This is a genomic window from Phaeocystidibacter luteus (assembly GCF_008933115.1).
Taxonomy (GTDB): Bacteria; Bacteroidota; Bacteroidia; order Flavobacteriales; family Schleiferiaceae; genus Phaeocystidibacter; species Phaeocystidibacter luteus.
In genome coordinates this window covers 115344-230686 of sequence record NZ_WBVO01000001.1, presented here as the reverse complement: position 1 = coordinate 230686, position 115343 = coordinate 115344, and the positions used below count along the sequence as shown (strand labels likewise).

Genomic DNA, 115343 nt, shown 5'->3' with positions numbered 1-115343 from the left:
ACCGAAGATATGGCTGACTCGAATTGTGCATAATTTGGTTCTCGAATGACGAACGGTAAATCACTTGGTATTCTGAATTTGGCGGAATAATCGTAGAACTGACAGAATACTACTGGTTTATGTACGGCCAACGCTTCGAAAGCAATTGTGGAATAATGGCTCACAACAGCAGTAGAATTCATTATTGTTTGATACGACGTGAATTCTCCTGGAACATTAGAAACGTATTCAATAGAGTATGAACCGTTTAAGTGAGCTTTGAAATACTCTTTTTCAAGCTCTGTAGCCTCAGGGGTTGGCTGTGGACGAAGTGCTACGGCCAGCTTAAGGCCCTCATGAGAAGATAGATAGGTATTGAGGTAATCCACCATCTGGGTGAATATTCTTTCCGCCACTCTTCGGATATCTGTGCAGGTGTTTTCTTCCCAAAAGTGCTGATACTGACTTATCAAGACCAAGTCATATTTCTGCTTTGCAGACTTTTGGAAATAGCTACTTCTGGTGAAAGCATTGAAGTGAATGGAGCCGATGACACTTACCTTGGCCTCAGCGATTCCTACTTTGAGCAATTGACTTTTGTCGAATTCCCCCATCACATAAAAATGTGCTTCACTGCTTTTGATATCTTCTAGGAAGCGATCGTGAAGTTGATAGGTCACGAAAGCATCAAACTTCACCCGCGGATGGAGTTTAGACAAGGCTGCAAAAAACCTGTTCGTGGCCCCGTAAAGTGAAACAACTCGTGACGCACCACTAGCCGACAAAATACTGGAGTAATACGCTAAGAGTACCCTGTGCTTCAATGAAAAGCCGGGAACAGAGCTTGTCTTAAAGAGTAACGTCCATATAAAAGACACCCAACTCTTAGGCGACACATATAAACTTGATTCACTTTCGGAAAAGCGAGTGTTTAGCTCGAAGTACTCCGCATCTTGAAGAAGTAGGTCCTTTAGAACCTCACTTCTAAACGGGTCAAAGAGCACTAAGTTGGAGCGCTTAATTCCCTTGAGCTTCATTTAAGGTGAGGTTCAAGTAAGTCACATATCTCTCTAAGTGCTCCGTTGCCGCCATTGGCTTCAGTGATGTGATCTGCCGCTGCAATAGCTTTGGGATGACTGTCCGCCACCGCAATGCCTAATCCCACGGCTTCGAGACACGGGATATCGTTAATATCATTTCCTACATATGCAACTTCATCGAGTGAAATCGACATCTCTTCGCAGCGATTCTTCAGAAAGGTCAGCTTATCGTCCAACTTATAAACACACTCAATCCCAAGCTTTTTGCATCTGGACTCGAGCACATTGTTTCGTTCCTTGGATAGAACCAAGAGAGGTAGACCTAGCTTCTTGACAGTACTTAACCCCATTCCATCTCCTCTATCGCAGATAACAGCTTCCGTTCCATCCTGAAAGACGATCACCTTGTTGTCCGTAAAAACTCCGTCAAAGTCCATTACGAGCAACTTGATGTTACTCAGATGCTCTGTTGGAGAATTGAGTTTCTCACTGCGGATAATTGACTCTATGATTCTCCAATCATCCATATCATCGATTTCCCAATACGTTTCTACCCTCATTGGATAAAGCGCGTAAGGGTGAGAAATTCGACACTTTGACTGAAGCAGCGATTCCTTTGTGGTGATGTAGAAACTACCATTCTCGACGAAACCCGGCCTGAAATCTTGTCTTCGCGGACGGTTTTGTGGATCGTAATTCACGGGGTTGCCATGGCCGTTGTCATCTTCCGTCCAATAAAATCGCGATTGCTCAACTACGGATAGCAAGCCTCCGAAATCTCCACCATTAAACTTGGTGCATGCCGACTGAAGATCATTACTGGTAACCAAAGGAGAAGTCGCTTGGATCAGAATGAGTTGATTAAACTCATATTTTCCGGCAAACTCGAGCATAACGGATTCAGTACTTGCGGTATCCGTAGCGGATTCCTCAGATCTGTTATAGATCATCAACTTTGCAGAATTGGGAAAGAGTGCTTTGCAGACAGAAGCTATTTCTTCGCTGTCTGTAGCCACAGCAACTACATCTATGGAATCCGTTTCAAGCGCAGCTCGTAGCGAATAATAGATGAGTGGCCTTCCAGCCATCAATTTAATGTTCTTTCCTGGAATGCCTTTACTGCCCCCCCGAACTGGGATAATGGCAACACAATTACCCAAATCTTCCATCGGTATACTCTAATTCTAAATCATCATTTACTTACCATATCCAAATGGATGGCCGTACTTCTCGATGATTTCATTCATTTTTTCAACTGTTTCAGGAAGAAGTTCTTCTTTGAAAGATCCAGTCTTTGCCTTTCTCACTTTAAGGCTATCTCTGTCGCTTCCGAATGAATTCATCCCACTGACAGCTTTAGACTTCTCCAACTTTCTCATGTTATCGGCCTGCCCCTCTGAAACCACTCTTTCTAAGTGCGCTTCGTTGAAGTGGCGAATACCTATAAACTCAAGCACGCGAGTCAGCTCTCTTTGAGTCTCCACAAGCAAATCTTCGTACTGCACCAAACAGAAATTTGGATAGAGATGATGCGTTTGTTCGTAAAGCTTATAATAGCTGAGAACGCGTTCGATTCCGTACACCGGGTCGAGAACAAAATCATCAATTGAGCCAGAAAAGAATGTCGTTTTAGATCGCTTATTAACCTGATGGTAATAAGAGACAACAACATCACGTGGATCTCGAACCAAGAAGATACACTTGTCGTAGGGAGCAATCGGCGCCTTGCGATTGAGCATAGCCTCAGGGGTTGGGTTCACCGTTCCTGATTCCTTGATTAGATAGGCATCCTCATGCGTCCACACTACTTCTGGAACGAGCGATGATAGCATTCGGATCTTCTCTAAATCGACTGAGTAGTTCTCCTCTCCGAGGTCGAAATGAAGGACGAAGAATCTATTCAGGAGGAACTTAAGCCAAGTCCCTCCTGTCTTAGGATAGGAAACAAAGAATACCTGCTCTGAAGTAGACTTCAGGAGGACACTCTTTGCTTTTTTGACAATCTTCTTAATCATCCTATTGTTCTCTCCACTTCAACTTGTCTCTCTGAACTTGCTCGATAGGAAGAATTTCCTTGCTCTTGTAAGTTAGAGCCTTGAACACATTCTTCACGTCACGAGTAAGCTTTCTCATGCCATCTGGTTCGAGTGAAGCAGAGTGATCTGTTCCCTTCCAGGTTCTGTCTAGCGTGTAGTGACGCTCAACATACTCAGCACCCAAGGTGATAGCAGCAATGTCAGCAGCGATTCCGAGGTGGTGTCCAGAGAAACCAATAGCCTTCACATCCTTTTCGAAAGCTTCTTTCAAACGAGAAATTTCGAGAAGACAGATATCTTCAAATGGCACTGGGTACCCAGAAGTACAGCTGTAGATCACCAAATCCTTCGCTCTACCCTTCTCCTTGAAGAAATCGACAACTTGTTGTTCTTCTTCGTGAGTAGTCATACCGAATGAAAGGTGAACTTCCCCTTCGTACTCGTCTGCCAACACACCGAGAAGCTCGAAGTTGTTGTTACATGCAGAAGGAACCTTTAGCATTCTTGGGTTGAGCTCAATCATTTCACGTGCTGAAGTAACATCCCATACAGAAGTACTGTATTCGATATTCATATCATCACAAAATTGCATAAGCTCTCTGTGCTGCTCTTTGTCGAATTCAAGGAATTCTCTGTGTGCACCGTACGTGTCACCGAATGAGTTAATCGGGTTCGGGTGTGGTGCGTTGTATTGTTCTTCTGTGAGAAGCTCCTTAGAATTTCTCTTCTGAAACTTCACGATATCGGCCTTACAGAAGGTAGCCGCTACAGTTACGAGCTCTTTTGCAAGCTCCATTGAGCCCATGTGATTGCATCCAATTTCTGCAATAACTACAGGTGCTTTTTTAGAATCCATCTTAGATTTTTTTAAGGTTAATGAGTTCGTTCTTAGTTACAATTCTTGATTTAATTAATGCCATCAATATCACCACGACAATCCCGCATTTGATCAGAAACATCACAAATGCATTGTCGATTCCCGCTTGCTGGATAGACAATACTGACACATAGCCCAACACAATGAGCGCCAAGGCACCGAGCACCTTTGGAGCGTGATAGTTGAGCGAGGTATATCGTCTTGAAATGACGAGAACCAATACAAACATGAGTAAGTATGAAATACCGGTTGCCAAGGCTGCTCCGAACCCTCCCATAGATGGTACCATGAGAAAATTCAGACCTAGATTCACAATCGCGGCAATGCCCGTAATTAATGGGATTACCTTGGTTGAGTTATTGAACAGAATTGACTTAATCGGTACAAAGTACGCGGCCTTGAACAGGAGACCCACTGCAATAAGCGGAATGATGGCAAGTGATTCCTGATAGGCGTCTGAGCCGATGAACATGAAGACCTCATCCATGAAGATGACAATCAAGAATGAAATGAACATAATCGCCACCAAGAACAACTTGGCGATTTGATTAATCTGTGTTTCACCCTTTTCAGTACCAGCCTTCGAGAAGTAAAACGGTCCCCATGCCTTATCAAATGCCAAAGCCACAAACAGCATGATTGATCCGAGCTGATACGCAAGGCTGTAAAGACCAACTTCGGTCATATCGTGATATCTCTCAATAACATACCTGTCGGCAAGGTTGAGTATGATAGCAGCCAGTAAATGCGGTACCGCTGGTAGTCCATAATTAACAAGCTCCTTCAATCTGGATCTCGAAAACTGTTTCCAGAGGTTTACACCGCGGGTCACGAAGAAAAGTCCAATACTGCCAAAGACGGCAGTTGCGAGCAAGGCACTGGACAGCTTTCCGATAACCCCCAGATCAAACACTACAATTGCCAAAATGGCCCCTCCAATGTTCAGCAGAAAGAAAGAGAAGGAATGAATGCCATAACGTACAGACTCCCCTTTTGCCCGTAGGACATTCAAGTACAACTGATTACAAATGGAGAATATAAAGGTTACAGTAACAATTGCACCGTACGGATAGAAGCTAATGTTGTTAAAACCTACGTCGAACAACCACGGCCCTAATCCGAAAAGGGCAATCACCAGAAATGCGCTTACACCGAGTATGAAAAGTACTGCAGAGGCTATGTACGACTTAAAATCTCCCGATTTCTCAGCTATAAAATGAAAGCGGACTAGTGCCCCACTTTGTCCTAAATCGCCTAGAATTACGAGAAGTGCTAAAACAAAGGCCATAACAGAAAGTAACCCATACTCCTCAGGTAAGAAATATGCGGTATACAGTGGGATAAGCATGAAACCAGTCGCCTTCTGTAGAATATCATTCACGAAGTAGACGGCTGAACTCTTTGCGAATCCACCTGAGCCTTTACTCTGCAATATGCTTTTCAGTGATTTCACTCTTGGTCTGTGCCTGTGCCCATTACATTATGACGAAGCTTCCACTCTCCGTTGTCCTTCTTCCAAAGGTGTGGTGAACGGAATTTGTCCGCCAAATCAGTCTTGAAGTACTCCGGATCGATATCCAAGTACGCCATGATCTCGTCGAAATATCTGTCTGGGAACTCACCGTCAAATCGATTCACCAAGGCTACCGCCTCTTCTCTCGTAATGTGACGGTTTCTGATTTCCTGAGAAGCATCATATGTCGTTCTACCAATACCGAACTTGATGTACGTTGTATAGTAGTGCAAGTCATCAATCTTATCGTCGATACTATTGTACTTGCTGTACGTACCTTGAGTACGGAATGGTCTAGCCTTGAAGCCCGTATTTTCTACCGCGTAGTAATACACTTCTTGAGGAGTCCACTTGAGGTAATATCCCAAGTAGTGCACTTCAACCTTAGACTTCTCGAGTTCCTCAACAGAGGCTGGAAGAAAGGCCTGGATATCCGACATCTTCACGTCATAGTCCTGCATAATCTCCCCTACCGAAAGTCCACCGAGGTAGATTTCATCAAGGTGAGAATAGCTGTAGTACGACTTATCTCTAAGTGAAGTTTCGTTATCCGCAATTGGGTTGCCATATTCAGCTTCATTTTCTCCGTAGAAAATGAGATTGATACCATATTTAGCAGCAATTTTCGGTGCGAGGTTCTTCTGACCTAGGATGAAGGTTTGGAATGGGTGAAAGAGGTTCTCGATGGAAAGCTTGGTTAGAAGCTTCATCACCTTACCGTTTCTATTCCAAGAAATATTGTCGAATCCGCTATCAATCCAATTCTTCCAGTTCTTGTACCCATAGTCAGTATAAAGAATTGGAGGCCAGGTTACAGTCAACGGGTTCATTCCGTACTTGTACTTGAGAATGTGAGCCTGATAGGCACTGTCTTTACCACCAGAACCAGGAACCAAACAATCGTAGCTGCCGTCTTTGCTTCTGTGTTTATCGAGCAATTCTACCAGCTTAGCTTCTCTTTCTTCCCAGTTAATGCTTTCCTTTTGCTCTGCAGTTCTACATGCATCGCAAATTCCTTCCTCATCAAAATTCATAGTGTCCTTAGCACTGTTGATGGTGTGCTTGAACTCTACGGTCGAGGTTGGACGTTGATTACTCATGACGCAGCGCTTACAGAACTTCACTTCTGACGGCAGGCCGTAGTACGTTTCGAGTTTGTTTGAATCGCTCATGGCGTAATTGTAAATATTAGATTAGTTTGTTCTGAATTGCCCAATTTCTGTAGATGCTCAAACCAGCTTCACCGCTTTTTTCCGGGTGGAATTGCGTTGCAAATACATTGGGTTGTGAAAAGACTGCAGAGGTATAGCGAATACCTCCGTAAGTAGTTTCCGTAAGTGTATACTTTGAGTCTTCCGGAGACGCATAGTATGAATGTACGAAGTACATGAACTGCTTGCTTTCCAAGTCGCACAACGGAGAATCTGCCCAATTAAGTCCAGCAGTTTCTTCAATTTCGTTCCAACAGATTTGAGGAACTTTGTATTTCACTCCCTCAACTTCGGTTTTGAACTTTTTGATCGTCCCCGGGATAAGTCCCAAACCTTCCATGGTGCCGAATTCTTCGCTCTCTGTGAACAGCAACTGAAGTCCGAGGCAAATGCCAAAAATCGGACGTCCTTCTGCAGCCAAGCTTCGAAGTGGCTCTACCAACCCGAGGTCGTGCATGTTTTGCATGGCTTCCCCAAAAGCACCTACTCCTGGTAGAATGATAGCATCGTACTTGTGAAGATCCTCACCGCTTGAGCAAAGCTCTGCGTTGATTCCCACTTTCTCACAAGACTGAATTACGCTGAAGAGATTACCCAAATGATAATCTACAATAGCTACTTTCTTCTCGCTCATATCCTTACTCGTATATTTTTTTCCTTCATGCGCTCCTTCAACTCGCTCAAACCTGTTGGAACGAATTTATGAAAGCCACGTTTCTCTTCGAGGAACCTGGTGTTACCTTCACTTGATGATACGTTGTGATCAATCTTTTGAATGGCTTCGTAATGTAGCACTGACGCCACCGCCACCGCATCTGCATTAGTTGCTTCGATCATTTCTACCACATGGTCTGCATGCGCTGGGCCACCATGTGCAACAACCGGAATAGTCACAACTTCATTAATACGCTTGATGAGCTCATGGTCGAAGCCTTCGCCCGTTCCTTCACGATCTACAGAAGTCACTACAATTTCACCTGCTCCGGCCTCACAGACTTTCTTTGCCCATTCAATTGCATCAACTCCAGTATACTCCCTACCGTTGTCCGTATATGCTAGGTATCTTCCATCTGATTCTTTAATAGCCTCGATGGAAACCACAATGGTTGAAGAGCCGAATATCTTCGAAGCTTCTTCGATAAGCCCCGGGTTATTAATTGCAGCGGTGTTCAAGCAAACTTTATCTGCTCCGGCTCTCAAAACGGATTTAATATCCTCGATGGAGCGAAGTCCTCCTCCTACTGTAATTGGGATAAAGATGCTCTTTGCAGTTTCTGAAATGATGTCGTGCAAACTGTTTCTACCGTAAAGGGAAGCAACCACGTCCATGAAAATCAACTCATCCGCTCCGTTTTCGTAGTAATACTTAGCGAAATCAGATGGTCGACCAAGCACGCGAAGGCCTTCAAGGTGAATACCCTTAACCAAGTTGGGGCCCTTAATATCGAGCCTAGGAATTACTCTAATTGTTTTCATTCGATTGTTTCAGATAAAACTCAGCGATATTCCAATCTATCAATGTGTCGATGTCAACACTCCTAGAGTCAGGCATGACATACTTGACAATTTTCTCAAATCCCAATCCATTCAAAGCTTCAAAAGCATTGCAATTGAAGAGGTAAATAGATCCGTTATAGGCATAGACAGATGGAGCATCTTGTCTTCTTGTTACCCTATTCTCGGCGTCAACAAATCCCTTCAAGTATCCTTCAGAATCCTGTTTAAAGAGATTGAAATAAGGGTTCTCCTTTACTTCCTTCACACTTACAACCATGTCACAGTTGCTCTTCTTATAAAGCTCAACCATTGTTCTAAAATCCGACTCCAATCGGAATGGAGAGGTTGGTTGAAGTAGAACTATTTCACTGAAATGAACATCTCTTTCTTTGTAGAAATTGATGGCATGTGAAATGACGTCCATCGAAGAGCTCGTATCAGTAGCGAGTTCTTCAGGTCTCACAAATGGAGGCGTAACGCCTAGGTTCTCGCACACCTTCAGTACTTCTTCATCGTTTGATGATACACAGAGCACATCGCCCTCCTCCGAACATGTCTGAGCGAATTCAATGCTGTATTGAATGAGCGGCTTTGTGCCAAGAACTTTTGTGTTCTTGCCAGGCAATCCTTTGGATCCAGCACGTGCTGGTATCAGAAATAACTTCCGAGTGCTCATAAAAACAGGTGTTTTACATCCTCTTGAGCCTTGATGAAGTCTTGGTGCTTGCCAATGTCCAACCAATAACTAATCAATGGATAATGAACTAATTCATTCTCACCAATCATGGATTCCATTAAATCTGTGGCGTTGTAATGCTCGTTTACAGGAACCAAATCTTTCAACTTCGCATCGAGCAAATAGATTCCCCCATTTGAGTAATAGGTATATCTAGGCTTTTCTTCAAAGCCAGATACACGCGTACTGTCGGTGCGAAGCACTGCATATGGAACATTCACGTTGTAAGGAATACTTGCAACGGACATTCTCGCCTTACTCTCAATGAAATGGTTGTAAAAATCCTCAAAATCTATATCGGTGAGAATATCCGAATTCATCAAGAGGATTGTCTTCTTGGAACAGTTCTCTATCAAAGAAAGTGCACCAACAGTACCCAGCGGCTTGTCCTCCTCTATGTAATGGATTCTGATTCCCTTTGATGACCCATCTCCAAAGTACTCAGTGATTTTCTCCTTGAGATACTTCACACTGATATAGATATCCTTGACACCATACTTGATCAAGCGATCGATGTTGTGCTCTATGATTGGCTTGTCACCAACTAGCAACATGGGTTTAGGAATGTTCTCCGTCAGCGGACGCAATCTTTCTCCTTTTCCACCTGCCATCAAAAGCGCAGCCATAGGAAGCGCAGCCTTCGTTCGCGTCAAATCTACGAAGTCAACGAGTTCTTCGGATTTGCTAAGCACGGGAATTAATTCAAGCCCAAGCTTCGCATACTCCTTATGTAAACTGCTATTGTTGCTGTCTTCAACAAAGAACTTGAAGTTCTTATTCATGTACTGTTCGACCGAATCCGAAATCTCCAGATTGTTCAACAATCCACGTCTGATATCCCCATCAGTGATAGTTCCTACGAGCTTACCGTTGTCATCTGTGACGAATAGATTCAGTACCGCGCCATCTGGCAATGTGCTAAGTGAACGCAAAGCATCTCTTGCCGTGCTAGAACTACTGATGATGTGAGGCTGAAATTCAGTTCTCATAGGATTCGTTTGAGAATGTCGCGAATAGACTGCGCTACATTGCGACGTTCATAGATATTCTCTCCTTTATAGCTGTACCCTTGACTTTCGATATACTCTACTTTTTGCAGAATACGATTCGAATCAAAAGGTGTGTGTAATACATTCTCACCGCATGCTCTTCCTTCTTGTCGGTTACCGACATTCACGGCATACTTACCAAAGGAGGCCACTTCAATAATACCACTTGAACTGTTTCCAATTACAAACGAACAGTGCTTCAATGCTGTGAAATAGCTCTTTTTACCCAATGATTCAATGATGAAAAGATTTGGTTCATTGGCGAGCTGAGTGCTGTACTCGGCTCTAATCCGTGAGCCGTGAGTATCAAGGTTCGGAGGACCAAGGATTACCTGATACTTCTTTAGCAGTTCTTTGATGGATTTGATCCACTCAGCCACGTGTTCATCAATAGAGTTGAAGTTAACCGTCTCAGGATGATACGTTGCTACAACCGTTGGTTGATCTAGATCTATACCCCACTTTGCCTTGAATTCCTCCACTGTGTCGAGCTCTAAATCCGAGAGACCATCTAAACTGAGAGAGCCAACTGGATAAATATGCTTTTCAGAACCTACAAGTGCCGAAACACGCGCAGCGTAAGGCTTGGTTGATGTGAAGTGTACTGTCGAAGCAAGTGTTATACAATCTCGATATACATTATCAATTGCTCCGAGGGTCGTTTCTCCGCCATGTAAGTGACCGATAGGTATACCAAATGGCACCGAGGCCATTACCGCCGCATACATCTCGAAGCGGTCACCCAAGGCCAGTACTAGATCCACCGAACCAGACAAACGAGCCCATACATCCGCGAACTTCATTGCCGTAAGCGCTGTGGAGGTGGAATTAGCAAGTGGATCGTCGTTTAGTAAGATAGAGTCTACTTTCTCAATCACTGTAAACCCATCACGTTCAATGTGTTGCAATGTATATCCAGTCACCTCCGAAAGATGCGAACCGAAGACAATCATCTGCAGGTTGAACGCATTGTCAGCAGCCAAGACATCCAATAATGGTTTGTAGATGCCATAATCCGCCCTTGAGCTGGTAAGAACTGCTATGTTTTTTACTGCAGAGCTCATTCAGCCAGGTTTGATTCGTGCAAAGGCTCGAAGGCCTCAATTGTGTCAACTACCTTCTTCCCTACTACATTTTCCCATTCCATAGGAGACATTCCAACAGCTGGACGAAGTGGAATCAAATCTTCCTCCTTGATAACTTCGCCAGCCTGAAGTTGACGGCGCACGTGAATACTCTTACGAGCAGGAATTATATTCTGAGACTCGCTTTTTGAGACGGCCTTTTTTCCTGTTCCAGAAATGGCTAGTTCAATATTGCGAATACCCTGTACCATTTGCTTCAATTCATGCGGTTCTAAGGAAGCACTATGATCTGGTCCAGGTAAACCTCTATCTAGTGTAAAATGCTTTTCAATAACTGTCGCACCGAGAGCTACGGCCGCAATAGGAACTTCAATTCCCATGGTGTGATCAGAATATCCAACGTTTACATCAAAGGTATCTTTGATATGGTTCATTGCCAATAGATTAACATCCTCCATCGGCGTCGGATACTGCGTATTGCAGTGGAGAACCGTGATATCACTTTTCGACATCCCCGCTTGGGTAAGTACATTCAGGGCTGCCTCAATATCGTCCATTGACGACATTCCTGTAGAAATAATAACTGGCTTACCAAAAGAAGCAAGCTCTCGCAGATATGGGTAATTGGTGATTTCACCGCTTGGCACTTTGAATTGCTCAAAGCCCAAGGAATTCAAATACTTCAATCCTTCGGTGTCGAACGCAGTAGAAAAAAACTGAAGCCCTTTCTTCGAACAATGCTCGATAAGCTCATTGTGGTCATCGTCGGACAACTCAAGCTTCTTGAGCATCTTGTACTGAGACTGATCGTCATCAGGAAGACTATCCTGCTGATAGTTAGCCTTCTTCGCTTTTGGACTTACAAGTGTATCGGCTTTGAAAGTCTGAAACTTCACTATGTCCACTCCAGCTTCAGCCGCAGCATCAATGAGCTGAAGTGCCTTAGACATATCACCGTTATGGTTCACCCCAGCTTCAGCAATAATGAGCGTATGTTGTTTGTTCTTCTTCATAGTGCTTATAATGGTCTGGCTGGATTACCCACCCATTTTGAATTGTCTCCTAAATCCTTGGTGACTACGCAGCCAGCACCGACTATGACATTATCACCTATGGTAACACCTTCTTTTATCACCGAATTAGCACCTATAAAAGATTCTTTTCCAACGCTTACATTCCCGGCTAGAACTGCTCCAGGAGCAATGTGCGCCCCGTCACCAATAATACATTCGTGATCGATTGAACTGGAAGTATTTATAATGCAATTCTTTCCAACCTCAACAAGTGGGTTGATAGATGCGCCTCTAGCGACAAAACTACCCGAACCGATAGTCGACATTTTTGAAACAGAAGCTGCGGGGTGAATTACTGTGCTCAAGTCACCTCCCTTATCGCTCAGGAACTTGGCTATTTTAGTGCGTATGGAATTACTTCCTATACCAAGAATGAATGAATGTCCACTGCCGTTATAGGCAAAGTCTTCTGCCCCTTCAAATCCTAAATAACTCAAATCAAATGGATTATGAGTGGACTCCTGCCTTTCCGTATATCCAGAAAGCTTCAAGCCCATCTCAATAGCAGCTTCTGCCACTACATAAGCGTGACCTGAGTAGCCTACAAGTATGTACTTAGACTCTTGCATTGCTAGGGATATTTACGATTCGAGCTTCCAAGTACTCTGAATTCTTCTGGTCGTCTTTATAGCAATGCTCAAACATTGGCATTCTATGCATCAACTCCCAAATAGGTCTTGTCATAACCCCATTGGAGTTAGTATACTCGAGGAATGCATTTCTCTCTTCAAATGAGTTGAGTTCCACACTCATTAACCAATAGTTCCACTCGCTTTCTGCAGGTGGTTGATTCAATTTGAGTCCCATCGCCTCAAATGAGGAAACATATGCGGAAAACAATTGCTTCTTGTGCTTCAATATATCGTCAAGCGATTCCAACTGCGCGCTTAGCAATGCCGCATTCACATTCGGCATTCGATAGTTAAAACCTATCTCGTCATGTCTGTACTCCCAGCGATGTGGGACTTTCGCCGTAGTTGTTATGTGCTTTGCCTTCGAGCCTAATTCGTCATTCGTGGTCAGAATAGCGCCACCACCACCGGCGGTTACAACTTTGTTTCCATTGAAGCTCAACGCACTAATTTCACCAAAGCTCCCGGCAGGCTTGCCACGATAAGAGCTTCCCAAAGCTTCGGCCGCATCTTCAACGACAGGAATATTGTACTCCCGACAAACACGGATTAATTCCTCAATACGAGTCATAAACCCGAAGGTGTGCATTGGCACACACGCGGAAATCCGTCGTCCGGTTGATTTGTTGTAACATCCGTCCTCGCGAATCTCTCCGAACTCTTCCAAGAACGCGCGTACAGAAGATGGGGACAACCCCATTGTATCGAGGTCAACGTCCAAGAAAACAGGTAGGGCACCTAGGTATGAAATGGCGTTGGCTGTGGCAATAAACGTAAGGGATTGAGTGATGACCTCAGTTTCCCTCATTACACCAGCAAGTTTTAGAGCGGTATGAAGTGCTGCCGTACCGTTAACGACCGCCACGGCTTTCTTGCAACCTGTTAGGCTTGCGAGCTGCGTTTCCACCTTGTCAACGAATGGGCCAACGGAAGAAACGAAAGTAGAATCTACCGTTTCTATCAGGTACTCCTTTTCCTTACCGTTAAACACAGGCGGGTGCAACGGAATGAAAGACTCTGCTGGAATGAGGTCCTTCACCGCTGTTACAAACTCTTTTGCCTTGCTGTATACCGTATCGCTCATTGCCTAACCCTGAGATAGATTTACATTTTTTGATCAAGATATTTCCCTTTCTCTTCGTGTTGAAAATCTGGGATCATCTCGTGAAAGAGTGCTACTATTTCGTCTTTAGACCATTCTCCTTTGGCTCTTAAATCCGTAATCACCGCCTCAAAGTGGTCCAATTTATCTTTATCAAATCCTAGTTCGTTTTTGATGACACCAAGGTTCACAAAGGTGTCCAGATCGAGCTTCTCATCGCCCGTATAAAACTCCTCATAGGGCTTTTCGCCAGTAGTGTCGCTCTTGGTAAACAAACATGGCCAAGCTTTGTCACCCTTCACTTTAGCTGACGCGAGGCTTCTCGCTTCATCTTCTGATGAGCATAGTTGAGGTTCAAGGTTACGATCGTGGAGATAGCGTTCAGCGATTTCGGAAAAACTCACTAAGCCAAAATCTTCGGAAAGCTGTGGGAAGAAAATATCTCGATTTTCTCCAAGTAAGCATGAGACCATACAAAGTTCACCTGCTTCCTTTGGAATCACGAAATATCGCTTGACATCATTCGGTGCTACAATAGGTTGATTCTTCAGGATTCGTTGATTGAATCCGTGTAGCAATGAACCGTCTGAGAAGGCAACGTTCGCAAATCGGGCTGTAGAAATAGGAAGAAACTGACTGTAATAGTTCAGGAATAGCTCCATGATGCGCTTAGACGCACCCATCATATTCACTGGGTTTGCAGCCTTATCCGTAGAAACGCAGAAGTATTTCTTCACTCCGCACTCCATACTTTGTTTGATTGTCTTAACCGTATTGAGGACATTAACCTCAATCATTCTCATAAGTGTATATGGATCCTTCTCACTTCTCACATGTTTGAGAGCTGAAAGATTTAGCACATAATCGTACTTCCCATCTGCCTGAATGAAGGCATCATACTGCCAAGATCCTATATCGAGTGCGAAAGTTTGAAAATCACCATCAATATAGCCGAAGGAACTACGGATGTCCCTAACCAACTCAACCAAATTGTTCTCGGAGATGTCGACAACGTGGAGCTTTTTAGGATTTCTTTTGAAGATTTCCTTAGTCACGGCCTGACCTATAGACCCAGCACCACCGAGAATTAAGAATGAGCTTCGCTCGACCTGACTTGACAATTCGCCTTCGCAGTTATCGATATCAGATTGAAACAATTCAGATTCTCGTCCGATGATGGAAAGAATTCTATGCTCTTCCATGGATAGCTTTGTTTGGTTTATGCTCTACAGTTAGAGTCTTGCAGTGACTGAACTTTTCGGAAGGAATGCTTTAACGTCGTAGATAACTCCGTCAGCTATTACGTGCTTCTCTAGTGAGATTTCACCAAATTCCTTGTGTGCAACCGCAAGAACGATAAGTGAGTAATCCGTTGCATCGATTGAATTAATCAAGTCAATACCATATTCTCCCTTAACTTCCTCGTTGTCAGCCCATGGATCGTAAACATCAACATCCATATCGTAAGTCTTCAACTCATGATAAACGTCGATTGCTCTTGAGTTACGAATATCAGGGCAGTTCTCCTTGAACGTAATTCCAAGCATAAGAGCCTTAGCTCCAGCAACCTTGTGTCCCTTCTTCAACATCCACTTTACAGCTTCAGTGGCCACGTAAGGCCCCATACCGTCGTTCAGTCTGCGACCAGCAAGAATGATCTCTGGGTGATAACCTACTTCTTGCGCTTTCTGAGCGAGATAATATGGGTCAACTCCAATGCAGTGTCCACCAACTAGACCCGGCTTAAATTGAAGGAAGTTCCATTTTGTAGACGCCGCTTCCAACACTTCATGTGTGTCAATCTGAAGTAGGTTGAAGATTTTCGAGAGCTCGTTCACGAAGGCAATATTGATATCCCTTTGGCTATTCTCAATAACCTTAGCGGCTTCAGCCACTTTAATAGAGCTCGCTTTGAACGTACCTGCTACAATAACCTCTTGATATACCTTGTCGATATACTCGGCCATCTCTTCAGTTGAACCTGAAGTAACCTTCTTAATTTTTGTAACAGTGTGTTCTTTATCACCCGGATTAATGCGCTCTGGAGAGTATCCAGCATAAAAATCACGGTTGAAGATCAACCCTGTATTCTTCTCAATGATTGGGATACACTCGTCCTCCGTAACTCCTGGATAAACGGTTGATTCATAAACGACAACATCTCCTTTGTCAATGACCTTAGCGATGGTCTCACTTGCCTTGATCAAAGGTGTAAGGACAGGTCTATTGTGCTTATCTGTAGGAGTTGGAACCGTGATAATGTAGAAGTTGCAACTCTTCAAATCCTCAAGGCTACTAGAATTGAGTAGACCATTACCTGTTTCAGGTAGGCTATCCACAAGTACAGACTTGAGGTTCTCCGAATCAACTTCTAGTGTTGAATCAATTCCCGTATTTAATTCCGCTACACGCGCTTCGTTAATATCAAAACCAACAGTAGGAAACTTCTTTGCAAACTCAACTGCTAAAGGCAATCCTACATATCCGAGTCCAATAACTCCGATTCTTGTTTCATTAATGGATTTTCCCATCGTATAATCTATTAAACGCGATTAAAATCGTCTTCAATTCGTACTATGTCGTCCTCCCCAAAGTAGCTACCTGTCTGAACTTCAATAAATACCAACAGTTCAGAACCTTCATTGGCGATTCGGTGCTTCGCTTCGGTTGGAATGAAAATGCTTTCACCAACGTTCAGTGTATGTACTGTTCCGTCCAACGTCACTTTCGCTTGCCCTCCTACTACGGTCCAATTCTCCTCTCTCTTAAAGTGATATTGATACGATAGTCGAGCGCCTGGCTTTACTTCAATCCTTTTCACCTTGAAAGTTTCAGACTCTTCAAGAATGAAATAGCTACCCCAAGGCCTCGTTTCAGATGACGACTTGTTCATTAGTTATTCTGGGTTAGTTTGACGTTGTTTTTTTCTATTCTCATCGCTCCAAATCAGCAATTTAGAATTTGAGGATTGAGATTTAAAGTATTCTGAGATTTCAGAAGAGCTCAGACATACATATCTGATTCTCTTGTTCAGCATTTTCTCCGCTTTAGAAATCAGAGAGGCGATGTATATCCGGTCTAGTTCCTCACCAACGAGAACTAGGTCAATGATGGACGAAACCTTGCCCTGAGCAAGATCGCCTTCGATATACACTTCCTGAAGATTGCCTGTCCGCGCTACGATGTTCTCGACGATAGCATCAATCCCAACATACTTCTTGAGTATATTTTGGATATCGATGAACATGGAGTGATTTCGATTGGCCTTGTAGAATCTCTTTCTGCCTTGAAATTCGCTGGATAATAAGCCAGCATCTTCAAACCTATTGAGCTCAACGCGAATGGCATTACTACTCTCACCGAACTCGCTAGCCAATCCTTGTAAATACCCACTGGTACTGGGGTTCAGGAATAGCTTAAGCAGGAGCTTGAGGCGCGTTTTTGATGTGATAAGTGTATCTAGCATGCAAGATTGAACTCTTATTCAAGTAACAAAATTACTCAAACATCCTCAAACATGCTAAACTTACAGTTAAGAAAGTATTAATCTATTTACGTCGGTTCCGTTTGAACAGTCTGGAAACCAAACCAGAAGACTCAGTAGGATCATCACCGAAGTATCCATAGCCATAGCCGTAGCCATAGCCGTAACCGTAGCCATAGCCGTAGCCATATCCATATCCTGAACGAACTTGGACGTCATTGAAGACAACGTAGATGTTGCTCAACCCTCTGCTGTGAATAACCTCATTCATGGCCTTCACTAATCCCTTGTCGGTATAGTTCTGGCGAACCACAAACAAGTTGAGATCGGAATGTTTGAACACTTCGAAAGTATCAGCAACGATTCCGATTGGTGGAGTATCGAACACGATATATTCGTAATCCTTCTTGAGGTCTTCTATCAGCTGATTGAATTTAGGAGAGATAATCAACTCGCTCGGGTTCGGTGGAACTGGTCCGGCCGAGATGATATCCAAATTCTCGCTGTGTGTTGTCTTTTGGATAATATCTGCGTAAGCACAATCGCTGGAAAGGAAGTTAGACAAACCAACTTCGTTGCTCAATTCAAAGTCATTAAAAATTCTCGGCTTTCTTAAATCGAGTCCGATTAGAATTGTCTTGTGGCCACCCAAGGAAAGAATAGAAGCCAGGTTAATACTCACGAATGTTTTTCCTTCACCAGAAATACTCGAAGTAACTAGGATGATGTAAGGCTTCTTGTTTTCTGTGTTCACGTACTGCACACCCGCTCGAAGTGAGCGATAGGACTCTGCCATGGCAGATTTAGGTGACTCGAGAACCACGAGGTTGCTCATCTTGCTGTTGTAACCTAAGCGGCCAATGACACTTGCCGATGTAGCGGTCACCAAATCGTGTTCGTTGCTAATCTTTGTACGGAAAAGATCTCTCAAATAGATAATGATAATCGGAATGACCAATCCAAGAACAAGTCCAATCGCATAGTTCAATGTCGACTTTGGCGCAATAGGAGATTTCGAGGTACGCGGCGCGTCGATAACCCTTTGACCTGGCTGAACAGATGCCTTGGCAATACCAGCTTCGGCGTACTTCTGCATCAAGTAGGTGAAGAGCTCATTGTTTACCGTATATCTTCTTTCGATTTGAAGATAGTCACGCTCTAACGAAGGAAGGTCGGATATCTCTTCATCAATCATTGCAACGCGCTTAGTCAAATCTTGAATTGACATTTTGGAGCCTTCGATAATGTTGAGAAGGTTCTCACGCAATGATTCTCTAGCTACATTAATTTGAGCGTTAATTCTGCGTACAATCGGGTTTGCCTCCGTCGCACCAAGAAGTGCAGCATTTCTTTCAGAATACAGTGTTTGGAGTCGCTCTACCAAGCTAATCAACAAGGGATCTTCAATCCCCATTGTACTAGGAGCAACGATTTCTGTGAAGTCTTTTCTTGAATCAACTCCAGCTAAAATGTACTCGTAGTACTGCTGGCGGGCAAGCTGTTCGCTGCGTTCTTTATCTAGCTCATACAATCGATCTGCCACTGCTTGTCCGCGCAAGGATAAATCAACCACGCGCTTGTTTAATCTGAACTCTTCGCGTTCTCCTTCTACTCTACTCAAGCTATCCTCAACCCTTTCAAGCTGGGCAGAGATAAAGTTTATTGTTGCTTCAGCTTGGTGGGTCTTCTCTTCAAGCCCCATCTTGATGTACTCGCTAACTAACGCTTCAAGTAGCACTTCGCTTTTATAGGATTCGGCTCCGTCAAGCTGAATATCAATGGCACTTGCATCAATGGCTGTTGGCTCAACTCTCAACTTGTTCTTGTACTCAAGGAGCACTTTCTCAAACGCTAGGAATCTGAAAGATTGAACAGTAGGTTCCGAAGCTTCATAGTCAAGAAATCGCAAAGTAGGCTTAAGACGAAATCTTCCGCCTTCCCACTCTATCCATTCATTCAGTTTAGTTTCGAAAGTGTACTCTTTGCTATCTATTACCGGTCCATTAATCACTTTGTATTCCGAGAAATCGTAGTACGTAGGAGCATCGGCTATATCAATAGACAGACGAATATCTCCACCTTTGTTTAGAATTTCAACGGTATACTCCGAGCTAATAACTTGACGGTGCGAAGAGTCAATCTCTACCGTGTAAAGTCGATCTCTATAAATCTCACCACTTACGAAACGACCACTGGACTTGTAAGAAACACCGAAATCAAGGGTATTGAGCGTTCTTTTGAGTAGCTCATAGCTCTCGAGGATCACCACCTCATTCTCAAATTTCAGTCTTGGGTTGTAATAACCAATGGCGCTCATCACTCCTTCTACCCCCGTGCTTCCACCACCACCGCCATCTTTAACCAATACGGTAGTCGATGTTGTGAAGATTCTGGTAGTATATCGATTCACTGTGAAGGCTATCATTAAACAGAACAGCGCGGACACAATGAATAGCGGCCAGTAATTCAGATACTTAAAGATAATTGACTTGATATCAAATGACTCGTCTGCGTTACCAGAGGCGGAGCGTGATTGTTTCGATTGCTCAATCATTTCAATCAATTACTTAAGTTTCTAATAGATACTGCGATGAGCAGAATAGAGCTGATTATCGATAGCGTTTGTATGAACGTACTGATACCCGTTTCTCCAAAACCCCATGATCTTTGAGGAAGTGGTTTGACGTTGATAATGTCATTCGGTTGTACAAGATAATCAGGGTGCTCTAGCACTTCTACATCGGTCAAGTCAAGGTCAAACACTCGAACTCCTTCCGGATACTGACGAATAATCTGAACTGATTTTCTCTTACCGTATATCGTTGAACCACCGGCAATTGCCAGAGCTTCGAAAATATTTGCCTGATTCTGGTAGATCGTATACTTACCAGGACGAATCACTTCTCCGATTACGCTGAAACGGATTCCGCTGAGCTGCACATTGACAGAAATCGCCTCATCTTGGAAGTACAACAAAAGCTTGGCCTTAATGGCAAATTTTGCTTCTTCTACCGTCATACCTTCAACGAGTACATTCCCCACAACGGGAAGGTCTATGACGCCATCCGAGCTCACAGTATAGCCTGTCAAATAGAAATATCCGTCACCCGCATTCTGAACGTTAGAAACTCTTGATGAATTAAAGGCATTAGCAGTACGCTCTTCAAAGCTCCGCACCGTAACATTCAAGATGTCATTCTCTTGAATGAAATACTTCTGTCTCTGAATCTCATAGAACAGTGAATCTCCCTCTTGCCCTTCCGGAACCTGCAAATAAGTCAAGTCCTTCTGCGGAATACAAGAAGTTGTAAACAAGCCCAGTAAAATGATTGCAGGGAGAAAGCGTAAGAAGCCCCATTTTTTCGGCGCCTCGGATGCACGTAGCTCTGGCATCTGGTTAGGTTTCAGATTCAACAAGCCACAAATATAGGAAGGTGAGTGTTAATGGGGTGTTATTGTGGGGAAATCTTTTAGGCTGGTCGTGCGGACGGGCGCTCGCAGAGAATTAGAGCAGTGCGTGATGGAGAGAGTTCGCAGAGGAGTTTGGCTGTGAATAACAACTGTCCCCTTGCTCCCAAGTGAATTTGGGGAACACTTCTTCGCTGTAGCCTCGGATATCATTCTACTAGTGCGGGGCTTTAGCCCGTGCGCTCTAAGAACACCAGGATTTGTGCCCAGAAGCTCTGGCACAGAAAATAAGGAACTAACGTGATGGAGAGAGTTCGCAGAGGAGTTTGGCTGTGAATAACAACTGTCCCCTTGCTCCCAAGTGAATTTGAGGAACACTTCTTCGCTGTAGCCTCGGATATCATTCAACTAGCACAGGGCTTTAGCCCGTGCGCACTTGGGAGAAACTGGATGTGGAGCGTTCGTAAATATGATTCAGCTAGTCCAGGCCTTCAGCCCATGCCCACTTGGCTTACACTCGCTAACTGGCGCATGTCTTGCGACCGCAGGGAGCCTTGCCGACGAAGGAGGCCTTTCAACCGCCAAACGGCGGATGACTTGATTCAGCCGACAGGCTGAAGCTTTCTCCACTCAACTTATCGCCAAAATAAACCCCTCTCCATGCACATTCTGAATTTCTATCGTTCCGTCTTCCGACAAGTACTTGCGGAGTTTGGCAACGTAGACATCCATAGAGCGGCCGGTGAAGTAGTTCTCATCCTTCCAAATTTTCACCAATGCTACCGACCTTGGTAAAAGGTCGTTTTTATGTCGAGCCAAGAGCTCTAATAACTGAGACTCTTTCGGGGATAGTTTCCGCTCCTCATCTCCTAAGCTCAATATTCTCAAGCGCGGATCGAAGGTGTATTTACCAATCGAGTACTTGTCTCCTTCTGCCTTGGAGTTGCCAGGCTGACGATTCAACACGGCTTTGATCTTATATAGCAGAACTTCTGTATCAAATGGCTTGGTCAAATAATCATCTGCACCCAACCGGAATCCTTCCAACATATCCTCCTTCATACTCTTGGCTGTCAGAAAGATAAGCGGCTGATTTGGCGTAGCCTTGCGAATTTCCTTAGCCGTAGAAAAGCCGTCACGCTTCGGCATCATAACGTCCAAAATGCACAGGTCCCAGTTACCGTCGGCAAACTTCGCCAGGCCATCGTCGCCATTCACGGCCAACTCAACTTCATATTCATTTAGCTCTAGGAAGTCCTTCAACATTGGACCAAAAGTTTCATCGTCTTCGATGAGCAGGATGCGCTTCATACGTCTGTAGGTTTGAGATTTTCGAACTTACGACCAAATACGGCAATGGCGAAAATGTTAAAAGGAGTTTCACACTTTTTTATCAGGTTTTTCGTGGTGGAGACCTCACACAGAGAAACAGAGGACTCAGAGAAGGATGATACTTAATGGAAACCTCTCACAGAGAAACAGAGGTCGCAGAGAAGGATGATACTAAATGGGAACCTCACACGGAGGCGCAGAGGACACAGAGAATAATGTTGACTTGTGGGTATTCTCTAAGTCTTAGTGAAGGAGTCACTTCAAATTCCAATTGCTCCTTAGGTTTAGCATACCTAAGATTCTTGTAATCAAGAAAAACTCTGTGTGAGATCTTCACTTACCAGCCACCTCTCGTAACGCCTCTTCCCACGTCACATTCTCCCAGCCCGTTCCGCACAACACCGACAAATCCATCACCGAATATGTCGGGCGCTTTGCCTTTTGAGGGTATTCCTCACTCGTGCATGGAGCTACCGTGCCAGGCAGGCCGTTCATTTCGCGGATGGCCAATGCAAATCCATACCAAGTTGTACTTCCCTCATTCGAGAAGTTCATGGTAGTCTTAGTGCCAAGCCCAAACCCGTCCTTGGATCGAATAAATTCAATGATAAATCGTGCCAACGAGAATGCTGAAGTCGGCGTTCCATGCTGATCGTTCACAACTCTCAATGCCTTACCCTCCCCCAATAACCGATTCATGGTCAAGTAAAAGTTTCGTCCAATTGAACTGTACAACCAACTGGTTCGAATAATCAAATGCGAAACGCCCGACTCAAGAACAGCCTTTTCCGAATCCAGTTTGGTTAGACCATACACGCTTTCTGGAGAAGCATCTTCGATTTTTCTGGGTGTTTCACCTGGACCTCCATAAACGAAGTCGGTGGAGATATGAATCATGAAAACACTGGATCTCGCACAAGCTTCTGCAACAGATCTAGTTTGATTCACATTTACCTTCCGTGCTAAATCAGGCTCATCCTCGGCAAGATCTACAGCCGTGTAAGCCGAGGTGTGCACGAGGTGGGTAATTTGATTGGAAGATAAATAATCGGATAAGCTGTCAACATCATAAAAATCAAGATCAGATGACGATGCCAAAATGAGTTCTTCTTGGCGGGCTGACTCCCATTCTCTTTCAATGCAAGAAGCTAACTGCCCCTTACCACCTGAAACCAGTACTTTCATTTTAGATGTGGTTCGAGTTCAGAAATCGACATCAATCGGCCATCCTTTTCTGAAAGCTTTATATCCATTCCTTCAATTGGCCACTGGATGCCAATGGCTGCATCATTATACATCAAGCCTATTTCATCGGCGACCGAATAATGATTATCACATTTATAGGTGAAAATGGTATCGTCTTCAAGTGTAACAAAGCCATGGCCAAAACCTCGGGGCACGTAGAGCATTCGGTGATTCTCAGCCGTTAATTCAACACCAAACCATTGTTTGTAGGTCGGTGAAGAAGGTCTTAAATCAACCGCAACGTCCCACACTGCGCCAGCAACAACTCGAACCAACTTGGCTTGTGCTGCACCACCTTTCTGCATGTGGATTCCGCGAAGAACTCCTCTGCTCGACTTACTCTGATTGTCCTGTACAAAGTGAGAATTCTGCCCCGTTAGCTGTTCAAACAACACGTCGTTGAACGATTCGAAAAAATACCCTCTGTGGTCTCCGAATACAGTCGGCTCCAATAAAAAACAATCCTTAAGCGGCTCGGATAGTACCTTCATGAAATTCTAGCTTCTTTACGACAAAGCTAAGGTAATAATGAATGTACTTCCCTGCCCCGGAGTACTCTTTACACGAATGTCACCACCGTGTTTACTCACTATTTCTTTGGCATAAGCCAAGCCTAGGCCGTGTCCTTTTACCGTGTGTACGTTCCCCGATTCGGCACGATAGAATCTATCAAAAATATGCTCTCGCACTTCCTTGTTCATTCCAATGCCGCGATCCGATACACTCAGCTCAAGGTGCCCATTTCTGCCTATGGCCTGAATTGAAATTACTGGCCGCTCCATGGAATACTTGATGGCATTGTCGAGAATATTGATTAGCACATTGGACATATGATGACGGTCTACATCTACAAAGAGACCCGGCTCAACATTCATCTTCATCTCTCCTTCCCGACCTTCAATTGTAAGCGCCATGTGTGCATAGGCATCGTCCACCCAATCACTAACTTCTACCTTCTCTCGTTTGAGTTCAATCTCATCTTTGTCAAGCAACGACATGCGAAGAACTTGCTCAACCTGTTTGTGCATTCGGGCGTTTTCCTTGCGGATAATATTGGCGTAATGATTCAGCTTGGCACTGTCATCCTTCACTTTCGGAGAGTTCAAAGCGTCTATGGCCAAATTGATTGTAGCCAGCGGCGTTTTAAACTCGTGAGTCATATTGTTGATGAAGTCGTTCTTGATTCTATTGATCTTCTTTTGCTTCAACATCTGCTTGATGGTTGCCCAAAATGTAGCTACAACACCAATAGTAAATAGGGTACTAAGTAGTAGCATCATCCAAAGACTTTGAAGGATATACCCTGTAGTATCGGGAACTTGAAGGAGTAAATACCTTGGCGACCCCCACAAATCATTTCTAAAAATGGGCACTTTGAATGCGGCGGAATCGCTATCAAATCCGTCGCTCTTCAAACTGGTAAGAAAGTCGCCTTCGCTAATGGCGTATTGATAATCAATCTCTACTCCCTTGTGTTTTAGCTCCGCGGCAATGATTGAATCGATGTCCTCATTCTCAAACCTCGTATCAATTGGAACCCAATCTCTCACCGAACTCCGCACAAAGGTTTGAAGGACCGTATCCATCGTGAGTACCTTCTCTTCTATCCGTTGCATCTGCCCGAGAAAGAGACGAATTCGTCCGTCTCGTGTACGTTGTCCTGATCCTTCTTGACTCACCTCCACTCGGAACGGTCCGCCTGGTGCATAATATGTAGTATCTGCCTGAAAGCTAAACGTATAAAACCCCGTGCTGTCAATTCTTTCTCGTTCGAGTTCCGCCTCTCCTACATAGCTCACACGGTCAGAAGCTACGGCAGAAATAGGCGGTGATGGTGGCGCCGGAGGCTCTGTGCTATCAATCTCGAAAATACTTGGGATCTGCTCTTGCAGCCAAGGCTTAAACTCCGTTTCGTCGTCTAACAGACGCATGGCATCCACCCCTTCAATTTGCTCACCTGCGTTGCGCATAGCCTCCATCACATCGCTTCTAAATCTGGCTTTTCTCACCTCTACTGCATTCGTAAAGAGGTAGACCTGCACCGCAATAGAACCCAATAGGGCAACCGAAATCAGTGAAATTAAAAGTCGTGAGTTTCCGCTTGTCATGGTTTCAAAAATACGCGGGAAATGGGAGACTCGTGGGTTTTAACTTGTCATTAACGTGGGGAGGCCTCACACAGAGACACGGAGGGCACAGAGTTTCTCGCAGAGAAATTCAGAGATGAGCTGGGTGGGGAGAGTTCGCGGAGGGGGTGGGCTTTAGGATATCAGGTGCCCATTAAATTGCGTGTTACTCGATGGAACACTTCCCCGCAGTAGCCTCGGATAGTATTCAACTAGCACGGGGCTTTAGCCCGTGCGCATTTAAGACACCAAAGTTTGTGAACGGAGGCTCTCGCAGAGAATTTCAGAGATGAGCTGGGTGAGGAGAGTTCGCGGAGGAGGTGGGCTTTAAGACATCAGGTGCCCTTTAGATTGCTACTTTCTCAAAGGAACACTTCCCCGCAGTAGCCTCGGATAGGATTCAACTAGCACAGGGCTTTAGCCCGTGCGCATTTAAGACACCAAAGTTTGCGCTCGGAGGCTCTCGCAGAGAAATTTAGAGATAAGCTGGGTGGAGAGAGTTCGCGGAGGAGCTGGGCTTTTGGACATCAGGTGCCCTTTAGATTGCTACTTTCTCGAAGGAACACTTCCCCGCAGTAGCCTCGGATAGTATTCAACTAGCACGGGGCTTTAGCCCGTGCGCACCCCCGCTTGCTTCCGTCAATCGACGGAAGCCTTGCCGACGAAGGAGGCCTTTCATCCGCCAAACGGTGGATGACTTGCGACCGCAGGGAGCCTTTCCGCCAGAGGCGGACCTCAGTGAACTTCCCCCTCACTTCCACGTTATCTCCCAAAAACCCAACAAATGAATTACTTGATTGTCGGAGGAAACTCCGGTATTGCCAATACAGTTGCACAGAATCTCTTAAGCGATGGTCACAACGTGATCACATGCGGACGTGAAGAATGGAAAGGCGATAGCCATGATAATCACACGCATCACGTGCTTAATGGGGTTACGGAAGTAGACCAGATTGAGCTTCCTGAAGAGTTGAACGGACTACTCTATGCGCCGGGGACTATCAATCTCAAACCCTTTAGAGGATTGAAAGACGACGATTACCTACACGATTTCGAGGTGAACGCACTTGGGGCCGTTCGCGCAGTCAGACACGCACAGAATGCACTCAAGAAAGGTGAGAATGCATCCGTCGTGCTCTTCAGTACCGTCGCTGTAACACAAGGAATGCCGTTCCACGCCAGCGTTGCTATGTCAAAAGGCGCCGTAGAAGGACTTACGCGAACGCTTGCCGCCGAATTTGCCCCAAAAATCCGAGTGAATGCCGTTGCACCATCCCTATCAGACACACCTCTTGCCTCTTCTCTTCTGAGCAACGACAAACGCAGAGAGTCTGGAGCTGAGAGACATCCACTGAAACGAGTTGGAACGGCAGATGACATCGCCAATGCAGCACTTTACCTGCTCAAAAACGACAGCTCATGGGTGAGTGGACAGATTCTACATGTAGACGGTGGAATGAGTAAACTCAGAGTCTGATCAAATGAATTATCGTCAAGCCGATATAGCAGAATTAGACAGCCGATTCAGAGCCCATCTCATCAATTCCTTAACCGGCTTTAAGTCAGTTGCGTTGTGCGGAACGCGCAGTGCGAATGGGGTGACTAATCTGTCCATCCTCAGCTCTGTAGTCCACCTAGGTTCAAACCCTCCACTCTATGGGATGATCTTCAGGCCTGAAACGGTTAGACGAGATACCCTCAACAATATCCGCAGCCAAGGTGTATTTACGCTGAATCACATTCACGAGGACTTTCTCTATGAAGCACATCAAACCTCAGCGAGTTACGCCGAGGAGGAGAGCGAGTTTGAGGCGACCAACCTGACTCCAGCCTATCTGGCAGACGTGGATGCCCCGTTTGTGAAGGAATCTAGAGTCAAGCTTGGCATGAGATATGTCCGAGAAATTCCGATTGAAGAAAACGGCACCCTCATGCTCATCGGAGAAGTGATTTACATTGAACTTCCGGAGGAGATTATGGCCGAAGATGGTTATGCCGTTATCGCTGACGCTGGAACGCTTACCGTTAGTGGATTGGATGCCTACCACGCCCCTATGAAGCTCGCCAGACTTACATATGCGAAGCCCGATAAACCCGTTGAATCAGCCGATTCCTTCTATTCTACCCCTCCAGCCCGTTGAAATCTATCAACATATACTGGTTTAAACGCGACCTTCGATTTTCGGACAATGCCCCTTTGGCCGAGGCGCTTCAAAGCGACAAACCTCTGCTTCTACTGTACATCATTGAACCAGAGTGGACGCAGCACCCGACATTTGATATTCGGCATCTGAGGTTTGTACTCCAAAGCTTGATGGATCTTGAATCGAGATCAGGCGAGGCTTCCATTCTTATCAGTAACCAATCTGCGTTGACCACCTTCGAAACTATAGCCGAAGCCGCGAATATTGATCACGTTTTCAGTTACGAGGAAACGGGATTGCGCTGGTCGTTCAAGCGTGATATTGAAATGAAGGCGTGGTTTAACAAGAGGTCGATTACCTGGAAAGAGTTTCCCTCCAACGGTGTAGAGCGCGCTCGAAAGAACCGAGAAGGATGGCAAAAACGATGGTACAGACTCATGAGTAGTGAGCAGTCCAAAATCAATTTGCAACAACTGAGAGAAAGGGTTCTCTCACCACCTGAATTAGGGTTAGAATCACACGTGAACATACGTGAAAAAGCCCATGAAATAAGGGATTTAAGTTTTCAACCCGGAGGTGAGTCTTACGCCCAAAAATACTTGAAGAGCTTCACCAATGAGCGTATCAATGGATACAACCGAAGTATTTCAAAACCCAGTGCAAGTCGAAAACATTGTTCACGGCTATCTCCATACTTGGCATTTGGGAACATGAGTGTTCGTCAGGCTTACCAGGCCGTAAATTCATTAAACCACAGTAAGCGAGACGCTGTAGCGGTGAAATCGCGCTTCAGATGGCATTGCCATTTCATTCAGAAATTCGAAATGGAAGATCGGATGGAATTCGAACACCTCAACCGCGGGTATGCCGACATCAAATTTGATCATAACGAAACATTGCTTAAAGCTTGGGAAACCGGAAACACGGGATATCCCTTAATTGATGCTTGCATGCGTTGTCTCCACGCCACGGGTTACGTCAATTTCCGAATGAGATCGATGCTCGTTTCTTTTCTCACCCATCATTTAAATCACGACTGGCGAGATGGAGTGCATCATTTGGCAAGACTGTTTCTCGATTTTGAGCCCGGGATTCATTACGCTCAATTTCAAATGCAAGCTGCAGTAACGGGAATACATACCATAAGGATCTACAATCCCGTAAAGCAATCTCAAGATCACGACCCCAACGGAGAATTCATCCGCAAATGGGTCCCAGAGCTCGCACAGGTACCAAATCATTTCATCCATGAACCGTGGAAAATGACTCCGTTTGATAAGATTGATTTACCAGACTTCGATTACCCTGACCCTATTATCCATCTTGAATCGGCCTCAAAAGCTGCACGTGAAAGATTATGGGCTCGAAAGAAAGACGAAAAGGTTAGAGCTAACCGCAAGGACATACTCGATCGACATACCTAAGACTTCCTGACAGTCGGCAAACTGAACAATGGCGGCGTATTCGCGTTACACCAGTGTGAACAAGCCAACGAAAATCTGTCCCGTATGCAATCGTCCCTTTACTTGGAGAAAGAAATGGGAACGAGACTGGGAATCAGTCAAATACTGTAGCGAAAGATGCCGTCGATCTAAGAACAAACAACCTCTGTCAGCGTGACAAAAGCCAAAGAAGTTCGGTTCCTGCTGGGCGATCAACTCAACATTCGTCACTCTTGGTTTGGCAAATCCGATGAACAGGTGCTTTACCTGCTTATGGAAGTTCGACAAGAAACCGATTACACCACGCATCACATTCAAAAAGTGTGTGGCTTCTTCGCGGCCATGCGAGAATTCGCTGAAACACTGAAATCTAGAGGGCATCGCGTTCATTATCTGAAACTTGTGGACAAAAACAATCAAGGTGACATCTCCGCCAATATCAAGAGAATCGTAGATGAATCCGGAGCGAAATCATTCAAGTATCAAGAGCCCGATGAATTCCGATTGGACGCGCAATTGTCTGAACTTTGTAATGAACTTAGTTCATCTGGAATAGACTGCGAATGTTCGACTACCGAGCACTTTTACACGGAAAGGTCTTTCCTGAAGGATTTCTTCAAGGGGAAAAAGACCTACTTGATGGAGAACTTTTACCGGCACCTTCGCAAAGAGCACGACATCTTGCTAGAAGCGGGTAAGCCACGAGGTGGAAAGTGGAATTATGATAAAAGCAACCGCAAATCTCTACCAAAGAATCACACCCCTCCTGCTCCATTAAACTTCGAAAACGACGTAGCGTCTATCCTCGAAGAATTAGAGGCAAGTGATGTAAAAACCATTGGAAGCATTCGTGATTCTCAACTGAACTGGCCTATTTCTCGCACACAGTCGCTCCAGCTGCTCGATTATTTTGTTGAAAATGCACTCCCATGGTTTGGGGATTATCAAGATGCACTCACCACTGAGAGTTGGGCCGTTTACCACAGCAGACTTAGCTTTTCAATGAATGTCAAGCTTATTTCTCCCAAAGAAGTGGTCAATAGAGTGCTAGAGCAATTCGAACAGCATTCCGACTTAATTGACATCTCCCAAGTAGAAGGGTTTGTGAGACAAATTCTTGGTTGGAGAGAATACATGCGTGGCATTTACTGGGCCGAAATGCCGGAATACGCTTCTCTCAATGCCTTAGATCAGGACAGAAAATTGCCTTCGTGGTTTTGGACAGGTGAAACCAAGATGAAATGCCTCTCCCATTCCATCACGCAAAGTTTAGAATACGCCTACGCGCATCACATTCAAAGATTGATGGTCACTGGCAACTTCGCCCTGTTAGCTGGGGTACACCCTGATGAAGTTGATGATTGGTATCTCGGAATTTACATGGATGCCATTGAGTGGGTGGAGATTACCAATACCCGTGGTATGAGTCAGTTTGCCGATGGCGGTATAGTTGGCACCAAGCCTTACGTTTCAAGCGCCAATTACATCGATAAGATGAGCGATTATTGCGATCAATGTGTATACGACAAGAAGGATAAGACCGGTGAAAACGCTTGTCCTTTTAACAGTTTGTATTGGCATTTCTACGCTCGAAACGAGTCCACACTCTCCAACAATCCGCGCATCGGGATGATGTACCGAACTTGGAACAAGATGTCACCCGAGAAAAGAGACGAACTACTAAAGAAGGGAGATTCTCTTCTAGAAAATATCGAAGAGCTCTAACATGAATCGAACAGTACACTGGTTTAGAAATGATTTGAGATTGGATGACAATGCCGTTTTCAATAGAGCTGCTGAGGCTTCTGATGAGCTCGTGGGCATATACATTTTCGATGAAATCAACTTCGAGCGTGGAATTCACGGAGGTCAAAGGATGCACAGTAGAAGGGCATTTTTCCTGTGGCAATCGGTAATGGAGTTGCGCGAGAGCATGCGAAATCGAGGATCTGAATTGTACGTATTCAAAGGCAATCCGGTCCAAATCCTAAAAGAACTACACGAGCTCTGGAGCTTCACATCGCTCAGCTATTCGAAAAGCGTAGGATATGAAGAACGTGAGAGGGAAGCTGATGTAGAGCGAGAACTCAGTGCCAATGTTCAAATTCATGCGGATTGGACGCACACGCTGATCAACATGGAAGATCTCCCCTTCTCCATCGAAAAATCTCCGGACGTCTTCACGCCTTTCAGAAAGAAGATTGAGAAGTATCACGAGTTTACACCTCCTGTGGATGCACCAGATGTAGTACCCAGTTTTACAGGTGAAATTCCAGCGAAAGCTCTCAATTATTTCGAGGAACTTGATCTTGATGATTTTGAAACCGACGACAGAGCAGCTCTTGATTTCAATGGGGGCGAGCTTGCCGCCCGAAGCAGAATTGAACACTATTTTTGGGAAACCAAATCCCTTCTTGAATACAAGGAAACACGCAATGGACTCATTGGCGCCGACTACAGCTCGAAGCTCAGTCCGTGGTTAGCAAATGGATCGCTTTCACCTCGAAGGGTATACAGTGAAGTGAAGCGATTTGAATCGGAGAATAAATCAAACCAAAGCACCTATTGGTTAATCTTTGAGCTCTTGTGGCGGGATTACTTCCAAATTGTCGCTCTTAAACATGGAAAGAAGTTGTTCGCGGAAAACGGCTGGAAAGGCACGCCAAGAAAATGGCGTCAGGATGAGAAGCTATTTAACAAGTGGACCGAAGGAGAAACGGAGGATGATTTCGTGAATGCCAACATGAAGGAGCTGAAACACACAGGTTTCATGAGCAATCGCGGTCGACAAAACGTGGCTTCCTTCTTAACGCATCAGTATAAAATTGATTGGCGATGGGGTGCCGCTTACTTTGAAGAGATGTTAATTGACTACGACGTGGCCTCCAATTGGGGCAATTGGTCGTACGTTTCAGGAACGGGAAACGACCCTAGAAAAGACAGGGTATTCAACACACAATTGCAGGCAGACAAGTATGATGCACAAGGCGAATACCGAAGTCTTTGGCTGGATTGAAATCGCTGCGCACAACAATATTGCTAAATTTGAAGCCTGAACAACACACATCATGAAACGAATAGTGCCCATTCTCCTAGTCGCTCTTGGTTTAACCGCTTGTGAAAAAGCGCGAGAATTGACGCAATTCACCATTGAAACGAATACCGAGTTTACCATTCCAGCGGCAACGGGTATCAACCTTCCGATTGATATCATCACGCCTGATGTGGAGACCAATTCGTCGAACACCTTCGAAAACAACAATACGCGAGCTGACCTAATCGAGGAGGTTCGCCTAGATGAGTGCGATCTTACTATCACCGCGCCGGGCTCAGCAGATTTTGACTTTTTGAAGTCCATTGAAATCTTCATTAAAGCTGAGAACGAGCCTGAAGTGCTACTGGCTGAACGACAGGATATACCAGACTCCGGCCTAACGGAGCTCTCCTTGGATGTGACCGGTGCGGACCTGACCCCTTACCTGAAGAAGAGCGAATACGACCTGCGCGTGAAAGTGGTAACCGACCAAGTTCCGGGTAGTGACATTGATATCAATATTGAGTCGATTTTCTTTGTAGACGCCAAGATATTCGGACTCTAAATGAAGAGTCACGAAGTATTAGAATCACTTTCAGAGAAGTGGGCGAATCAAATCCCCGGAGGCGTGCTAGAAGGCCAGGAAGCTATTGATTCTCAGTCAATATCCATTCTTAGCCAGATGGCCGAGAAAATGGAGAATAACTACCCTTATGCTTCTCCGCTGTATGCAGGACAAATGCTTAAGCCACCTCATGTGATTGCAAGAACGGCTTATGCTTTTGCTCAGCAAATCAATCCAAACAATCACGCACTGGACGGCGGGCGCGAGAGCTCTTCGATGGAGATTGAAGCCGTTGCCGAAATTGCCCGAATGTTCGGCTGGAACGAGCATTTAGGTCACCTTGCCGGTGGCGGAACCATGGCAAATTTGGAAGCTTTGTGGGTAGCGGGGTCTATTCATCCTAATAAGAAAGTGGTAGCATCACAAGCTGCGCACTACACACATGAGCGGATTACTTCAGTCTTGAAAATTCCATACGCCTCCATACCAAATAGAATAGATAAGCCTGTTCTGGATACACTGGAATTGGAGTCCATGCTAAAGGAAGGCAACATTGGAACGGTGGTAGTAACCGCCGGAACTACCGGCACGGGCCACGTTGAGCCGGTAGACGAGGTAATTCGATTGGCGAAGAAATATGGTGCTCGTGTACACGTAGATGCGGCCTACGGAGGTTACTTCAGACTCGTTGTGTTCGATAAGCCATCCATCCAAAGTGCATTTGATGCGATTACCGAAGCCGACAGCATTGTAATTGATCCACATAAACACGGACTACAACCTTACGGCTGTGGCTGTGTACTGTTCAAAGACCCGAGTGTCGGGAAGTTCTACTTGCACGATTCACCCTATACCTACTTCACCTCGGAAGAGCTGCACTTAGGAGAGATTACACTGGAATGCTCAAGACCTGGTGCTGCTGCGGTTGCGCTTTGGGCCACTCAGAAACGCTTTCCGCTGAATGTGGGAGGCGAAATGTCCGATGGACTTAAAAGGTGCATCGATGCGGCCAATGCCTTGCACAGCGGTTTAGAATCGACCGGAAATTGGCTGCTTCCGTTTGAACCCGATTTAGATATCCTTGTGTATGCACCGCGTGCGAATTCAATTTCAGAAATATCGAAATTGAGCGAAGAGATCTTCGATGCTGCAGCGAAGCTAGACCTCCACCTCGCTTTGTACAAGATGGATGCTCGTTATATAGTGGACGACCAAATGGAACGAGATTCAGAAATAGTGACATGCTTGAGATCCACGCTTATGAAGTGGTCTCACAAAGACTATATACCTGAAATTCAAAGGCTTCTTGAACAATCACGTGTTCAAAACTCGTAGCCTTCGTGGAATTTTCCTACAAATTGTATTCTGGGTTTGAGGTAATTTAATGACTACCTAATCAACAAGCCCATGACTACCCTCTTGCTCATTCGACCCAAACACTTCGGATTTAATCCCGAAACAGCGCAGAGTAACTCGTTTCAAAAGCGCACCTCTGACCAAGATGTACACGAAAAAGCGGTTGATGAATTCAACCGGATGATTCACGTCTTAAACCTCCACGCGATTCCGCATATCGTTATTAATGATACCGAGCGTCCCATCAAACCTGACGCTATTTTTCCAAACAACTGGTTCTCTACGCACCGAAGCGGACGCATTGTCCTCTACCCCATGGAGGCCGCGAACCGAAGAACCGAACGCCGAGAAGATATCATATCGCGACTCAAGGAGGAATTCGAATTCACCCAAGTAATCAATTACAGCGATAGAGAACAGGACAATGTCTTCTTAGAAGGTACAGGAAGTCTCGTGTTCGATAGAGTACACCGATATGCCTTATTATCTCGATCATCGCGATCCAACTTGAGTCTGGCCGAAGAGGTCTGTCATGAACTCGATTACAAATTGATTTCATTCACCGCGATCGATCATGAAGGTATTCCCGTTTACCATACAAACGTCCTCGTGTGCATTGGTGAGCGATTTGTGGTGTGGTGTCCGGACATGATTTCGGACAAGTCTGACCGCCTTACACTCGAAGCTTATATCACCAAGACAAAAAAGGATTCCATCGAGATTACAAGGGAACAAGTGAAGTCTTTTGCCGGCAATATGCTCGAGGTGAAGAACGAAAGTGGAAACAATTGCCTGTTGATGTCCTCAACGGCAAGACGCTCATTGACCACCGATCAAATCTTTGCGCTTAGGAAGCACTGCGCCCTCCTTCCGATTCCAATTCCCACCATTGAACGAATAGGCGGAGGAAGTGTGAGATGCATGGTAGCAGAAGTAGTTAACTAGTTGAAATTTACTGCCGTATCTGCGGATTTTTGCGCCGATGTGTCGGACAACTGACCATTCGGCAGTCTGTCAGTTTTTGTCAAAATTTATTCAGCACACGACCATACCTAATCGTAAAACACTGATTTTCAATTAAATATTTTTAAACAATTCCACCACATTCCCGTTAGGTGTATAGAAATGTCGCATGGAGTTTGCACCCATGACAGGCAATTGGGAAGAAAGTGTCAGAGCACCTGACACAAAAATTTTAACTAACCATAATGAAAGTGCTAGTTATCGGAGCCGGCAACATGGGCTCCACGTATGCAGAAGGTATGATAGGCTCACCCCTTCTAGGAAGAAAAAACTTAATGATTTATGACGCGGACCCGGGCCGCCGCGAAGAACTTAGAAAGCAGGACGTGTACGATGTGCATGACCGCTTAGACGCAAGCCTCCCACAGGCAGATGTGGTATTTATTGCTGTAAAGCCTTACCACACCGAAGAATTGTTCGAGGAAATGAAACCTCACATCAATTCTGATCAAATTTTTGTGTCTATTATGGCAGGCGTGACGCTCGACTACATGAGCGAAACACTAGGCGTAGACAAAATTATCCGCGCAATGCCAAACCTTCCTGCTCAGGTAGGAAAAGGAATGACCTCCTTCACAGGTACAGAAGGCGTGAGTCGAGTTGAACTCCTCACCATTGAGAATCTCTTGAAAACAACGGGTAAAGCTATCCATGTAAGCAGCGAACGCTTCATTGATGCATCTACCGGAATTTCAGGTAGTGGTCCAGCTTATATCTTCTATTTCATGGAATCGATGATGGATGCCGCCCGCGATATGGGATTCTCTGAGAAGACAGCCCGCATACTTGTGAGCAGCACTTTTGAAGGTGCTACCGAACTCTTCAATCAGAATAACATTTCTCCAGCCACTTGGATGAACCGAGTAGCGTCTAAAGGAGGAACAACACGTGCAGCATTGGATAGCCTAGCGGATAACAATGTACACGAACTGATTCATGAAGCTGCATTCGCCGCATTCAAGCGCGCCATGGAAATTGGCGAAGAATCTACCGCTTCAGCAGAGTAATCCTCCCCCACATTTCATATCACCAAACCAACAATCTGCGAAAATCGCAGTCCGACAACCGTCGGAAGTTTCTTCGTAATCCAAAATAGATGGAGACGAAAAGAGTGGTTATTAAAGTCGGCACGAACGTAATGACCAACAAAGACGATCGAATCGTGCGCCCAATTCTCGATAATCTAGTAAAGCAAATCGCTGAACTGTACGAGAGAGACATTCACACTATCCTAATTTCCAGTGGCTCTGCCATTGCAGGCAAAGAAATCTTAGGAGATTGCTCCATTGAGGAGCCAAGCATTCGTCGACAGGTTTTTAGCTCTATCGGGCAACCTAGAATGATGCGAATGTACTATCAACTGTTTCACGACTACGGACTTACCTGTGCACAGGTTCTCGCAACGAAGCGCGACTTCAATCCAGGAATCCACCGTGAGAATATGATCAATTGCTATGAAGGCCTCATTAGCCAAGGCGTTATTCCTATTGCAAATGAGGATGATGCCACTTCGGTTACACAATCGATGTTCTCTGATAATGACGAACTCGCCAGCCTTGTAGCAGAGCTCACTAGAGCGGACATGATGATCATTCTAACAGATATCGATGGTTTCTACACCGGGCATCCGGATCACGAAGATTCTGAAATCCTGCCAGAAGTGACTCCAGAACAGGATATCGAAAAGTATATCCAAGATTCTGAGAAAGACGAACATCAGGGTCGCGGAGGCATGGAGTCCAAAGTGAAAATCGCCAAGAATACAGCCGCCAAGAATATTCCAACGTATATCGCCAACGGTAAGTTGGACAACGTAATTCTCGACATCATTGACGGGAAGGAAGTCGGCACAGTATTCAGAAATGAAGTTGAACCAGCAAACGCATAATATGGAACTTATTAGTACTGATAAAAAGAATGCCGTGCTGAAGAGTATGGCGCGAATACTCGACGAAATGCGCGGTGAAATCATCGCCGAAAACAAAAAAGACCTCGACGCTTTTGATCCAAATGATCGAGCTATGTACGATCGCTTAATCGTCAACGATGCTAAGGTTGACGGGATGATTAGCGCCGTGAATCAAGTGCACGATATGCCAGATCCTGTAGGAAAGGTGTTGGCCGATCGTACCCTGGATAATGGTCTGCATATCCAAAATAAAACTGCCCCATTCGGCACCATTCTCATTATTTATGAATCTCGTCCGGATGTAACCATTGAAGCTGCCGTACTCGCTTTCAAGGCGAACAGCAAGATTCTTCTAAAAGGTGGTAAAGAGGCGAAGAATTCCAATATCATTTTGGAAAAAGCGTGGCATAAAGCACTCGAAGAAAACGGATTGAAAACCGATTGGATTCGACTCATGACACTCCCGAGAGAGGAAACCCAGGCCTTCCTTCGCAATCCTAGTGAGCAGTTGGACCTCATCGTACCTAGAGGCGGAGAACGTCTCATCTCATTTGTTAAGGAACACGCTCAATGCCCAGTGTTGGTGAGCGGTAGAGGAAATAACTTCCTATATGTAGACAAAGAGGCCGATTGGAATAAAACCCTCGAAGTAATCTTGAACGCAAAGACTGACAAGATTTCGGCATGCAATGCCCTTGACAAAATTCTCATTGATGAGAACCTTCCCGAGTACAAACAAAAGGTTGTTGAGCTCAATACCATACTTCGCGAGGCAGGTGTAGAAGTTTTGGCCGATGAACATGTAGCTGAACTCGATTCTGACTCAATCAAGGTTGAGAATGAAGACACCTGGTACGAGGAGTTCCTAGCCATGAAGAGTGTAGTTGCAACGGTGGACTCACTGGAGAATGCCATTGAAACGATTAACAAATACTCAGGTGGACACAGCTCGACCATTATGACTTCGAATAATGATCGTGCGGCCAAGTTCATGGAACAAATTGACAGTGCAGCGGTGTACCAAAACGCTTCTACGCGTTTCACAGATGGTGGAGCGATGGGCGTAGGTGCCGAGCTCGCTATTTCAACAGATAAATTGCACCACAGAGGTCCACTGGGCCTCGATCAGCTCGTAACGAACAAATATTACGTTTACGGCGACGGACAGGTGCGCTAATATTTCTTCCCCAAGAGCGGAGTCCCGCGTTGTATGCGGGATTCCACTCTTAATATCGCTATATTATTACAAGTCAATACTATTAACCAAAACTCATTTATTATGCTTCTGAAGAGAATCGCTCTTCTTTCATTCTTCCTTCCCCTATTCACTTATGCCCAGAACGGGCGCGTATCTGCCGACCTCTACGGCGGTGTATACATGCCATTTCCAGGAAACATTGCGGCTGACCTCGACGGTGAAACGCACCGTGCAAAGTTCGGTTGGCCAGAATTAGACGGAAACCTTTATGTTCGGGTATTAGACGCCCAGAGCGGCGATAAGAGCTTCATCGATATTTATGGAGGTGGTACGTACCGAAACATGTTTGGACTAGAAGAGCTAGCTGATGGTCGTGATTTTGAAGGCGACATGAGCATGCGACAATTTCGCGTGGGTGCGAAGTTTTTCGACCTCGTTCGTGTGTCCTATGTGTATGCTGGAATCAATGCCGCCGGAGTTTCTGAAGGAGTCTTTCAGACCTTTACCTACGGCGGACCGATGGTGTGGCAGAACGGTTATGACATCGGTTTGGAGGCCAAGCAGGGTATCAACTCTGTAGGGCTGTATTTCCAGAGTTCATTCAATCCGCCTGCGAGTACAGATGAGCGCGCAGTTCAGTGGTCAATAGTAGATGCGAGAATTCGTTCAGAACTCTTGAAAGGTGAAACTGCTTCGGGATTCGTGCAGTTGAACTTTGGATATGACCAAATGAGCTATGACAACCGTGAAGCTTCGGATAACCGAAACCTGGATTACACCGGCTTCCGAGTAGGTGCAGGTATCGGTGTAGCTTTCTAAAGTAAACAGGCTAGGCGCACGACTTACACGTGCCCATCAACAATAAATTCCCGCTATCAACTGAATACCCTTGTGGTAGGTTGATATGCGGGATTTTTATATCCTCTAGGCAAACCGTGTCGTTGCAACGTTCACATTTGAAGTGAACGTGATTATCGTGATGGTGGTCACCGCTGCACTCGGTTCCGCAAAGCGCGTACTTCTTTACCGTGTCGTCATCAATCACTTGATGGATGATTCCACTTTCTTCTAGTGCAGCAAGAGTGCGATAAAGCGTAACTCTATCGGCTTTAGGCATGGCACCTTCCACATCTTGATGGCTCACGGCTTTTCCTTCGTTGAGGAAATACTGCATCACTTCACGACGAATAGCCGTGGTGCGCAATCCATGAGTCTTCAAGATGTGGTTTAGGTCTGCCATATATTATTCTTCTATGTCGAGTTCTACTTCAACAATAGTGTGGTTGCCTTCGATGTCAACAGCTTTAATCATGAGCAAGTAATGACCTGCCTCTTCTGTTGCTGGAATGGTAACACTCATATTGCTGAGGTCAAAGGTAGTAGGATCATCAGTAAATTCCATCTCATCTTCCGCTACTTCATGAAGATGTTCATCATCGTGATCATGTCCGTGCTCGTCATGCTCGATTTGAAACAAAATCAAATGGATTTCTTCGAGTCCTTCCACATCTGTAACGGTACCCATTGGGGTAATGGTTTGGCCTAACTGATAAACGTCTTCATCCACCGGAGACGTCACGTTTACAATAGGCTGACTTCCATTCTCGATTACGATTTCACGCTCTTCGAACTCTCCTTCATTACCGTTATCATCAAGAACCCTAAGCACAACATGGTACGGTCCAGAAGCAACCTCCGTCGGAATCATAGGGTTGTCTGAAACGGTCACTGTGGCACCGGAAGTGTTTAAGATTTTCACATAGGTCCACGGATCAACTTGCACTTTACCGTGCTCGTGTCCATCAAAAACTTCGTGAATATCAATCTTAACCTGAGAAACGCTTTCGTTATCTACAGCGGATACATCAATCGACAACTGCGTTCCAGCTTGCACGGTTATTTCGTCATCAGATCCATTGATTAGAACCTGCGTCATCTCTGGCGCCTCCGTATCAACTTGCTCTTCTGAACACGCTACAAAAGCGAGTGAAGCAATCGCAATAGGAAGGGTTGATTTCAAAACTCTCATTTGGAATGGGGTATAATTTGTTTTCGCAACTATGTTGCAAATATAGTATACCTAAACATTTCTGCAACTATGTTGCATAAATGTTCTTTCACCCTTAAAATGAATACTTTACTTGGAGAATGAAGTTGATTCCCTGTTCAGGCAAGTTCAGAATTCGATATCGAGACAGGTGTCTGAGGTAAGATTGGTTGGTGAGGTTTTGGATTCTGACGCTCACCCCCCATTCGTTGCCATTTGACAGTACATCTGAGTAACCTGCGTAAATGTGAATGAGGCCGTATCCTGGCGTGGTTAACTCATTCCTGGCCACCCTATCCTGGGCCGCAACGAACTGAAGTTCTGAACCTACACTCCATGAACTACGTTCTCCCGTACGTTCAAACTCAGGAATGAATGTCACACCCAAAGGTGGTTGGAACGGCAACGGCAAGTTGGTCTCCGTGCTTGTGGCACTCACATATTCACCTATCAATGTGAGATGTAGTAGATAATCATTCCACGCTTTTGAACCTAAGTAGATGTCATAAGTAGCCGAAACTTCACCGCCAAATTGAACCATCGCACTTTGTTCATATTGGTACAATTGACCTGCATCCGGCAGTGGACTAAACCTTCCCGAAGGGTTGAGGTAAATGAAATTGCTGTAATATCCTCCGAAACCCGTCATCTTAATGGAGAGTGGTTCGAAATTCAAGAAAGCATTCAACTCACCTACATACCCGGATTCAGGATCCAAGTCCGGATTACCCACTTCATGTCGGAAGGTGCCATGATGGACGCCATTTGAAGCGAGTTCATTCACCGCTGGAAGTCGGTTTAAGTAGCTAACATGTCCATTAATTCCATGATTACCAAGTTGTTTCGACAAGCCTAATGTCACAGAAGGTCGAACTTGAAGAAGCGTAAAGGGTGCCACCCTTTCCACCAATGAGTCGGGCTCAGCATAGTACGGTTGTGAATGACCTTGTACATTGGTATTGGCTCCATCTAAACGTACTCCGGCACTATAGTTCCAGTCAGATGTACGCCACTTCATCAAGAAGAACGCACCAAACTCATTGCGATCGTACGCTGGAATAAGAAACTCCCATCCCGAGATTCGATTGGCCTTGTTTTGATAATTCAGTCCCCCACTTAACGAATAGTTATCTTTTGCATATTCAGTTGAATACTTCGCTTCTATGGATGTAAGGTTCAGACCTAACGCAAGTGTATTCGAACTGTCGATATACGTTAGACCATGTCCGTGAGGTTGAGATCTCTCCCTTCTGATGTTTTCTTGTATTCCGATGTTCAAGGTATGCGTATAATACCCTCTACTTACCTGATAATCAAAAATATGCTTGTAATGCCTAGTCTCTTGATTTGGAGTTGCAACGTTCCTTTGATCACCTATTTCGCCAATATCAAATGCTCTTGGAATGCCCGTCGCTCCTGGAAATAGCCCCACAACCTGATCAAATACGGAAAAGGTATAGGTGAGATATTCATCCGAATTGAACATATATCTGACATCCGCCTTAAAATTGAGTTCTGTACCAGCCGTATTCTTCAGAATCCCATTTGGCAAAGGGAGAATGAAACCATTATAAATGAACTGGTCATCCGGCACGCGATAATCTGCAAAATCTTGAACCGAAGCCCGAGCACTAACTATCAATCGCTGATTAGTACTTCGATAGTTTAGAAGTCCAGACCCTCCGTAGAGCCGGTTGTTCGTTTTCCCTAAACCTTGTATCGTTCCAGAAAAGCCGGTCTTGATAGATTCCCACTTTGGGTTGATTCGCACAACTCCCGTAAGCATTCCCGGGCCTTCAGCTATAGCACTTGGACCAGAGATTACCTCTACTTCATCTACGCTGAATTGATCGATTTCCAGTCCGTGATCCATTCCCCATTGCTGTCCTTCCTGACGTATGCCATTATCAACAACCTGAACTCTGTTGCCAATGAAACCACGAATCATAGGCTTGGCTATTCCCACGCCTGTGTTCACTGCATGTACTCCAGGCAAAACATCAATGGCCTCAGAGAGCGAGTTTCCTGCTCTTTCACGAATATGATCATCGTCTAAGGCCGCTCCGCTTGATCTGAATTTAATGTTCCCAGATGTGAGGGTAGATCCAACATCAACGGGCGGCAATACACTGTAAATCCGCTTTACTTCAAGTACGTTGATTGAATCTGGATAAACTGTGAAGTAATCGACTTTTGGTCCCTCGGGAATTCCTATACCCGACGTCTGAACGACTTTAATGAACTCGGATGAATTTGAACTTTTGAAGGAGTAAACAAACCTACCATCGTATTGAGGAAAGGCAACCTTTCTACCATCAGATAGCTCCAAGTAAGCACTAGTCACCTCTTCCTCATCCTGATCTACAATAACCACTTTGTAGAGCTGCTCTTCCTGAGCAAAAGTGGTTACCGCTATACAGAATGCAGCGAAAAGGTATAGAATTCTCATTCTCGGAAAAGCGCTATCAACTGATCGAGTGTATACATCTCCTGCTCCCCACTCTCAATGTTCTTCACCTGCGCTACACCATCAGCAATCTCACGGTCACCCATAATCACCGTGTACTTAATACCTTTCTTCTCGGCATAATCAAATTGCTTCTTGAACTTCGCAGAGTCCGGATAGCATTCAACCGAAAATCCTGCGTTTCGAAGTTCTGCAGCCCACTTCTGTGCAACAGCCATCTCGGCATCACCCATATTAAAGAAGAGCGCATCAGGTGACTTTGAAGTGTCTTCTGGGAACAAGTTCAATTCCTCCAAGCAGAGGTAAATTCGATCGAGACCAAAGCTCACACCCATACCCGAAAGACCCGGCATTCCGAAGATTCCGGTAAGGTCGTCATAGCGGCCACCGCCACCGATGGAGCCAAGCTCAACATCTTTCGCCTTTACTTCCAAAATAGCGCCCGTGTAGTAGTCTAGCCCACGTGCAAGCGTAAGATTCACAACGAGTTCCGCGGATGATAGCGAAAGTGCATTTACTTGATTGAGGACGAAGCCCAGCTCTTCGAGACCCTTCTTCCCTACTTCCGAATCACTCAAGAAGTCTTCCAAGAAGTTCATCACCTCCTCGTTGTTTCCACTCATAGAAAGCAATGGCAAGAGCTTCGAAGTTCCGTCAGACGGAATACCGCGCTCTACCATTTCTTCTACTACTTTATCAGCTCCAATCTTATCGAGCTTGTCAAGCGCAACCGTAAAGTCCGTAAGCTTTTCAGAAGCTCCAATCACCTCGGCGATACCGGCCAAGACCTTGCGGTTGTTCAAATGTATTTCCGTTTTCAAGCCTAGTTTGCCAAATGCACGGTCGTACAGTTGTACAAACTCTACCTCCTGCCAGAGCGAATCGCTTCCCACCACATCGGCATCACATTGCCAAAACTCGCGGAAACGTCCTTTTTGCGGACGATCTGCACGCCATACAGGCTGCATCTGATAACGCTTGAAAGGCATAGCTAACTCGTTTCTGTGCTGCACAACATAGCGGGCAAATGGAACGGTTAGGTCGTACCGCAAAGCTTTATCAGCTATAAATGACGTCCATGCATTTGGATTGTCATTTGAACGAACGTCGGCAGGAACTTTACTCAAGAAGTCACCAGAGCGTAAAATCTTGAAGATGAGTCGGTCTCCCTCTTCACCATATTTACCTGTTAAGGTTTCAATATTCTCAAAGCTAGGTGTCTCAATAGGCTGAAAACCATAGCCTTCGAAGGCAGAGCGAAGTACCGACATGATGTAATGTCGACGGTTCACCTCTTGCGGATTGAAGTCTCTTGTACCTTTTGGAATACTCGGTTTTACGGCCATTTCTCGAATAAATTTCTGCAAATATAAAGCGCTCAGTGGCCGATACAACCTATTTGCCAGCTATCGCTTTCGGGATTTTGACGTTGCAATACTCAAAACATTTCGAAAAACGCTCTTCTTGTATGAGTTCGCCGTATTCAATCGAGTTGTTCATGCTGTTCTCCAAGATGCTTTCATTCGAATATGCCAACGATGCCATACCATCGAATCCGTAGGCTTCCATTATCTGGCGCGCCACACACCTAGACTTGTCCGCCTTTTCAATACTAGGGAGTGCCTCAAAGCTATCGTCGAAGAGGACCATTAGTCGCAACTGAGTTTGATCCAGATAGCGCTCAATGGTTCTGTCGCTTGGACGGAAAAAATCGATTTCGTGATAGTCACAATCTTCCGCATTGTACCGAAGGATGAAGCTATCGCCATCCAATACAGGCATTCCGTTATCGCTTCGGTTGTGATTTCGAACGTGCTCTACCCTTTCGGAACCGTAGAAAACTTCCTCGCCCACATAAAATTCAAAATGAACTTCGTAGTGCTCTTGGTGGGTAATAGTGGCAATGGTTTCTACAGGGTTCGAATTGATCTTGTAGTCGCGGTAGGCGTCATACGCCTCCACAATGCCCAGATAGATAAAAATCAAGGTCATAATGATGGCCGCGGCCAGTTTGTATTGCCGTGCCTGCTCCCTATCCTGCTTTTCCTTCTTTTGTTTGATTTTGCGAATGAGCTCTTGACGTCGAAGTTCGGCTTTTCGCTTCTTCTCCTCTTCCTCCTGCGCTTTCTTTCGGAGATTGATGAAATTGGCCTTTGCGGGTTCGGGTCTACCCTGACGATCCCACGCGACAAGGCGTTCATGCGCCATGGCAATTTGAGAAAACCTCTGTTCCGAATTGGGTTTGGAAGACGAATCGGGATGCCACTCCTTGGCTAGTTCACGGTAGCGCGATTTGATTTCCTTGAGCGTTGCACCGTAAGGCAAGCCCAGGATGTTGAATGCTTCAGAAATGCTCAACTTTAACCGCGCCACATTTTGGAACTTTGAATGTGAAGATACAACAAGGACAAGTTCAGAACGAAAATCTCGCCCAAACCTGTCCTTCTATTTGTGTAACGCGATGGATTCTGAAATCTCAGCATCCAAGCGAGTATATGTCTAAGCCTTAATCAGGCTTAACGTCTTATCAGTATGCAAAGAGCGGTCGCCCTTGCATCATCTCATTCACATCGTTGGCAACGGCCTCAAGGTTGGCCTCATCCTCAGGATTCTGAATCACTCGGTCGATAAGCTCAACTACTTTCTCCATATCAGATTCCACTAACCCACGTGTGGTAATCGCAGGCGTTCCAACGCGGATACCACTCGTTACGAAAGGCGATTTATCGTCAAACGGCACCATGTTCTTGTTCACAGTGATCTCGGCTTTAACAAGCGCATTTTCAGCCAATTTACCGGTCACATTCTTATTTCGAAGATCAATGAGCATGCAGTGGTTGTCGGTTCCACCTGAGATAAGGTCGTATCCTCTACTCACAAATGCTTCTGCCATAGCTGCAGCATTCTTCTTCACTTGAATAATGTAATCTAGGAAGCTATCAGAAAGTGCTTCGCCGAATGCTACAGCCTTGCCCGCAATCACGTGCTCCAAAGGACCACCTTGCGTTCCTGGGAATACCGCACCGTCGATCATAGCACTCATCATCTTGGTTTCGCCCTTTGGAGTTTTGATGCCCCAAGGGTTCTCGAAATCTCTCCCCATCATGATCATGCCTCCACGCGGACCTCTCAAAGTCTTGTGTGTGGTGGTCGTCACAAAATGGCAGTGTGGCATTGGGTCGTTCAGAACGCCCTTCGCTATCAAGCCCGCTGGGTGAGACACATCGGCGAGGAGCAAAGCGCCCACTTCATCTGCAATCTCACGGAATTTTGCATAATCTAAATCGCGTGAATAAGCAGATGCACCGCATATAATCAATTGTGGTTTCTCAGCCAGTGCAGTCTCGCGAACTACGTCGTAATTGATGCGACCCGTTTCCTTTTCCACTCCATAAAAACATGTCTGATAAAGCTTACCAGAGAAGTTGACTGGCGAACCGTGGGTAAGATGACCACCGTGCGAAAGATCAAATCCCATAATCTTATCACCAGGTTTCAAAATGGCCAGGTAAAGGGCCGCATTGGCTTGAGAACCTGAATGCGGTTGCACGTTCACATACTCGGCGCCAAACAGTTCCTTGGCTCTATCGCGAGCGAGGTTCTCCACTTGGTCAACCACTTCGCAACCGCCATAGTAGCGTTTGCCTGGGTAACCTTCGGCATATTTGTTCGTGAGAACAGATCCCATCGCTTCCATGACTTGGTCGGAAACGAAGTTTTCAGAGGCGATAAGCTCTATGCCATCGGTCTGACGTTCACGTTCTTCTTGAATGAGGTCGAAAATGGTGTTATCTCTTTCCATATTATGTTGTAATCTTGCATCAAATCGCACAGCAAACGCTCAAAAGTAAAGGAAAATGATCAAAGCGAACGACCCAAATCGCCGCAGTTGGATCAACGTAGAAAGTGGTTCAGATTTCCCAATCCAAAATATCCCTTTTGGTGTCTTCATTCCAGAGGATGATATCATCACTATTGGTACGAGAATCGGCGACACTGCCGTTGACCTTTCTGCCATGCAGCAACTCGGATATTTTGACGAAATCAACCTCGACGAAGACGTATTTCTTCAAGATACCTTAAACGATTTCATCGCCCTTGGTCGTGAAATTAATCGCGATGTGCGCGACAGAATCGCCGAAGTATTCGACGCCGATAACGCCGAATTGCGCGATAACGATGAGCACAAGGCAAAAATCCTCTTCCCCGTAAACGAGGTGCAAATGTTGATGCCGGTATTTTGTCAAGATTACACCGACTTCTACAGCTCGCGCGAGCACGCCACGAACGTTGGAACCATGTTCCGCGATCCAAATAACGCCCTACTGCCTAACTGGCTTCACTTGCCTGTTGGTTACCACGGGCGCAGCAGCACGATTGTAATTTCTGGTGAACCCGTTCATCGTCCAAAAGGACAGCGCATGCCACCAAATGCAGATAAGCCAGTATTTGGGCCATCCGTTCGCGTTGATTTCGAATTGGAAATGGCATTCATCACAGGCGAAGGCAAGCCAATGGGACAATCCATTTCAACGGCCGAGGCAGAAGAATACATCTTCGGGATGGTTCTCTTCAACGATTGGAGTGCACGTGACCTTCAAAAGTGGGAATATGTGCCGCTCGGACCATTCCTGGCGAAGAACTTTGGGTCTAGCATCAGCCCGTGGGTTGTAACTATGGACGCACTCGAACCCTATCGTGTAGCAGGTCCTGTGCAAGAGCCGGAAGTACTAGATTACCTCAAGTTCGAGGGCGACAAGAATTACGATATCAATCTTGAAGTTGGCATCGCGCCAGAAGGAAGTACTGAAACTACCGTTTGTAAGTCAAACTTCAAGCACATGTACTGGAACATGGTACAGCAGCTAACGCACCACACGGTTAACGGATGTAAGGTGAATGCAGGCGACATGATGGCTTCGGGAACGATTTCAGGTCCTACGCCAGATAGCTACGGCTCTATGCTCGAGTTGTCTTGGAATGCAACCAAGAGCATGAAAATGGCAGATGGCTCTGAAAGAACCTTTATCGAAGATAATGACACAGTGATCATGCGCGGATACTGCGACAATGGTAAAGTGAGAATCGGTTTTGGTGAAGTGAGCTCTAAGCTACTTCCAGCGATTGATTAAAGATCGAACCGATTAGATAAGAAAAGCCCCGAGGCATTTGCTTCGGGGCTTTTTCTTTTGTGTTGATATTCGAAATTACTTCGCAGATCCGGCAAACTTCCTTTCTACCGAAACCACACCTTCGACTTTCTTGAGTTTGTCCATCACGTTATTGAGGTGAACGCGGTCTTCCACAACAACAGTAATGTTCCCTTCGAACACTCCATCCTCTCCGGATATTCCAATGGATCGAATGTTAACATTCAAGTCGTTAGAGATGATCTGAGTGACCTTATTGACGAGGCCAACGGTATCGATCCCCTTGATGAGAATATTGGCAATGAATGAGCTTTGTTCATTCTGTACCCATTTGGCACGAATGGTTCTGTTAGCAAACTTGCTCTGCATGCTAATCGCATTCGGGCAGTCGGAGCGGTGAACCTTGATACCTTCGTTCGAAGTGAGGAATCCAAACACCTCATCCCCTGGAATAGGGTTACAGCATTTGGCGAGCTTGAAGTCTAGCTTTTCTTCATTTGGACCAAAAACGAGTGTTGAGCTCTCTGTCTTTACGGTTTGCTGCGATTTAGGCTGACTAGGCTGACGACGGATTTTGCTTCGGAGGTATTGGTAAATGCCACCTTGCGTATCCTTTGCAAAATCCTTCAGCATCTTATTGTCCACAATGCCCATTCCAGCCTTGTAGAACAGCTCTTGCGGGTTCTTGTATCCGAAGTGATTGACCATTCGCTGAATATTGCTTTCGGTCATTCTCACCTTGATGAAGTTCAGCTTACGCTCTAGTACCGCACGGCCTTTGTCCACCATCTTGTTGTAGTCGTCTTTGAGCGACTGCTTGATTTTAGAACGTGCCTTTGAGGTTTTCACATAGTTCAGCCAATCTTCCTTTGGCTTCTGCTTTTGCGAGGTAATCACCTCCACTTGGTCGCCACTCTTCAAATTGAAACTAAGCGGAACGAGTTTACCATTCACCTTGGCGCCGAGTGTGTGCAAACCAATATCTGTATGGATGTCGAAGGCAAAATCCAGCGGAGAGGCATTTTTCGGAAGGTTTCGCATATCTCCTTGCGGAGTAAACACGAAAATCTCGTCGCTGAAGAGCTGCATTTTGAAGTTATCCACGAACTCAACAGCATTCGACTCTGGGTTCTCGAGCAGGTCGCGAACGCGTGACAACCATTGGTCGAGATTATCGCTTGTCGCCCTATCCTCTTTGTACTTCCAGTGAGCGGCATATCCTTTCTCAGCGATTTCGTCCATTCGCTTAGATCGAATCTGAACCTCCACCCAGTGTCCATCTGGCCCCATCACAGTGGTATGCAACGATTCGTACCCGTTTGACTTTGGAGCAGAAATCCAGTCGCGCAAACGATCCGGATTGGGGCGATAGAAATCGGTCACTATAGAATAGACTCGCCAACAGTCGGCCTTCTCTCTTTCAGGCGGACTATCAATGATGATTCTCATGGCGAACTTATCATATACTTCGTCGAAGCTCACACCCTGGTTCACCATTTTTCGGCGAATAGAATAGATGGACTTAGTTCGTTCCTTGATGGTGAATTCGAGGTCTTCGCGCTTCAGTGAATCTCTGATTTTGGAAGAGAACCGCTTCAGGTATTTCATCTCCCCTGCTCGACTTGCCTTGATCTTCAAAGCAATATCTCTATACACCTCTGGTTCAGTATACTTAAGTGACAGGTCTTCAAGTTCTGACTTAATCGTATACAGACCAATTCTATGTGCTAATGGAGAGAAAATGAACAGCGTTTCGCTTGCTATTTTGAGCTGCTTGTGGTGCGGCATGCTCTCCATTGTCCGCATGTTGTGAAGGCGGTCAGCAATCTTGATGAGGATTACCCTCAGGTCATCAGAAATTGTGAGCAGGAGCTTTCTAAAATTCTCGGCTTGAGCAGAAATATTCTGATCGAAAACGCCAGACATTTTGGTGAGGCCATCGATGATTCTGGCTACTTTCTCCCCGAACATACGCTCGATATCTTCCAGCGTATAATCGGAATCTTCCACAACATCGTGTAGGAGTGCTGCGGCAATGCTAGTTGGTCCGAGCCCAATTTCGCGTGCCACGATAATCGCCACCTCGATAGGATGCAGAATGTACGGCTCGCCGCTTTTGCGTTTCACGCCGTTATGCGCATCCAATGCGAGATTGAATGCCTTGCGAATCATCTTCTTATCCTTCGCATCTGCCTTGCCCTCCGTAGAGCGCAATAGCGCGCGATATCTATTGATGATTTCGGCCTTATCCTTATCGTTCTGTATCTGTTTGGTGTCGTCCATGTAATGGGAAATGGGAGCTTAAAACAAAGCTATGAAATTTGGTGCTGCGCACAAGGTCCACTTCCTATCGTCAGTGTACAATACTCCCAACTCTCGTTGGTAGTAAGGCTCGTCGCTTCCAGCTCCTCACAAAGCTAAAGCTTCAATTCCTTTAGCGATGGTAAAATAGATGGGGGTGATCCTTGGTCCTATCTGAAACAACCAGGATTCGATTACTCGCAACTTCTTAAAGGTGCCTATTAATTCATTTTGGATATCAAATGCACGGGCTAAAGCCCTGTGCCATTTGTCTCTGGCCGAATCCTCAATCCAAAAACCGGCTTAGGCGTCAGCCTCCTTGCCGAGGTACGAGGCCTTGCATCCAACTGATAAGTTGATGCCTTGCTCTGAAAGAGCCTTCTTCGTGCTGCGCACAAGGTCCACTTCCTGTCGTCAGTGTACAATACTCCCAACTCTCGTTGGTAGTAAGGCTCGTCGCTTCCAGCTCCTCACAAGGCTAAAGCTTCAATTCCTTTAGCGATAGTAAAATATATGGGGGTGATCCTTTGTCCTATCTGAAACAACCAGGATGCGATTACTCGCAACTTCTTAAAGGTGCCTTTTAATTCATTTTGGATATCAAATGCACTGGCTAAAGTCCTGTGCCATTTGTCTCTGGCCGAATCCTCAATCCAAAAACCGGCTTAGGCGTCAGCCTCCTTGCCGAGGTACGAGGCCTTGCATCCAACTGATAAGTTGATGCCTTGCTGAGGTACGAAGCCTTACTCTGAAAGAGCCTTGCCTCGAAGAGGCTAAGGAATCCCCAAATACTTATGCGTCTGCAAACTCACCTGCCACCTCGGGTTCTTCATAATGTACTCCGTGATGTCGAGCATTACGGTGTCTCTCCTACTCCATTCGGGTTGAAGGAAGAGTCGGCAGTTTGGGCTCACCTTGGCGGCGTGCTCTTCGGCCCACTTGAAGTCGTTTTGATTGTAAATGATAACCTTGAGTTCGTGGGCAGCTTCGTAGAATTCGGGCTTGGGAGGCATGGTCTTCTTTGGACTTAAGCAAATCCAATCCCAATCGCCTGAAAGTGGATATGCTCCGGATGTTTCCACATGAATCTTCATGCCTTTAGATCTGAGCTCGCTGGTAAGAGGGGTCATGTTCCACATAAATGGTTCACCACCAGTTACCACGATAGTATCGCTGTATTCGGCAGCACCATTGGCAATCTCTCCAATGGCTGTTGGCGGATGAAGTTCCGCGTTCCAACTCTCTTTCACGTCACACCAATGGCAACCTACGTCGCATCCGCCAACACGAATGAAGTACGCGGCTCGACCAGTATGTGCCCCTTCCCCTTGGATGGTATAAAACGCCTCCATGAGAGGAAGCATTTGTCCTGCTTCAACAAGTGCTTGTTGCTCGTCAATCATGACGCAAAGGTACAATGAATACAGTGGGTAAACTAGGGTTAACAGGCTTGTAATAATGCGGTTAAGAATCGCCCCCTATGGAGCGCTAAATTCTCACACTCTTCACATAAGTTAAATGCAGCCCTAACCTCTCAGGATGTTAATCTTCGGTCATTTGCAGTGTCAACAAAACCAATAAAACACCAGACGGTATGACACTCAAGAATGCTCTCTATTCGACTTTCGCCGCTGTAATCTTCAGCATGAACGCTCAGGCAGGGCCTGTGACTCCGGTTACGAACGACGTTGTTCCTTTCCCGGATGAGATCAAATCAGCTATTTGTTCAAAAGACGGTTCAGATGTACGTGGACGCGCCACAGTACAATTCCACATCGACGCCACAGGTCACGTTGTTCTCGAGGAGGTTGAAGCCTCAACCGTGGGACTTAACAATCACATATGGAACACAGTGCACGGCATGGAAACGGCTGACACTTCGTTGGTTTCAGGGAAAATGTATACGGTTACGTTGGACGTGCAGTAGGATCTGCAAGCCTGATGTACTTAAAGAAAAAGCGTCAATCGTATTCGGTTGGCGTTTTTTTATTTCGAGGGTTAGAGGGTTAGAGGGTTGGACTTATGGACCGTCAGACTAATAGACTGAATGGCTGAAGTTCCGACTGGAAGTTCCGACTATAAGGAGGAATCCCGAGAGGCGAAGCCGATTCGGGAGAGGGTTAGAGGGTCAGAGGGTTGGGCTTTTAGACCGTCAGACTAATGAACTAACAGACTTATGGACTTTTAGACTCATAGACTTTTGGACTTACGCACTCCTATTTTCTTTGATTATAGCGTTTTTGCTTTTTGCGATTTTGCGAGAAACAAGAATCAGGAGGGTTGGATGGTCAGAGGGTTAGACCACAGTTGAACTAATGCCAGCCTCAAGCCTGAAGCCTGAAGCCTGTTACCCTCTCGCTGCCTGCAACGTATTCTGCAACAACGCTACACGCGTCATCAATCCGACGCCACCAGGTACTGGAGTCAGCCAACTCGCCTTTTCGGATACACCTTCAAAGTCAACATCGCCAGTTAGACGATAACCACGCTTTCGCGATGCGTCTTCTACACGGTTAATACCCACATCAATCACAACAGCTCCAGGCTTTACCATGTCTGCTGTAAGGAAGTTGGCTTTGCCGATCGCGGCTATGATAATATCCGCTCGCAAGCATTCCGCCTTTAAGTCGGCAGTACGGCTATGCGTTAGGGTTACCGTTGCATTTCCTGGGTTGGCGTTTCGCGCCATCAAAATGCTCATTGGAGAGCCAACAATGTTCGAACGACCTATAACCACACAGTGTTTTCCACTCGTTTCAATGTTATAGTGCTCCAACATCATAAGGATGCCATGGGGAGTGGCAGGCAAGTATGTTGGGAGATTGAGCGCCATTCGTCCCACATTCTCAGGGTGAAATCCATCCACATCCTTTTTGGGATCTATCGCAAGTGTAACTGTTTTCTCGTCGATATGCTTTGGCAAAGGAAGTTGAACGATAAATCCGTCAAGCCCCTCATCATTGTTGAGCTCTTCTACCTTCGACAGTAGATCTTCTTGAGAAATATCTTCTGGCAGTCGGATGAGTGTTGACTTGAACCCAACTTCATCACAATCCTTAACCTTACCGTTGACGTAGGCAACACTCGCGGGGTTTTCTCCTACCAAGACAGCTGCGAGGTGCGGGGCTCGATTGCCAGATGCTTTGAGCTCCGATACTTCCTTCGCGATCTTTTCTTTGTAGGCTGCCGCAGTTACCTTCCCGTCAAGTAAATTCATATCCTAGTCGTTTAGCGCATTCCGCGCATCATGTTCATCATGTTACGCTTACCACCTTGGCTCTGCATCATCTTCATCATTTTGCTCATATCGGCAAATTGCTTGAGAAGCTTGTTTACTTCCGTGATGTCGCGTCCCGCTCCACGAGCAATGCGCTTTCTTCGAGAACCATTGATTACGCTTGGATTCGTGCGCTCTTCCGGTGTCATAGAATGAATCATCGCTTCGATGTGCTTGAAGGCATCATCGTCGATATCGATGTTGCGCATCATCTTGCCCATACCCGGAATCATGCCCATCAAATCCTTCATGTTACCCATCTTCTTGATCTGCTGAATCTGATCCAAGAAATCGTCGAAGCCAAACTGGTTCTTCGCGATTTTCTTCTGCATGTCGCGTGCCTTCTCTTCATCGAACTGCTCTTGAGCGCGTTCAACCAAGGAAACGACATCACCCATGCCCAAGATTCTGTCGGCCATACGGCTCGGATGGAAAACGTCGAGCGCATCCATCTTCTCACCTGTACCAACAAATTTGATAGGCTTATCTACAACGGCTTTGATGGTAAGTGCAGCACCACCACGTGTATCACCGTCTAGTTTCGTTAGAATCACACCGTCGTAGTCCAACACATCGTTGAACGCCTTGGCGGTGTTCACGGCATCCTGACCAGTCATCGAATCGACTACGAAAAGGGTCTCATTCGGCTCAACTGCGGTATGGACTGCCTTGATCTCGCGCATCATCTCTTCGTCAATCGCCAAGCGACCCGCGGTATCGATGATTACGAGGTTATGTCCGTTTGCCTTTGCGTGTGCAATGGCTGCTTTAGATATCTCTACCGGATCTTTGCTCTCTTTGTTGGAGAAAACATCTACGCCAATCTGCTCACCAAGTACGTGAAGCTGGTCAATCGCAGCCGGACGATAAACGTCACACGCAACGAGCAAAGGCTTACGTGTTTTCTTTGTTTTGAGATAGTTCGCGAGTTTCGCTGAGAAGGTCGTTTTACCAGAACCTTGCAATCCCGACATCAAGACTACCGCTGGCTTTCCTTCGATTTTGAAATCGGCAGCCTCGCCGCCCATGAGACTAGCCATCTCATCGCGAACGATTTTGGTCATAAGCTGACCAGGCTTGAGGCTCACGAGTACGTCAGAACCGAGTGCCTTTTCCTTTACCGTATCGGTAAACTGCTTGGCAATTTTGTAGCTCACATCGGCGTCCACCAAGGCACGGCGGATCTCTTTTACCGACTCGGCAATGTTGATTTCTGTAATCTTGTTTCTGCCCTTCAGAATGTGAAAGGCACTATCTAAGCGATCGCTAAGACTCTCAAACATAAAATTGGCTTTGCAGAATGAACGGCAAAGGTAAGGAATGACGAGCACAGAGAGAAGTCGATTTTAAACCTCCTACTCTCCGCAAAATCCTACCAAAAACCGATATAATTACATGCGCTCTGGAACCTCGATACCAAGCACACCAAGACCTCTTTCAATGATACCTCCTACCGTGTCCGCCATCTTCAAACGGAAGGAAGCTTGCTCCGGAGTTTCCGCATTCAAGATGCTGGTATTTTGATAGAAGCCATTGAACTGTTTGGTCAAGTCGTAAACGTAAGCCGCAACAATTGAAGGACTTAGCTCATCAGCTGCCTGCTGTATAGTCTTCGGAAACTGACTCATCGATTTGATCAACTCGCGCTCCCTATCGTCCAATTCGTAGGCATCGTAATCAACTGCGGGCAAGTCTTTCGCCTTTCGCTTAAGCGACTGAATTCTTGCGTAGGTGTATTGAATGAATGGTCCGGTGTTTCCGGCAAAGTCGATAGACTCTTCCGGATTGAACATCATGCGACGCTTTGCATCAACACGTAAAATGAAGTACTTGAGGGCACCTAGTCCAATCTTGCGGTACAATTCCGCTTGCTCCGCCTCATCAAGCCCATCAACCTTGCCGAGCTCCTGAGCAATGTCTTGCGAGGTTGAAATCATTTCATTCATGAGGTCGTCAGCATCTACAACGGTCCCCTCACGCGACTTCATTTTTCCAGAAGGAAGGTCCACCATCCCGTACGACAAGTGATAGAGCTTTTCGGCCCATTCGTAACCGAGTTTCCCGAGAATTAAGAAGAGTACCTTGAAGTGGTAATCTTGCTCGTTTCCAACTACATAGGTTAGACTATCAATATTGAAATCGGCAAAACGCTGAATAGCTGTACCGATGTCTTGCGTTATGTAAACACTCGTACCGTCTTTTCTCAGCACGAGCTTTTCATCTAGACCTTCGTCGGTCAAATCAATCCACACAGAACCGTCTTCGCGGCGATAGAACACACTGCTTTCCAGCCCGCGCTCAACGTCGGCCTTACCTAAAATGTAGGTCTCGCTTTCGTAGTAGTTTTTATCGAAGTGGGCACCAAGGCGTTCGTAGGTTTCATCAAAGCCATCGTACACCCATTGGTTCATTGTCTTCCAGAGCTTCACAACTTCATCGTCGCCAGCTTCCCATTTTTGAAGCATTTCTTGGGCTTCAATCATGAGTGGGGCTTTGGCTTCTGCCTCTTTGGCGTCCATGCCAGATTCCACCAATTCTTTTTGTTGAGCGCGGTAGCGTTTGTCGAACTCAACATAATACTTACCAACAAGCTTATCGCCTTTCATTCCAGTTGACTCAGGCGTTTCACCTTCGCCAAACTTCTGCCAAGCGAGCATGCTTTTGCAAATATGGATTCCGCGGTCGTTCACAATCTGAACGTTCACCACATTGCGACCGCTTGCCTTCAAGATTCTCGATACGGACGTGCCAAGAAGTATGTTTCTAACATGTCCGAGGTGCAACGGCTTGTTCGTATTTGGCGAGGAATACTCTACCATTGCGGCCGGTGCGTTAGGATCTGGCTGGGTGAATCCCCAAGCCTCATGTTCAGCAATTTGCCTAAAGGTGGCTGACCACTGTGCTTCGCCAATAACGATATTCAAGAAGCCTTTTACCACGTTGAATCCTGCTACCTCACTCATGCGAGCCTGTAGTGCAGAACCGATTTCAGCTGCGGTATCCTCCGGTTTTTTTCTACTAGCGCGAAGGTATGGGAACACCACGAGGGTAACGTCTCCTTCGAATTCCTTGCGGGTTTCTTGGAGATCAATTTGTGGTACATCAAGGTCGTACAGCTCTTTGAGAACGGCTTGTACTTCTGAGGCTACTTTTTGACGAATATCGCTCATTGAATATCGATTGATCGATGTTTACTTTCTCTTTTCTAATGCTTCCACGGTGGCTTTAAGGCAACGGAAAGCAGCTTCACCCATGGCATTCCCTTTATCATCTAAAAGCGGATTCACCTCTGTGAACTCCATACATGCGACCTTTTCATTGGCAGCATAAAGTTGCAAGAACTCTGTCGCTTCAGCTTCGGTAAGCCCTCCGGGAACTGGAGTACCTGTGCCGATGGAAACTTCTGGATCCATACTATCTACATCGAAAGTCACATAGATGATATCGCAATCCTTCAATCGCTCGAGGGATGCTTCATAAATAGCCTTCACTCCTTTCTCACGAACATCTTCAGTTCGGTGAACGGCCATGTTGTATTTATTGATGAGGTGAACCTCAGGCTCTTCTGAACTGCGAAGTGCGATGAACACGATATCTTCTGGCTTCACTCGCTGTCGAGATCCTTTCATTTGATCCCAGCTGCGCAGCGCTGTACCACGCACATCGTTGATGGCAGACTCCTTATTGTCTTCCGCAATGGCTGTGGCTAGTGGCATACCGTGAACGTTGCCAGAAGGAGAGGTATATGGAGAGTGAAGATCGCTATGTGCATCAATCCAAACCACTCCAAGTCTCTTACCCGGATTAGCTTGAGCAACACCGGCAATCGTTCCACCTGCGTTGGAATGGTCGCCTGAAATAACCAGTGGGAAATCTTGATCGTCCATGGTTTCTGCAACCTGAGCTGCAATTCTGCGGTACATCTTTACAACCCCTTTGATTCGCTTGCCATAGGGATTATCTACATGTTCGAAGAGCAGGTTGTTGGCCGTTTCGACATCAATCGGTTCATATCGCTTAAAGAACGTTGGGTCCACATGAAGTGACGCCGTTTTGATCGCCTTATATCCCAAGCTTGCGCCGCGTGTTCCTGCGCCGAGCTCAGATGGAGCGTTAATCAATTGAATCATAGAGCCTTCTTTGTCGGCAAAATTGGATGCCGTAGTTAGTGGCGCAAAAGTAGGTATTATGCGAGACTGGGGAAAGGCAATTGAATTGATTCAACCAGTGTGAAAACTAAATATGTAACTATCCGTATTTCAATTTATCAGTCTTCCTCTCAAACTAACAGCTCCTTGATTGGTAGAATAATTGAAGGAAATTCTATCACTTTCCTCAATCAACAAATCGCCGTCAAGCCCACCTATCGAATTCCGAAAAAACAAGCTATGATCAATTACACCCACTTCTCCCCTTGGAATAATTGTAGTATCACCCGACGAAAAGAAATTGATTAAATACAGATCTACAGACTTACTACCTGTATATCCATATGGCGCTAATGAACCATCATCCAGTAAGTATCGGAAAATGAAATCTATAGAATCTGTGCTGGACTCTTGAGCGAGACGCATCCATTGATTCAAGACCTTTGTTTCTTCATAGTACTCAATCACATAGAAAGCATGAGTTACAGTATCAGAGGTTACACCTGGATAACAAGTCTCATCTTCTGGAAATTCAATGACATGTGTAACAGTAAAAGTTAGAGGACGTTGAATCTGTGGATAAGGGAAGCTCCTCAGTATTGATTCCCCTTCTAAGGTATCTGCTCCAACGTACCATGTGTGTATAACATCTTCACTTTGATCTACTGCCGAAAACTGAACCAGTGTACCGATTAGCACACTATCAACTTCTATGAACTCAGCGAAGCTAGGCCTGGTGAAAACTCTATCTGAAGCAGTAAATTCAGCGGAAGGACTGCTAACATTATAACAAGGATCATAGTTTTCACACGCTGGGTCGGCGGGATTATAGCATGTTTCATCTCGACAAGCATGGAGAACGCACATACTTAGTAAGAGAAAGAGGACATAGGAATGTAGACGCATTATTTGAGAGGGTTGAGAGTGGAATGCAGCAGCAAGATAGTCAAAGTACTGTTCACAGATTGCGATTTCAAGTCTAATATTCTATCTACATCCCATTGTGCAAAACCCATCTCAACCCACCGTTCTTCAGACCGCAATTATTTTACCTTTGATGCGTTCCGAACATCCATTATGGCCAAAACCAAGAAGCAAACAAAGAAGACCAGCAAACCCAAGACTCCTCTTTTCGAGGGCTGGAAAGAGGCTGCGAAAGATAGAAGCGTACACGTTGTTGTAGGTCTAGCCCTGATTTTCATCGCGGCTTTCATGACCATCGCCTTCATCTCGTTCCTATTCTCATGGGACGCCGATCAAAGTCAATTCCAACAGTCTTTCTGGGAGTTGATGGGTAATCCTGAGTACGAGGTAAGCAACATTCTCAGCAAATTAGGTGCGGCGCTCGGACAAGTCTTCGTTTTCAAGTGGTTCGGAATTGCCGCCTTCGCAATTCCCATTTTCTTGGGCGCCATCGGGCTTAAAGTCAGCTTCAAGTTCAGTCCTTACCCCCTACTCAAAATTTTCCGAGTAACCGTATTCCTCTCCCTTTGGCTCTCGGCGTTTACCGCGTTTTTAGCTGGGGTTGAACATACAGTCCTCTCAGGAGGTGTCGGTTATTACGTTGCTACCTTCCTTCGTTCCTGGATGGGTATGCTAGGCCTCGGACTGCTTTTCGTGTTTACACTCATCGCATGGCTCGTTTTGGTAATGAAGGTGACTCCCGACAGCCTAGCCGCTGGGGCGAAGGCCATTCTTCAAAAGTTATCTCGACCAAAAACAGAACCTATCGCAGAAACAACCGTCCCTACTCCTACTCCTGCTGTGGAAGACGAAGTAGCGCCAGAAGTTGATTTTGATCAGAACGAAGAGACGGAAGAAGAAACGGTTGAAGAACCACAACTCAAGTCGGAATTAGAGATTAAAACGCCTCAGCCAGAAGCAGAAGTAGAGGTCGAAGCCAGTAATACGGAGCCCGAGCCAAAGCCGGAGCCAACTTCGAGCGAAGGTCCAGAGATGGACGTAGAAGCCGCCGTGGAGGAAGAATCACTTTCAGAGAAGGAAGTGAACAAGAAGGTGAAAGAGTTTGGTGAATACGACCCTAAGCTCGACCTATCTCGTTTCAAACTTCCACCTCTCGACTTGCTGGTTGAACATGGCGATGGAAACATCACGATTGATCAAGAAGAACTCGAAGCGAACAAGAATAACATCGTCAACACGCTTCAGAACTATAAAATTGGAATTGAGAAGATTAAGGCGACCATCGGACCAACCGTCACGCTTTATGAAATCATTCCGGAAGCGGGTGTACGCATCTCCAAGATTAAGAACTTGGAAGATGATATTGCGTTGAGTTTGGCCGCTCTCGGCATCCGTATTATCGCGCCAATTCCGGGTCGAGGCACAATTGGTATCGAAGTGCCAAACAAGAATGCAAGCGTCGTATCCATGCGCGCCGTGCTTACTTCAGAGAAGTTCCAAAACACCAAGTTCGATCTTCCTGTAGCACTGGGCAAAACCATCAGCAATGAAACACTTGTAGCCGACCTCGCAAAGATGCCTCACCTCCTCATGGCCGGTGCAACAGGTCAAGGTAAATCCGTTGGATTGAACGCCATCCTTGCGAGTATCCTCTACAAGAAGCACCCAGCACAAGTGAAGTTTGTACTTGTGGATCCTAAGAAGGTGGAACTCACGCTGTACAACAAGATTGAGCGTCACTATCTCGCCAAATTGCCAGATACTGAGGACGCCATCATTACAGACACCAGTAAGGTGATCAATACGCTCAACTCGCTGTGTATTGAGATGGACAACCGTTACGAACTGCTCAAGTCTGCAATGGTTCGAAACATCAAAGAATACAACGCGAAGTTCATCAACCGAAAGCTCAACCCAGAAGAAGGTCACCGCTATTTACCGTACATCGTTTTGGTGATTGATGAGTTTGCGGACTTGATCATGACCGCCGGTAAGGAGGTAGAAACCCCTATCGCGCGTCTAGCTCAGCTCGCACGTGCTATCGGTATTCACTTGATTATCGCCACTCAGCGTCCATCTGTGAACGTAATCACCGGTATCATCAAAGCAAACTTCCCAGCGCGTATCGCCTTCCGTGTGACGTCTAAGATTGATTCTCGTACCATTCTAGATGCTGGCGGTGCTGACCAACTCATTGGTAAAGGGGATATGCTCTTTTCACCAGGTAATGAGCTCATTCGACTTCAGTGCGCATTCCTCGATACACCGGAAGTAGATGAAATCACAGAGTACATCGGAAATCAACAGGCCTATCCCGAGGCGTATCTACTACCAGAATACGTCGGTGAAGAATCGTCAGGCGGCGGTGGCGCTTTGGCAGATGAAGACCGCGACGCGCTATTCGAAGATGCTGCCAGAATTGTGGTAATCCATCAGCAAGGTTCTGCTTCCCTACTCCAGCGCAAACTCAAGTTGGGCTACAACCGTGCGGGTAGAATTGTTGACCAACTCGAGGCAGCCGGAATCATTGGTCCGTTTGAAGGTTCGAAGGCACGACAAGTTCTTGTGCCAGATGAAGTATCTTTGGAACAGAAATTGAACCCGGGTAGTGCAGACATTGAATCCTAAGATTATGCGCCATTTTATTTTGAGTGCGGCAATGGTATTGTCCACGCTTTCTTTTGCACAAACCAACGAGCAGGCCAAGGCCCTTCTCGAAGAAGTCAAAACGAACCTCTTGTCCTTTACGGATCAAAAGATCAGCTTCACCAGTATTATTGAAATCCCAACGCAGAATCCCGATAATCCAAAGATGACACGCGAAAGCTCGGGTACGGTTACTATTGTTGGGGAGAACTATAAGGTTGAAACAAACGGACAGACCATCTTGCTGAATGGAAACCGTGCCTACGTGATTGCTCCAGACGACCGCGAGGTGACCGTTCGTGTTTTGGAAGATGAAGACATGGCCTTTACCCCGAACGGCGTATTAGCGCGATTCGAAAACGGCTCTAGTCTAGCCATGGCAGGGAAAGAAACCATTGATGGAAAAACCATTCAGTACGTGAAGGTTCGTCCGAATGGCAGCGAAGAAATCCGCGACATTGTCATCGGTATCGATATGTCTACAAAGCGCATTTACAGCTATACCGAATATGGCACGAATGACGTTGTCACCAAGTACATCATCAATAATTATGAGGTGAACACGGGAGTTGATGCTTCTGAGGTTCGCTTCGACCGTTCGAAATACGAAGGATGGCGCATCAATGAACCGCGCCGCCGACGCCGATGAAAAGACTCGACCGATACGTACTCTTAAGTTTCGTCAAGGTATTTATCCCCACCCTCCTAGTGAGCGTGTTCACCTTGATGATGCAGCTCTTGTGGAAATACATCGATTACTTGGTAGGCCGAGGAATCGAGTGGTACTACATCGTTGAGCTGCTTTTCTTTTGGTCAGCACAGGTTGTACCCATGGCGCTTCCCATCGCCGTTCTACTAAGCTCTATCATGACCTTTGGCGGTTATGGAGAGCACTACGAGCTCGCCGCCATGCGATCTGCCGGCATTTCGCTTTACAGGATCATGCGGCCGCTCATCATATTGATGTGCTTCATTGCTGTAGGGATGTATTACTTCTCGAACGACCTCATTCCCGTCGCCAACTTCAAGGGAGAAAACCTCCTTATCAACATCAGTAAACAAAAGCCCGCATTTAACCTGATGCCTGGCGTGTTTTATGATGGTATCGAAGGATACGCGATCAAGATTGGAGCGAAAGAAGAGAACAGCATTTCCGATGTGTACATCTACGATTTCACTGGTGGCGATCGTCGTCGCAGCAAAGTGATCATCGCCGAGTCTGGAGAAATGAACCTCATCGAGAATGATAACTATCTCGAATTCAAGCTCTACAACGGCGCAACGTACGAAGAACTCACTCCTCAAGCTCGTCACGATCGAGACGACGGGCTTCACGTCAAATCAGAATTCGAACAAACAACGCTGAGGATTTCCATGCTCAGCCTCTCTCAGGGGGACATGAACCAGGTAAACCGGAGGAAACATTACAGGATGTTGAATACCGATCAGCTACTGGTCACCTACGATTCACTCAGCCTTCACTTCAAGGGACGTCAGAACGACATGGCCGAAATCATGTCGAAGAAGTACTGGTACTCTCAAGCAAATGTGGACACTTCCTTTACAACCACGAGGGGTCCTAACTTCCTGCAAGACATCCCGGTATCCTTGCGGAGAAGAGCTGTGGAAAATGCACTAAGACTTGCTAGGAACAATCGAAGCCAGTACATGGATCAGCGAGAAGAGTTTGATTATCGCTTGAAGTATATGGCTCGACATCTACTCGAGTGGCACAAGAAATACGCGGTGAGCATTGGTTGTTTAATCCTCTTTTTCATTGGTGCTCCGTTTGGTGCAATCATTCGAAAAGGCGGTGTCGGGCTCCCCTTTGTGGTGAGCATCGTCCTCTTCCTCGTATACCACGTGCTCATTACCATATTTGGAAAAATGGGCGAAGCCGGTGATCTCTCCGCCTGGCTAGCGGTTTGGCTTCCTTCCATCATTCTCTTGCCGATTGGAATTACATTGACGGTAAAAGCGGCACGCGACTCTTCTATTCTCGACGCTGAATCTTACCTTCGCCCAATTCGTTGGCTAACACAACTATTCAAGGCACGGAAGAAGAAGAATGAAGAGAGTTCTACTCCTTTGCAATAAGGTTCCATTTCCACCAAGAGACGGCAGTACAATCGCCATGGCAAGCACAATCAGAAGCTTGATCCATGCTGGGGCTGAAGTGACCGTACTCGCTCTGAATACAGCAAAACACAAGGTGGTCGACTTTTCGGCTGTTGACAAACCCGATGGTGTAAACTGGAACATCATTGATGTAAACACCTCCCCTTCCTTTACTGGCCTGCTATCAAACACACTATTCTCCACTAATTCGTACATGGTTACCCGATTCGACCGCAAGGACGTTCGCAGAAAGCTTCGTCGAATTTTAGAGAGCGAAGCATTTGATGCGGCATTGATAGAAGGACTCTTTATGATGCCCTATTCAGACGAGTTCACCGAGCGCAAGATCCCCGTATACATGCGCGCTCACAATGTGGAACATCAGATTTGGGAGCGTCATATTCAGCGCGAGAAATCGGTTTTGCGCAAGGCCATATTGAAGATTCAAAATCGTCGCCTCAAGAAATACGAAACCTCATCTTTATCCGAAGTAAAAGCGGTTTTACCAATTACTGATGTAGACGCACAGTGGTTTTTGAAGTCGCTAAATGAGTCTCAGGTTTACACCTTGCCATGCGGCATTAATCCCGAAAGTTACCCGAACTATCCTTCATCTACTCCGGATGTTTTTCACATTGGCGCAATGGACTGGTTACCCAATGTGGACGGTATAAAGTGGTTTGCACAGAAGGTATGGCCTGAGTTGATGAAAATCAACCGAGAAAGTTCCTTTCACCTAGCTGGCAGACAATCAGATACGCTCGGAATTCATCGTCCTGAACTCGGTTTCTTCGTGGAGGGACAAGTTCGCTCGGCTGAGAAGTTCTATGAAAAGCACGGAATCTTCGTAGTGCCTCTATTATCCGGTAGTGGTATGAGAATTAAGGTGTTAGAAGCGATGGCTTATGGAAAGGCCATCATCGGAACCACCATAGCCGTAGAAGGTATTCCAATAGAATCTGGAGTGCATGGCATCATAGCAGACCAGCCGCGTGAGTTTGCCAAAGCAATAGACAAGCTCATCGTAGATTCTGAGCTCAGACTAGAGCTAGGCAAGAATGCTCGCAAATTGGTTCAGGAAAAATACGATGAACACGTGCTAGGAGTAAATCTCCTTAACTTCATGGCACGATGAACGTCGCCCAATACATCTTTTGGATTTCATTCCTCCTCATTTTGTGGAGTTACATTGGCTACCCGCTCCTACTCTATCTCATGGATGACGAAAGCGATACGTCTCCAAAGTGGGATGACGACCTTCCCGTCGTGGATGTGGTATTCGCAGCATACAACGAGGAAGCCGTGATTGAAGAGAAAATCAAGTCCATCTTCGAATCAGATTATCCTTCAGATAGAATTAACCTGCACATAGGAAGCGATGCGAGCACAGATCGCACAGATGAGATAATCACTTCCCTTCAAGCGGAGCATCCCAATTTGCACCTCCATAGAATGCCGGGTAGGACTGGGAAATCGGGAATCATCAACCACCTCGTTAGCGTATCAAATGCGCCCATCGTCCTGGCTTCCGATGCGAATATCTTCTTCAAATCAGACATGATTCGTCAAATGGTCAATCAACTCTCCGACGAAGACGTAGCACTCGTAGGGGGCACGATTGTCTATCGTGATATGCGCAAAGAAGGTATCGCTGAAGAGGAAGAACTCTACTTGAGCTTTGAGAATCAAATAAAGCGCAGAGAATCGAACATCTGGGGGTTTGCACTTGGAGTAGAAGGCGGTTGTTACATGATCCGAAGAGACTACTTCGAGGAAATCCCGCCGCTCACCTTCATGGAAGACTTCTTCATGACCATGAGTACCATTAAGCAAGGTGGAAAAGTGATTTTTGATACCAATGCACTTTGTACGGAGGATGTATCCGTAGATAAGAGCGAGGAATTCAAGCGTAAGGTGAGAATATCGCTCGGAAACTTCCAGAACCTCAATCGATTCAAAGGGATGATTCTCACCGACTTTTGGCCGTTGGGATTCGCCTTCCTCTCGCATAAAGTCATCCGATGGATTACGCCCATCTTACTGATTTGCACATTGATATCCTCGGCCATTCTCGCATTATTCACACCACAGTGGATTTACGAAATGGCCCTGTACATACAAGTCGTATTGTTGATTCTAGTCGGAATCGACACCCTTTTCCCGTCCTTATCCTCGAGAAGTTCACTCATCCGCTTCGTAGGTCATTTTTATTTGATGAACTTTGCGCTCTTAAAAGGATTACTTATTTACATCCAAGGAGTTGAATCCAATGTCTGGCAACCAACAAAGCGAGCACAAAAGCGCTCTTAACACCATAGAAGAAGCCATTGCTGATATCAAGAATGGCAAAGTAGTAATCGTAGTTGACGATGAGGATCGCGAAAACGAAGGCGACTTCGTAGCCGCAGCCGAACTCGTGTCTCCTGAAATGATCAATTTCATGGCGACTCACGGTCGTGGGTTGATTTGCACCCCGCTTATCGATACACGATGCGATGAACTCGGCCTCGACCTCATGGTAAACAACAACACCGATCCATTGCACACGCAGTTCACAGTGAGTGTGGATCTACGCGGACACGGTGTTACTACGGGAATTTCTGCGTCAGACAGAGCGAAGACAGTTCAGGCGCTTGTGAATAGTGATACAAAACCGGAAGACCTCGGTCGTCCTGGTCACATTTTCCCGTTGAAGGCCAAACCAGGTGGTGTTCTTCGCAGAACGGGCCATACAGAGGCCGCAATTGACCTTGCCAGACTTGCAGGACTATATCCCGCTGGTGTTATTGTAGAAATCATGAATGAGGATGGCACCATGGCCCGACTTCCACAATTGTTGGAGATTGCCGCCGAGCACAACCTCAAAGTAGTATCTATCGAAGATTTGGTAGCCTACCGAATGCAGAAGGAATCACTCATCTCGAAGAAAGAAGAGTTTGTGATTGATACTGATTTTGGACAGTTCACCTTGCACGCATTTGAGCAAACCACCAACGGTCAAGTACACCTAGCCTTATCAAAAGGGAATTGGGAAAAATCAGAGCCCGTGCTTGTTCGCGTTCATTCCGCTGGTGTAGGCAACGACATTTTCCACCTTCTCACTCAATCACCAGGAGTTCAGCTTGAAAAGGCCATGCAAGCGGTAGAACAAGAAGGTAAAGGTGTTATCGTATACATGAACCAGCGCCAAATGACAGGTTCATTGCTCGACAAACTTCGCTCGTACAAGGAATCACTCGATTCTGGCTCTGAGCCGGCAAGAACAAATTCGTTTAGCAAGGATGCCCGCGACTATGGAATTGGGGCCCAGATCTTACACGAATTAGGCGTATCGAAGGTTCGATTACTCACAAATAATCCGATTAAGCGTGTTGGAATTGTAGGGTACGGACTTGAAATCGTGGAAAACGTTACCATGTAACTATTCCTCGGCGGCAGGCTGTTCTTCAGTCCCTTCGTTCGTCTCCACATCGTCGTCATTCTCGTCCGTGTCTTGCTCCGCCTCTACGTCACGTGGTTTGTAGCCGAATATCTTTTGCACTAATTCGTCCCAGGAGTCGAAGTCTGCGCGATAGAATACGCTCACCCCTTGACTGTACGGTGAAAGTTGGTCAAGTGCCGGATTGTTTTGGTTGCTTCGGTTGAAGGCTTTTGCTCTGAATCGACCGTCTTCAGTAATCTTGTATTCGACTTCAATATCGCCCGTAACAGTCTGTTGTGCGGCTCCAGTATTATCTCCTGAGGGGATATCTACAGCGGTGTTCACCCGGATTCTGTCATCAATAAATGCCTTTGAAACTGAAACCTCCCATTCACTCCCTTCAACCTCTGGTTCATTGAATGTGTTGTAAGACAAATTGATATCGGCAAAATCCCCAAAAACAGAATTCGCCGCCCAGTTAGACATTACGTTCGCGAGCTGATTCACACTTTGCTGGCCAACGTCTTCCACAATGCTGTTTTCTGGATTCCAGAAGCTGTTGGTAACCAAGAGCGAGAATGCATTCTCCGTAAGCTTATCCTGATCATTCAAGCGATTTTTGATTTCTTCCTGCCAGCTCGACTGCACGTTAGGAACCTCGATGTCAAAAGTGATGTTTGGGTTCATAAGTGGGCCAGTAAGGTGCATGATGAGATTTACGCGAACCCGTTGTCCGTTGTAGCCATTTCCTGGGGTGACCATCCCAGTGAGGGTAGTACGCGTAGTATGAATGGCCTTGAGGTCTATCGTTGCATCAAACGGATCGCCCGTCCAGTTCAATGTCGACCCTTCCTGAATGATGAAGTCATTTGCGACGATATTCCGCATGCGGAACTTGTACAACCCTTCGGTTACCTGATAATTCCCTAGAATAGAAAGATCGCCCGCCGCACTGAGGTTAATCTTGATGAGTCCACTACCCTGGCCCACAATCTCACCACCAACGGCTTCATCCATCACCAATCGAACCTCAGCTTCGGGTTTCATGTTTGCATTTACAGTGATGCTCAATCCACCAAGATCGTCCACTTTAGCCTCTCTTCGGAAGCCGAATGCTGTAGAATCTACCGATTCCGTCGGGTCTACAAACGTGATGAAATCACTTTTACCTACTTCTGTTGGCGAGGACAGAGGAAGTTTAAGCGAGGTACCTTCTTCCGCTTCAACATCAATTCGAAGGTTCATTTGATCTGTCGGACCAACAATCTTCACGCGTCCAGAAGCATAAGCCTTTCCAAAGAAGAATTGGTTTTGACCTTCCTTCAGGTCCATTCCCAACATATCCTGAGCCTCAATGTCCAAATCGAAAGTGAGATCACTTAGGTTTCTGTGATTGATGAAGCCAGATGCATATCCCGAACTTCCTTCCTTCGTATCTCGAATCTTCACTCGATCGAGAACGATCCTGTCGCTAGACAAGTGAATAGTTGGGCTCCCCTCGAAGTTGTAGTCCGTTCCTAAGAAAGGGATGCCGAATGCAGCGTTTGGAAGCTCTAGGTCCCCATCAAGCGTAGGTTTATCCAATGTGCCAGCCACTCGTATCTTTCCTTCTACGGTACCTCTAAGATTATCGAGAATCCCTTGCATGTAGGGGTTAAAGGCATTGAGACGGAATCTACTGAGGTCGATATCCACCAACAACGGTTGGGTTGAATCTTGCGCTATTCTCCCCTCAATTCCCAAGGTTTGACGTGTTCCCAAAGTAATTGAGCCATTCAACTTCTGGATGTTACTAGCGATATCCCAATCGACATTGAGCGCTAGGGTTCCTAAATCGTAGGAGTTCAGTTTTAGACTGTCAACATCTACATACCCAGCCATGCTAGGACTTCCAAGCAGGTCATTCAGAATGATGGTTCCGTCTGCGAAACCTTCAAAGTAGGTGCCTTCTTGACGAAGCAGGTAATTGAGTATGGATAAGTTGAGATTCTTGAGTCGAGCTCGCAGTACTTCATACGGCTCCTCAGATAGATATCCATCCAAGTACAACTCTCCATTTGTCCCAGTCAGCGCATAGTTGACGAACTCGATTCGCTCTCCGTCAATAACCAGCGTATTCTCGGGCGCCATTCTAAGTGTGTCAATCCCCACATTGAACTGAGCAGAGTTCCAGTGAACCTTGAAGCTCGATTCAGTTGGCATAACGACGTACCCATTGAAGTGAACATCAGAGTTTACGGAGTCTTGAATGACCCCTCGGAGATCGAGCGTCGCACTGTCACCATGTACATCAGAATTGAAGGCGATGGATTCTGTTTCATAATCACCATCTCCGAAAATGCTGCGGATGTTACTTCTCACTTTATAAACTCCATCGCGCCCCCTAACACGAATTGCAGTCGTGTCGAAATACGTTCCATACAAGTCCATTCCTGGGCTCGAATAATTGAGTTGAATACCCAGGTCATTCGAATTCAACGAGCCTGAGAGTCGCGTACCGTAGGCAAATCGCACCCCTGGCACCAAGAGCTTAGTGAGGAGGTCCGTTTCCTTTAGCGTGATATCGTACGTACAAGAAATGGGCGATGTAAACGACGGTTCGTATTCGAAATGCTTGTTAACATTAGCAAAGGCCATCAAGAGCGGCTCGTGAATCTTGAGCAGCTTATACTCTCCTTCGATGAGTACATCCATGAAATCGGACGAAAGTTCGTTTCGAGTGATGCTGCCAGCATTGCTGCTCACCAATTCGACCTCGTCATACTGGAATCTTTCCGTTCCCCTTCTGTACGTGATACTGTCGAGTTCAACCTTACCCTGCCACCATTCGCCATTGTAAATGCTGAAATCTGCAACGACTTTAGCTCCGAAATAACTCACGGTATCGCTGATTAGTCCAACAGAATGAAGATCCGTAGAGTCTACAAGCGCAACGAAATCGAATGTAGCCGTATCACTTCCAAAATCAAGCTCTCCGTCGAAATCGACGTTCAAATTTTTATCGTGTATATCGAACTTACCCGTGAACCTGCCGTCTACCACATCTCCCAATACATTGATGTTGCGATACGAATAGCCGTTGTAATCCGCTCTGGAGGCAGAGACATCAATCGAAGCGTTTACAGATTCAGCGGTTAGGCCCCTTCCAGATACTGATCCAGAGGTGGAAAGGTATCCCAATTCGGGATTGTCAAGTAAGGTTGCAAGGTCGAAGCTCTCTAGGGTTAACCGTCCATTGTAGGTCACTTGATCAAGGTCGCTCAAGTCTTTAAAGGAAAGGTTTACATCGGCAAGCCCCAGATTCGTAATAATCTCCCCATTCGTGGTAAAATCGGCCAAGGTCCCTTCGTAGTGTCCCGATAGGTCAATATCCGTAAACTTCTGGGCTAACTCGGGAATTTCACTGTCGATAAATTGAGCTAGATACCTCGACAAATCCGAACCGTTAGTCTTGCAGAAACCTACATATGCATTGAGATATAACTTCTCGGGTTCTGTGCAATCAACCAAGCTCACATCGCCGAAGAATTTGGAATTTCCCACGGCCACATCCACTCGTGAGGCCTTTAAATCGTTGACCGTTCCTTCCACGGATCCTTTGAACTCGAACTGATCGAACTGTGGGAACTGCGGGATGTATGAACGAAACTCGTTGGACGAAACCACACCCTTTTCAAACTTACCCTTGATTCGAACATCGTCTAGGAAGTTTGAAAAGTCGCCCATGTCGCGATACTCCAATCGCGCCCAGCCAACAACTTCCGAACTATCCGTTTTGAAGCTTAGGTCGGTAAGCTCCATATACGTTTCCTGGAGGGCCGCATAGCCTGAAAACTGATGTAGACTAAACCTGCGGTCATCGCGGTATTCGAGTCTTTCAATATCGCCGCTTACATTGCCACCGTTCAGTTTAAAGTCGGAAACACGCACCTCGGCGTCCTTGAAGTCTAGCCATGTACACTCGTCACATCCCAACGGATGCTTAGCGTATGTAAAATCAGAAATTTTGATGTCGTCGAAGGTCATCTGGAACGGTACCTCAGACGTGGTTGTGTCCTCCGAATTAAAGTTCTCAAGCCACATGGCGAAATTGAACAGTGAATCCGTCTCATACTTTCGCATGAGAAGCTTGCCTTTGTCCAATTCAACATCCCCAGCATAGAGATGATTATTTCTAAATCCAGAAAACTCGAAGAGAATGTGTTGGGCATAAATCATCGTATCCTGACGATGGTCTGGAGCGTAAACCCCTTTCAGCACCACACGGTTAGGTAATTGGAAAGATGCAGATTCGATCTGTACTTCAATACCAAACTCTGATTTGAGATAGGCCGTACCCTCCTGAGCTAGACGCGTCTGAACGGCTGGTATAGCCAGAATAAATCCGCACAGGACAATCAGGAGTAACAGTATCCCGAAGGTCCATTTGAACAGCTTCCAAATGCGGCGAAGTATTTTCATAAAAAGCGAAGACGCGGTGCTTAACTCACAAAGCTACAAATATCGAGCCTGAAGCACTTAAAAATTAACGGATAGAGGCAGATTTCCTTGTGCTAAAATCCCTACTCATTGCATTAACTTTGCAACATGAAGAAAAGGGAACTCATTCTCGCTATTGAATCCTCATGTGACGATACGGCCTGCGCGGTAATGGAAGGACGAAAGGTTCTTTCGAACGTGGTGGCCAATCAGAGCGTGCATGCTGAGTATGGTGGCGTAGTTCCAGAACTTGCTTCACGAGCGCACCAGGCGCACATTGTCCCCGTAGTAACCAAGGCCTTAAAGGAAGCCAAAGTAAGTAAGCAGGACCTCGAAGCCATTGCATTTACTAGTGGTCCTGGACTGATGGGCTCTTTACTTGTGGGGACCTCCTTTGCTAAGTCACTTAGCATGGCACTTGGCATTCCGCTTATCGACGTCCACCATATGCGCGCTCATGTATTGGCACACCTGATCGATGGTGATGACATGCGCAATCCAGAATTCCCGTTTTTGTGCCTAACTGTAAGTGGGGGACATACCCAAATAGTTCGGGTTGACAGTCCATTGGAGCTCACGGTCCTGGGAGAAACCATAGATGACGCAGCTGGAGAAGCGTTTGACAAAACGGCCAAACTCTTAGGACTTCCCTACCCGGGTGGACCCGAAGTTGACCGCAGAGCACAAATGGGCAATCCCGATTTTCTAGCGTTTTCGAAACCGCAAATCGAAGGCTACAATTTCAGCTTTAGCGGTCTGAAAACAAGTGTTTTGTACACCCTCCAAGCCAAGCAGAAAGAAGATCCTGAGTTCGTTCAGAATCACATGGACGACATTTGTGCGAGTGTTCAAAAAACCATTATCGAGATACTCCTGAAGAAACTTGTGAAAGTGAGTCGTGATACGGGCATATCACATATCGCAATAGCAGGCGGGGTTTCGGCGAATGTGGGACTTCGCAAAGCATTAGAAACCACGGCAACAGAAGAGAACTGGTCGCTTTACCTCCCTCCTTTTGAGTTTACTACGGATAATGCCGCGATGATTGGAATCGCTGGATATTACCTTTGGAAGGACGGACATTCGGCAGATTTGGGAATTTCTGCCAAAGCTCGAGTGAATTTATAGTTGAGTTCACCTTCTTTCAATTCCCCTTTTATAAGTTTGACGAAATAGCTGTTTTTTATGGCTCCAAAATCGAAAGTTACTATCGGACGTGTAGATGTCCTCTCCCTGCCTGAGTTTGATCTCGATGCGCTAGAATGCAAGATTGATACAGGTGCAGCGCTTTCTGCAATTCACTGTCACAGCGTAAAAGTTGTTGAAAAAGACGGTGAAGAAGAGCTGTGGTTCAAGTTATTAGACAAAAAGCATCCACAATACCAAGGTCAGTACTACAAGACAAAGCACTTCAGAGAACGAAATGTCCGCAATAGCTTCGGACAAGAGCAAAAGCGGTTTAGCTTCATCACGAAAACTCAGATGATGGGCAAAACATACACGTGTGAGTTCACGTTGGCTGACAGAGAAAAGATGAAGTATCCTGTGCTCGTTGGGCGTAACTTGTTGAGACAGGGCTTCGTTGTAGACGTGGCAAAAAGCAACATCTCTCTAAAAGAATCCTCTAAGAAATCTACCAAATGAACCTCGTAATTCTATCCGCCAATAAGAACCTGTATAGCACAAAGCGACTTGTTGAAGCCGCTGAGGCTCGTGGACATACCGTAAGCATCATCAATCACACACGAACGTATGTGGTGATGGAGAGCGGAAACCTGGATATCTACTATGGCGATCACGTCATTTCTGATGTTGATGCCATCATTCCTCGCATCGGAGCATCAGTGACCTATTACGGTTCCGCGATGATTCGTCAGTTTGAAATGCGTCAGGTTTTCACCACCGTAAGTAGCCTTGCCTTGGTGAGAAGTAGAGATAAACTTCGCGCTACACAAATCCTTGCCCGTCACGGAGTAGGCATCCCTAAAACGGCCTTTGCAAAACAGCCGAATGACGTTGATTCATTGATTAAACAAGTTGGCGGCACTCCTTTGATTGTCAAGCTTTTAGAGGGGACTCAAGGTCTAGGTGTTGTTTTGGCCGAAACGCGCAAGGCAGCCAAGAGCGTAATCGAGGCTTTCTACGGACTCAATGCGAATATTCTCGTTCAGGAGTTTATTGAGGAAGCAGGTGGTGCCGATATCCGTGCCGTAGTTGTTGGTGGGAAAGTTGTGGCCGCCTATAAGCGTCAGGGTAAAGAAGGAGAATTCCGAAGCAACATCCACCGAGGCGGCAGTGGCGCCAAAGTAAGATTGACAAAAGCGGAGAAGGATATGGCTGTTAAGGCCGCCCGCGCGCTTGGTCTTCACGTTGCGGGTGTAGATATGCTGCAAAGTAAGCGCGGTCCACTTATCCTCGAGGTAAACTCAAGTCCTGGACTCAAAGGGATTGAATCTACTACGGGTGTTGATGTGGCGTCTATCATTATCGAATACATCGAGAAGAACTACAACAAGTCTCCTGGAGCTAAGAAAGATAAGGTAGGCGCGTAATGCAATTGTTTTACGGACAGGTTGAGGGAGATCGTGTAGTGCTTTCAGAAGATGAAAGCAAGCATGCCATACGTGTACTGCGAAAGAAGAGTGGTGATATCCTCTCTGTAATCGATGGCCATGGTGGATTATACACCGGCCCTATCGTAGAAGAGCATCAGAAGCATTGTGCCATTCAAATTGACGAGCACGTAGAGAATTGGGGAGAAGTTCCGTACGATTTCCATCTGGCAATTGCTCCTACAAAGAACATGGATCGCCTCGAATGGCTATTGGAAAAGTCGGTGGAGATTGGAATTAGCCGCATCTCTCCTATTCTGTGCGAACATTCAGAGCGCAAGGTTTTCAAGCCGGAGAGGCTCGAACGCATCCTGCTTTCAGGAGTTAAACAAAGCTTGAAAGGGAAAATTCCACAGCTGGACCCGCTCGTCAAGTTTAATGACTTTATTGGTCAATCGCGCAGCTATCCGACTTACATCGGATACTGTGGCGAAGGAACAAAGACACCTCTGATTGATCAAATGCGGACGAATGGCAGCTCCGTTTGTGTGATGATTGGCCCCGAAGGTGATTTTAGTCCAGAAGAGTTTCAGAATGCACTCGCGGCTGGAATAACTGGAATCACACTGGGAGATCAAAGGCTTAGAACAGAAACAGCCGCTCTCGCGGCTGTTCATACTGCGCATATTGCCACACTTCTTTAAGCGTAAATGAGTTCAGGGTCGAGTTGGATTTCCTGAATGAACTTAGTTGCTGCCGCCATATCGTTGTGAAGCACTCTATCTATTTCCACAAAAGGAACGTCTTCACGGAACATACCTACAAAAGATTTGAGGAACTCGCTCGTTTCGCCATCTCTGAAAGCCAGAGCTTGAGAGGCGTTCATGAGTTCAACGCCCAAAATTCTTTCGAGGTTCTCTACAACTCTATAGCACTTGGTTGCGGCATTCGATCCCATAGAAACGTGATCCTCCTGCCCATTTGAAGATTCAATACTGTCGACAGAAGCTGGAGAGCATAGTTGCTTATTCTGAGAAACAATGCTCGCAGCTGTGTACTGCGGTATCATAAATCCGCTGTTCAATCCCGGTTTTGCTACTAAGAAAGGAGGCAAACCTCTTCTACCTGAAATCATTTGATAAACGCGGCGTTCGGAAATATTTCCAAGCTCTGCCAATGCGATTGCTAAGTGATCAAGGGCGAGCGCCAAAGGTTGTCCATGGAAATTGCCCGCTGAAATAATCACATCGTCGTCTGGGAACACATTTGGATTGTCGGTTGCCGAATTGATTTCGGTAGTTACCACTTGTGTTACGTACGCGATGGCATCCTTAGAAGCTCCATGCACTTGAGGCATGCAGCGGAATGAATACGGATCTTGAACATGCTCCTTAGCGCGTTCAATTAACTCGCTACCCGCGAGAAACTCACGGATGTTCTTTGCCGTTTTTAATTGTCCGGCATGAGAACGAATAAGGTGTACACGCTCATCAAATGGCTCTTGTCGACCATCGTAGGCCTCAAGACTTACCGAACCGATAAGATCTGCTAGATAGCTGAGCTTATGTGCTTGCATTAACTCCCATGTGGCGTATGCGGACATAAACTGAGTTCCGTTGAGCAGGGCTAGCCCCTCCTTACTCTTCAAAGCAATTGGTTCAAGGTTGAGCGCATCCAAAGCTGATTGGGCATCCATACGCTCCCCTTTGTAAACTACCTCTCCTTTTCCGAGAAGGGGAAGTGACAAATGTGCAAGTGGAGCGAGGTCACCTGAAGCCCCGAGCGAACCTTGTTGGTATACGACAGGCAAAACATCCTCATTATAAAAATCGATGAGGCGTTGTACGGTCTCTAGTTGAGCTCCAGAATACCCAAAACTCAAGCTCTGAACCTTTAATAAAAGCATTAAGCGTACTACATCGGCTGGCACTTCATCGCCTAGGCCACATGCGTGGCTCATTACCAAGTTTTCCTGTAGCTGCTCTAATTCACCCGTGGATATCTGAACATTGCAAAGTGAACCAAACCCAGTGTTGATGCCATAGATTGGTCCCGATTCTCTGGACATCTTTTCGTCGATATAAGATCGAGCCTTAGAAATCTTCTCTACGGCAGAATCGCTCAACGAAAGTGACATATTCTCGAGCAGAATAGACTCAATGAGCTGAATGGTCAACGGCTTTGAACCGATTGCAAATGTTTCTCTCATGGGGTGGTTGAATTTCACCGCAAAGGTAGGATTCCAAGTCGATTTTTACTCAGATGCTTCACGATGGTCGATTTTATCTCGTAGTCCTATATAGAATTCATACTTTCGGAAAGCAATTTTCCAACCATGGCTAAGAAGAACGAAACTAAGCAAGCGAACTCGGGAAGCATAGTGAATGCAACTTGGGCACCTTACGCACTCCTCTCTCTATTATGGCTCATTGTATTTGCGGTTACGTACGACACCAAGATTGATTTAGGTGGAGATAATGCCGCATATTATATCCTTGGCGATTCGATTGCGAGTGGCAAAGGATACACCAACGCTCATGTGGTTGGTGAAGTTCCAAATAACCACTTCCCCCCTGGATATCCTTTGATTCTGTCCTTCTTTATGATGTTTTCATCTAGCATTGGCTTTTTGAAAGTAGTGACAGGCCTATTCTTCTTGGGAACGGTGCTTCTCAGCTTTAGGATATTTAAGATTATCACCGAGAATAGTAAGATGGCGTTGGTCGTGTCCATCTTTATCCTCCTTAACGGCAATATGATTCAATACGGTAACATCATGATGAGTGAGGTACCGTTTATGTTCTTTGCCACACTCACTCTGCTCTGGTTCATGAAATCAGAACAGAACGACAACTTCCTGCGCGATTGGCGTTTTTGGGCGATGATTGCAGTTGCCGCATTCAGTTTCCACATCAGGACCGCAGGCATTGCATTGATTGGCGCTCTCTTACTCTACCTTTTGTTCAACAAGAAATGGCTAAAGTTTGGCGTCTTCGCCGGTTCGTTTATCGCCCTCGCCACTCCATGGATTCTTAGAGGTCGTGCTGTTAGTGGCAACGGCGGCGGTGGATATATCAACCAATTGCTCAGTGTAAACCCATACAGAAGAGAGGAAGGAGTGGTAGGCATTAGTGACTTGTTCACGCGCATGGCTTACAATATCGAACGGTACATCAGTGTAGAAATACCGCGTACGTTCTTCGCTCAAATACAGGTGAATTATAGCGTTTATATGCGATGGCTGACCGGCTCTGAGTCTACCCCTGAGAATTACGTCCCAGAGACTAATTGGTTGTTGGGATTAGTACTTGTCGGTCTCGTAATCTTCGGAGTTTTCAAGCTTAAGAAATACCGCGCCTTCGTAGCGGTTTACCTCCTCGGCTCGGCCGCAATCTTGCTCTTGTGGCCGCATGTGTGGTTTGGAACTCGATTCATCATGCCTTTGATTCCGTTCTTGCTACTTGGCGCCGTGTTGGGTGTAGATGAAATCATCAGGGCGACCAAAATCATCAAGAATCCGAATCCGCTTATCTATCTAGTCTTTGTAATTGCTTTCGCTCCGGGCGTCCAGCAAGAGAAAGATAAGGTTGACCGAGTTTACCCAAACAAGTACGGTGATTTCCTAAAGATGGCCGATTTCGTGGATGACAACCTACCTGCTGACGCTGTGGTTGTAAACCGGAAACCAGGCCTGTTCTACCTTTATGCGAATCGTCAATCCATTGGCATACCTTCTACATTCGATTATGAAGAAATTGAAGCGAGGTTCGATTCAACCGGCGTGACGCATATCATCATCGATGCTATGGGATTTGCCGATGTGAGTAGATACTTAGTTCCCTACATTCAAGACAATAAGGAGAAGTTTGGTCAGATTCACGTCATTCAATCGCCAGACGTCTATCCAACCATTCTGTTGGTTTACTATCCCGAAAGAGGCTATACTGGAGATTGGGAAGTGATTGAAGGAGATCAGGTAAAACGTCAAAGAACTGGAAAAGGAGTTTACCGTTTCAGCGATGGTCGTATATTTGACGGCTATTGGAAAAACGGCATCCGAGAAGGCGAAGGCGTTATGAGGTTCCGAGACGGCTCAAAGCTCACTGGAACATGGAAAAACGACTCGCTTTCAGGTAATGCCACACTACTAAACATCACTGGGGATACCCTACTCTTCGGCACATTTGACGAAGAGGAGATTCCATCCCTTTTAGAAGCGAGCTCCGAGTAATGAGTGTAGACTTTAAGAAGCTATCAATTGTCATCCCTGCGTACAACGAAGGGCCAACCATCCACTTGATTCTCGATAGAATTAAGACCGTTGAACTACCAAATGGCATTGAGAAAGAACTCATCATTGTGAATGACTGCTCCAAGGACAATACAGAGGAGTCGATTCTGAAGTACAAGGAGGAAAATCCTGAGCTCAATATCCAGTATTACAAGCACGAAGTAAACAAGGGCAAGGGAGCTGCATTGCATACCGGCATCGAAAAAGCTACTGGTGAATACCTTATTATTCAAGATGCCGATTTGGAATATGACCCGCAAGAGTACCACCTCGTTCTAAAACCGGTACTTACCGGTGATGCTGACGTAGTTTACGGATCTCGGTTTATGGGCGGCAATCCGCACCGTATCTTATTCTTCTGGCACAGCATCGGAAATAAGATGCTCACGTTCTTGTCCAACATGCTTACAAACCTCAACCTAACGGATATGGAAACATGCTACAAGCTATTCCGTACCGATATGGTTCAAGGATTGAAGCTAAAGGAAAAGCGATTCGGATTTGAACCCGAGGTTACAGCTAAGATTGCACGAATCCCGAAGATTAGAATCTACGAAGTAGGCATTTCATACTACGGTAGAACCTTTGAAGAAGGCAAGAAAATCAACTGGAAAGACGGTTTCCGCGCGATCTATTGCATCGTCAAGTACAACATCTTCAGCAAGTAAGACTGCGGACTTCCCTATCTGTCTTGAGTTCTAGAATGGAATACCGTTCTAAGTCTCAGGCTGTTGGTCACCACGCTAACCGACGACAAGCCCATTGCCATACTCGCAATCATAGGACTTAACAAGAAACCATAGCTCGGGTACAACACCCCTGCAGCAATGGGAATTCCAATGAGGTTGTAGATGAATGCCCAGAATAGATTCTGACGAATGGTGTTCACGGTATGACGGCTAAGTCGAATCGCATCAGGCACACCATTAAGGTCGTCACGCATCAAAGTTATTCTGGCCGTATCCATGGCGATATCCGTACCACTTCCCATGGCAATCGATACATCTGCTAAAGCCAATGCTTGTGCATCATTGATTCCATCTCCTACCATGGCTACGTGCTTACCAGCCTGCTGAAGAGCTTCCACGTAATCGTATTTATCATCGGGCAGAACTTCGGCCTTAACATGATCAATTCCTACCTCTCTCGCAACAGCAGATGCAGTGGAAATATGGTCGCCCGTCAGCATGTGTACCGTAATCCCCTTGCGAATCAGCCTCGCCACGGCTTCGAATGCCTCGGGCTTCACGGGGTCTACAATAGATATCAAGGCCATTAAGTCTGTGCCTTTTGCAAAAGCAACTACAGATTTCCCATGCTCTCCTTGAACAACCGTCCACGCTTCCGCTTCATCGGTCCAAGTCACTCCTTCGTCAATAATCCAAGAGGGCTTACCAATCTTGTAATCCTGACCTTCAACCGTGGCTTTTGCCCCGTGACCTGTTACGCTTTCAAACGCTTGTACAACAGGCTTGGCGCTTTCGGGCACGCGTTCATTTCGAATATGGGTAACAATGGCATCTGCTAAGGGGTGCTCCGAAAGTGACTCCATGGCTTCGAGCGTTGACCATTCCATCGTTTCTTCAATCACCAGGACTTCCTGAACCTCGGGCTTACCTCGTGTAACGGTTCCCGTTTTATCTAGTACCACATCTGTAATTCGGTGCCCTCGCTCCAACGAGTCGGCATCTCTAATCAATATCCCGTGGCGCGCACCCGCCCCTACTCCAGCCATAATCGCAGTAGGAGTCGCAAGTCCCAATGCACACGGACAAGCAATCACGAGCACGGTAATGGCCGATAGTAATGCATAGGTGAAGGCTTGGTCGATTCCACTGAAATACCAAACGAAGAAAGTGATGATCGCCAGGACAAGTACGATTGGAACAAATATCCCAGCGATTCGGTCAACCAACCGCTGCACGGGCGCTTTGCTACCCTGAGCTTCTCGTACGCGTTGAACAATACGTGAAAGTACGGTCTCGCTCCCCACTTCCGAGGCTCTGTAAGTCAGCGTTCCCTTCTGATTGATTGTCCCAGCTACGACTCTGTCCCCCTTAATTTTTGGTGCGGGCACAGGCTCACCTGTGAGCATAGACTCATCAATATAACTCTCGCCATCTTCTACAAAACCATCCACAGCTATTCTACCGCCTGGTTTTACGCGAAGGAGGTCACCGGCCATCACATCTTCTACAGCTATAATTGTTTCAGATTCTCCATCCACCAATACAACTTCGTCAGGTTGGAGATTCATGAGCCCCTTAATGGCATCAGATGTCTTTGAAGTTGCTCGAGCTTCGAGTAATTTCCCTAATAGAATAAATGAAATGATTACCGCTGCCGCTTCGTAGTACACATGTGGTTCTAGACCACTGCCAGTCATCCACTCTGGGAAAAATGTATTTACTACGCTAAACAGATAAGCAATCCCCGTGCTCACAGCAACCAGGGTATCCATGTTCGAATAAAGGCGTCGCGCTTGACGAGCGGCATGGATGAAGAAAGTCCTTCCAAACCAAAGCACAACTATAGAGGTAAGTGCAAACTCTGCGTAGTTCGTCCAACTCTGCGTTGGAATAACCATGCTGAGTAAAACGACTGGTATAGTGAGAAGAATGGCGCCTATGCTCTTCTTCTTCAAATCTCGATAATGGTCTTCCTGCATTTCGCGTACTTTCTCGTACACGTCAGACTCCCCTTCTGCATTGGCATCGGGAATCACTAGGTCGTAGCCAACATCTTGAACTGACTTCTGCAGGGCTTCAAGTTTTGTTGATTCATCGAAGTTTACGTAGGCTGTATGGTTGGCAAAATTTACGCTAGCATCTACCACACCCTTCGTCCCCTTCAACGCTTTCTCAACATTCACTGCACACGCTGCGCAGCTCATTCCTGATACGGGTAGTGTTTTTTTAGTGCTCATAATTCTTCTTCTGTTCCACTAAGGTCGTAATGATAAAAGAAAAGGCACACTAGATTGTTCATTTCTCTCTAGTGTGCCTTTTCACATAATCTCTTCCTTGCGGTTATTTGACCTTAAATCCAGCCTTTTGAACAGCTGAACTCAATTGTTCTTTATCAATTTCACTTGCGCTGGTTACTGTGGCATTGTTCTTCTCGAGCGATACCTGAACCGATTCCACACTCGCAAGGGCAGAAAGCTCACGTGTCACATTCGCCACACAGCCTTCGCATTTCATTCCTTCTATTTCAACTACGTTCGTCGTGCTCATTTCATTTCACCTGAAAAATCAACAATCTTTTTGATGATGTCAGCTTCGGTTAGACCTTCCGCCTCTGCTTTGTAGTTCTTGACAATACGGTGACGCAAAATTGGCTCTGCCACTGCGCGTACATCTTCTCTATCCGGCGCGTACTTGCCACGGGTTGCGGCATATGCCTTTGCCCCTAGAACCAAATATTGAGAGGCTCTCGGTCCGGCACCCCAACCTAAATAGTCTTTCACAAAAGCTGGCGCATCTGGGTTATTTGGACGTGTATTCGATGCAATCCTTACGGCATATTCCGTTACTTGATCGCTTACAGGCACACGGCGAATCAAAGATTGAATATCCATGATTTGTTGCGCGTTTAGCACGTGCTTCAACTCTGGTTTGTCGTCGCCCGTTGTTCCCTTCACAATCTGAACCTCTTCAGCAAACGAAGGATAATCTACATGGATATTGAACATGAATCTATCGAGCTGCGCCTCTGGTAAAGGATAGGTTCCCTCCTGCTCGATTGGGTTCTGTGTAGCCAAAACAAAAAACGGGCTCTCCATTTTGAAGGTCTGGCCCGAACTCGTTACGGAGCGCTCCTGCATGGCTTCAAGCAAGGCAGACTGCGTCTTTGGCGGAGTACGGTTAATCTCATCAGCCAAAACAATATTGGCGAATATCGGACCGCGAATGAACTTAAAGTGTCTGCTTTCGTCGAGCACCTCCGCTCCAATGATGTCTGAAGGCATCAAATCTGGCGTAAACTGAATACGCGAAAAAGACAACCCGAGTACTTCGGAAATGGTGTTCACAAGTAGCGTTTTCGCCAATCCAGGCACCCCCACCAAGAGTGAATGACCTTTGCAAAAGATGGATAAAACTACTTGGTCAACAACCTCTTCTTGTCCGACAATCACTTTCGAAATCTCATCGCGCAGCTTTTTGTACTGTACAACGAGGTGGTCTATGGCTTGGATATCTTGACTCATCGGCGAGAGCTTGCTGTGCTTTCATTCTCCCAATTCTGTTCGAATGTGCAGTTGTAGTAGTTGTTGTTTACTCGAATATAGGTCTCCGCGATCTTTTCATTGATCCAATCTGCCATTTTCTTGCTCTGCTTCTCTTGAAGCGCGATTGAGCGAAGGCGACCATAGTCAGAGCGCATGTTTGCCCTGTGTGGTTCTGTTTTGGCATTGATTCGAATAATTCTGAAAGCCTCTTTCTGTTCTTCATCACGCCAAAGGGACGGATCCGAAATATCGCCTTCTTCCAATCCTTGGATTGCGTAGAACATAGCCTGATCCAAATTGGACACATCCCACTTGGTGTCTCCCGTCTGCGGATTCATCAGCATACCGTTGTTGTAGCGTGTACCGTCATCTTCTGAATACTCCTCTACAGCCTCCTCGAATGTGATTGCTCCAGAAACAATTGCCGAACGAATGCTGTCCATTACATTACGCGCCTCGTTTAGGTTCGCGTCACTGATTTGAGGCGGGATGAGAATGTGACGAAGGTCTAGCTCCTCACCTCTCTTTTCAATGAGCTGAACGATGTGATAGCCATAAACTGTGCGGAATGGCTCACTAACCTCTCCAGGCTGAAGGTTGAACGCTATTGCTTCGAATTCTTTCACGAACTGGCCTCTTTTGATGCCTTCGTAAAGACCACCATTCTTGGCAGAGCCGGGATCTTTAGAATATAGAATAGCCATAGTTGAGAAACTACGTCCGTCGGCGATACGCTGACGAAGCTCGTTCAGCTTATCAATGGCTTCCTGTTCGGCTTCGGGATCAACCGCCGGGTAAACCACAATTTGAGCTAGCTCCACTTCGGTGTTGATGAGCGGCAGTGAATCCTCAGGGATACTGTTGTAGAACTCCTGAACTTCGGTAGGCGTAATTTCTACATCCTTTGTGATGGTGAATTGCATTCTCTGTGCAGTAAGCTGATTACGCATGAGGTCGCGCATTTCTTCTCGAATCACAACTACGCTCTTACCATAGTACTGTTCGAGTTTCTGAATATCGCCACCAAATTGCTGTACCAGCGCTTGAATACGTCGATCGATGTTCTGATCTACTTCGCCCTCGTCCACAAAAACACTGTCGATTTCCGCATGGTGAAGCATCAACTTCTCCATGAGCAAATCTTCTACTACTTCACACTTGGTGATGGTTAGTCCTTGCTGTTGGTATTGTCGCTTAAGTGCTTCGAAGTTTCCTTCTACTTCACTTTTGAGGATGATATTCTCACCCACAACTGCAATGATGCCCTCAGCAACTGTTCCACCTGTTCCCGGCTGAGCAAAAGCAGCCGCGGAGAAGAACAGACTAATTATCGTCAGCTGAATATATCTCAAAGTCATTCTTTTCATATGCGTCATTTACTATTCGTGCTTCCATGTTCACGATTAGCTCTTGTTTTCTCTTGTTCAAGATGATATTTCGAATCGTCTCTTTCACGTATGGCAACGGAGAAACATCATCTGCTATTTTATACTTGAGGATTTCAACGAAATAAACCCCCGTGCTATCCGAAATCTCAACGTACTTATTGTTTCGAATAAACTGTTGCTGATTATACGTTTGAAGTGGGATGAATTTCGCTAAATCATTATACCTCACCCAATTGGTATCCTCAAAACTAGAGGATCTTCCATATTTGAACGCATAATCCTGAAGGGCCGTTCGGTTGTCTTCATCATCGCTTCTGAACCACTTTCTTACATCCGATACGTCTGGCGCATCTACATTCAGAACGAGATAATTGAGTTTAAGAATGTTCTCCTTCAACTCAAACTCCGATTGATGCGCGTCATAGTACTCCTGGATCTGTTCAGGGGTAACCGCAGTATCAAGGTTCTCACTCACATACCGTTGCTGGTAGGTGAATTTTAAGAGGTCGCTTCGATACTGCTCAACTAGCTCATCAAAATCCTTTTCTTGATCAGCCAAGTTGAATTCAGCTTTCTTGATAATCAGCTGTTCCTTCCCCCAGTTGTTGATGTACTTTCTTGCCCATGTGGCACTGTCTTCCGGCGACATTCCGCTAGGCATTACCTCTCGGATATCCTCTGCATAGAGAACGGCGTCGTATACACGTGCAACCTTAGCGCCTTTGTCCTCTTCGCCAAAGGCAAATTCACAACTCGACAACGTCGAGGCAGCTATGACGATATAGAGAACTTTTCGAATCAAAGCTCTGATTCCAATTCTGTCATTACACTTTCATTCACTTCAACGCTGTACTTCGCGCGAAGTTCGGCAACCCATTCGGCCTCTAGTTCTTTTTGATAATCGCTAGTCACCAAACCTTTGATTTCATCCAATGGACGAATTCCTTCCGGAAGCGTCTGCACTACAAAAGGTACAATCCAACGATTGTCTTCCTGATATGTGAAGACATTTCCTTCGGCAGCCTCATCAATCTTTTCATCCTTACCTACGAGCACTTTCAGCGTATCCATACCCACAGTGAGCATGCTCTCCTGATTGTATTTCTCGAGAATTTCTGCACCAGAGGTGTTTCCACTTTGGAGGTCGGCTATTATCGCGTCTGCAACCTGGCGTGTAGATACTGAGAATCGTACGTACTCGTGACGTGGACCTACGCTATAGTTTGCCTTATTCGCTTCGTAGAAATCAGCCAATCCAGCGCTATCCTGGCTGGCTTTATCCCAAACCATCTCTTTGGTGAGGTCGAAAAGAAGAATCCCTTCTCTGTACTCCTGAACGAGGAATCTGAATTCCGGGTACTTGTCTGCCAAGTGCTCTCGTTCGTAGGCTATGAGCTGATTCTTCACCCAGTTGGTCAAGAATCCATACGCATCTGATTTGATGGACTCGCTTCCTTCAAAACGGCCTTGAGCTCCCGTCAATACTTCAGCAACTTCAGCTTGTGAAATTTGGCGGTCCGCAAAAGAATAGACCACTTCGTCGGTTTCATCTTCGAATTCTGCAGCGGACCATTCTCCTTCTTTCACACCTTCCTCGTATTCTTCAAGAACTTCCATCAGATTGTCTTCATCTGTGGTGAAGTTGTACTCATTCCTGAGTTTATTCAAGAATACCTGTTGCCCCAGATTTGAGCGAGTATCGCGCTGAATTTTTTGAACGAGTTCAGCTTTTACAGACTCGAATGTACCGAGGTCATAGCGATGGATACGCTTCACAATGTGCCATCCAATTTTTGTCTTGAATGGAGCGCTAATCTCACCATCAGCCTCAATTCCAAAAGCAGCTTCCTCAAACTCTGGAAGCATTTCTTTCATACCAAACGCAGGAAGCACTCCTCCCATAGAAGCGGTTGTTTTGTCGTCGCTTAACTGACGAGCGAGTTCGGCAAAATCGCTTCCATTCTGAAGCTGCTCGTAAATCTCATCAATCTTTGCCTTTGCAGCTGCTTGCTCCTCCTCTGTTCCATTTGGGTCAACGTGAGCAAGGATGTGCGCTACCTCGATCTTACCTCGTGAAGGGCGTCTATCCGTAGTTTCAATGAGGTGATACCCAAATTGGGTGCGGATTGGCATTGAGATTTCATCTTCATTAAGACGATAAGCTGCCTTTTCAAACGGATACACCATGTTGAAAGCAGTGAACCAACCCAGGTCTCCACCTCTCTGTGCTGAATAGGTATCGGTACTCATGGCGCGAGCGGCACTTTCAAATGTGCGCTGACCGTTGAGAATCTGCTCTCTAACCGTTACGAGTTGGTTGTACACGCGCAAGGTGTCTTCTGGAAGGGCGTTTGGAGCCACGTCAAGCATAATGTGACGTGCACGTACATCCCATGCGAGGTGATTAAAAGCCTCACGAAGAACTTGTTCGTTAACTTCTTTAACTGTCATGTATGGACGAGCAAGCTGCTCGCTGTACGAGCTGAACTCGCGTACAAAACGGCGGGTTGTGTCCATCCCGAGCTCCTCAGCCTCGTGAACTTTCAACTTAAAATTGATGTACAGATCTAGATATTCTCGCGGAGTTTTAGGGTCAATTTCCCTACCTACGTCCTTGTTCTTGTTATAAACGTATGAGAACTCTTCTACTGTAACGGGCTCACCTTCAACGGTGAACAATATTTCTTCTTGAGCGAAGCCGTAAAACGACAACCCTACTGCGAGGGCAAAGAGGTGTTTCTTCATAGTAACTATAATTCTTGAAGGGTAGCAAATATAAGGAATGAGCGGCGGAGGAGCATGTGAAAGAAATCCTAATTCCAATAACAAAAGACCCCGCCGAGATGGCGGGGTCAATTTCAAATGAACAGCTAACTAACCTATTATCGTAATAGAGTGATTGAACCTCTATCTTCTTTCATTTTTCCTTCTTCTGATCTGTAGCGAACAATGAAGAAGTAAACACCTTCTGGAGAGTCTTCTCCCCGGAATGTTCCGTCCCATCCTTCCAGTGGATCCACACTGTTGAAGACTTCGTTCCCCCAGCGGTCTACAATGACAATGCTGTAAGAACTCGACTCTTCGAAGAGCATTTGTGGCGACCACACGCGATTTGAAGGAATGGCACTGTTCGGATTGAACGCAGAAGGATAGAATCCTCTGGAATCATGATCGGCACATACTTCGTTTGATTTAGAAGTCATTGGACCACCGTTTTCGTCGACGAACCCAAGTGGGTTGTTGGATTCTACAGCTGTCACGTAGTAGCAGAAGATTCCATTTCCATTTCCAAACTGGCGAATATTATCCGTGTATTCCGATTCCGTAATACCCGTCTCTACTTCCACCCAGTTTCCTGCGTTCTTCTGCTTTCGGAACACACTATAAGTGGTATTTCCGCCATAGGTTTCGTAATCCGACCAATCCAACTGATTTGTGAGATTGTCATTTGGCGTAACGTTGAGGAGAATATTCGTTCCATAGTTGGAAACGGTATCCACCGTTCCACAAGACGTTTCACTGCGGATTCTGTAGAAATATCTCGCACTCTCCGTATTGGCCCCAAAGTCGGTGTACTTCACCTGGTAAGGCGCTGCGGTTGGTTTTGGAACTACACCTACGGTAATCCATGGCCCGAATTCATCCTCCGAACGCTGAACCTGGTATTCATCCACATCCGCATTGCGATCAATGAAGGCCCAAATCTCCACAGCTCCATCAATTTGTACGGTAGCTCGTGCCATGTACTGAAGCTGCGATCTCACAACCACACTGGAGTTGATACACTCGTCGTTCGAGGTTGACCTCAGCGTACCACTCGTATCCTCAGCAACAATGTAGTAGCAGTACCCTGTTCCCGAAGCTAGATTCTCATGCAGGAAAGTAGTGTCGTCTCCCGTATTCGTACCCATTAGTACACCCATGTTTGTAGGGCCTCCAGGAGGAGTAACATCCGCGTAGATGTAATAGGCTCCAACCTCTCCTACCCAGTTCTTGTAGGCATTCCATTCCAACCTCATTGTGGCTTCACAAGGGTTCAAATCTCCCGCCAATAAGATGTTGTTATGCGTCAAGACCGCAGTGGTATCAGCCGTATTTCCACAACTGTCAATGCTAATCACTTTGTACTTTTCAACTTGGACATCCGGGTTACTTCCAGGAATGGCGTATGGCGTAGGTGTACCGACCGGCACAACGTCCGCTAGTGTCCATGTTCCCCCTACTTGTTGAAGAATATGGTACTCTACCACATCACCATAGTTCGTAGCTGGGAACTCTATTAGAGTCTGACCCGCATCATTCGTAACGAAGGCGATATCAAGCTGATCCTGGTTGTTCAAATCTCTAAAAGTATCCTGTGCTGTAAATGAACCACAGGCTCCACCCAATCTAATTTGATATTGAAGTAATTCTTCGCACAAGTTAACCGTGTCGTTAAAGAAGGTGTCTTGCGTTGCAGTAATCTGTTGCCAATTTCCCGAACCTACTACTTGACGCCATACTTCATAGTTTGTGCCCAATGATGGGTCGCCGAATGGATCCGTCCACTCAAGCTGAGCAACGAACGGACTCGCCACAGGGAATGGTGTCATCTTCAGGTTGATGATGGAAAGCGTATCCGAAGAGAATGACTCTTGTCCACATCCACCGAAGGTCTTCATATAGTAGTAGCGCTCTGAACGGTCTGGGTTTACATCAATATAATTGACGGCCGCGAAGTCATTGATTGTATCGTACGGTGAGAAATTACCGGCCGAGTCGCCTCTAAACACCACGTAGTAATCGAAATTCTGAGCGGTATCTGCCGCTGTCGGACCCACAAATGGAAGAGTAACTTCGTCTGTTATAGGATCATACGCTAAGCAAGAATTCGATAAATCTGGTGGTACCGGGGCCGGACTGACCACGTTTATTCGAGCGGTAATTAGTTTGAAGGAAGGTGCGGGACAATAACTATCCTCCATTTTGAAGTAGAATAGATATTGGGATCGCGCAGCACCACCAGCAATAGGATTGAAGCTCAGGTGATTACAGTCTGTTTTCCAACTAAACTCAACGTTGTTGGTAAGCGATGAAACAAAGCTCGATTGTGGAGCAATAGGCTGAATAGTTGCACATGGAGGATTAAACAAACATGTGCTAGGGTTATTTAGCGGCTGACCGAGGTTACCACCTACACCAATGAATGTAATCTGTTGAGGAATAAAGGTTGGCGGTAGTACATCGTCATCTTGTGATTGCAATCTGAAATAAATCGAATCACCGGCATTGACAGTCATTTCGTAATACAAGGTGTCACCAGATTGCAATACGGGTGTCAGCTGAGGTGCCGGAAGTGGATCATTAATCACATCTAGTGTAGGAGGGTCGTTTAAAGGACCAGTACATCCGAGTAGGATGATTGGTATATCTCTAAAAATCTCCGCTACTTTCTGACCATACTTATAGGCCGTCACCTTCATACAAGTAGCGTATTTACCCGTGAGCGAAGTATTTATATCTACTTGACCTGCGTTCTGTGCAAAGTTCGTTATCCCTGGTACCGGATTATTAAAGCTATAAGGAGCATTGAAGGTCACAGGGTTGTTTAGACCATTGTTCAAAGGCTGAGCCCAATCGAAATAAAGTGAATCGAGTTCTGGATCGAAGGCAAAGTTGTTGTACGAAAAAGGATATCCAGCACAAGTGGTCACCTTTGGAGCCTCGAGGAATTCTGGAGAACTGTCAAAGCACGGGTTGGCATTTCTATTACCTGTACCATCGTTGTATGGGAACATCCACGCACGTAAGTAGTAACAAGGAAAGCCTTGAAGATTGGTCATCGCTGGACGGTTACAGCTCGTCCATGCAAAATACCAACCAGCAGAAGGCGGAACACCGTTTAGCGTAACCGGATTCGATTTGAAGAAATACTCGGAGATAGACCCTTCGTCTTGGCCTGCACAAGTAATTTGACTCGTTCCGCATCCATTGCCAACACCTGGAGAAACGTCCTTAGGATAGCCAGGTTGAATAGTACAAGTGATGCTGCCAATAGGGTGATTGGTCTGTAAGTTTGCTGACGTAGGGTTCCAAGGAATACCCGTACAGTCTCGATAAATCCGTGCATAGAACACGTACTGTCCGTTTGATTGGCACTCCCACCAAATCTCCCCACCGTAGAGGTGAGAAGCTTCAGCGCTGATGGAAGCTATAGCGATGAGCACAAGTGTGATTAGCCTTTTCATAGTCTGATGGTAATGAATTTTACCCGAATGTATACCACGAAAACCTAGGCTCAAAGCGATTTGGACGCTAGCCAGTAAAAGCAAAATTTCGAGAGTAATCGCTCCCTCAGCAACATGTACAATTGGCTTACTGAAAACGATAGTTCCATATTTCCAATACTCAATCAGAAGACATGGTGACCATATAATCGGACCCTCTTCCACATTGCGAAGGAGGTGTTGGAACGAATCCAACTTACGGTTATCTCCAAAAAAGAAATCCCCGCCGAATGGCAGGGATTTCCAATGAAATGAGGATTGTTTCTATTCGATCAGTGTGAACGTTCCTCGTACTTCTTGTTGCTTGCCTTCTTCGGCTCTGTAGCGAACAATGTACTGGTACACGCCCATCTGGGCAGCTTCACCTTGATAGCATCCGTCCCATCCAGCGTCTGGATCAGTAGTACGGAATACTTCTTGACCCCAACGGTTCTGAATAACGAGTAGGTACTGGTCTGGATCTTCAAAGAGGTTCACTGGTTTCCAAACACGGTTCTCAGGAACAGCACTGTTTGGACGGAACGCCTTAGGGAAGAATCCACGTGCGTCGTGGTCGATGCAAAGCGAGTTCGAGAATGAAGTCATTGGACCTCCGTTCTCATCTACAAACCCAAGTGGGTTGTTTGCTTCAACCGCAGCTACACGATAGCAGAACTGTCCGTTGCCTTGAGCAAATGAACGAATGTTATCCGTGTACGCTGTATCACCAATTCCGCTTTCTACAAGAACCCACGCGGCTGCGTTTTCTTGCTTGCGATAAACATTGTAGCTCACAGTACCCCCGTAATCGCGGTAGCGGTTCCAACGAAGTTGGTTCGTGAGGTTATCGTTCGGAGAAACCTCTAGAAGAAGGTTTGTACCGAAGTTAGATACTGTATCGATGCTTCCACACTCGTTCATACTACGGATGCGATATACGTAGCGTGATGCGTCTGTATTTGCACTGAAGTCTGTGAAGCGAACTTGGTATGGAGCAGCTGTCGGCTTTGGAACGATACCAATGGTAATCCAAGGTCCAAAGTCATCTTCTGCACGCTGAACCATGTACTCATCAACGTCAGCATTTTGGTCGATAAACGCCCATGTTTCTACAGAGCCGTCCACGTTCACCGTAGTACGCGCCATGTATTGGAGACGTGATCCTACAACGATACTAGAGTTGATACACAACTCACTCGATGTACTTGTTGTTGTTCCAGCCGTGTCCGTTGCTACAATATAGTAGCAGTACTGTGCGCCTGAAATCATATTCTGATGAACGAATGTTGTATCGTCACCCACATTGGTGCCGATGAGCACACCTGTTTGAGGTGCTCCAGTTGGTGGAATGACATCAGCCATAATCTGATAGTTATCCACACCGCCGTCCCATCCAACGTAGTTGTTCCACTTGAGGACCATAATTCCATCGCATGGATTTAGATCTCCATCGAGGTACATGGTTGTGTGTGCAGGCACGACGAGGTCGGAGCTCTGGTTTCCACAACTGTCAAGGGAAACGACTTTGTATGTTTCTGCTTGCTGACCGGCTGTAGATGTAGGCACGATGTATGGCACTGCAGTACCCACTGGCACTTGGTCCACGTTAACCCAACCTACACCTGGTTGTCTTTGAAGAATGATGTATTCTGTTACATCGCCATAATTCGTAGCTGGCCAAATCAACTGAGCTTGACCACCTGTTACGGTCGCATAACCAATATCCAATTGATCTTGGTTGATTTGATCGGCGAAATAGCCGGAATCCACAAAGGACTCACAAGCGCTGTCGATACGAATCTGATAATCCAAGAGCTCTCCACAGAATGGAACGGTGTCGCTAAAGAATGTATCCGTAGTAGTAGTTACCATAGCATAGTTACCAGAACCTGAAACGGCACGCCATACTTGATAGGTACCATTGTAGCCGTGGTATCTTGGCTGGTTCCAGTTCAAGTTAGCCACGTATGGATTCGTAGCAGGGAAAGGAGTTACGGTAACATTAATAGCAGAAAGTGTATCTGATGAAAGTGACTCTTGATCACAACCACCGAATGTTCTAACATAATAGAAATTGTTCCCCGTAAGTGGTGTTTGGTCGGTGTACGACAACTGAGAGTAGTCAGTAACCGTATCATACGGAGTAAACGGCGTACCATTTCCGCCTCGGAAAATTACGTAGTAGTCAAAATTCTGACCTGTATCTGCCGGAGCAGGAGCTCCATAATCGAAGGTAATCGAACCGTCGATATTAGCTGAGATACAAGCGTTAGTCATGTCCGGCGGTACCGGAGCTGGACTTTCAACCGTAATTCTTGCTGTAATCAACTTAAAGGATGGTGCAGGACAACTGTTATCCTCCATCTTAAAGTAGAAGAGATACTGGTTTCGTCTTGACCCACCGGCACTAGCTTGATAGGACAAGTGATCACATGTCGTCTGCCAGTCGAATTCCACGTTGTTCGTAAGTGAAGAACTGTAGCTCGACTGCGGTGCTATTGGCGTTACCGTAGCACATGGAGCTTGGAACAGACAGTTCGTTGTGCTGTTCATCGGCTCGCCGAGGTTACCTCCTACTCCGATAAACTTAATGGTTTGTGGAATGAAGTTCGGTAGGAAGTCATTGTCCTGAGACTGCATTTTGAAGTGAATGTACTCACCAGCAGTTACGGTCATATCCCAGTAAATCGTATCACCACCATTCACTACTGGAGTAAGCTGTGGTGCTGGAAGCGGATCGTTAATTACATCAAGTGAAGGTGGATTGTTACTCACACCCGCACAACCTACAAGTACAATAGGAATGTCACGGAAAATAGACGCAACGCGCTGTCCGAACTTGTAAGCATCTACACGCATACAGGTAGCATACTGCCCCGTAAGCGATGTATTGATGGTCACCTGGCCTGCATCCTGAGCAAAGTTTTGAATACCTGGAACAGGGTTGTTCGTTGAGTAACCGCCAACAAAGGTTGCAGAAGTAGTTGCTGCAGTGAGTGGTGGTGCCCAATCGAAGTGAAGTGAATCCAATTCTTGGTCAAATGCAAAGTTGTTGTACGCGAACTCATATCCGGTACAAGTCACAACTTTAGGAATCTCCAAGAATCGTGGTGATGAGTCGTAGCAAGGGTTCGCGTTTCTGTTACCAGTTCCGTCGTTATACGGATACATAGTTGCGCGAAGGAAGTAACCAGGCTGACCTTGAAGGTTGGCCGTAGCAGGTCGACAACAAGAAGACCAGCTGAATGTCCAACCCGCTGCTGGCGGCACACCGCTCAATGTAACAGGTGTCGGAGTTCTCCAAACGGCTTCTTCAATCGCACCCGAACCTGGAGTTGTGGCAGTCGCACAGTTGATACTTGATCCACCAGCGCAATCAGGCGAGGCATCTCTTGGATATCCCCCAACCACATAGTATGGGTCACTTACGTCAGTAAGCGTAGTTACAGTCATACTTCCAAGCGGACCACCATTGATGGTTTGGTTTCCCGATGGCATGGAAGCACCACTACAATCTCGGTATAGACGAAGGTAAAAATGGTACTTTCCAGCTTGTGGACCGGTTGTGATACAACGCCACCAAACTTCACCTCCCAATAGGTGTGAACCGAAGCTCTGCATAGAGAACATCAGTCCAATCGCTACTAATAATAACTTTCTCATCATCTAATTCATCGATGTTTACCCGCTAAAATACCACTTTGAGTGTAAGTTTTAGAACGGTTCATGTAAAGAGTCTTAACAATTTATTCAACGCGAACTTTGAGGATGTTAATGCGAAAGACAGGTATCTGAGCAATCTGTCAATATAAGAGGTAAGCCCCCGACAATAGTACTAATGCCACTATTCCCACATAGGACCATAGTGTCATCGGCTTTCCAGGTCGATGCGTCAACGGAAATGTGGATGAGTGAACGAGCTTGTGATTAAGCACCGCAATGATAGGCGCAATCACCAACGATATGAGCATCGCCAGGTCAACCAGCTCGCGCATTTTGTCCTGATAGGTCACCACCAACAGCCACCCTCCTACTGCAACAACCCCTAACGCAATCCAGTATGAGAAATGCACGGTTGGCAATAATGCACGAACCAACCTACGTGTTGTTCTTCCATATCCATCAAACACGCTCAGCGTAGTACTGAACATCGCCGCCGTGGCAGCTACAACGATAATGGATTTGAATCCCGGTCCAAGCGCAACGGCATACAAGTCGACCAAAGCGCCAGCAAATCCTACAGCTCCCGCAGGAAGGTCTTCAGACGAATTGTACATCAGCATAGTTCCCAATCCCAAAAAGAGCAGGGCCGAAACTGCCGACAACCAATATCCCAAATGAAACTCTCGAAGAACTTCCTTTAGGTTGGCTCCCACATCTCTCCCCTTCATTTTATTGACGGTCCAGATGCTATTCCACACGCTCAAGTCTACCGCCGTTGGCATCCATCCTACTAGAGCTAACGTGAAAGAGACATCCGTAATCTCCCCCCAATCTGGCGCGGTACTCCATTCGGGATGGAGCCCTGTATTCAATGCAGTAGTAACAAATGCTGCTACAGTGCTCAGGAAGAGAATACCAATAATCACCTTGATACTCCTATCGAGGAACTTGTATTTCCCCAAGGATAGCCAAACGAAACAGAGTGCGAAGATGGCGACTGTAAGTAGTCCGAAGGAACCTTCCCATCCTACCAATTGAGCAAATAGGCCCGCCGTAACGATCGATACGGCTGCTGTAACCGTAAACATTGACGATAAGGTGGTCGCAGCATAGAGCACAACCGCCCACTTCCCCAATTTCCTGTACCCTTCAATGAGCGACTCCCCCGTGGCGTTCGCGTAACGAGTTCCGAATTCGAAGAAGGGGAACTTGAGGACATTAGCCAAGAGAATAATCCACAGGAAACTCCATCCATAATCCGCCCCAGCTCGAGTAGATTGTACTAAATGTGAAACCCCAATGGCTGTGGCCGCGAAAAGAATACCAGGACCGAGATACTTTCTCATCGGGGCAAGATAGACACGCTTATGGCAAAACAAAAAATCCCGCTGAACTTTCGCGCAGCGGGATTGTGAGTATTTGTATAATGAGCTTATTCTCTCAACAAGTTTCTAGAAATCACCAGTTTCTGAATTTCTGATGTTCCCTCACCAATCGTGCAAAGCTTCGAATCTCTGTAGAACTTCTCGGCTGGATAATCCTTAGTGTATCCATATCCACCGTGAATCTGGATACCATCTGTTGAAACTTCAACCGAAATTTCAGAAGCGTAGTATTTGGCCATGGCCGACTCTTGGGTCATTGGTTTACCAGCATCCTTGAGCTCCCCAGCGTGTCGAGTCATAAGTTCTGCAGCATGGATCTTCGTAGCCATATCAGCAAGTTTAAAACCGATGGCCTGGAACTTAGAAATTGACTGTCCGAATTGCTCACGCTCCTTAGCATACGCTTTTGCGGCGTTATAAGCACCTCTTGCAATTCCTAGTGAAAGTGCTGCGATGGAAATTCTACCACCGTCGAGTATCTTCATTGCCTGAATGAATCCTTCTCCTTCTTTACCGAGCATATTCTCTTTAGGAATACGACAGTTGTCGAAGAACAAGCAAGCCGTCTCCGATGCTCGCATACCAAGTTTGTTCTCCTTCTTTCCTCCGGTAAATCCAGGAGTTCCTTTTTCCACAACGAAAGCCGACATTCCATGTGAGTCGCCCTTCTCGCCTGTGCGGGCAATAACAACTGCTATATCGCCAGAAATGGCGTGGGTGATAAAGTTCTTCGATCCATTGAGTACCCACTCATCTCCTTCAAGTACGGCTGTGGTACTCATACCTCCTGCATCCGAACCAGTGCCTGTTTCAGTTAGACCCCATGCACCGATGTGCTCTGCAGTAGCTAGCTTAGGAATCCACTTCTTCTTTTGCTCTTCTGTTCCGAAAGTGAGGATGTGATTGGTGCAAAGGCTGTTGTGTGCGGCAACCGAAAGTCCAATTGAGCCACAAACCTGAGCGATTTCCTCAATGATGGTGATGTATTCTTGGTAACCCATTCCTGAGCCTCCAAGTTCTTCTGGAACCAACACGCCCATAAAGCCTTGTTGTCCCATTTGTTTGAAAAGTTCCACTGGAAAAGTCTGACTCTCATCCCATTCCATAACATGTGGACGGATATGAGTTTCGGCGAAAGAGCGTGCGCTGTCGCGAACGAATTTAAGTGCTTCTGCTCTTTCTGGTGACATCGTGGTTTGCATATAGTTTTTCTCTTGGGTTAGTGACGGGATTGCGAAAATAACCAAAGCCTTGAGATTTTACCCTCATGGCATCAATAAGACAATCACCCCCGTATCAATGTTCACAATTAAAGCAGGAAAACGGCTCCATCACGGAGTTCGTATAGCTCTCCACTGCCCTCACACTTAGCTTTGCCTGAATTGTCAAAGTGTAATCTGTAACCGGCTCTTGACATCCAGCCTAGCTGTCTAGCAGGATTTCCAACCACCAAAGCGTGTGCAGGAACGTCCTTCGTTACTACAGCGCCGGCACCGATAAATCCATATTGGCCAATCTCAACTCCACAGACAATCGTAGCATTGGCGCCTATTGAAGCCCCTTTTCGAACTATCGTTTGCTCGTATTCAGATCGACGGTTGATAGCAGATCTAGGAATACTCACGTTGGTAAATACGCACGACGGCCCGAGGAAAACATCGTCCTCGCAAATCACTCCTGTGTAAACCGACACGTTGTTTTGAATCTTCACATTTCGCCCAAGTTTAACATTTGGGGAAATCACAACATTCTGTCCGATGTTGCAATTCGTACCGATTTCGCAATCGGGCATGATGTGCGAGAAATGCCAAATCTTGGTTCCCGCGCCAATGGATGCACCTTCATCAATCACGGCTGATTCGTGGGCAAAGTAGTCTGCTTTCATTCGCGCAAATTAGAATATTTCTGACGGTTATCAACGAAAAATGACGCCCATAATGGACGTCATTCCTCACAGTTTCACGGTTTGATTTCTCAAAAAGGAAGGACGTCCCGGAGAACGCCCTTCACACCGTTTAACAAGGATTTAGAAACCAATAACCGCTTCAAGTACAGCTCCGTTGAAGTTTCCTTCTTCGAATACTGAGCCTGTGAATCCGTCGCCAGAGTAGTCTTGATTCATGTACTCTGCCTTAATCATCACGTTGTCTAGCATGAACCAGCCCACACCAAAGTTGTAACGTGCGATGTTAATGTCTTCTGCATTTTCGTTGGCGTTACCAGCTACTGTGTTGTAACGTCCACCTACGTAGAATTGCTCTTTGCTTCCGAATCGGTAGATGAGCTCTGCCGCAATTTGGGTATAAGATCCGCCTCTAGCTCCATCGGCGTCTGCCTGGTCGCCATTCACCATTTCATAGATGCCGAAGAACTCGATTCCTTTATACTTGATGAATGGGTTCACCTGAATGCTAGTGAATTTTCTAAAGTTAGGGCTGAAACGTCCGCTGCGGAAATTGTCCTCGTCTCGTCCATTTGCACCAGTACCTTGCTCTACCATCACCCAATAGTAGCGCGCACCTGTACGGTCGCCATTGTAGAGGTAACGTCCATTGTCATAGCTAGGGCTGTTCAAAAATGATCCAGTCAAGCGCACACGCAAATCATCATTCATTTGCTTGTCGTAACCCAACTTGAAGTAGATAGATGGAGCTGGGTCAGCATCACCCACATTCACAGATTGATTGAGGTTACCGTTACTCAAACCTACTACACCGAGTAAGCCGTTGTACTGAAGGTTAACTTCTCCGAATGCTTCCGTTGTGAAGGCATCCATAATGTAGTTACCAACAAAAGGATTGTAGATAGCTCTCGCGTTATCAGATCTGCGGAAGTGCGCGTCACCGTAGTTGATTTCATCCAAACCAATCTTAATGGTTGCGATGTCCATGAATCCAGATAGGAACCCATCGCTGATGAAGTCGAGTTTATCCATTTGGATGTAACCACCTTTTACCCAAGCTTCTGGGTGGTGACGAGAAGAAAGGTAGGTCACCAAGTTCATGCGTACCCCGTCGGCCAATTGAACGTCGATGTTGAGGTTTGCAGTAGGAAGGTTGAAATTAGAACCTAGGTTTACAAGAGTATCTCCAGGATTAGTTGAGTGGTTTAGGGCTTGAAACTGAAGTGCAAAGTCACCGCCTACGCGAACCTTCATTCCTGTGAATGGAACGGTATTGTCCTTAGGTGTTTCAAATACGTTCAACCCCTGAATACCCGGTGTGCGATAGTATTGCATTTGAGGTTGCTGGGCCATCGCCACTGTACTTACAGCCATCAGGCCGAAAAGTGTAGCAGATTTAAGGATGTTCAATGATTTCATGGTTTCTGAACTTTAGTTGATTGATGAGATTATCGAGTTAGTACAACATTGTATACAATCTGAACTTCGTTGCCCACCTTCATGGCGCCGAACATAAAACTCGGGGCGTCCATGCCGTAGTCAGTGAAGAGAATTGTCTGTTTGCCGGAGATGGTCAATCCGTTTGAGGTTTCCGTAACCTTAGCCACTACCGTGATGTCTTTCTTGACTCCATTAATGGTTAGGTTACCCTTCATCGTGAGCGTCTCGCCGTTTCTTTCAGATTCGGTCACGTTGAATACGATCTTCGGATGGTCCTCAGAATTGAGCGTCTTGTGAATCCTTTTGTCCATGAGTCGATCGCCACTTTTCATTGATTCAACAATGAACTCTACCTTGAGGCCAACAAGTGATGTGCTCGATCCGCCTGAGACGCGAACGTCTTCTACTACGGCAGACCAGTCGTGAACATTAGATGTTCCTTCCACTTTCACTTCAGAATCAGAACTGATGCTGTATTGCTGAGCAAACAGTCCAAAACTCAAAAGCAAAGTGGTGATGATATAGGTGATTTTGCGTGTCATGATGTGTGGTTGTTTATCGAGAACTAAAGTACTTTGACCACAAGTTACCGAAACTGATGGCTATCATATGCCCACATGATTTTTATCATATCTAAGAATTGTGGAAGTTTGTTCCTCTAAATACCAAACATGAAAAAGCTACTTACCTACGGACTCATCCTCTGCTCTACACTATCATTTGGCTGGGGACAAACAGGACATCGCGTTGTTGGAGAGGTTGCATATCGACATATGACCCCGGCAGCAAAAGAGCGCGTACTTGCCATCCTAGAAGGGGAATCTCCCGCGATGGTTAGCACCTGGATGGACTTTATCAAATCTGACAGTGAATGGGACCACATGCGTGCCTGGCACTATGTAACCATTCCAGATTCTTGCAGCTATGAAGAAATAGGCGCACCCGAAGAGGGCGACGCTTACACTGCAATCAACCGCATCATCCGAGAGATTCAATCTGGAGAATTCGAGGGTTGGACTGAAGCGGAGGCATTGAAAAGTCTAATCCATCTAGTAGGCGATGTACACCAACCTCTACACGTTGGGAACGGAGAAGACCGCGGAGGAAATGACGTGAAAGTAAAATGGTTCGGCAAAAGCTCGAATCTTCACAGAGTGTGGGATACCGAATTAATCGATGGTCAACAATTGAGCTACACAGAGTACGCAGATTGGATTGACGTTGCGTCTCCTGATCAAATCTCGAAGTGGCAAGCTGACGAAATCATGGTTTGGCTAAATGAATCTAAGGCCATGCGTGAGTCGGTATATGATATTGATGACCCAGACCGCATGGGGTATCGCTATAACTTCGATCATATAGATGAGGTGAACGAGCGCTTGCTTCAAGCAGGAATTCGTCTCGCTGGAATTCTCAATGAGCTTTACGGATAGGCATTGCCACCGCCGCAAATAAAAGAGCCGCCCCATCTTGGAGCGGCTCTTTCTTTTGAACTCTCTCTCAGTTCACTCGAAATTAGCGAGAAATGCTGATTCTCTCCGTTGTAATCTCGTCTTCACTGATGAAGCGAACCATATACATACCGCTAGGCTGAGTTGAAATATCAACTACAGTTTGGTAGTGTCCAGCTACTTCATCAATAGAACCTTCGGTAATCATTCTTCCGCTCATGTCCATGATTTGGTAAACCACTTCCTTGGCTTCAGTTAGGTCAAATGAAAGCGTGAATACACCTGTGTTCGGGTTAGGGAATACGGTATACTCGTCGCCTGTCCATCCACCAGTTTTGTTCGTGCATGGTCCGAGGTAAGAACCCGTTGCAAGATGAGAGGCCACTGCATTTGAACTTACACAGATATTGTGTGCACGACTTGGGTTGCCTGGAGGAACCTTACAAACGAGCACTTTTCTTCCTTTCTTACCACAGCGCACATCCACAACATCAATTGAAACAGATTGGATTGATGAACAACCGTTTGCATCAGTTACTGTAACCGTATAGGTAGTTGGTGAAGTTGGTGAAGCACTCACCGTAGCAGATGAACCACTAGATAAACTTCCCGCGTTTGTCCAGCTGTACGTATACGGAGCCGTACCACCCGAACCTGATACTGACAATGTCAATGATTGTGGTCCGTAACCGATGTAGATGGTATTTGTTTGTCCACCTGGATTCACTCCAATAGCTGGGGTAACACCCAATGAACTCGTAAGCGGGGTCGGTTCAGAAATGGAAACCGAAGTGCTCACAGAACAACCATTGGCATCAGTCACAGTTACGTTGTACGTTCCTGCGCTAAGTCCACTGATATCTTCTGAAGTCTCTCCATTGTCCCATGCGTAGCTATAAGGCATAGTTCCACCTGCCACTGTAAGGTCGGCAGAACCGTCAGAACTTCCATTACAGCTCACATTCCATCCTCCAGCATAAGTTGCAGCAGTAGCCGAAGCGGTAAGTGCCGCAGGCTCAGTAATATTTGCATTGAATGACAACTGGCATCCGTTCGCATCTGTAATGGTATATACATAGTTGGCTGCGAAAGTTGGACCACCAGCTGTAACGCCCTCAGCAAGTCCAATTACCAATGCTCCACCACCTTGATTCGTTACGGTATATGGAGCAGTACCACCAAATACAGTAATTGATTGATTGCTCAATCCTCCGTTACAAAGAATCGGAGTAGCCGAGAAGTTATAGCTCAACGCCGAAGGCTCGCCTACAGTAAATGTAGCTGACTCCGTACATCCGAAAGCATCTGTAACTGTTACGCTGTACGTACCAGCAGCAACACCGGAAAGGTCCTCAGTGGTAGCTCCGTTACTCCATGCGAATGTCGGAGTTCCGTTTGCACCCGTAACCGTCAAATCAACTCCGCCCGTAGCATCTCCATTACAAAGTGCATCAGAAGCCGATCCTGACAAAGACATTGTACACGGGTTTACCGTAAGTTGGAAGCTCTGAGTTGCTACCACACCGTGGTGATGGTTTGCATCCTCCGCAGAAAGGTTGATGGTGTAGGTACCCGCATCGGCCAAGCCTGGAGTACCAGTAAGGCTAGCTGTTCCGTCACCATTATCAGTGAAGCTCAGGAACGGTGGCAAATTGTTCGTCACCATAACTGTCACTTGGTCGCCATATGCGATGTCTGGATCATTCACTGTGATATTGTAAGCGTAGTTCTGGCCAACGTTCGTTTGATCGACCGGAATGCTGCTAAATACAGGATCGGTGTTGATGAGGATTTTCACCTCATGAACAGTTTGCTCTCCACCTAGGTCTTCCGCGGTGAAGAAAACGTGACGGTGACCCCAATCGGAAGCCGCAGGTGTCCAGTTAAACGTTGCGGACGTAGGATTCGCCGGAACACTTGGTGTAGGGCTCATACTAGCACCGGCATAGAGCGGAATGTGGTTGCCCATCATGTCCTTTCCTTCAGCTGAAATGATTGATACAAGGTCAGAAGGGTCGGCATCAGAAGCTTGAACTTGGAAGCTAATAGGTGTTCCAGGAGCGTATACATTGTGTCCAGTGCTGCTTGGCGTTGGAGGAACATCGAACACAGGCTTCAATGAAACGATGATTGTAACCGCCGTAGAAGTTTGGTTGCCGAAGTTATCTTGAGCGGTAAAGTTGATTACCGTTGCCCCAAAGTTTGCTGCTGTAGGAGTCCAAGAGAACATGCTCTGAACTGGCGCTCCAGTAGTTGGCAGTTGTGGTGAAGTGCTTGCAGAACCAGGAAGACCCGCCGCTGAAAGCGTTACTGTATTCCCCACATCTGGATCACTTGCACGAACACCGAAGGTTACAGTTTGACCAGGACCTGTTTCGAATACATAACCGTTAGGCGGTGTAAGTGAATAGTCAAAAATTGGTGGATTCGATGGCTGAACCATTTTGAATACAACGTCCATCATAATCTGCGATTGACCATCGCTCACCACAAATGCGGCATTGTAAAGTTGTCCAACCGAGCGTCCTGTTGTATTGAATGTGATAAGTCCAGTGCTGCTAATGTTCACAAACGATGGGTTTGAAGAACCACTACCCGCTTCGTTTGGATTCGCTTCACGGAAAGTAAGCGGATCCCCGTCGGGATCAACCGCAGGAAGCTGGTAAGATGCAGCTGGAGCACCCACAGGCAGGTTCACTACCGGTGGAAGTGTAGCAACTGGACCGTTGTTTCCGCTTCCAATGTTGATAGTAGTTGTGTTGTTCCAAGATGCATTGGCATTGTTGGAAAGGTTTCCCACTCTACAGCAGCTTGCAAAGTAAGCCGTGTAATTGCCGTTGGCCGGGAATGTATAGGTAAACAACTGCTCGCCAATCCAATAATCTTCACTTGGATTGAACGAGGTCATTACCAATTGATTGATTGGCAAGTTAGCAATCACTCCACCTGTAGAATTGGTGATTCTTAGGTTGTCAAAGTACTGGTTAATCACTTGTCCTACAGGCGTAGAAGACACCGGATAGTAAGGGTCAAAAGTCCAGCCACCGTAAGACTGGGTGACTTTGATAATTACGGTTCGACCCGATGGGTCATTTTGGTCTACACTCCAACTAATACTCCCTGCACGGAAGTGAGCAGCGAAAGCAGTTGAACATAGGAAGACCAATAGGACAGAAAATAGTCCTCTCATCATTCCTTGATAAGGATGTTTCATGGTAAAAAAGGTTAGGCTACGCGCCGCCTTATCCAAATGAGATTTTGAGTGGACCTAGCTCAGAACAAGCAGGTAAATCATCAGGGTCAGGTAGTTTGTAGGTTAGTTAGGTTGCCATGAAGATAAAACATCTTTTGGAATAATCATGGTTAATAACCTATTAAACAGACCGTTATAAGTACAAACCGCAATAAATCGGAACTTCCACAAAGGCTGTTAGTGTAAGGGAATAATGACAGATTTTTATACTTTCGGAGTCTAAATTGGTCGCGGTTAAGTATGCCGCAGGAGACATGAAGGAAGAATCGAGCTTAGCTAGACATAACGCACATTGGGCAGCGCTTATGGGGTACGATTGGATGATCGAAACTCCGAGCCTGATTTTCAATGAGATGGACGATAGTGAGACTGTCTCAGTGATGAACGATATCGAGTGGCTACTCAAAGAAGATGCGGGAAATCAGCTTCACTCTTTCCTTTACAAGAACAAAGTGCTCAGCGCCTATCCTGTGTTAAAGGCCGCATATTTCGTCGTTTCTCGCCCCCTTCAAAGAATTTTCTGGAATAATAATCAGATCGAGCGAAGTCTACTGATCGATTTCCCAGGATTGGGAGAGATTAGAGCTTTCTGCAACGACTGCTGGGAGAACGGTGATGCACTTACTCTCGACCAAGAACACAAGGTTGGGCTTTCTGCGCTTATGTACAGAATGTACCGTGATAATGCTAGTGGTTTTTCCTTGAACTCAATCGACTCGAAAGACGACGATTACACGAGTTATGAGTTCTCTGGAGCGGTCTTGACGAATATTGCTCCGGCGGAAAGTTTCTATCACAAGGGGTGGTTTGCAGATTTGAATTTTGAAGGAATTTCAGATGCAGACCAAAAAATCCGCATCTGGATTCACAAAAAGAATATTGATTCCCCTCCTCAAGAAGGCGTCAAGTACAGCGGTGAACTTTGGCTTCAATGCTCCTTCAAGTCGGAGTAAGCCAGTTTCGCCCAAATCATAACATCCTTTAGGACGTCTCCATTTAGGGGTTTGCTAATGAACTTCTTTACGACACTTCGGCCGGCCACCTTGTCCATATCTCCTCCATCGATGCTCGAACTCAGCATGAAAACACAGTACTTATCAAGCTCATCTTTAGGAAGTTGAGAAAACGCATCTACGAAGGCAAACCCGTTCATTTCGGGCATGTAGATATCGAGAAGAATTACGCGATAATCGACCTCTGGAAGCAGTGTCGACTCCTTTGCCTCCTTCAGGGCATCTAGGGCTGAATCAAATGACAAAAAAGGCATGTTGGGGTAAAAAAGCCCCATGTTCTTAGACACAATAGTGCGGTCGATGAAACTGTCATCAATCAGTATCAATCCGATGTTCAAGCTGTCACTCACGCCTTTACCTCCTCTTGTTTTGGAAGAGTAACAATCATGGTTGTGCCCTCCCCTTTTGTAGATTCAACGCTAATCTTTCCTTCAAGTCGCTTTACGGCTTCCTTCACCAAGTATAGTCCTAGACCAGAACCACTGTTGCCTTTAGAATCGCGATAGAACATCTGGAAAACCTTCTCCTGATTCTCTTCAGCGATACCAACTCCCGTGTCTTTCACTTCGAGCTTCACACCATCTTCAAAATTGGTGAGACTGACGTGAACCGAATGAGGCACATTGTGCTCTTTTCTATACTTGAGAGCATTAGAAATGAGGTTGTTGAGGATGATTCTCACCTTCACTTCATTCGACTTAAAATCGATTCCATCTTCGATATCGAATGTCAATTCCGCATTCTCCATAGCTGGATGATAGCGGTATTCACCTTCAATGTCCTTCAACATTTTCTTGAAGTTGATCTCCTCGAGAAGGTTTCCGCTATGCGTCGACTTGTAGTAATCGATGATGTTGTGAATGAATTCATCCAGCTTATCTACCATCTCTTTGGTCATCTTGAAATACTCAAGCGCCTTTTCGTCTTTCACCTCTTGGTTCGCCAGGTAAATTACCCCTTGAATACTCACCAACGGTGCACGAAGATCATGCGAAACACTGTACACGAAGCGGTCTAGCTCGTCGTACGCCTTCTGAAGCGACTGGTTCTTTTCCTTGAGTTCTCTTCTCGCCTCGTAGATGTCTTTGGCATTGTTGATTGCCACGCGTAGGGTTTCCTCATTCCATGGTTTGGAGATGAATTTGTAAATCTGCCCTTTGTTAATCGCATTAATCACCGCTTCGATATCCGCATATCCCGTCAAAAGGATTCGAATACAATCCGGATAATCATCCACCACGCTTTCGAAGAACTCAACCCCCGTCATGCCAGGCATGCGTTGGTCAGCCACAATAATTTCAATTGGCTCTTTGGCCAATACCTCCATACCCTCTTTAGCAGAGATGGCAGTGTGCACTACGTATTCTCTTCTAAAATTCGCCTTAAACGAATTGAGGTTGTTCTGCTCGTCGTCTACGTAAAGGACGCGTGGTTTATTTGTACTACCCATGCTTCTTTACTATTGAATGTGTTGTATTGGTAGAGTGATGATGAAGGACGTACCTACTCCTTTCTCAGACTCTACTTCGATTTCTCCATTGTGGCTCTTCACGATATTGTACACGATCGACAATCCCAAACCTGTTCCTTCTCCTACCGGTTTGGTAGTGAAGAATGGCTCAAAGATTTTCTTTTTCACACTATCCGGCATACCAGGTCCATTGTCCGTGATACGCACTTCAACATGCGTATCTGATAGCTTCCGTGTAGCAATAACAATCTTGCCTCTTTCTTTCTGTTCTGGGTTACTCTTAATGGCCTGTGCGGCGTTGTTAAGAATGTTCATAAAGACTTGATTCAGCTTACCCGCATAGCACTCCACCTTTGGAAGTGGCTGGTAATCCTTTTCCAAGTCCATCAAATCTTTAATGCTGTTGTTTAGTAGGATTAGCGTGCTGTCCAACCCTTCGTGGAGGTCAACAAACTTGATGTCCTGCTCATCTACTCGAGAGAATACCTTCAATCCTTTGATAATCTCAACCGTTCTCTCCGTACCGTCTTGCATACCTTGGAGAAGGTCATCTACCTCATCAATGATATAATCGAATTCAATATCCTCCTTGAATTTCTCGAGTTCTTCCACCGTCTCGGCCTTCTCGCTCTCACGTAGTTTGTTCTCAAGCCATTCAAGCAACTCTTTGATATCGTCCATATCTCGTCTCAACGGACCAATATTCGCCGAAATGAAGTTTACTGGGTTGTTGATCTCGTGGGCAATACCCGCGGTAAGCTGACCGAGTGATGCCATCTTTTCGGCATCCACAAGTTGACTTTGAGCTTCCTTCAAGTTGTTGAGGGTGTCCTCCAACTTCTGAGTTCGCTCTCGGACCATCTGCTCCAATATTTCGTTCTGTTCGCGAACGATTCTTTCGTTTTCCACAGACACTCTCAAGGCTTCTTCCTGAGAGGCCTCTTTCTCCTTCTTCAGCGTATTGATGCGGTCTGCCAAGGCAATCGATAGCAAAATGGCCTCCAACCCAGAGCCTATTTCGAGGATACTCTTCGACCAGAAGGAGTACTCAATGACGCCAAAGTTCCTCAAGGCGAATACGAATAAGCCCGACAAGAAAACGGTCCATGCTAACAAGAAGAACTTAGCCGGACGATAGCCCTTTCTGGCAATAATTGAAACGAAGATCAAGGCGTAAATGCTGACGGTAAGCGCGCCTGTATCCACCAATGTGTAGCTCAGTGCAACGGCACCAAAGAGGTAGGTTACAATGGATGCTCCATAAATGACCTGGAAGATGATAAGCCCCTTGTGCATTCGAGGCGTAAACTCTTTCGTCTTCACGAACACCTTTGCAAATGCGATTGCAGAGAAACCGGCGAAGGCCGAGAAAAATACCGAGCTGGCATTGTACCAAGCCGGTGATGTAGGGAACATGTACTGAAACGTAAGTCCTTCTAAGGAGGCCTGAGCTAAACCGATGAACAAGATGTACAAGATGTAGTACAGGTAGCTCACATCCTTCGTGGTGATATACACGAAGAGATTGTAGAAGAACATCACGAAAATGACACCTATGTAGATACCAAGAAATACACCTTTTCGCGAATTGTCCACGATGATATCCTCTCTGGAACCAATTCTCAAGGGCAGGAAAATCTGATCTTGGCTTTTCGCACGAACGTATATCAGCGTGCTATCGCCTGCATTCAATTCAAAAGGGAAGAGAAAAGTTGGATGTTCTACGGGGCGCTCGGAAAAATGATATCGGTCACCGGTGACGTAGGTGGGTACATCACTATTGCCAAAATAAACCTCCAAGGAATCGATCATTGGATGCTCAAGCTGAAGGTAGAACTGAGAATTCTCACTGTTGTTGACAACGGGAATTCGAATCCAATAAGCCGCTTTATCTCTATTGAAATTGAGCACCTTCTGCTCACCTGGGGTAAATGTTGCGGTCTTCGCTTGGCTAATGTCGGCCTGAGCCGTGGTATCGCGCCAATAAGAGGCAGATTCAGCGATGTAACCCAAGGATTTCTCACTGTTGATTACCCATGCTTCTTGTCCGTGCAAGTTCAGCGCAAACGTCCATAATGAGAGGAGGAGTAGCAGACGGCTCATGCTATTGTTGATTGCTGAGGTTTAGGTTGAATGGGTTTTTAAACTCCTGTGGGTCAATCCCTTCTACAAGTAGATCGTACTCTACCTCAACTTCAATTCTTCTTCCTGGGGAAACTTCCGTGGTCACTTGCTGAAGATTCTTTCTCAATTCTTCGATTTTGCGTTGCTCGCTTCCACGGGCATGCTCAAGTGTGGTGGTGTCTTCTAATAATACGGCGGTAGCTAGTAGGTCGAGCTTAGGATAGTAGAAGGTGCCTTGGTTCCCTAAGTCGGTAATAATTTTACAACCTACTCTTTCCGCCCAGCGCACAGTGTAGGGTGCACATAAGGCAAACAGCGACTTTATGCCAAGCTGTTTGGTAATAACCGCCCCTGCTCTGGTGGCGAAAAAGCTACCTACGCCGAGACCTGCAACCTCTACACTATTCCAAAGTCCACATAGCTCACCTGTACCTTCAATTGAAAGTTCCTTGACCAATTCGTGAATTTTCGGATCCATGAAGCCCGTTGCTTCCTCGATAGGCAACGGTTGTGTGCCACCAGCGGCGTGCACACGGGCACCTCCGTAAACTTTCTTTCTGTCGAGTGATTCCACGATCACCACGAACACGGCAGGATTCTCTGCCCATGAGTTATTTGCAGATGTAACTTTCTTGACACCATGCACTTCTAGCACTTTCCTATGGCCATCGATAAACCGCTGAGAGCTCTCAGGGTCGTCGATAGCGCGAAATGCGCGAATTCTTACCTCAGGTTGATTCAACTCCTCACTCATCTCCTCCAATCAACTGTTCTAAATCAACATAATATCTGCCTGACTTAACATCATGGCCCAATAGTATTCTTCGAGCTGTATCTGTCATCATGGCTCCACCTAAGTTCACGGCTGAAGCCAGCTGTGGCCAAGTGGTAATACTCTTACCTATTTCAGCAAAAGAGGCTTTTGCTCTGTCACTTGCCTTTTCGTAATCGACAAGCGCAAATAACAAATTCCTTTTGTCTTCCTCGGTAAATGATGCCGGATCTTTTCCCTCGAATGGTTGTAGTCTCCCGTGAAAGATAGGTCTATTCTGTTCAATATCAAACCTTTCCACGTCAACCATTCCTCTATCCGAAGTATCCATAATCACCGGCATTTTCATCTGCTGGGCGATTTTTCGCAACATTATTTTGATGGGAAGTGAATCACACTCTTCAACGAGTATATCCAGGCCAGTCATGAATTCCACTGCGTTCGTTGGCTGAACGCCTTCGTGGAAGACTTCTATTTTGATGTATGGATCAATCTGAGCAATTTCCCTAGCGGCGATAACCGTTTTAGGCAATCCGAGCTGATGTAATCCCGCTCGCAATCTATTCAAGTTGCTCAAGTCCAGCGTGTCGAAGTCCGCTATTCGCAGCACACCTCCAACAGCTTCCATGGCTAGTGTAACGGCAGCAGACTGCCCCACACTAAGTCCAACTATTCCAATGGTCTTTCCGGCAAGCGCTTTCTGCTCTTCCGGTTTAATCTTATACTGATTTCGTGAGGTCCTAAGTTCTGCGAACATCTCCTCATCTAGAATTCGCACAACGGTATCCATCCAAGGGTAATACACCCAATTTCCACGGCTGTTACTGGCGTCTGCAATAAAGGCATCAACGGCAGAATCGAGCTCTTCTGGCGAATATGGTTGCTGTGGACGACGAATTTTTAGCCACTCGCCTACCTGCTGTTTGTAGGTATCAAAAACATGAAGCGGGGTTTCCTGTGCAATGGAGTCTGGCAATGAATCTGCATCGACAACTCTCTCAATAAGAGGTCGATATGACTCAGGGCCAACCTCCGGACTCATGTTACCGGCGGCCATAGATGTTCATTAGCGTTAGTAGATGGTTTCATGCGGTGTTCCCAATTATTTCCGCAATCAATGCTGCCGAAGTTACAAGAATTTGATTTGTTTAAATAATTTTATCGGCAGGACACAACCATTTATGACAAATCAAGAAACGGATAAGATTTCTGTTCTCTACGTAGACGACGAAGAAAACAACCTCAGATCTTTTAAAGCAACCTTTAGAAAGATCTACAAGGTTCATACTGCAATCTCAGGTGAAGAGGGATTGGAAGTATTGAAGAACAACGAAATCCAGATTATCATTACCGACCAACGCATGCCGGAAATGACGGGAATCGAATTCCTGACCAAGGTTCTCGACTTTAAGAAAGAGCCTATGCGCATGTTGTTAACGGGTTACTCTGACATCAACGCGGTAATCGATTCTATCAACAAGGGTGAGGTTTACCGCTACTTGACCAAGCCATGGAATGAAAATGAACTTCGCTCTGCAATTGAATCAGCCTACGAAGTCTTCGCTCTCAGAAAAGAAAACAAAGAACTTCTCAAAAAACTGGAAATCGCGAACGATCAACTCGAGTTCCTCCTTCGCCAACGCCTCTTGTCTTAATGCTATCTAAAAAGTCGAAGTACGCCATCAATGCGCTTGTTTACCTCGCTAAACAGGAGGACAATAGAATGGTGGTCGTTCAAGAAATTGCGGAGGAAGAGCACATTCCGCGCAAATTTCTAGAAGCTATACTTCTCGATTTGAAGCGGAACGGAATTCTAGGTTCCAAAAAAGGCAAGGGTGGTGGATACTATCTCTTACAGCGGCCAAATGAAATCAACCTCGCGGATATCATGCGCTTGTTTGATGGCCCCATTGCCCTTCTCCCCTGCGCTACCTACAAATTCTTCGAGAAATGCGAAGAGTGCAGAGACGAAGAAACGTGTGGGATTCGTGATGCCATTGTAGAGCTCCGAAACCAAACCGTGAACTTCCTCAAAGCAAGATCTCTGGAAGATATCTTGAACCGGGAAAACGAGCTCCGCGACGGTGAAAGAATGACACGTCAGCCTCGCCGTTCAGAGGACAACTAAGCCGCCGCAATATCAACTCAACATTAATTGCGCCATCCTTTCTGGGTAAGGCAGCTCAAACGTTGTAAATTGCGACGATTAACGCCATCAATTGGATATTTTATGTTGCGTAAAACTCTTTCCCTATTGACATTAGGAGCCTTGTTCTTCTTGGCTTCCTGTTCATCGAATTCCGAGAAAATCGAGCTTCCGATTCACGCCGAATGGTCCATCATCTCGATGGCTGGATACGAAGGTGAACTTCCGGCAGACCACTCACCCACGCTTCGAATGGTACTGGCCAACGTACATGGCAATGCAGGGTGCAACGAGTATCAGGGAAGGTTCACCATGCTGAACAATACCTTAAAGTTCAATGCTTCTGAATTTGCTGTGACACGCAAAATGTGTCCACCAGTAGTTATGGAAGTGGAAGATGTTTTCCTTCAAAATATGACCATGGTTAATTCATGGCAAATCAACTCCGACAATGAACTGATTCTCTCCAACGATGTTGGTAACGAGGTTCTACGCTTTGAATACATCAGAGAAATTGAACCAGAAGAGAAGAAGTAATTCGCTAAGCACATTTCATGAAAGATCTCCCAAAGGTTTACGACAATATCCTTCAGACCATCGGCAATACCCCGATGATTCAACTCAATAAAATCGCAGAAGACATTCCAGGAGTGGTTCTCGCCAAAACGGAATACTTCAACCCTGGTCATTCTGTTAAAGACCGCATGGCCCTCAAAATGATTGAGGATGCCGAGAAGCGAGGCGACATCAAACCTGGCGGCACCATCATCGAATGCACATCTGGAAATACGGGCATGGGCCTAGCCCTCGCTGCAATCGTAAAAGGATACAAACTCATCTGTACGCTCAGCGATAAGCAGAGCAAAGAGAAGATGGATATCCTACGCGCCATGGGTGCCGAGCTTTACGTTTGTCCGACAAACGTTGCTCCAGAGCACCCTGAGAGCTACTACAGCGTGGCTACTCGTCTAGCCAAAGAAATTCCAAATAGCTTCTACCCGTATCAATACGACAACCTCTCGAACCGCGAAGCGCATTACGAGTCTACCGGTCCAGAAATCTGGGAACAAACCGATGGAAAGATTACACACTTCGTAGTTGGCGTTGGAACAGGAGGAACCATTTCAGGCGTAGCGAAGTATTTGAAAGAGAAGAATCCGGATGTGAAAATCTGGGGCGTCGATAGCTACGGTTCAGTATTCAAGAAATACCACGAAACGGGCGAATTCGACGAAAGCGAAATCTATTCATACATCACTGAAGGCATCGGTGAAGACATCCTTCCAAAGAATGTTGATTTCAGTCTCATCGATAAATTCGAGAAGGTAACGGACCGAGACGGCGCTCTCGCTACACGTGAGCTCGCCCGCAAAGAGGGTCTACTACTGGGCTGGTCCGCCGGCTCTGCCTTCCAAGCAATTCGTCAGCTCAAGCACGAATTAGACGAAGATTCGGTAGTTGTTGTTCTCTTCCACGACCACGGCTCGCGCTATGTTGGAAAGATCTTCAACGACGATTGGATGGAGGAACGCGGCTTCTTGAACCACAAAAACAAGATGGCCAAAGACCTCGTAGACAAGCATCGTCATCTTCCACTTCTCACAGCTAATGCAAACGAACCAGTAGAGAATGCCATTCAGCTTATGCGCAAGCACGATGTATCGCAACTGCCTGTTGTTGACGGCGGGAAGTACGTTGGATCGCTTGATGATAGTAGACTTCTACAAGTTATTCTTGACAATCCGGCTGTTTCATCAAGACCAGCCAAGGAAATTATGGACGCGCCATTCCCGGTTGTTAGTCCAACCGAAGAAATACGAGACGTTGCCAAACGCCTAAACAAGAATACAGGTGCAGTGCTTGTGAAGTTTGGAGAAGATGAACACCATATTCTTTCTCGACACGACCTCGTTGCAGCATTGAGTTAAATCATGGAGATTATCGACCAAATCGGACGGCGAGTGAACGTTCCTGATGATCCTCAAAGGATCGTGAGTCTCGTTCCCTCGCAATCTGAGTTTTTGGCCGATATACAGCTCGGTGATCGCGTGGTGGGCATCACACGATTCTGCGAACGCCCTCGTGATTGGTTTTACAGCAAAGCTCGAGTTGGCGGAACTAAAGACCCTGACTTAGAGCGAATTGCGGCATTAAAACCCGACCTCATCCTGGGTAACTTCGAAGAAAACACAAAGAAGACCATTCATGAGCTAGAACATCGCTACCCGGTTTGGCTAAGTGATGTGAAAGACTTGTCTACCGCCTATGCCATGATGCACGATATTGGTCAAATGACGCATCGTCAGGATCTCTCGCAACAGTGGATTGCGAACATCCACGATCAATTCGAGAAGCATAGTCCGGAGAAAACGGGGCTAAGAGTTCTCTATCTCATTTGGAAGGACCCATACATGGCTGCGGGTAGAGACACCTTCATCCATTCGATGCTAGAAGAAGCAGGATTCGAGAACGTCTTAAGTGATCCGAAATCGCGATATCCAAAACTGGAGTTTGAAGAGATTGAAGCATTGAAGCCTGACTTGGTGTTCTTGTCATCTGAACCCTACCCTTTCTCTGAAGAACACATCGCAGAATTTCAAAACTACTTTGGCTTGCGTGCGTTAACCGTAGATGGCGCGGCATTCAGTTGGTATGGGACTAGGTTGCTGCACAGTGCGAAGTATTTTGGAGAACTTCATTCAAGAATTAAATGAAAGGTGAAAGCTGGCATGTGAGAATATTCTCGGGAATAGCCCGCTCAATTTTTCATTCCCCCAGAAAATGGTTTGTTGGAAGCGCGCTTGTGCTAGGATTTCTGATCGCCGGTCTTCCGCGACTTGAATTCGTACTTGACTACACGCGCTTCTATACCGAGGATAGCCCGGTTACAACATTCTTCAAGACCTTTCAGAATCAGTTTACGGGCGACGCTCAGGCTGTTTGGATTATGCCGGAGACGGAACAGCATGCTTTTCATCCAAAAACGCTCCAGCAACTGCATGCATTAAACGACACACTTCGAAACATCGAAGGCGTTGAAAATGTGCTTTCTCTTCATAACCTTGAGCTGCCGTTGAGAAATGCGTTTGGCTACCAAACTGAGCGTTTGGTGAGGAATGACACAATCTCTGCATTCGACTCGACTAGGGTAATGACTTTACCCCTTACCGCCAATCAGTTGGTTTCAAAATCAGGCAGATACCCCGCTTTGGTGTTGCAATTCGAGGAGACGTATCCCAAGGATTCGGTTTATGAAAGACTTCGGGAGATTGATCAAATCATGCATGCCCGGTTTGCTAGCTCGCACATGGCGGGTAGGTACTGGGGCGAAGTTCAGTACAACGACATGCTCCAGACGGAGACCGTAAAAGGAATCATTGGATCAGTGGTTGTGCTAATCGTCATGCTGTGGATCCTCTTTCGAAGAGTAGGCAGCATAGTCCTCCCCGCAATCGCAATCGTTCTAGGAGTGCTGGCCTTCTTTGGCCTGAAGGGATGGGCAGGTTGGCCAATTGACCTTCTTGGGGTCCTCTTTCCTCCTCTTCTCCTGATTGTTGGTCTGAGTGATGTCGTACACCTCTATGCTAAGATTCAGTGGAAACTTCACCTGAAGCTAAGCTTGCGCGATGCTGTGAAAGAAGCATGGAGCGAAACAGGTTACGCAACTTTCTTAACCTCCTTAACCACGGGCATTGGGTTTATGAGTCTTTTGTCCACTAAGATTCTACCCATCCGAAACTTTGGTTGGGAAGCTGCTTGGGGGGTGGTGATGATGTTCGGGGTTTGCATAGTTGTGATTCCCATCTTCTTGAGACTAGCCAAGAATCAGATTTGGCAACCACGTGCCGCTACAAACGATTCGTGGACCAAGATGGGTGACTATGTGAGTAGTATTGCGGCGAAGAGGTGGACGGTGCCGTTGACGATGTCGGTTGTCATCACATTGGGTGTTGTTGGCGCTTTGCGTGTAGAATCTGGAGTTACCAACTACTGGCAAATCGATCCTGAAGCCACCTTGAAGAGAGATTTGGTCTTCTTTGATGAGGAATTTGGTGGTGCGCGCTACTTGGACATCGGCATAAAAAAGGTGGATGATGATTACGTGGATGGCCCTGCGGACTTTCGTGTGGTTGAAGAGCTAACGCAGTATATGCGCAGTAATCCAGCTATTGGTTCGGTGTTAAGTGCTTCCGACATTCCTTCCGCGCTAAACATGGCTCGATTCGCCGGCCTTCCTGAGTACTTTGAGCTTACGGAAAGCGAAAGCAATTTGGAACAAGACCTCGACATGTGGTTTCTAGCAGATTCTGTAGGATACCACCGCTTTGTTAGTCTGGACGGTAAATGGCTGCGAATTTCGGCCAGATTGGCGAATGTGAAAACGGATAGCGCAATTGCCATTCAAACAGGAATTAAAAATAAATTGGCGGAGATAGATGAGAATTATTCGTTGGAGTTCACGGGCAATTCGGTCTTGATGGACACAACGAACGACATGCTCGTTGAGAACATGTTCCAGAGTTTGGCTTTGGCATTTATCATTATTGCCATTCTCATGAGTCTCTTGTTCCGATCCTTGCGGATGCTTGTACTTTCGCTATTGCCGAATGTTCTGCCGCTTTTGATTGCTCTTGGAGTTATTGGCTATATGGATATTCCGCTCGGCACGAGCACAGCGCTAATTCTTACCATTGGCTTTGTGATTGCGGTTGATGACACGATTCATTACTTGATGAAGTTCCGCTTGAAAATGATGGAAACGAATGACGTTAAGACTGCGGTAAAAGAAACGAACGCACAAGTAGGTCGTGCGCTCGTTTTGAGTTCCAGCGTGATGTTGGCGGCATTTATCCCACAGTTTTTCTCGGCGTTTTTGGAGCAGTTTTACTTTGCTGTAGTGACTAGCGGAGTAATCTTATCGGCCCTTGTTGCCGACCTATT

Annotated in this window: 93 protein-coding genes (2 of these 93 cut by a window edge); 35 read left to right on the top strand and 58 right to left on the bottom strand. The window is 46.1% G+C overall.

Translation table 11 applies throughout. The annotated features are described in order from the left end of the window. From F8C67_RS00945 to F8C67_RS00830, 24 genes are all read right to left on the bottom strand, one after another. Positions 1-1016: the 5' portion of a hypothetical protein gene (locus tag F8C67_RS00945; RefSeq protein ID WP_151665911.1), read on the bottom strand. It extends 112 nt beyond the left edge of the window; 1016 of the gene's 1128 nt are visible here — the first part of the coding sequence; the start codon lies at positions 1014-1016; its stop codon lies off the left edge, out of view. Next, positions 1013-2188, bottom strand: a complete 1176-nt coding sequence (locus F8C67_RS00940) for an acylneuraminate cytidylyltransferase (protein ID WP_151665910.1) — start codon at positions 2186-2188, stop codon at positions 1013-1015. Before F8C67_RS00940 ends, F8C67_RS00945 begins: the two co-directional genes overlap by 4 nt. 27 nt (positions 2189-2215) lie before the next feature. Next, the gene (locus tag F8C67_RS00935; RefSeq protein ID WP_151665909.1) at positions 2216-3034 is read right to left on the bottom strand and encodes a sulfotransferase domain-containing protein; all 819 of its coding nucleotides are present in this window, start codon (positions 3032-3034) and stop codon (positions 2216-2218) included. A gap of 1 nt (position 3035) precedes the next feature. Further along, complete coding sequence (locus F8C67_RS00930; protein ID WP_151665908.1) at positions 3036-3911, bottom strand: N-acetylneuraminate synthase family protein; 876 nt, start codon at positions 3909-3911, stop codon at positions 3036-3038. A 1-nt stretch (position 3912) separates the two neighbouring features. After that, positions 3913-5385, bottom strand: coding sequence for an oligosaccharide flippase family protein (locus tag F8C67_RS00925; RefSeq protein WP_151665907.1), 1473 nt, complete (start codon positions 5383-5385; stop codon positions 3913-3915). Continuing rightward, positions 5382-6617 (bottom strand): N-acetyl sugar amidotransferase, encoded by a 1236-nt coding sequence (locus F8C67_RS00920; protein ID WP_151665906.1) that lies wholly within the window; start codon positions 6615-6617, stop codon positions 5382-5384. Before F8C67_RS00920 ends, F8C67_RS00925 begins: the two co-directional genes overlap by 4 nt. Positions 6618-6633: 16 nt before the next feature. Continuing rightward, positions 6634-7290, bottom strand: a complete 657-nt coding sequence (hisH, locus tag F8C67_RS00915; protein WP_151665905.1) for an imidazole glycerol phosphate synthase subunit HisH — start codon at positions 7288-7290, stop codon at positions 6634-6636. Beyond that, on the bottom strand, positions 7287-8132 hold the full coding sequence (hisF, locus tag F8C67_RS00910; protein ID WP_151665904.1) for an imidazole glycerol phosphate synthase subunit HisF: 846 nt from the start codon (positions 8130-8132) through the stop codon (positions 7287-7289). Before hisF ends, hisH begins: the two co-directional genes overlap by 4 nt. Then, a complete protein-coding gene (locus F8C67_RS00905; RefSeq protein WP_151665903.1) occupies positions 8119-8829 on the bottom strand; it encodes an acylneuraminate cytidylyltransferase family protein in 711 nt (236 codons plus the stop codon). The genes hisF and F8C67_RS00905 overlap by 14 nt, the downstream gene beginning before the upstream one ends. Next, the gene (locus F8C67_RS00900) at positions 8826-9878 is read right to left on the bottom strand and encodes a nucleotidyltransferase family protein (RefSeq protein WP_151665902.1); all 1053 of its coding nucleotides are present in this window, start codon (positions 9876-9878) and stop codon (positions 8826-8828) included. Before F8C67_RS00900 ends, F8C67_RS00905 begins: the two co-directional genes overlap by 4 nt. Beyond that, entirely contained in the window at positions 9875-11002 is a 1128-nt protein-coding gene (gene neuC, locus F8C67_RS00895; protein ID WP_151665901.1) for a UDP-N-acetylglucosamine 2-epimerase, read from the bottom strand. Before neuC ends, F8C67_RS00900 begins: the two co-directional genes overlap by 4 nt. Further along, positions 10999-12036 (bottom strand): N-acetylneuraminate synthase, encoded by a 1038-nt coding sequence (neuB, locus tag F8C67_RS00890; RefSeq protein WP_151665900.1) that lies wholly within the window; start codon positions 12034-12036, stop codon positions 10999-11001. The genes neuC and neuB overlap by 4 nt, the downstream gene beginning before the upstream one ends. A gap of 5 nt (positions 12037-12041) precedes the next feature. Beyond that, positions 12042-12665 (bottom strand): acetyltransferase, encoded by a 624-nt coding sequence (locus F8C67_RS00885; protein ID WP_151665899.1) that lies wholly within the window; start codon positions 12663-12665, stop codon positions 12042-12044. Next, complete coding sequence (locus F8C67_RS00880; protein WP_151665898.1) at positions 12652-13812, bottom strand: LegC family aminotransferase; 1161 nt, start codon at positions 13810-13812, stop codon at positions 12652-12654. Before F8C67_RS00880 ends, F8C67_RS00885 begins: the two co-directional genes overlap by 14 nt. 20 nt (positions 13813-13832) lie before the next feature. Then, the gene (locus tag F8C67_RS00875; RefSeq protein ID WP_151665897.1) at positions 13833-15032 is read right to left on the bottom strand and encodes a UDP-N-acetylglucosamine 4,6-dehydratase; all 1200 of its coding nucleotides are present in this window, start codon (positions 15030-15032) and stop codon (positions 13833-13835) included. 30 nt (positions 15033-15062) lie between these two features. Continuing rightward, positions 15063-16361, bottom strand: a complete 1299-nt coding sequence (locus F8C67_RS00870) for a nucleotide sugar dehydrogenase (protein ID WP_151665896.1) — start codon at positions 16359-16361, stop codon at positions 15063-15065. A gap of 11 nt (positions 16362-16372) precedes the next feature. Then, positions 16373-16723, bottom strand: a complete 351-nt coding sequence (locus F8C67_RS00865; RefSeq protein ID WP_151665895.1) for a phosphomannose isomerase type II C-terminal cupin domain — start codon at positions 16721-16723, stop codon at positions 16373-16375. A gap of 3 nt (positions 16724-16726) precedes the next feature. Next, a complete protein-coding gene (locus F8C67_RS00860; protein WP_151665894.1) occupies positions 16727-17296 on the bottom strand; it encodes an ArsR family transcriptional regulator in 570 nt (189 codons plus the stop codon). 82 nt (positions 17297-17378) lie between these two features. Continuing rightward, positions 17379-19868: a GumC family protein gene (locus F8C67_RS00855; protein WP_151665893.1), complete on the bottom strand. Its 2490-nt coding sequence runs from the start codon at positions 19866-19868 to the stop codon at positions 17379-17381. A gap of 5 nt (positions 19869-19873) precedes the next feature. Continuing rightward, positions 19874-20707 (bottom strand): polysaccharide biosynthesis/export family protein, encoded by an 834-nt coding sequence (locus F8C67_RS00850; RefSeq protein WP_151665892.1) that lies wholly within the window; start codon positions 20705-20707, stop codon positions 19874-19876. Positions 20708-21352: 645 nt separating this feature from the next. Beyond that, entirely contained in the window at positions 21353-22033 is a 681-nt protein-coding gene (locus tag F8C67_RS00845; protein WP_151665891.1) for a response regulator transcription factor, read from the bottom strand. Positions 22034-22387: 354 nt separating this feature from the next. Beyond that, a complete protein-coding gene (locus tag F8C67_RS00840; protein ID WP_151665890.1) occupies positions 22388-23239 on the bottom strand; it encodes an SDR family oxidoreductase in 852 nt (283 codons plus the stop codon). Next, positions 23236-23790: a dTDP-4-dehydrorhamnose 3,5-epimerase gene (gene rfbC, locus F8C67_RS00835; RefSeq protein WP_151665889.1), complete on the bottom strand. Its 555-nt coding sequence runs from the start codon at positions 23788-23790 to the stop codon at positions 23236-23238. Before rfbC ends, F8C67_RS00840 begins: the two co-directional genes overlap by 4 nt. 15 nt (positions 23791-23805) lie before the next feature. Beyond that, entirely contained in the window at positions 23806-25407 is a 1602-nt protein-coding gene (locus F8C67_RS00830) for a sensor histidine kinase (protein WP_151665888.1), read from the bottom strand. A gap of 802 nt (positions 25408-26209) precedes the next feature. Between F8C67_RS00830 and F8C67_RS00825 the strand changes: the two genes are divergently transcribed. From F8C67_RS00825 to F8C67_RS00765, 13 genes are all read left to right on the top strand, one after another. Beyond that, the gene (locus tag F8C67_RS00825; protein WP_151665887.1) at positions 26210-26902 is read left to right on the top strand and encodes an SDR family NAD(P)-dependent oxidoreductase; all 693 of its coding nucleotides are present in this window, start codon (positions 26210-26212) and stop codon (positions 26900-26902) included. A 4-nt stretch (positions 26903-26906) separates the two neighbouring features. Further along, on the top strand, positions 26907-27566 hold the full coding sequence (locus F8C67_RS00820) for a flavin reductase family protein (protein ID WP_151665886.1): 660 nt from the start codon (positions 26907-26909) through the stop codon (positions 27564-27566). After that, positions 27563-28993: a cryptochrome/deoxyribodipyrimidine photo-lyase family protein gene (locus F8C67_RS00815; protein ID WP_151665885.1), complete on the top strand. Its 1431-nt coding sequence runs from the start codon at positions 27563-27565 to the stop codon at positions 28991-28993. Before F8C67_RS00820 ends, F8C67_RS00815 begins: the two co-directional genes overlap by 4 nt. A gap of 28 nt (positions 28994-29021) precedes the next feature. Then, positions 29022-29189, top strand: a complete 168-nt coding sequence (locus F8C67_RS00810; protein ID WP_151665884.1) for a DUF2256 domain-containing protein — start codon at positions 29022-29024, stop codon at positions 29187-29189. Then, complete coding sequence (locus F8C67_RS00805) at positions 29186-30736, top strand: cryptochrome/photolyase family protein (protein WP_151665883.1); 1551 nt, start codon at positions 29186-29188, stop codon at positions 30734-30736. The genes F8C67_RS00810 and F8C67_RS00805 overlap by 4 nt, the downstream gene beginning before the upstream one ends. A gap of 1 nt (position 30737) precedes the next feature. After that, positions 30738-32027 (top strand): DASH family cryptochrome, encoded by a 1290-nt coding sequence (locus F8C67_RS00800; protein ID WP_151665882.1) that lies wholly within the window; start codon positions 30738-30740, stop codon positions 32025-32027. Between the two features lie 52 nt (positions 32028-32079). Further along, the gene (locus F8C67_RS00795) at positions 32080-32610 is read left to right on the top strand and encodes a hypothetical protein (RefSeq protein ID WP_151665881.1); all 531 of its coding nucleotides are present in this window, start codon (positions 32080-32082) and stop codon (positions 32608-32610) included. Then, positions 32611-33945 carry a pyridoxal phosphate-dependent decarboxylase family protein gene (locus F8C67_RS00790; RefSeq protein WP_223277491.1) on the top strand — a complete coding sequence of 445 codons (1335 nt, stop codon included), beginning with the start codon at positions 32611-32613 and terminating at the stop codon, positions 33943-33945. Positions 33946-34017: 72 nt separating this feature from the next. After that, entirely contained in the window at positions 34018-34911 is an 894-nt protein-coding gene (gene ctlX, locus F8C67_RS00785; RefSeq protein WP_151665880.1) for a citrulline utilization hydrolase CtlX, read from the top strand. A 263-nt stretch (positions 34912-35174) separates the two neighbouring features. Then, positions 35175-35996, top strand: a complete 822-nt coding sequence (gene proC / locus F8C67_RS00780; protein ID WP_151665879.1) for a pyrroline-5-carboxylate reductase — start codon at positions 35175-35177, stop codon at positions 35994-35996. Between the two features lie 89 nt (positions 35997-36085). Further along, a complete protein-coding gene (proB, locus tag F8C67_RS00775; RefSeq protein WP_151665878.1) occupies positions 36086-36877 on the top strand; it encodes a glutamate 5-kinase in 792 nt (263 codons plus the stop codon). A gap of 1 nt (position 36878) precedes the next feature. Beyond that, complete coding sequence (locus F8C67_RS00770) at positions 36879-38075, top strand: glutamate-5-semialdehyde dehydrogenase (protein ID WP_262714213.1); 1197 nt, start codon at positions 36879-36881, stop codon at positions 38073-38075. A gap of 102 nt (positions 38076-38177) precedes the next feature. After that, positions 38178-38915: a hypothetical protein gene (locus F8C67_RS00765; protein WP_151665876.1), complete on the top strand. Its 738-nt coding sequence runs from the start codon at positions 38178-38180 to the stop codon at positions 38913-38915. 10 nt (positions 38916-38925) lie between these two features. On the opposite strand, the gene F8C67_RS00760 is transcribed toward F8C67_RS00765, so the two are convergent. From F8C67_RS00760 to glyA, 6 genes are all read right to left on the bottom strand, one after another. Then, positions 38926-39336: a Fur family transcriptional regulator gene (locus F8C67_RS00760; RefSeq protein ID WP_151665875.1), complete on the bottom strand. Its 411-nt coding sequence runs from the start codon at positions 39334-39336 to the stop codon at positions 38926-38928. Between the two features lie 3 nt (positions 39337-39339). Beyond that, a complete protein-coding gene (locus F8C67_RS00755; RefSeq protein ID WP_151665874.1) occupies positions 39340-40125 on the bottom strand; it encodes a DUF4625 domain-containing protein in 786 nt (261 codons plus the stop codon). A 94-nt stretch (positions 40126-40219) separates the two neighbouring features. Beyond that, entirely contained in the window at positions 40220-42592 is a 2373-nt protein-coding gene (locus F8C67_RS00750; protein ID WP_151665873.1) for a TonB-dependent receptor, read from the bottom strand. Further along, positions 42589-43956 (bottom strand): histidine--tRNA ligase, encoded by a 1368-nt coding sequence (gene hisS, locus F8C67_RS00745; RefSeq protein ID WP_151665872.1) that lies wholly within the window; start codon positions 43954-43956, stop codon positions 42589-42591. Before hisS ends, F8C67_RS00750 begins: the two co-directional genes overlap by 4 nt. 49 nt (positions 43957-44005) lie before the next feature. Continuing rightward, positions 44006-44983, bottom strand: a complete 978-nt coding sequence (locus F8C67_RS00740; RefSeq protein ID WP_151665871.1) for a J domain-containing protein — start codon at positions 44981-44983, stop codon at positions 44006-44008. A 154-nt stretch (positions 44984-45137) separates the two neighbouring features. Continuing rightward, positions 45138-46412 (bottom strand): serine hydroxymethyltransferase, encoded by a 1275-nt coding sequence (gene glyA / locus F8C67_RS00735; protein WP_151665870.1) that lies wholly within the window; start codon positions 46410-46412, stop codon positions 45138-45140. A 55-nt stretch (positions 46413-46467) separates the two neighbouring features. On the opposite strand from glyA, the gene fahA reads away from it, so the two are divergent. Next, on the top strand, positions 46468-47742 hold the full coding sequence (gene fahA / locus F8C67_RS00730) for a fumarylacetoacetase (RefSeq protein WP_151665869.1): 1275 nt from the start codon (positions 46468-46470) through the stop codon (positions 47740-47742). 75 nt (positions 47743-47817) lie between these two features. Here the strand turns inward: fahA and F8C67_RS00725 are convergent, their stop codons facing one another. Both F8C67_RS00725 and F8C67_RS00720 read right to left on the bottom strand, forming a co-directional pair. Next, a complete protein-coding gene (locus F8C67_RS00725) occupies positions 47818-50043 on the bottom strand; it encodes a RelA/SpoT family protein (RefSeq protein ID WP_151665868.1) in 2226 nt (741 codons plus the stop codon). 791 nt (positions 50044-50834) lie between these two features. Continuing rightward, a complete protein-coding gene (locus tag F8C67_RS00720) occupies positions 50835-51464 on the bottom strand; it encodes a 7-carboxy-7-deazaguanine synthase QueE (protein ID WP_151665867.1) in 630 nt (209 codons plus the stop codon). A 191-nt stretch (positions 51465-51655) separates the two neighbouring features. Here F8C67_RS00720 and F8C67_RS00715 point away from each other — a divergent pair, with 191 nt between their 5' ends. Continuing rightward, complete coding sequence (locus F8C67_RS00715) at positions 51656-51988, top strand: hypothetical protein (protein ID WP_151665866.1); 333 nt, start codon at positions 51656-51658, stop codon at positions 51986-51988. A 420-nt stretch (positions 51989-52408) separates the two neighbouring features. Here F8C67_RS00715 and F8C67_RS00710 read toward each other — a convergent pair whose 3' ends face one another. From F8C67_RS00710 to F8C67_RS00690, 5 genes are all read right to left on the bottom strand, one after another. Beyond that, on the bottom strand, positions 52409-53278 hold the full coding sequence (locus F8C67_RS00710; RefSeq protein WP_151665865.1) for a bifunctional 5,10-methylenetetrahydrofolate dehydrogenase/5,10-methenyltetrahydrofolate cyclohydrolase: 870 nt from the start codon (positions 53276-53278) through the stop codon (positions 52409-52411). 11 nt (positions 53279-53289) lie between these two features. Continuing rightward, complete coding sequence (ffh, locus tag F8C67_RS00705) at positions 53290-54621, bottom strand: signal recognition particle protein (RefSeq protein ID WP_151665864.1); 1332 nt, start codon at positions 54619-54621, stop codon at positions 53290-53292. A 108-nt stretch (positions 54622-54729) separates the two neighbouring features. After that, entirely contained in the window at positions 54730-56508 is a 1779-nt protein-coding gene (gene argS, locus F8C67_RS00700; protein ID WP_151665863.1) for an arginine--tRNA ligase, read from the bottom strand. Between the two features lie 21 nt (positions 56509-56529). Next, positions 56530-57468 (bottom strand): arginase, encoded by a 939-nt coding sequence (locus tag F8C67_RS00695; protein WP_151665862.1) that lies wholly within the window; start codon positions 57466-57468, stop codon positions 56530-56532. Positions 57469-57597: 129 nt separating this feature from the next. Further along, positions 57598-58185 (bottom strand): hypothetical protein, encoded by a 588-nt coding sequence (locus F8C67_RS00690; protein ID WP_151665861.1) that lies wholly within the window; start codon positions 58183-58185, stop codon positions 57598-57600. A 378-nt stretch (positions 58186-58563) separates the two neighbouring features. Here F8C67_RS00690 and F8C67_RS00685 point away from each other — a divergent pair, with 378 nt between their 5' ends. Genes F8C67_RS00685 through ribB form a run of 6 tightly spaced genes read left to right on the top strand, consistent with a single transcriptional unit; the run spans position 58564 to position 66595 of the window. Further along, positions 58564-61038 carry a DNA translocase FtsK gene (locus F8C67_RS00685; protein ID WP_151665860.1) on the top strand — a complete coding sequence of 825 codons (2475 nt, stop codon included), beginning with the start codon at positions 58564-58566 and terminating at the stop codon, positions 61036-61038. Positions 61039-61042: 4 nt separating this feature from the next. Further along, entirely contained in the window at positions 61043-61705 is a 663-nt protein-coding gene (locus tag F8C67_RS00680) for a LolA family protein (RefSeq protein ID WP_151665859.1), read from the top strand. Beyond that, a complete protein-coding gene (locus tag F8C67_RS00675; protein ID WP_151665858.1) occupies positions 61702-63153 on the top strand; it encodes an LptF/LptG family permease in 1452 nt (483 codons plus the stop codon). Before F8C67_RS00680 ends, F8C67_RS00675 begins: the two co-directional genes overlap by 4 nt. Continuing rightward, positions 63125-64309, top strand: coding sequence for a glycosyltransferase (locus F8C67_RS00670; RefSeq protein WP_151665857.1), 1185 nt, complete (start codon positions 63125-63127; stop codon positions 64307-64309). The genes F8C67_RS00675 and F8C67_RS00670 overlap by 29 nt, the downstream gene beginning before the upstream one ends. After that, positions 64306-65484, top strand: a complete 1179-nt coding sequence (locus F8C67_RS00665; RefSeq protein ID WP_151665856.1) for a glycosyltransferase — start codon at positions 64306-64308, stop codon at positions 65482-65484. The genes F8C67_RS00670 and F8C67_RS00665 overlap by 4 nt, the downstream gene beginning before the upstream one ends. Next, a complete protein-coding gene (gene ribB, locus F8C67_RS00660; protein ID WP_151665855.1) occupies positions 65444-66595 on the top strand; it encodes a 3,4-dihydroxy-2-butanone-4-phosphate synthase in 1152 nt (383 codons plus the stop codon). The genes F8C67_RS00665 and ribB overlap by 41 nt, the downstream gene beginning before the upstream one ends. On the opposite strand, the gene F8C67_RS00655 is transcribed toward ribB, so the two are convergent. Then, a complete protein-coding gene (locus tag F8C67_RS00655) occupies positions 66596-71056 on the bottom strand; it encodes a translocation/assembly module TamB domain-containing protein (protein ID WP_151665854.1) in 4461 nt (1486 codons plus the stop codon). 126 nt (positions 71057-71182) lie between these two features. On the opposite strand from F8C67_RS00655, the gene tsaD reads away from it, so the two are divergent. Genes tsaD through F8C67_RS00635 form a run of 4 tightly spaced genes read left to right on the top strand, consistent with a single transcriptional unit; the run spans position 71183 to position 74330 of the window. Beyond that, positions 71183-72202 carry a tRNA (adenosine(37)-N6)-threonylcarbamoyltransferase complex transferase subunit TsaD gene (gene tsaD / locus F8C67_RS00650; RefSeq protein WP_151665853.1) on the top strand — a complete coding sequence of 340 codons (1020 nt, stop codon included), beginning with the start codon at positions 71183-71185 and terminating at the stop codon, positions 72200-72202. 57 nt (positions 72203-72259) lie between these two features. Then, entirely contained in the window at positions 72260-72718 is a 459-nt protein-coding gene (locus tag F8C67_RS00645) for an ATP-dependent zinc protease family protein (protein ID WP_151665852.1), read from the top strand. Further along, on the top strand, positions 72715-73626 hold the full coding sequence (rimK, locus tag F8C67_RS00640; RefSeq protein ID WP_151665851.1) for a 30S ribosomal protein S6--L-glutamate ligase: 912 nt from the start codon (positions 72715-72717) through the stop codon (positions 73624-73626). Before F8C67_RS00645 ends, rimK begins: the two co-directional genes overlap by 4 nt. Next, a complete protein-coding gene (locus tag F8C67_RS00635) occupies positions 73626-74330 on the top strand; it encodes an RsmE family RNA methyltransferase (RefSeq protein WP_151665850.1) in 705 nt (234 codons plus the stop codon). The genes rimK and F8C67_RS00635 overlap by 1 nt, the downstream gene beginning before the upstream one ends. Here F8C67_RS00635 and hutH read toward each other — a convergent pair. After that, complete coding sequence (gene hutH / locus F8C67_RS00630) at positions 74327-75835, bottom strand: histidine ammonia-lyase (protein ID WP_151665849.1); 1509 nt, start codon at positions 75833-75835, stop codon at positions 74327-74329. The genes F8C67_RS00635 and hutH overlap by 4 nt on opposite strands. A 126-nt stretch (positions 75836-75961) precedes the next feature. Between hutH and F8C67_RS00625 the strand changes: the two genes are divergently transcribed. Then, positions 75962-77857 carry a phospholipid carrier-dependent glycosyltransferase gene (locus tag F8C67_RS00625; protein WP_151665848.1) on the top strand — a complete coding sequence of 632 codons (1896 nt, stop codon included), beginning with the start codon at positions 75962-75964 and terminating at the stop codon, positions 77855-77857. Beyond that, complete coding sequence (locus F8C67_RS00620; RefSeq protein ID WP_151665847.1) at positions 77857-78585, top strand: glycosyltransferase family 2 protein; 729 nt, start codon at positions 77857-77859, stop codon at positions 78583-78585. The genes F8C67_RS00625 and F8C67_RS00620 overlap by 1 nt, the downstream gene beginning before the upstream one ends. A 14-nt stretch (positions 78586-78599) precedes the next feature. Here the strand turns inward: F8C67_RS00620 and F8C67_RS00615 are convergent, their stop codons facing one another. The 13 genes from F8C67_RS00615 to F8C67_RS00555 all read right to left on the bottom strand — a co-directional run bounded on the left by F8C67_RS00615 (position 78600) and on the right by F8C67_RS00555 (position 98714). Next, on the bottom strand, positions 78600-80843 hold the full coding sequence (locus tag F8C67_RS00615; RefSeq protein ID WP_151665846.1) for a heavy metal translocating P-type ATPase: 2244 nt from the start codon (positions 80841-80843) through the stop codon (positions 78600-78602). A 103-nt stretch (positions 80844-80946) separates the two neighbouring features. Continuing rightward, positions 80947-81153 (bottom strand): heavy-metal-associated domain-containing protein, encoded by a 207-nt coding sequence (locus F8C67_RS00610; RefSeq protein ID WP_151665845.1) that lies wholly within the window; start codon positions 81151-81153, stop codon positions 80947-80949. Next, the gene (locus F8C67_RS00605) at positions 81150-82127 is read right to left on the bottom strand and encodes an AAA family ATPase (protein ID WP_151665844.1); all 978 of its coding nucleotides are present in this window, start codon (positions 82125-82127) and stop codon (positions 81150-81152) included. The genes F8C67_RS00610 and F8C67_RS00605 overlap by 4 nt, the downstream gene beginning before the upstream one ends. After that, positions 82124-83515: a peptidylprolyl isomerase gene (locus F8C67_RS00600; RefSeq protein WP_170266305.1), complete on the bottom strand. Its 1392-nt coding sequence runs from the start codon at positions 83513-83515 to the stop codon at positions 82124-82126. The genes F8C67_RS00605 and F8C67_RS00600 overlap by 4 nt, the downstream gene beginning before the upstream one ends. Next, positions 83472-84338, bottom strand: coding sequence for a hypothetical protein (locus F8C67_RS00595; RefSeq protein ID WP_151665842.1), 867 nt, complete (start codon positions 84336-84338; stop codon positions 83472-83474). Before F8C67_RS00595 ends, F8C67_RS00600 begins: the two co-directional genes overlap by 44 nt. Continuing rightward, entirely contained in the window at positions 84335-86281 is a 1947-nt protein-coding gene (locus F8C67_RS00590) for a peptidylprolyl isomerase (RefSeq protein WP_151665841.1), read from the bottom strand. Before F8C67_RS00590 ends, F8C67_RS00595 begins: the two co-directional genes overlap by 4 nt. Before the next feature lie 137 nt (positions 86282-86418). Then, positions 86419-89763, bottom strand: coding sequence for a T9SS type B sorting domain-containing protein (locus tag F8C67_RS00585; RefSeq protein WP_151665840.1), 3345 nt, complete (start codon positions 89761-89763; stop codon positions 86419-86421). Between the two features lie 303 nt (positions 89764-90066). Continuing rightward, a complete protein-coding gene (locus F8C67_RS00580) occupies positions 90067-93444 on the bottom strand; it encodes a T9SS type B sorting domain-containing protein (RefSeq protein WP_170266304.1) in 3378 nt (1125 codons plus the stop codon). Positions 93445-93584: 140 nt separating this feature from the next. Continuing rightward, the gene (locus F8C67_RS00575; RefSeq protein ID WP_151665838.1) at positions 93585-94790 is read right to left on the bottom strand and encodes an NRAMP family divalent metal transporter; all 1206 of its coding nucleotides are present in this window, start codon (positions 94788-94790) and stop codon (positions 93585-93587) included. An 86-nt stretch (positions 94791-94876) separates the two neighbouring features. Then, the gene (locus F8C67_RS00570) at positions 94877-96019 is read right to left on the bottom strand and encodes an acyl-CoA dehydrogenase family protein (RefSeq protein WP_151665837.1); all 1143 of its coding nucleotides are present in this window, start codon (positions 96017-96019) and stop codon (positions 94877-94879) included. Between the two features lie 119 nt (positions 96020-96138). Then, positions 96139-96714: an acyltransferase gene (locus tag F8C67_RS00565; protein WP_151665836.1), complete on the bottom strand. Its 576-nt coding sequence runs from the start codon at positions 96712-96714 to the stop codon at positions 96139-96141. Positions 96715-96855: 141 nt separating this feature from the next. Continuing rightward, positions 96856-98151, bottom strand: coding sequence for a hypothetical protein (locus tag F8C67_RS00560; RefSeq protein ID WP_151665835.1), 1296 nt, complete (start codon positions 98149-98151; stop codon positions 96856-96858). A 29-nt stretch (positions 98152-98180) separates the two neighbouring features. Beyond that, the gene (locus F8C67_RS00555; protein ID WP_151665834.1) at positions 98181-98714 is read right to left on the bottom strand and encodes a YceI family protein; all 534 of its coding nucleotides are present in this window, start codon (positions 98712-98714) and stop codon (positions 98181-98183) included. 129 nt (positions 98715-98843) lie between these two features. Here F8C67_RS00555 and F8C67_RS00550 point away from each other — a divergent pair, with 129 nt between their 5' ends. After that, positions 98844-99605, top strand: coding sequence for a S1/P1 nuclease (locus F8C67_RS00550; protein ID WP_151665833.1), 762 nt, complete (start codon positions 98844-98846; stop codon positions 99603-99605). An 82-nt stretch (positions 99606-99687) separates the two neighbouring features. Here F8C67_RS00550 and F8C67_RS00545 read toward each other — a convergent pair whose 3' ends face one another. Beyond that, entirely contained in the window at positions 99688-102837 is a 3150-nt protein-coding gene (locus tag F8C67_RS00545; protein WP_151665832.1) for a T9SS type A sorting domain-containing protein, read from the bottom strand. A 293-nt stretch (positions 102838-103130) separates the two neighbouring features. Here F8C67_RS00545 and F8C67_RS00540 point away from each other — a divergent pair, with 293 nt between their 5' ends. Next, positions 103131-103829: a hypothetical protein gene (locus tag F8C67_RS00540; protein ID WP_151665831.1), complete on the top strand. Its 699-nt coding sequence runs from the start codon at positions 103131-103133 to the stop codon at positions 103827-103829. Here the strand turns inward: F8C67_RS00540 and F8C67_RS00535 are convergent. Genes F8C67_RS00535 through F8C67_RS00515 form a run of 5 tightly spaced genes read right to left on the bottom strand, consistent with a single transcriptional unit; the run spans position 103805 to position 109313 of the window. Next, positions 103805-104239, bottom strand: a complete 435-nt coding sequence (locus F8C67_RS00535) for a response regulator (RefSeq protein ID WP_170266303.1) — start codon at positions 104237-104239, stop codon at positions 103805-103807. The genes F8C67_RS00540 and F8C67_RS00535 overlap by 25 nt on opposite strands. Next, positions 104236-105339, bottom strand: coding sequence for a hybrid sensor histidine kinase/response regulator (locus tag F8C67_RS00530; RefSeq protein WP_151665829.1), 1104 nt, complete (start codon positions 105337-105339; stop codon positions 104236-104238). Before F8C67_RS00530 ends, F8C67_RS00535 begins: the two co-directional genes overlap by 4 nt. A 9-nt stretch (positions 105340-105348) precedes the next feature. Then, positions 105349-107463 carry a sensor histidine kinase gene (locus F8C67_RS00525; RefSeq protein WP_151665828.1) on the bottom strand — a complete coding sequence of 705 codons (2115 nt, stop codon included), beginning with the start codon at positions 107461-107463 and terminating at the stop codon, positions 105349-105351. Position 107464: 1 nt separating this feature from the next. Continuing rightward, positions 107465-108238 carry a hypothetical protein gene (locus F8C67_RS00520; protein ID WP_151665827.1) on the bottom strand — a complete coding sequence of 258 codons (774 nt, stop codon included), beginning with the start codon at positions 108236-108238 and terminating at the stop codon, positions 107465-107467. Then, positions 108231-109313: a ThiF family adenylyltransferase gene (locus F8C67_RS00515; protein ID WP_151665826.1), complete on the bottom strand. Its 1083-nt coding sequence runs from the start codon at positions 109311-109313 to the stop codon at positions 108231-108233. The genes F8C67_RS00520 and F8C67_RS00515 overlap by 8 nt, the downstream gene beginning before the upstream one ends. A 124-nt stretch (positions 109314-109437) precedes the next feature. On the opposite strand from F8C67_RS00515, the gene F8C67_RS00510 reads away from it, so the two are divergent. The 6 genes from F8C67_RS00510 to F8C67_RS00485 form a co-directional block, all read left to right on the top strand. After that, positions 109438-109911 (top strand): response regulator, encoded by a 474-nt coding sequence (locus F8C67_RS00510; RefSeq protein ID WP_151665825.1) that lies wholly within the window; start codon positions 109438-109440, stop codon positions 109909-109911. Further along, positions 109911-110384, top strand: coding sequence for an RrF2 family transcriptional regulator (locus F8C67_RS00505; RefSeq protein WP_151665824.1), 474 nt, complete (start codon positions 109911-109913; stop codon positions 110382-110384). Before F8C67_RS00510 ends, F8C67_RS00505 begins: the two co-directional genes overlap by 1 nt. A gap of 102 nt (positions 110385-110486) precedes the next feature. Next, positions 110487-110939: an META domain-containing protein gene (locus F8C67_RS00500; protein WP_151665823.1), complete on the top strand. Its 453-nt coding sequence runs from the start codon at positions 110487-110489 to the stop codon at positions 110937-110939. A gap of 17 nt (positions 110940-110956) precedes the next feature. Further along, the gene (locus F8C67_RS00495; protein WP_151665822.1) at positions 110957-112330 is read left to right on the top strand and encodes a pyridoxal-phosphate dependent enzyme; all 1374 of its coding nucleotides are present in this window, start codon (positions 110957-110959) and stop codon (positions 112328-112330) included. Positions 112331-112333: 3 nt separating this feature from the next. After that, positions 112334-113116 carry an ABC transporter substrate-binding protein gene (locus tag F8C67_RS00490; protein WP_151665821.1) on the top strand — a complete coding sequence of 261 codons (783 nt, stop codon included), beginning with the start codon at positions 112334-112336 and terminating at the stop codon, positions 113114-113116. An 89-nt stretch (positions 113117-113205) separates the two neighbouring features. Continuing rightward, positions 113206-115343: the 5' portion of an efflux RND transporter permease subunit gene (locus tag F8C67_RS00485; RefSeq protein WP_170266302.1), read on the top strand. Its footprint extends 43 nt past the window's final position; only the first 2138 of its 2181 coding nucleotides appear in the window; it begins with the start codon at positions 113206-113208; its stop codon lies off the right edge, out of view.

Excerpts from the sequence above, each read along its gene's own strand:
- F8C67_RS00940 (WP_151665910.1), bottom strand. The coding sequence starts at position 2,188 with ATGGAAGATTTGGGTAATTGTGTTGCCATTATCCCAGTTCGGGGGGGC.
- F8C67_RS00935 (WP_151665909.1), bottom strand. The coding sequence starts at position 3,034 with ATGATTAAGAAGATTGTCAAAAAAGCAAAGAGTGTCCTCCTGAAGTCT.
- F8C67_RS00930 (WP_151665908.1), bottom strand. The coding sequence starts at position 3,911 with ATGGATTCTAAAAAAGCACCTGTAGTTATTGCAGAAATTGGATGCAAT.
- F8C67_RS00920 (WP_151665906.1), bottom strand. The coding sequence starts at position 6,617 with ATGAGCGATTCAAACAAACTCGAAACGTACTACGGCCTGCCGTCAGAA.
- hisH (WP_151665905.1), bottom strand. The coding sequence starts at position 7,290 with ATGAGCGAGAAGAAAGTAGCTATTGTAGATTATCATTTGGGTAATCTC.
- hisF (WP_151665904.1), bottom strand. The coding sequence starts at position 8,132 with ATGAAAACAATTAGAGTAATTCCTAGGCTCGATATTAAGGGCCCCAAC.
- F8C67_RS00905 (WP_151665903.1), bottom strand. The coding sequence starts at position 8,829 with ATGAGCACTCGGAAGTTATTTCTGATACCAGCACGTGCTGGATCCAAA.
- F8C67_RS00900 (WP_151665902.1), bottom strand. The coding sequence starts at position 9,878 with ATGAGAACTGAATTTCAGCCTCACATCATCAGTAGTTCTAGCACGGCA.
- neuC (WP_151665901.1), bottom strand. The coding sequence starts at position 11,002 with ATGAGCTCTGCAGTAAAAAACATAGCAGTTCTTACCAGCTCAAGGGCG.
- neuB (WP_151665900.1), bottom strand. The coding sequence starts at position 12,036 with ATGAAGAAGAACAAACAACATACGCTCATTATTGCTGAAGCTGGGGTG.
- F8C67_RS00885 (WP_151665899.1), bottom strand. The coding sequence starts at position 12,665 with ATGCAAGAGTCTAAGTACATACTTGTAGGCTACTCAGGTCACGCTTAT.
- F8C67_RS00880 (WP_151665898.1), bottom strand. The coding sequence starts at position 13,812 with ATGAGCGATACGGTATACAGCAAGGCAAAAGAGTTTGTAACAGCGGTG.
- F8C67_RS00875 (WP_151665897.1), bottom strand. The coding sequence starts at position 15,032 with ATGGAAGAGCATAGAATTCTTTCCATCATCGGACGAGAATCTGAATTG.
- F8C67_RS00870 (WP_151665896.1), bottom strand. The coding sequence starts at position 16,361 with ATGGGAAAATCCATTAATGAAACAAGAATCGGAGTTATTGGACTCGGA.
- F8C67_RS00865 (WP_151665895.1), bottom strand. The coding sequence starts at position 16,723 with ATGAACAAGTCGTCATCTGAAACGAGGCCTTGGGGTAGCTATTTCATT.
- F8C67_RS00860 (WP_151665894.1), bottom strand. The coding sequence starts at position 17,296 with ATGCTAGATACACTTATCACATCAAAAACGCGCCTCAAGCTCCTGCTT.
- F8C67_RS00855 (WP_151665893.1), bottom strand. The coding sequence starts at position 19,868 with ATGATTGAGCAATCGAAACAATCACGCTCCGCCTCTGGTAACGCAGAC.
- F8C67_RS00850 (WP_151665892.1), bottom strand. The coding sequence starts at position 20,707 with ATGCCAGAGCTACGTGCATCCGAGGCGCCGAAAAAATGGGGCTTCTTA.
- F8C67_RS00845 (WP_151665891.1), bottom strand. The coding sequence starts at position 22,033 with ATGAAGCGCATCCTGCTCATCGAAGACGATGAAACTTTTGGTCCAATG.
- F8C67_RS00840 (WP_151665890.1), bottom strand. The coding sequence starts at position 23,239 with ATGAAAGTACTGGTTTCAGGTGGTAAGGGGCAGTTAGCTTCTTGCATT.
- rfbC (WP_151665889.1), bottom strand. The coding sequence starts at position 23,790 with ATGAAGGTACTATCCGAGCCGCTTAAGGATTGTTTTTTATTGGAGCCG.
- F8C67_RS00830 (WP_151665888.1), bottom strand. The coding sequence starts at position 25,407 with ATGACAAGCGGAAACTCACGACTTTTAATTTCACTGATTTCGGTTGCC.
- F8C67_RS00825 (WP_151665887.1), top strand. The coding sequence starts at position 26,210 with ATGAATTACTTGATTGTCGGAGGAAACTCCGGTATTGCCAATACAGTT.
- F8C67_RS00820 (WP_151665886.1), top strand. The coding sequence starts at position 26,907 with ATGAATTATCGTCAAGCCGATATAGCAGAATTAGACAGCCGATTCAGA.
- F8C67_RS00810 (WP_151665884.1), top strand. The coding sequence starts at position 29,022 with ATGGCGGCGTATTCGCGTTACACCAGTGTGAACAAGCCAACGAAAATC.
- F8C67_RS00800 (WP_151665882.1), top strand. The coding sequence starts at position 30,738 with ATGAATCGAACAGTACACTGGTTTAGAAATGATTTGAGATTGGATGAC.
- F8C67_RS00795 (WP_151665881.1), top strand. The coding sequence starts at position 32,080 with ATGAAACGAATAGTGCCCATTCTCCTAGTCGCTCTTGGTTTAACCGCT.
- F8C67_RS00790 (WP_223277491.1), top strand. The coding sequence starts at position 32,611 with ATGAAGAGTCACGAAGTATTAGAATCACTTTCAGAGAAGTGGGCGAAT.
- ctlX (WP_151665880.1), top strand. The coding sequence starts at position 34,018 with ATGACTACCCTCTTGCTCATTCGACCCAAACACTTCGGATTTAATCCC.
- proC (WP_151665879.1), top strand. The coding sequence starts at position 35,175 with ATGAAAGTGCTAGTTATCGGAGCCGGCAACATGGGCTCCACGTATGCA.
- proB (WP_151665878.1), top strand. The coding sequence starts at position 36,086 with ATGGAGACGAAAAGAGTGGTTATTAAAGTCGGCACGAACGTAATGACC.
- F8C67_RS00770 (WP_262714213.1), top strand. The coding sequence starts at position 36,879 with ATGGAACTTATTAGTACTGATAAAAAGAATGCCGTGCTGAAGAGTATG.
- F8C67_RS00765 (WP_151665876.1), top strand. The coding sequence starts at position 38,178 with ATGCTTCTGAAGAGAATCGCTCTTCTTTCATTCTTCCTTCCCCTATTC.
- F8C67_RS00760 (WP_151665875.1), bottom strand. The coding sequence starts at position 39,336 with ATGGCAGACCTAAACCACATCTTGAAGACTCATGGATTGCGCACCACG.
- F8C67_RS00755 (WP_151665874.1), bottom strand. The coding sequence starts at position 40,125 with ATGAGAGTTTTGAAATCAACCCTTCCTATTGCGATTGCTTCACTCGCT.
- F8C67_RS00750 (WP_151665873.1), bottom strand. The coding sequence starts at position 42,592 with ATGAGAATTCTATACCTTTTCGCTGCATTCTGTATAGCGGTAACCACT.
- hisS (WP_151665872.1), bottom strand. The coding sequence starts at position 43,956 with ATGGCCGTAAAACCGAGTATTCCAAAAGGTACAAGAGACTTCAATCCG.
- glyA (WP_151665870.1), bottom strand. The coding sequence starts at position 46,412 with ATGGAAAGAGATAACACCATTTTCGACCTCATTCAAGAAGAACGTGAA.
- fahA (WP_151665869.1), top strand. The coding sequence starts at position 46,468 with ATGATCAAAGCGAACGACCCAAATCGCCGCAGTTGGATCAACGTAGAA.
- F8C67_RS00725 (WP_151665868.1), bottom strand. The coding sequence starts at position 50,043 with ATGGACGACACCAAACAGATACAGAACGATAAGGATAAGGCCGAAATC.
- F8C67_RS00720 (WP_151665867.1), bottom strand. The coding sequence starts at position 51,464 with ATGATTGACGAGCAACAAGCACTTGTTGAAGCAGGACAAATGCTTCCT.
- F8C67_RS00715 (WP_151665866.1), top strand. The coding sequence starts at position 51,656 with ATGACACTCAAGAATGCTCTCTATTCGACTTTCGCCGCTGTAATCTTC.
- F8C67_RS00710 (WP_151665865.1), bottom strand. The coding sequence starts at position 53,278 with ATGAATTTACTTGACGGGAAGGTAACTGCGGCAGCCTACAAAGAAAAG.
- ffh (WP_151665864.1), bottom strand. The coding sequence starts at position 54,621 with ATGTTTGAGAGTCTTAGCGATCGCTTAGATAGTGCCTTTCACATTCTG.
- argS (WP_151665863.1), bottom strand. The coding sequence starts at position 56,508 with ATGAGCGATATTCGTCAAAAAGTAGCCTCAGAAGTACAAGCCGTTCTC.
- F8C67_RS00695 (WP_151665862.1), bottom strand. The coding sequence starts at position 57,468 with ATGATTCAATTGATTAACGCTCCATCTGAGCTCGGCGCAGGAACACGC.
- F8C67_RS00685 (WP_151665860.1), top strand. The coding sequence starts at position 58,564 with ATGGCCAAAACCAAGAAGCAAACAAAGAAGACCAGCAAACCCAAGACT.
- F8C67_RS00680 (WP_151665859.1), top strand. The coding sequence starts at position 61,043 with ATGCGCCATTTTATTTTGAGTGCGGCAATGGTATTGTCCACGCTTTCT.
- F8C67_RS00675 (WP_151665858.1), top strand. The coding sequence starts at position 61,702 with ATGAAAAGACTCGACCGATACGTACTCTTAAGTTTCGTCAAGGTATTT.
- F8C67_RS00670 (WP_151665857.1), top strand. The coding sequence starts at position 63,125 with ATGAAGAGAGTTCTACTCCTTTGCAATAAGGTTCCATTTCCACCAAGA.
- F8C67_RS00665 (WP_151665856.1), top strand. The coding sequence starts at position 64,306 with ATGAACGTCGCCCAATACATCTTTTGGATTTCATTCCTCCTCATTTTG.
- ribB (WP_151665855.1), top strand. The coding sequence starts at position 65,444 with ATGTCTGGCAACCAACAAAGCGAGCACAAAAGCGCTCTTAACACCATA.
- F8C67_RS00655 (WP_151665854.1), bottom strand. The coding sequence starts at position 71,056 with ATGAAAATACTTCGCCGCATTTGGAAGCTGTTCAAATGGACCTTCGGG.
- tsaD (WP_151665853.1), top strand. The coding sequence starts at position 71,183 with ATGAAGAAAAGGGAACTCATTCTCGCTATTGAATCCTCATGTGACGAT.
- F8C67_RS00645 (WP_151665852.1), top strand. The coding sequence starts at position 72,260 with ATGGCTCCAAAATCGAAAGTTACTATCGGACGTGTAGATGTCCTCTCC.
- rimK (WP_151665851.1), top strand. The coding sequence starts at position 72,715 with ATGAACCTCGTAATTCTATCCGCCAATAAGAACCTGTATAGCACAAAG.
- F8C67_RS00635 (WP_151665850.1), top strand. The coding sequence starts at position 73,626 with ATGCAATTGTTTTACGGACAGGTTGAGGGAGATCGTGTAGTGCTTTCA.
- hutH (WP_151665849.1), bottom strand. The coding sequence starts at position 75,835 with ATGAGAGAAACATTTGCAATCGGTTCAAAGCCGTTGACCATTCAGCTC.
- F8C67_RS00625 (WP_151665848.1), top strand. The coding sequence starts at position 75,962 with ATGGCTAAGAAGAACGAAACTAAGCAAGCGAACTCGGGAAGCATAGTG.
- F8C67_RS00620 (WP_151665847.1), top strand. The coding sequence starts at position 77,857 with ATGAGTGTAGACTTTAAGAAGCTATCAATTGTCATCCCTGCGTACAAC.
- F8C67_RS00615 (WP_151665846.1), bottom strand. The coding sequence starts at position 80,843 with ATGAGCACTAAAAAAACACTACCCGTATCAGGAATGAGCTGCGCAGCG.
- F8C67_RS00610 (WP_151665845.1), bottom strand. The coding sequence starts at position 81,153 with ATGAGCACGACGAACGTAGTTGAAATAGAAGGAATGAAATGCGAAGGC.
- F8C67_RS00605 (WP_151665844.1), bottom strand. The coding sequence starts at position 82,127 with ATGAGTCAAGATATCCAAGCCATAGACCACCTCGTTGTACAGTACAAA.
- F8C67_RS00600 (WP_170266305.1), bottom strand. The coding sequence starts at position 83,515 with ATGAAAAGAATGACTTTGAGATATATTCAGCTGACGATAATTAGTCTG.
- F8C67_RS00590 (WP_151665841.1), bottom strand. The coding sequence starts at position 86,281 with ATGAAGAAACACCTCTTTGCCCTCGCAGTAGGGTTGTCGTTTTACGGC.
- F8C67_RS00585 (WP_151665840.1), bottom strand. The coding sequence starts at position 89,763 with ATGAAAAGGCTAATCACACTTGTGCTCATCGCTATAGCTTCCATCAGC.
- F8C67_RS00580 (WP_170266304.1), bottom strand. The coding sequence starts at position 93,444 with ATGAGAAAGTTATTATTAGTAGCGATTGGACTGATGTTCTCTATGCAG.
- F8C67_RS00575 (WP_151665838.1), bottom strand. The coding sequence starts at position 94,790 with ATGAGAAAGTATCTCGGTCCTGGTATTCTTTTCGCGGCCACAGCCATT.
- F8C67_RS00570 (WP_151665837.1), bottom strand. The coding sequence starts at position 96,019 with ATGTCACCAGAAAGAGCAGAAGCACTTAAATTCGTTCGCGACAGCGCA.
- F8C67_RS00565 (WP_151665836.1), bottom strand. The coding sequence starts at position 96,714 with ATGAAAGCAGACTACTTTGCCCACGAATCAGCCGTGATTGATGAAGGT.
- F8C67_RS00560 (WP_151665835.1), bottom strand. The coding sequence starts at position 98,151 with ATGAAATCATTGAACATCCTTAAATCTGCTACACTTTTCGGCCTGATG.
- F8C67_RS00555 (WP_151665834.1), bottom strand. The coding sequence starts at position 98,714 with ATGACACGCAAAATCACCTATATCATCACCACTTTGCTTTTGAGTTTT.
- F8C67_RS00550 (WP_151665833.1), top strand. The coding sequence starts at position 98,844 with ATGAAAAAGCTACTTACCTACGGACTCATCCTCTGCTCTACACTATCA.
- F8C67_RS00545 (WP_151665832.1), bottom strand. The coding sequence starts at position 102,837 with ATGAAACATCCTTATCAAGGAATGATGAGAGGACTATTTTCTGTCCTA.
- F8C67_RS00540 (WP_151665831.1), top strand. The coding sequence starts at position 103,131 with ATGAAGGAAGAATCGAGCTTAGCTAGACATAACGCACATTGGGCAGCG.
- F8C67_RS00530 (WP_151665829.1), bottom strand. The coding sequence starts at position 105,339 with ATGGGTAGTACAAATAAACCACGCGTCCTTTACGTAGACGACGAGCAG.
- F8C67_RS00525 (WP_151665828.1), bottom strand. The coding sequence starts at position 107,463 with ATGAGCCGTCTGCTACTCCTCCTCTCATTATGGACGTTTGCGCTGAAC.
- F8C67_RS00520 (WP_151665827.1), bottom strand. The coding sequence starts at position 108,238 with ATGAGTGAGGAGTTGAATCAACCTGAGGTAAGAATTCGCGCATTTCGC.
- F8C67_RS00515 (WP_151665826.1), bottom strand. The coding sequence starts at position 109,313 with ATGGCCGCCGGTAACATGAGTCCGGAGGTTGGCCCTGAGTCATATCGA.
- F8C67_RS00510 (WP_151665825.1), top strand. The coding sequence starts at position 109,438 with ATGACAAATCAAGAAACGGATAAGATTTCTGTTCTCTACGTAGACGAC.
- F8C67_RS00505 (WP_151665824.1), top strand. The coding sequence starts at position 109,911 with ATGCTATCTAAAAAGTCGAAGTACGCCATCAATGCGCTTGTTTACCTC.
- F8C67_RS00500 (WP_151665823.1), top strand. The coding sequence starts at position 110,487 with ATGTTGCGTAAAACTCTTTCCCTATTGACATTAGGAGCCTTGTTCTTC.
- F8C67_RS00495 (WP_151665822.1), top strand. The coding sequence starts at position 110,957 with ATGAAAGATCTCCCAAAGGTTTACGACAATATCCTTCAGACCATCGGC.
- F8C67_RS00490 (WP_151665821.1), top strand. The coding sequence starts at position 112,334 with ATGGAGATTATCGACCAAATCGGACGGCGAGTGAACGTTCCTGATGAT.